The following is a 115,249-nucleotide window of genomic DNA, read 5'->3' as shown; positions in this document are numbered from 1 at the left end:
GTAGCCCGGGGCCAGAGGGTCCCCCGCCTTCGCTCCCCCCGCGCCCCCGCGAACGCCAACGTCCGAGGCCAGGTTGCTCCCTTCCGGGCCTGGCCAGGTTCCCTCGGCTCCGGCGGTAGCCTCCGCCCTCCAGCGGAGACTCCAGCCCCGTTGGCCCCGCGGGACGGGGTTCACTGGTCCAGCGGGCTCTGGCCCCGGCGAGGGACCCTCCCCCGGGGTTGCTGGCCCCGCTTTACGCCTTCGGCCACGGCTTATGCCGTGGGGGAGGCGGCGGCCCTCCCAGCCCTACCCGTGCGCCGGTAATAGTTATTCGGTGCGTGGGCCTTTTTATTGTGGTGGGATGAGGGCATGGAGGGCGGTGTGCTGGTTTGGCTGGGCCTGCTCCTGGTCTTCCTGGGCTTTATACTGATATTCGCTGGCCTGGTGTTCGAGGCTATAGGGTCTGGTGGCCGCGTTGAGGGGGGTGGGGTCGTTATAATCGGCCCTATACCCATAGTGTTCGGTACCAGTGGTAGGGCTGCCCTGCTCGCAGCCGTCCTGGGCGTTGTTTTAATGGTTCTAGCCATAGCCTTCTACCTCATCGGGAGAAGTGGTGGGTGATGCCGGCTAAGAGGCCTGTCGAGTCGAGGGACATCTACAGGCTTACCCTGGTCTCTAATCCTAGGGTCTCGCCCGACGGTGGGCGCGTTGTATTTGTTGCGTCGAGGGCTAGGGAGGACGAGTACCTCTCCGCCATCTGGGTGAGCGACGGCGAGAGGTCCAGGCCCCTCACGGGGGGTCCCCGGGATACTTGTCCTACGTGGAGCCCCGAGGCCGATATGGTGGCCTTCACCAGGAGGAGGAACGAGAAGGTATACAGGCTCATGATAGTGGGGGTCGAGGGCGGGGAGCCCTGGACCCTTGCACGGTTCAACCAGCCCCTCACCAGGCTCGAATGGAGCCCCACTGGGGACTTCATAGCTGTCGAGTCACGCATGGCTGAGGGGGCCTGGGCTAAGTACGAGGATAGGGATGTGTTGGAGATCGATAGGCTACCGCCATGGTTTAACGGTGTTGGATGGGTCTTCGACAGGCCCCGGGGCGTATACCTCGTATCCTACCCCTCGGGGGGAGTTACGAGGGTCTCGCCTGCGGGCATGGACTCGTGGCTTCCGGCCTGGAGCCCCCATGGACGCTATCTAGCCTATGTGAGGTATCCCAGCGAGCTTGAGCCCTATAGGGGAGAGGTGGTTTTGTATGATGTGGAGACGGGGCGCGAGAGGGTCCTAGTAGAGAACGTGGCTGTAAGCGGCCTCGCCTGGAGCCCGGACGGCGAGCTCCTGGCCCTGCGGGGGCACTTCTTCGAGAGGGGCTTGGTCACCCACCACAAGGTATACACTGTAAACGTGGAGACTGGGGACAGGGAGTGCGTAACCTGCCAGCTCGACTTGAACGCGCTCAACACCGTTAACAGCGATGTTAGGGGTCCCTCGTGCAACTCCAACATGGGTTGGGATGATAAGGGATGGCTCTACTTCCAGGTCCACGAGGCCGGGCGCATCCACATATACAGGTCGAGGCCCGGCGGTGAACCCCTCCTCTTCCTCGAAGCCGGGAATGGAGTTATCGACGAGTTCGACGTATCCCAGCAAGGAGACTCTGTGGCCTACACCTACATGACACCGGTCAAACCCAAGGAACTATACCTGTACAATGGCGAGTCCCCGGTTAGGGCCACCTACTTCAACGACTGGATCGAGAGGGAGCGGCTGCTAGCCGAGCCACAGCACCATATAGTAGAGTCGCCGAGCGGCGAGACTCTCGACCTATGGATACTGCCCCCCGTGGAGGACTCGGATTGCACTGGATGCATGCCATGGGTGCTCTACATCCATGGAGGCCCCAAGACGAGCTTTGGTATGGGCTTCATGTTCGAGTTCCACGTCTTAAGCGGTAGGGGCTTCGCGGTAGTGTATGGGAACCCCCATGGAAGCGACGGCTACTCTGAGGGCTTCGCCGACATAAGGGGCCGCTACGGCACTATCGACTACGAGGATATAATCCAATTCGCCAACGCTGCCCCCAGCCTCTACCAGGCCCTAGACCCTGGGAGGGCTGCTGTAGCTGGCGGTAGCTACGGTGGGTGGATGGTCAACTACATACTCACCAGGACCAGCCGGTTCAAGGCGGCGGTAACCATGAGGTCGTGCAGTAACTGGGCGAGCTTCTACGGGGCCAGCGATATAGGCTGGTATTTCGCCAGGGAGCACCTGGGAGGGACCCCCTGGGAGTCCCCGGAGGCCTACCTAGAGAAGAGCCCGCTCTTCCACCTCGACAGGGTGAAGACCCCTACGCTAGTAATCCACAGCCTAGAGGACTATAGGTGTCCCCTGGACCAAGCCCTCGCACTCTACACGGGGTTGAAGGTTCTCGGAGTAGAGGCTAAACTGGCGTTGTTTCCCCGGGAGAATCACGACCTCTCCAGGCAGGGAACCCCCCGTAGGAGGGTTAAGAGGCTCGACATGATAGTCGAGTGGCTGGAGGGCAAGCTGGGCTCCGGGGCTCGGACTCCGGGGCGGGGATAACTCCTCTAGTCCTGGTATCAGTCTTTCTGGGTTTATCATACCTTTTTAATAGCTGTGATTGCGGCACAGAGTTTCCTGGTAGGATAGGGTGACTGGGTATGGTTGAGCTTCACCAGACTAATGTGGTCTACGTTGGTAGGAAGGATGTCATGAACTATGTACTGGCAGCGATCAGACTGTTCAGCGACGGTGCTGAGGAGGTCGTGATAAGAGCCAGGGGCACCAACATATGCAAGGCCGTTGACGTGGCGGAGAACATAAGAAACCTCTTCATGAAGAACACCGAGGTTGCAGGCGTAAACATATACAGCGAGGAGCTGGAGGCGCAGGGAGGGAAGAAGAAGAGGGTGTCAGCAATAGAGATAAAGCTCAGGAAGAAGCGCGAGGAAGGCTCCTAGGCGCCCTCTCTAAAACCCCCGGGGTCTCTTCCTCTTCGGGAATCCATGGGAAGCGCCCCTGAGAACCCTTCAGCCGCCTGGACTGGAGTATATCTTCAGGGCGTTCTCCAGTTTCCCCGACTTGATTAGATTAGACAGTCTCTCGGGTATCTCCTTCTCAATGAGCCTCTCTCGGGCCTCCTTTGGAACGCCCTTGTACTTTTCCTCCAGCTCCCTCCTGATCTCGTCTATGAGCTGCCTTGCGAGGTAGGGTTTGAGATCCTTCTTATCGGGGCTCCATCCGACTCCTTCGACTAGGACCCCGCAGGGCACGTTGACACCTACCCTCTCGACCCTCTTATTCCTGACCTCGATGTTCTTGGCCCTCAGAACCCTGCCATTGGGCAGGACCAGGTAGTCTCCTATGGCTAGGTCTCCCTCGGCCACGGTCCCGGCTAGGATTGTCAAGCCCTTCACTAGGGGAGGCCTCCTCAGAATCTGGAAGACCTCTAGTGCTAGGAAGTAGCCCTTGAACTCGCCGAGCTCAACTCCCTCTCCGGTATCTCCACCCTTCCTCCTCTTCCTGAAGAACAAGGCGGCGCTCCCACTCTAGGATGTTACTGTCAAGTAAAATATGTTTTATAAGGAATTCCGGAATACTCTATAAAGCTCCAGCGCCGGAACCGGTTTTCCGCCTTGCCCTGGGCAGAAGGTTAGGGATTCAATGCGAACTCATATATGTTACCATTAGAGTATTATACTCTAACTGTATAATACAGTCTGGGGGACGCATTGCAACCTCATAGCTTCGTTGATAGAAGGTCTGAGCTGGAGCTATTAGAGGGGCTCTGGAGCAAAGGTAGGGGCCTAGGCATAGTCTATGGCCGGAGGAGGATTGGGAAGACCAGGCTCCTCCTAAAGTGGGTGGAGGAGAAGCCGCACGTCTACTATCAGGCTGGCTTCTACTCGCACGATATCAACCTCCAGGGGCTAGCGAGGGCTTTCGAGGAGTACCTGGGTATCGAGGGGCTCTCGAAGGTCAAGTTCTCCGGCCTCGACGTCCTCCTTGAGCATGTACTACGCATATGGAGGGGGAAGCTTGTAATCATCATTGATGAGATCACCTACTGGACCCGCTCATACCCAGGCGTTGTCTCAGAAGTCCAGAGGTTTATCGACCACGTGCTACCCGGGTTCCAGGCGGTCATCGTGCTCACTGGGAGTATCGTGGGTGTAGTTACTAGGGATCTAGTGGGCGGCGGATCGCCGTTATTCGGTAGGGCTAGTCTCCGGATCCGACTTGGCGAGCTCTCGCCCTGGTGCCTGCCATACTTCCTATCAAGATACGGAGGTAGCGGGCTCGTCGAGGCCTACTCGCTGGTGGGCGGAGTCCCATACTACCTTGTCGAGTGGCCGGACGAGCTCGAACCCCTCGACGCGTACCTACGCATGTTCGCCCCTGGAGGCACGCTTGAAGACGAGCCCCTCATGCTCCTGCGCGAGGAGGTTAGGAACCCCTCGCCCTACATATCGATAGTTAGGGCGATAGCTGAGGGTATGAGGACTATAGGCAGGATTAGCAACTACACAGGGCTCCCCCTCGGGCACGTGAGCAGGTATCTGTCGACGCTCATCCAACTAGGCCTCGTCGGCTACGAGCCCCTAGTGCCCAGGAGGAGGAAGGGGCGCCTGCTAGCGATCAACGACAGACTCCTGAAATCCTACTACACCCTCATAGAACCATACCGGCACATACTATCCACGAGGCCAGGTAAGATACCGGAGCCCTTAAGGACCAGGTATAGGGCGATCGTCGCTGACGGCTGGGAAAGGCTAGCTTCACACCACGCCCTCACACAGCTAGCCCCGCAACTAGGCATAGCTGTGTCGGAGGCCGGCAGGCTAGTCTTCAAGGGCGACGAAGTAGACTATGTAATCATTGATAGCGATAACCGTAGGGTTCTAGCGGTGGAAGCCAAGTGGAGTCCCCTCACCAAAAGAGAGATACAGGATATAACCAGGGAGACTAGGATCAAGGTCCACAGGCTGCTGCCAGGCTACAACGTGACAGTAGCACTGTACGCCCGCGAAGCCAGTGAGCCAAACCTGGACGACGCGATGATAATTACACCAGAGGACCTACCCTGGAAGAGAGACTGTAGGTAACCCTTGAACATGGGCTCCATCTAATAACTTTACGAGCAGTATAACCTTCTAGGGCGTTGGGATGCCGTGGGCGATCGTCACCGCGTCATCCAGAGGCATAGGATTCCACATCTCCAAGGCCCTAGCCGAGCTAGGCCTAAACCTGGTGCTGGGCTCCCGTAACATGGACAAGCTAGTCGAGGCGGCGTCAAGCATCTCCCGGGAGTACGGTGTCGAGGCCCTTCCTGTAAAGCTCGATATGAGGCGGCGGGAATCCGTGGAGGCCTTCATAAAGGAGGTCGACGGGATAGTCGACTCCCTAGAGGTCCTGGCAGTGAACTATGGCAACCCCTCCTGCGAGCCCTGCACGCTGAAGGAAGCCGAGTGGAGCGACTGGATTGAGGCTGCTAGCATGTACATAGCGGCGACGGCGGAGCTCCTCAAGTACGTAGCCTCTAGGTGGAGTGCGAGGGTGATCCTGGTATCCAGCTTCACGACCAGGACCTTCCACCGAGGCCTAATAGTAGCAGACACTATCCGGAAGGGGCTTGAGGTCCTGGTTAAGGCGGCAGCACTCGAATATCCCGGAAGACTATACCCAGTACTCCTCCTACTCGGCAGCTTCCCAACGCCGGGCGCCTGGGAGACCATAGAGGCCATATCCCGCGGGAAGGGTGTTGAACCGGGGGCCTACTGGAGGAGGGAGGTCGAGGGCCTCTCAGCCCTGAAGAGGGCCGGCAGGTTCGAAGAGCTGAGAGAGCTCGTGAAGTTCCTAGCCAGGGCTCCAGAATACCTCACGGGCTCAACGATACTATTCGATGGAGGGTCCCTCAAATGCTACTAGGAGGGAGGCCTATATCACCAGATACTCCCGCTCGATATGCCTCTCAATATAGGAGAGCCACTTAACCTTGAACATGCTCCCGTCGAAGAGCTCAACCTCATCCCACCCCAGCGCCACTCCTGCGGTCACACGCCCGATGGCGTCGGCCTTGAGTATACCAGAGCCGCTGGTGCCAGCGCTAATCACGAGGTCTGACCCGTTGTACTCGCACACGACTGGCTGCTTGTCGGGGCTTAGGTCATAGTGGCCTGCCCACATGGAGGTTGGCCTGGCGCCCTCGAACTGGGGGAAATATACTGTAACCAGGGGGTGGATCGTGTATATGTAGTAGCTCTCCTCGGCCACGGGATCCTCCTCTAGCTTGAAGGGCCTCCCCAGGTCATCACTATACCCGGCCCAGAAGCTACCCTCCTCGGGGGTCGGCCTCAGATAGGCCATGTTGGGTAGTATAGTCATAGGCGCTGCCCCATACTTGTTGAAGCCCTTGGCGTAGAGGACCTTCCTCTGCTCGCCCGTCTCCGCCTTTATGGCAAATATCTGCCTCTTCTTAGGCCTGGTGAAGCTGTCTACCCCGATGGGCTCCAGGAGGTAGGGTGTCCACGCGCCCGCCGCTACGATGACCTTCTTCCTAGCGGTGAACTCACGCCCGCTACTAGTCCTGACGCCGGACACCCTCTTATCCTGCCAGGGCAGGGGCTCTCCCTCGATTCCAATGGGCTTCCTAGGCTCCAATAGGAACTCCCTGACCTCCTCGTTGAAAGCGAACACAACCCCCATGCCCTTATTCTTCTCATAGTAGTAGTTCGCCAGCTTGTCGGGCATCAGGGTTCCGGCCCTCGGTATGAGTATACCAGCTATTATGTCCCTGGCGTCGAGTAGCTCGGCCTCCTCAGTGCCCTCGACGCTCGTCCTAACCCCAAGATTCTCCTCCAGGTACCCGGGCTCCAGGACCTTGTAGTCGAGGCCCATCTTATCGGCGTGTGCCAATCCCGGCTTGATCTCCTCCATTCTATGCTTGTCTGCCAGGAACAGGTATCCTACGAACCTCATATCTAGGCTGTAACCGGACTCTTGTACATGCTCGTAGAAAGCCACGCTACTACCCGCGAGGGCCATGTTCACCCTGGAGGTGAAGAAGACCCTGAAGGCGGCCGCACTCTTACTGGTGTCCCCGGCCGCCGGGCCCGGGGCCTTATCCACGACGAGTATCCGGGCCCCATTGTCCCACTGGGAGAGGTGGTATGCAGTTGCAAGCCCGATTATCCCGGAGCCCACTATTACATAATCAAACTCTGCCACAGCACAAACCCCTACCAGTCGCACGGGCACGCGTCCATGTATACTAGCTTGTCCTCGGGGATTGAATTATAGTCTTAAGCTATTAACCATATATGCACAACAACACCCTCAAGGAGGGGTGTAATGCCAAATGCAGGAGCAAGACATCGCTTATGACAGCCTCCGCTCACTAGCCAGGAGGCACAAGAGGATACTCGTGTATGGTGCTGGGGGCGGGGGAGACGCCCTTGGAGCAGTACACCTCTACATGAAGCTGAAAGACTATGGGGCGGAGCCCATAATAGGCTCTGTCGTATGGGAGCGGTTCCCAGTAGACCCATACCCAGGCCCCATACCATTGGAGACGCTCATCAACGCGGAGCCCATAGGGTGGAGCGCAGCCCTGGTGACGGGCGAGAGCGTAGCATTGAGGTATGGTTACGAGGTCAAGTTTCAGCTAGCTAGAGTAGCGGGGGCTCTCGGTGTGGAGGGTCTCTTCATAGATATAAGCAAGGGCGTGGTTGGCGTTGCAGAAGCCCTAAGGGCGGCCAGGGAGGCCTTGGAGGTGGAGGCTGTTATAGCCCTGGATACCGGGGGTGATATACTCGCCGTAGGCTGCGAGGATAACCTCTGGAGCCCCCTAGCCGACGCGGTAAGCCTAGCCGGCCTAGCCGAGGCCGGGCTGCCAGCTCTAGTAGCGGTTCATGGCCCCGGGGCCGACGGCGAGCTCTCGCAGGACCAGGTCCTACGCTATATCTCCCGCATAGCAGGAGAGGACGGGTTGATAGAAGTCTCTGGACTAAGTAAAATGGAGACAGAATACATATCAAGGATAATGGAAAACATCTACAGTGAATCCTCAAAGATTCCGGTCTATGCCTTCAAGGGGGAATACGGGGAGAAGGAAATCAGAGCTAAGACGAGGAGAGTCCACGTTAACCCGGTAACAGCGGCGACATTCATACTAGACGCTGGCAAGGTATTCCAATGGAGCGAGCAGGCTAAGGCAGTCTCCGGGACCCGGGGAATAGGACAGGCCAAGGAGAGGCTCAACGCCTACTGCATAGTAACGGAGCTCGACCTTGAGCTGGAGCTCTCTAGGCTCAAGGAGTCTCCCACTCCAAGAGCGCAGACGCTAGACGAGATCCGGAGGAGCCTCAGGCGTAGGCTTATGGCGAGGGGCTGTAAAGCCTTCAGCTGTAAAGCCTAGCTCCTCTGCGTGCTCCTGGCCTGGGCTATTGGTACAATCATCTCCTCTAACAGGTCGATCCTCTCGTTAAGGTAGTTGTAGTATTCTAGGGCCTCCTTGTTTCTACCCTCTAGCCTTAGGATAATCTTCCTTAGCTGCTTGATAGTCTCCTCAAGCATCTTAACCCTAGTCTCTAGGCTCGCTATATCGGCCTCCAGCTTCTTACTGGTCATGCCGCCTTCAAGCCCGTTCCTTATGTATAGCTTTATAAGGTCGGTCACCTGTATTCCCAGCTCGCCTGCTTTTTTCTTCAGCTCCTCGTATACCTTGGATGGGAGGGAGATGTGGACTGTTGGCAAGTGTCTTCCCCATGTAATAGTAAGACTGCAATAGGAGTATTAAAGTCTGTGCCTTCATTCCTAGGACTGTAGTCAAAAGATCGACAAGAATCTACTGCCAGGCGATACCTGGGTCTGGAATGCATTATATCTGGTAGTACCACATGTAAGTAATACCGGTGGGAGGATGAGAGTAGTCTCATTCAAAGTCGAGGAGGACTTGCTGGAGGTTCTAGAGGAGTACGCCAGGAGGAAGAGGATCAGCAAGAGCGAATTGATCAGGAGGGCTCTCCGCAACTTTATAAGCGAGACAGAGGAGAGGCCATACATCACCCGGCGAGTCCGAGTGTACTAGCTGTATGTCTTCTCTATACAACGAGACTCCTGGGCTCCTCGTCTCTGTGCTCTGGTGCTGTGGATGTGTCTTTTCTGTTAGTGGAAAAGACATGGCAAGGTGTGGCAGGAGAAAAGAAGGGTTATAAAAATTAAAAATGTTTGGTTTAAGCGATTAGCTCCTCGACAGGTATATTGGGCGGCTCCTCGTTCTTCTTCCAGGGATCAACGCCCTCAACAGGCTTTGCTTCTGGCGGTAGATCCTTCCTAGGCTTCTTCTCCTCCATTGGGCCAACCTTCTTGGAGATCCTCTCCTTCTTGTAGAGGCCAAGCCTATACTTTATCAGGGCAGACCGTAGCCTCTGTATAGCCGCGGCCGGGTCAACCATCTTCGGACAGACCGCGGAGCAGCTAGCTGCGTAGTGGCAGCTGAAGGGTCCCTCGTCGCCATCGATCATCTCAAGCCTCTCCTGCCAGGCCTCGTCCCTGGGATCGGCTACATACCTCCAGGCGTATGCTAGGGCCTGTGGCCCTAGGAACCTATCGGTGCTGGCCACTACAGGGCATGCGCTGTAACATAGCCCACAGGCTATACATAGGGTGTACTCGTATATGTTGTAGTGCTCTTCCGGTAGTACCTCGTATTCGTAGTCTCCCGTCTCCCTCTCCTCTACATCCTTCCTTATCAGGTAGGGCTTGACCTTCCTGTGCTTCTCGAAGAACTTGGTGAAGTCCGTCAGCAGGTCTCTTACCACGGGGTGGTTCTTCAACGGCTCCACTGTTATGACGGGGTTCGCTTCGGTCGCCACCTCTGCTATCTGCGTCTGGCACGCGAGCCTGGGCATGCCGTTAATGACCATTCCACAGCTGCCGCAGACCCCCATTCTACAGCTGTATCTCATAACTATGGTGTGGTCGATCTCCTCCTTTATCTTGAGGAGCGCGTCCAGCACAGTCATGCCCCTATAGGTCTCGACCGTGTAGTCCTGCCACCACTCCTTCCCAGACACTGGATCATATCTCTTGATCCTGAAGGTAACCTTCTTAGGGGGAGTCCTCGTAGCCGCCTTCGGGTCGAACGTCACATCACTCCACCTCCACAACCACTATGCTCCACCGGGCGGAGGGCTAATCCCGACGACAGTATACGTCGCGAGCCCGGCGAACACGATAAACAATATGACTATGACCGCCGTGATGAGCTTCTCATACTTGCCATCAGTCCACTCCAACAGCACATTCCTAAGCCCATTGAACCCGTGTAGCAGGACGGCGTACGCGAATATCAAGAGCAACACGCCATACGTGGTTATCTCGTGGTAGATCAGCTTGCTCCCAAGGGTCTCCCTGAAGGTCTCCACGCCCCTCAGCGCGGGGACCCTCACGACCAGGTGCCACGTGAGCAGGAATATCAAGAGTATAGCCGTGATGTACTGGAGCAACATCTTATTACTACCACTACCCATACCCATCACACCCCACTCACTTGACAAACAAGATGTATCCTGTAGCGGCCCAGAGTATCGGCCACAGTATAAACACCAGGTACAACAGCCTCCTCTGGCAAGCCTTCAAGCTAGGCGGAACGTACGGCGGCTTCGGCTTCTCAGGCCTCCCAATGCACACTCCCAGGAACTCGACGAGTAACAGCCTAATCCCGTTGAGCCCGTGGTACCATGCTATACCGGCGAAGAAGAAGAAGTAGAGCGTCACTGGAGTTATACCTTGAGCCTTGCTGACCTCCTCGATCCACGCCTCCCAACCCGTGTGGGCTGGCGTCCCGGTAACGTAGATGTGGGCCATTACTATGAGAGCCATGAGGACTCCGGTTATCCTGTGCAATACGAAGGCGAGTCTCTCAGGGTTGTTGACGATCCTGAGGACCCAGGGGTTTATACTAGCCACCCAGCCAGGCCTATTCTCCTTGCTCCTAACACCCATCAGGGACACCCCCTAGTACTTCCTCTCAACAGGCTTCCAAGTCGAGACGTCCACTGGCGTGTAGGCGAGCCTGACATCGTCCTCGCCACTCCTCAGGACTAGGGTGTGCTTGAGCCAGTTCTCGTCGTCCCTCTTCGGGTAGTCGAGCCTGTAGTGGGCTCCACGCGACTCGGTCCTCTCCAAGCCAGCCTTAACCGCTGCCAAGGCCACGTCCAGCAGGTTTATCGTTTCGAGCGCTGATTGCAGGTCTGTGTTGTAGACCGTCCCCTTGTCCTCTATGTAGGCTTCGTTCTTGAACTTCTTCCGGAGCTCTAGTATCTTGCTGAGCGCAGCCCTTATACCATCTCCAGTCCTGAAGACGTAGAAGTTCTCTCCCATGGCAGTCCTGAGCTCCCTCTTGATCTCATAACTCGGTACACCGCTCTCCCTCTTCAGGAGGCCCCATACGAAGTCCTCCTCCTGCTTATGCCTCTCTGGACTGACTGTCTTAGCCTCGGCGCCCTTCAACACGTACTCGGCCGCCAGTACTCCAGCTATCCTACCGCTGGTCAGGCACTCCGCGGTGCTATTGCTCCCGAGCCTGTTGGCGCCATGCACACTGGCAGCCGCTACTTCTCCGGCAGCGAATAGACCCTTGATCCACCTGCCCTCCTCGTCGAGGACCCGGTAGTACATGTCGGTGTGTATGCCGCCCATCGTGTAGTGGGCTACAGGCCTCACGGGTATCGGCTCTTCAACCGGGTCTATACCGGCGTATCTGATTGCGATTTCTCTGACGGCTGGGAGCCTCTCGTTTATCTTTTCCTCGCCTAGGTGCCTCAGGTCTAGCAGGACGTATCCTAGCCCGGATACCTCGTCTTTGAACCCCCTGCCCTCTAGGATCTCCTTCATCTCACACCTCGACACGATGTCTCTGGGGGCTAGCTCGCCCTTGGTGGGGGCGCAGTCGCTCCTTAGCATGAACCGCTCTCCCTTGTTGTTTAGGAGGTATCCTCCCTCGCCCCTGGCGCCCTCTGTTATCAGTATGCCGCTGGGTATGAGCCCGGTGGGGTGGAACTGGATGAACTCCGGGTCCTTTAGGGGGACTCCGGCCCTCAGTGCCATGGCGTAGCCGTCTCCCGTCACGGTGTGGGCGTAGGTTGTGAAGTTGTATAGCCTGCCGCCTCCTCCAGCCGCTATTATGGCTGCCTTGGCCTTGAAGTAGTATAGCTTCCCCTCCTTCCAGTTTATGGCGTAGAGTCCCTTGAAGATGCCGTCCTCGACTACGAAGTTGGTGCCGAACCACTCGTCGTACCTCTCCCATCCATCATACTCTAATAGCTTGTTGTATAGTGTCTGCATCTCGTAGAACCCGGTCTTGTCGGCCGCGAAGACTGTTCTCCTATGGGAGTGGCCACCGAAGGGCCTCTGCGCTATCCTCCCATCGGGCCTCCTGCTCCATGGTAGTCCCCAGTGGTCTAGCAGGCGTATCTCCTCGGGCATCAGCTTGACGAATAGCCATACGGCTTCCTGGTCTGCTAGGAAGTCGGAGCCCTTTACCGTGTCCCATGCGTGTAGGGCGTAGCTGTCTCCCTCCTCCGGGTATAGTACGGCGGCTGTTCCCCCCTCTGCACTCACGCTGTGGCTCCTCATCAACTGTATCTTGCTCACGAGCCCCACGTCGACCTTGTCTCCATATTTTCTCTTGATCTCGACGGCCGCTCTAAGCCCGGCGATGCCGGTTCCGAGAATCACCACGTCGTGTTCAATGGTCTCTACTACAGGCATCCTATGCACCCGTCCTCTATCACTGCCCTTACCCGGGCAATTCTATTCTACTCGGTCTATCAAAAAGTATACATGACAATATATAACTTAGACTCACCGACAAGCATTGTCTAGGCCCACCACAGGCTATTTTATCACAACCCTCCTCCGTTGTGGATCCTAGTGGTGCCTCTTCTTAACGCTCTCGACGTACTCCTCGGGGCCGAGCAGCTCCTCGTACTCCCCCTTATCCGTAGCCTCTATGACTACGATCCACCCCTTGCCGTAGGGGTCCTTGTTTATGAGCTCCGGCTCCTCGTATAGGTCCTCGTTAACCTCGACGATCCTGCCCGAGACTGGCGCGTAGACGTCGGCTGTGGCCTTCATAGACTCCAGGGTAGCGATGGCATCGCCCTTGCTCACCTCATCGCCGACCTCGGGTAGCTCGACCCCGACAATGTCGGTCAGCCTCTTCTGCGCGTAATCGGTTATGCCCACCCTAACCCTGCCGTCCTCAAGGAGAGCCCACTCGTCGGAGTCAGTGTACCTTCTGTCAGTCATTACCAGGAACTCGATGTTGCCAACCCTAGCCTTGAAGGGCTCCAAACCGCTCCACCGGCTCCAATAATGGCAAGCCTCCCGGGATATTAACTACAAGCCCTCCCCAGTATCTACGGCCGATATAAAACCCAGAGCCGGGACTCTAAACCCAGGAGGACTGGGCGGCATGGTGTTTGAGGATACCCTAGTGAAGAGGATACTTGAGAAGTACAGGGTCCTCTGGTCGCTGGACCACGCGATGAGCCTAATGGGGTGGGACTCCGAGACCTACATGCCGAGGGCAGGGGTCACGGAGAGATCCATGGCTAGGGCCGAGCTATCCGTGCTCAGGCAGAAGCTACTACTGGACCCGGAGTTCACCGGGCTAGTCGAGAAGGCCAAGGGCCTTGAGGGGCTAAACGACTACGAGGCCGGCGTGGTACGGGTGCTGGACCGCGAGATCACGATAATGAAGAAGCTCCCGCCAGAACACGTGTTCGAGTTCTCAAGGGTCACCCAGGAGGCTGTGGAGGCTTGGAGGGTGGCCCGTGAGAAGGACGACTTCAACATATTCAAGCCCTATCTTGAGAGGATCGTGGAGCTATCCAGGGAGAGGGCAGAGTACCTCGGGTACGAGGACCACCCCTACAACGCACTGCTAGACCTCTACGAGGAAGGGCTAAGGGTTAGGGACATGGACGCGATCTACGACGCCATAATACCCCACAGCAAGAAGGTTCTAGAGAAGGTGCAGGAGGAGGCATACTTCCCAAGCCACCACGAGCTAGAGGAGATACGCTATGAGAGGAGTCCCATGGAGAAGGTTAACCATGAGATACTAGATCTGCTAGGCTACCCCTGGAGCCGTGCCAGGATTGACGTCAGCCCGCACCCATTCACCGTAAGCATGGGTATACGCGACGTCAGGATAACCACGAGGTACGAGGGCATAGACTTCAAGAACACGATCTACAGCGTGGTACACGAGTTCGGCCACGCGCTCTACGAGCTGCAGATAGACGAGGCCCTGATGGCGACACCCCTAGCCTCGGGGGTCAGCATGGGGGTGCACGAGAGCCAGTCCAGGTTCTGGGAGAACATCATAGGCAGGAGCAGGCCCTTCATAGCCCACTTGAAGAAGATACTCGACAAGCACCTAGACTTCACGAGGAGCTACACCGAGGAGGAGATATACAGGTACGTCAACACGGTCCGGCCAAGCCTCATACGAGTAGAGGCGGACGAGGTCACATACAACTTCCACACATACCTACGATACCAGCTAGAGAAGCTACTCATAACCGGCGAGGTCAGGGTCGACGATCTACCAGAACTCTGGGCGTTGGAGATGGAGAGGCTACTAGGCGTAAAGCCGAAGACCCACAGGGAAGGGGTGCTACAGGACATACACTGGAGCCACGGAAGCATAGGATACTTCCCAACCTACACGCTGGGCAACGTGATCGCGGCCCAGGTAAGGGCGAAGGCCGACGAAGAGTTGAAGGGGCTAGCGATGCTAGTAGAGGAGGGCGAGTTCAACGTTATAAAAGAATACCTGCGTGAAAAGATACACAGGTGGGGCTCAACATACCCGCCTAGGGATCTGGTAGAGAAGGCTACCGGGGAACCCGTAAACCCCGAGCACTTCAACAACTATCTCACAGAGAAATTCCTCTCAAAGAAGATTTAACCACACAACCATAACCTACCAGCAAGGGCTCGACAATGACGCTACAAGACTACACAGCACTAGTGAAGACCCGCAGGAAGATAGCATACAGCATAACAGCACTCGTAGGATATATACTCAGCCCAGCCAGCTGGTGGAACGACCTGATAGTAAACATCCCACTAGCACTGCTAGCCGCTAGACTACTCCAACCACTAGGAGTTAAGCCCCACATAGCATTCGTAGCCGCATACTGGGCCACAAACATGCTCGGAATCACCTTGATGATCGTAGGGTCAAAGGGCCTCCTCTCATCCAAGACCTCCGGGAAAGACCTGGCGACGGGCATAGCCGCCTCGATACTCTACACGCTCATAGCCGCCTACATCCTAGCCCTCTAGACCCTCGCCATAATACGTGCCCCTATACAATACCTTAGCCGCTTCGACGAGCTTCACAAACACTATCTGCGCGAGCCTAGCATCCTTCTCCACAACAATTCCCCCATCATTGAATACTACTAGGAGGGCCTGTCCCTTACCCACATACCCCGGATCCCACACAGCACACGAGACTGTGGCGCCCATTCTAAGCAAGCTACTCCTAGGGAAGCAAAGCCCTATGGCATCTGGAGGGACCCTCACGATATCCCTAAAGCGCACCCTATAGGCTCCAGGCGCTAGAACCCAGCCCCTGGGAGTGGGCTTCACCTCCTCGCCATCGGGTATCTTCTTCTCCTCCCCGATAAACCCGGAACCCTTCAAGACCTCGATGGACTCGACTCTCAAGTCCACGCCAGCAGGTTGCACCTGCCGCTCATCGGCACTGGGCACGAATTCCCTCGCCAAGTCACCGGGGTAAGCCAGTTGATCACCACCCCTGGGTTGACTGCTTGAGAAAGCTAGACGATTAAAGTGGTTGGGGTGTATGCCTCCTAGAAACCACGGGGGATCCTATTCGCGGTGGTTGCTCTCAGACTCGGTCTCTGTTGAATTCGATTGCTCAGAGTCCTCCGGAGTAGTGCCCTGTCTAGAGGCGGGTTCCTTTGAATCCCGTTCTTGTTCGGCTTCTTCCTGGAATAGCTTCTCTCCCCTCTGTATATAGTATGATAGTGCTATTACTGCGGAGACAAGTCCTATCAGGGCGCCTATCGTGTATAGGAGTGCGGCGGCCAGATACGATAGTATGACTGACTTGATTATGAGGGGGTGTGCTATCCCGCTTAACTCGGCGTGGGATACCTTACTCCACGCAGTCCACAGGGGGTTTACTAGTACCGCGGAGTAGTAGAGTAGTATTGATAGTGCGAACATGGATCCCATCGCCGCCATTATAGCTGATATCCACAGGTTCCTCACGCCGAGGAATGGAGCTATCACGACTGCTATGGCTCCGAACACGAGGCCAATCAACACGTAGGGGTCCATGAATAGCACCATCTCGTTAAGGCGCCCTAGATCCCTCACGTCCTGTAGCTGGGCTGGAGGCTTTACAGCTCCTTGAAGCGCGCTGGTTACTCCTCCGCTGGTTGGCGTGGCTGACATTATCAGCATCACGACCGCTATTAGGAGTAGTATAGCCCCGCTGAAGTAGCGGGCAAAGCTGGTCCTAGCCTTGACGAGTACAGCCCCGGCGGTAAAGATTATAGCTGCCAGGAGGGCCGTTATAGTCGTTGATAGAGGTATCTGGTATTGCTCTTTTAGGTCTTGTGGGAGGCCGAGGTAGCCTAGCAAGACGGTTAGCAGGTACGCCGTGAGTAGGAGTCCCCAGGCTATCGCCCCGCTTCTAATAGTTGATCCAGGCGACCCGGTTAACCCGCGTATGCCGGCGTAGAGGATTGTCAAGGCTAGTATGGCTAGTAGGGCGGCTTGGATGAAGGGTGCTATGTAGAGTAGGTAGAGTGATAGGGGCGCCGCCGCTCCTAGGTTGTTTATGAGCGATTCTATGCCGAGCCCGGCTAGTGCCATTACTGTGTAGGCTATTAACAGGTATCCTATGGAGAGGAATATGCTTGCTATCAACGCGGATACGCCGAGCAGCGTCCTGATCATGCTTTTCTTGGCCTGTGGTTTCCCTTTTGGTTCACGTTTGTATTCGGGTATTATCGTCAAGTTTCTCACCATAACTGGTTCCTGTATTAGTATTGGTTTAAATGTGTGTAAGTCCGCGCGTTAATTTACTTTAATGTAGCTGGTATAGGACGGGGTATTACGGGGCTTGACGCCTTATGTAGTAATTATTATTTTTGGAGGTAAGGTTTTTAGCTAAATTTTTATATATTTCTTTTTGACTCTAGCAACTAAAGCGAAGACGGGTGAATGATTCATGTCTCGATCGAAGGTAAACGTTCTACTAGCCATACTGCTCATAGCACTAATGGCTGTACCCCCGCTCACGGCACTAGCATCGCCACTGCCAAACAACGCGCCATCGCCTAACTCGATCGACGACGCGGTGAACCAGATAATCTCAAAGTACAATGCAGCCGGCGCGAAGGAGCTAAAGAATGGAGCCACTATCAAGCTACCCAAGCCCGTGAACCTAATGCTGCCAAAGAAGGCTCCAGGAATAGAGCCGATCGCCTCGGTAGCGCTAAACTGGAACAAGCTATTCCTCTCGGAGGAGGTCCCCAAGATACCTGTGAAGCTCGGGGGCCAGATGAGAATTCCATTGATAACCGGTGACATAGTAATAGTGCACACTACTATCGACGGGAAGATAGACAGTGTCAGCATTGCAGGGCAAAACGGGAAGCCCGCCAACTACGTCTACTACCAGGCCATCATTGACGGCAGGCTATACCTATTCCCCAAGGGCGTCAACCTGAAGAAGCTCGACCCAGAGCTTTTCGACATATCATACCTGGCCAGCTACGGGTACACTATCGAGAACAAGCTGGACAGCATACCCGTGATAGTAAAGTACAACGATAACGTGAAGGACCTAGGACTCCTCGTCAGCAGCCTACAAGGCTTGAACGCAAAAGTGACCCACGAATTCGACAAGCTAGACCTGGTATCCGCTAGGGTGCCCCTCAACGAGGCCAGGGCCTTCCTAAAGTATGTCGTCAACAGTGACATGATCGAGAAGGTCTACCTAGACTACAAGGTCACAGCATCCCTACTGCAGAGCGTGCCAATGATAGGAGCACCACAGGTATGGTCCGAGGGATACAACGGCTCCGGGGTCAAGATAGCAATACTAGACACTGGTATAGACAAGACCCACCCAATGCTCCAGGGCAAGGTAGTCCTTGAGAAGAGTTTCGTTGAGTATCCAGACTGGGAAGTCAACGATACCATGGACTACTTCGGCCACGGAACCCACGTCGCATCGACAGCGGCAGGCAAGATCTGGTACGTTGACGTGCCAGTGGTGGGAGGTACAAGGGTCCTGATAAACCAGACCTTCGACACGCCAACATTCGATGCAATCCAGGTATTCCTAGACGACTACGAGGAGAACGACATAATATACTACGCCTACAACTTCACGCTAGTCCTAAGCTCCAACGGGAGCCTAGTCACGGTATCAGGGGAGTCGGACCAGGTAGTGGGATATCCGCTCAACGAGACCTACAGCTACGACCTCGACGGCGATAACGTAACAGACCTATTCGCCTCAGTGTACATATGGGCGTACTCAAGCGACGACGACACACTAGGAGCGATAGTCAAAGCACACGACGCCACCACAGGAAACTGGACAGTCCTCGTAGGCTACGACCATCTAGGCCCAGGCGTGGCCCCAGGAGCAAGCCTATGGAACCTGAAGGTCCTCAACAGCTACGGCTGGGGCTATACCTCATGGATCATAAACGCGATAATGTTCGCTGCCCTAGGACCAGATGGCACCCCTAACACCGGCGACGAGGCCAATGTAATCAGCATGAGCCTCGGCGCTGCGGTGCCAAGCGACGGCACAGACCCGCTAAGCTTAGCAGTAGACTACGCTTCAAGCCTTGGAGTGGTCTCGGCGATAGCCGCTGGCAACGCCGGGCCAGGCTATAGGACTGTAGAGATACCTGGAGCAGCCAAGACAGCCATAACCGTGGGAGCCGCTACAAAGGACTATAGAATGGCCTGGTTCAGTAGCCAGGGCCCGACTGTTGATATGAGGATTAAGCCCACTGTAGTAGCCCCTGGCGTTGATATTACTGCTGCACTACCCGGTAACAGCTATGCCTCATGGTCTGGTACTAGTATGGCTACGCCGCACGTCTCAGGGAGCGCGGCACTACTAATACAAGCCTACAAACAGAAATACAACATGACGCTAACACCACAACAAATCAAAGACTTGCTTGTGATGACTGCGATGCCGTTAGGCTACGATCCGCTCGTTGAGGGCGCTGGGCTCGTACAGGTCAATAAGGCGGCTGACGCCACGATACTGGTCGACCCTGCAATAGACAACTTCATGCTGAGCCTAAACGAGAGCCTAAACCTATCGCTCTCCATAGAGAACCTTGAGCCCGTCAACAAGACCGTGACAATCAACGGAATAATCTACGACTTCCTAACCAAGGCAGTGGTCTATAACTTCACCGGATCAGTAACTCTGGGAGCAGACGAGACGAAGCCTGTGCAGTTCACCATACCCTCAACAGCCTTCCCAGCAAAGGGATACTACATCGCAGAACTATACTTCGTCGACGGGCACTCCAACAAGATATACAAGGGGCTCTACTCGATATCAATACTAAACAAGCTACAAGTCAACCTCACATACGCAGACGGAACACCAGGCTCCTGGGAGACAGTGATAATATTCAAGAAGAGCTACTCGACGCTCACAGAGGCACAGCTATTCTCATTCATGGGTTACTCAGATGACAATGGAACCGTCTCGCTATACGTGAACGATGGAGAATACTTCATACTCTGGATAGTCGACCTCAGCGACGAGCCAACATACGTAGTCAAGGAGGTCAACGTGACAAGCGATACAAGCGTGGTCCTAAACTCCTCAGACACACAGCCACTAGTCTACGACGCAGGCATGGCCGCATCCTACTGGGAGGACTTCTACCTGCTAGGATGGAACGACCCATACTTCTCAGTAGTAGTCGGATTCATCAGATACCTCGGAGGAGCAACCGATAACCCAGTAGTATACGTGTCCCCGACAGAGCTCATGAGCCAGTGGAGAGCCAAGTTCGTGCCGGAAGGCTACGACGTAGCCAACTCAACGTACTTCTACGACATGGCAATCCTAATAAACAAGACCCAGACCCCAATGACCGTGACCCCCGACTACGACAACGCTGGCTACAGGATAACAGACTACGGAACAGATGGAAGCCCATACTGGGACTCCTATGTGGCACAGCACGTATTCCTACTGGATAGCTTCGCCCCGATATCGATATCGTACTTCCTCCCGATAGACGCCCCGATAAGGAGGATCGAGGTCTTCACGGGCAACAGCATAGTATCCGAGTTCTACATCGAATGGAGCAAGTTCATAGCGTTCGTAGACGACTTCGACAAGCTGATCGAGCCCGGAGACCTAGTCTACTGGGGCTACGGCCTGCTACCAATGCAGGCGCCTCACGTGATCGACTACTCGATGTACGGCCTGCCCGGAGTGATATACACGGATCTCGGCATGGACGCCCTGGGCAACCAGCTCTGGTTCGACTATGGCCACCTGACCGTGTGGTTCAACGGGACCGTGATATACGATAGCGATGTAGATGACTTCGACGTGTTCACCATACCGCAGACCAACGGGACACTAGAGATATCGGTATTCGACTACACGTACCTAGACCTCTCCACATACGTAGACAGCGACGTCGTATACAAGGTGGTGAACGGAGAGCTCTACGGTCTACACAGGTACCTAGTGCTATTCCAGCAGGACGTGCTTGGAGGAGAGATACTCTGTGACTCGACACTAAACATAACCGGTATAGTAATGGTCCTAGACACCAGCTTCTCCCCAGTAAACGCGTCATCGCTAGATGTGACGATAACAGACCACCTAGGGCAAGACGCAAACGTCTACCTAAGCCAGGTAGACACCGGCGTCTACATGTTCATAGCATACCTGCCGAGCTTCAACTCGATCGGGCCAGTAGACTTCACTGTGGAGGGAAGCCAGGGCCCGGTAGCCTACAGGGAGGAGACAGCCTATAGCGCGTTCAACGTCTCACTCCTAGCCGTCACAGTAGGACCGCCGGGATCCGGAGCCGACTACACGTCCCTAAGCGATGCAGTAGCCCAGGCATCGCCATACACTGTCATAATGGTCTTCCCAGGAGTCTACAACGACACTGGCGTAGTGATAGACAAGCCGCTGTGGATAACCGGTATAGACCCGGAGAACCCGCCTGTAATCAACACGACGAGCGCCTTCGTAGTAAGCAACACCAAGGACGTGATACTAGAGAACATGCAGATCGGCACGATAATGGGAGGAGATAGCGTGCCAATAGGTGTTGAAGCCGCCAACTCGACATCGCAGGCTACAGCCGCGATAGAAATAGTCAACACCACCGACGCCTACCTGGCGAACCTCACAGTCAACGCGGCACCGGTAGACGCGATAAGCGTATCCCAGAGCACAGTCTACATGGAGAACGTCACAGCGGGCAACGCCGCCAGCGGAGCAGGCCTACACGCAGTCGCCTCAGACGTATACGTATGGAACTCGATGTTCCACGACAGCTACTGGGGCATACTAGCCGCTGACTCAAGCATAACAGCCTACAACACCGCCGCAACCAACAACGCCGCAGAAGGAATAACACTCATAGGAGGCTCCACCATGAGCGCAGCCTATGTAACCGCAACCGGCAACGACGTCGGCATAGCCGTTAGGGGAAGCTCGCACGCAGACGTATACTACTTCTACGCCGCTGGTAACACCTACTTCGGCCTCCTAACAGCAGACTCAGGCACTCTATACGCCAAGTACGGCACAGTAGCGGGAAGCCTAACCGGTATAGGGCTATTCAACACAGACCCCTCGGCGACCAGCGTCATAGAGGACGTATCGGTGATGGACACTGGCGTATACGGAGTCTTCACAGCGCTAGAGTCAAGCCTACAGCTAACCAATGCAACCATAGAGAACGCTGGAAACGTCGCGATACTAGCCATTGAGAACTCCATGATGCAGCTGACCAACGTCATGGTGAACGGCACCAGCTGGATAGGGCTAGGAGCCTACGGCAACTCCAAGGTCAATGCCATGTACCTGGCAGTCTATAACACTCCATGGGAGGCAGTGCTTGCAGCCGAGAACTCAAGCGTAGCCATTGAATACTACCACGCCAAGAACATCGGCAGAGGCCTGGGACTAATAGGCAACGCCAAGGTAAGCCTCTCAGAGGCCTACATAGAGGAGCCGCTCTACGAGGGAATCATAGTAACAGCCCAGACCACGCTAGACGCGTACATGGTTAGGATAGAGGCGCCTGGAATAACAGGTATACACGGCTACGACAACGCCAACATAACGGCGTCCTATGTGACGATAGAGAACCCGGCGTGGGCTGGAGTAGCGCTATTCCAGTCCTCCACGGGCAGCTTCAACTACCTGCTAGTAGAGAACAGTACTGGCTCTGGAGTGATACTACTAGACAACGCTGTCGGCAGCTTCACCAACTCAACGATACTCTCAAGCACATGGGGCGTCTCAGTCTGGGGCAACTCCATAGCGTACCTAGACAGGGTGCTGATAGAGAACAGCACATGGGAGGGAATAGCAGCCTTCGAGAACACCCAGGTATACGCTGACTCCTCGACGCTATACCACAACAGGAGGGGAATAAGCGTATTCGGATACGCAACGGTATACTTCAACAACGGCTGGATCGAGGGCAACAGCGACTGGGGAGCCGGAGTCTGGGACTTCGGCTACATAGACGCCGGGTCCAACTACTGGGGAGACCCGAGCGGTCCATACGATCCAGTACTCAACCCATCCGGTAGCGGAGACGCGCTAGCCGGCAACACCAGCATGATCAACTACTCGCCATGGCTAACCTCACCGCCAAGCGGAGCGCCAACACCAATATAGCTTGAAAGGATAAACTCATACCATAACCCCCAATTAATTTTTAATTTTTATTTCCTTCCCTACGATTATCTAGGCATATCATCATCTAGACATACACAATGGGGGACCTCCTCCGAGTAAACGAATAAACCCGGAAGGCCCCGGTAAAAGGGGCGGAGACCCGGGATTGACTATGGAGAACGCTGAGAGGATCGAGGAACTAGCCAGCATACTCGGGAAGATAGGACTTCAAAAAATACTACTCATAGAGGAAACCGATCCCCAGCTCCACGCGGTCACGAGAGTAGCAGGAACCCACACGACAGGATGGGCAGCGGCCACAGCAGCGCTCACAGCCCTAGTATCATACAGGCTCACAATGAAGGGAGAAGAATGGTGGGACTGCTACGCCAGACACTTCACGGAGACGCCCATGGGCAAGACACCGGTAGACGCTGCAAACGCGGTGATAGGCTTCCTAGAGAAGTGCCCAGGCGCAGCGATACAAAGGGAAGCCAAGAAGAAGAGGGTGCAAAGGGTGGTCCAAGGGGCCGGGACCGAGCTGGAGATCCTGCTCAGAGACCCGCACCGCATACTAAAGAGCGGGGCATGGCTGACACAGGCACTAGCCAGAGCCCTGAAACAAAAGACCTGGAACAAGACCATAGCCTTCGCCGCCAAAATGGCCTACTACTCGGTCAGAGGGTCCCTCAAGGAGCCACACCCGGCCCCATGGGATGTTCCGATGCCCATAGACCTGAGGATATCATGCATAACATACACCAGCGGGCTACTAGAGGCGTCCAGCTACAAGAGGATACTCTCAAACCCCTACAAGGCGGTAGAGGCCTGGAACAAGGTAGCGGCCAGATCAGGGATACCGCCGTTAAACCTAGACAGCCTACTATGGCTCATAGGATGGATACCCCGTGCCTACAAGCCCGAGAAGGCCAGGAGGCTCATAGCCGAGAAGCTAGCCAGCCACCTAGGAGTCTATGCAGATCTAATCGCCGCTGCACTAACACGCAGGGAATGCAAGTGAGCCCTTAATGAATTACTACACCTAATATCCTCCAGATCCTCTATGGGGCCTGTGACGAGGAGCCATCCAACCCCGCCGAGCACGGCGATGATGACCACGCCCTTCACAGAGGCCCCTCTCAGGAAACCAGTTAAGAACCCGAGTCGTTCAACCACTATGGGCCTGGGGAGGGCTGGAGTTCCTGTGCACGAGATAAAGCTCGTGAGGCTATACGAGGTATGGATGCCCCTGAAGGCGGAGTTCCGCACAAGCTTCGGAGCCACGTCCCTAAGACCAGCGATCCTAGTCGAGGTCGTGGATGAAGAGGGCTTAAGCGGGTGGGGCGAGGTCGTAGCGGGGGAGGGACCCTGGTACTCCTACGAGACGGTGTGGACGGCGTGGCACGTGATAGTAGACTTCCTGTCCAAGATGCTGCCCGGCACAGCAGACCCAGGGGAGTTCTATGAGCGCGCCAAGAGGGTTAGAGGCCATAACATGGCTAAGGCCGGCATCGAGATGGCCCTATGGGATCTACGGGCTCGCCAGGAGGGGGTCCCCCTCTACAGGCTCATCGGCGGCGTCCGGGATCAGGTCAGCGTAGGGGTTAGCGTGGGCATCAAGGGTAGCGTCGAGGAGCTGCTAGCGGCTATATCCGGGTACCTCGAAGCCGGGTACGGGAGGGTCAAGATCAAGATAAAGCCGGGATGGGACGTTGGTGTAGTCGAGAGGGTGAGGAGGGAGTACCCCGATCTCCCCCTGCAGGTGGATGCGAACGCCGCCTACACCCTCCTAGACGCGCCGCATCTGAAGAAGCTAGACGACTACGATCTACTCATGATAGAACAACCCTTCCACTACGACGACCTGCTTGAGCACTCGGACTTCCAGAGGATGATCAAGACCCCGGTGTGCCTCGACGAGAGCATAAAATCCCGGCGGGAAGCCGTAGCTGCTCTACGCCTGGACTCCGCCAAGATAATAAACATCAAGCCGGGTAGGGTGGGGGGCATAATAGAGTCCCTCAAGATCCACGAGGTATGGAGTATGGAAGCCCACAGGCCTGTCTGGATAGGTGGAATGCTTGAGACCGGCGTAGGCCGGGGACACCTCGTGGCGCTAGCCACGTTGCCAGGCGTGCGCTACCCCTCGGACATAAGCGCTAGTAGCAGGTACTACGAGGAGGACATCGTGGACGAGCCCTGGGAGCTAGACGGGGACTCACAGATAAGGGTCCGCGAGAAGCCGGGCATAGGAGTAGACGTGGACCTAGAGAGGCTACAGAAGTATGTGAAGAGGACCACGACAATCAAGCCAGAAACAATAAGCAATGCAACCTCCTCCTAGACGCGCCTAGCCCTACCCACGGCGAGGAAAACGGTGAGGGACCCTCCCACCAGCAAGCCAGCCACGTTAAGAGACAAGACCCCAAGAGCCCCCAAAGCAAGCCGGGCATCCACGGGGAGAAGCCACCCCAGGGCCGCCGCCGGGGGCACGAGAGCCGCGGCTATAGCGACGCCGGCCAACGCCTCCGTCGTGTTGGACGAGACCGCAATTATAGAAGCTATCCCGAGCAATAGAGGCACGGCCAAATCCAGGCCCGTGGGCCTAGTCCTAGCCAAGAGCTCCCGGGTAACCGGGACCCCGAGCCCGGCCAGCTCCGAGACCATACTCGCAGCCAACGCGGCTACAAAGGCCACCGCCAGTAGAGTGGAGAGGGTTACCGCGCTGTCTAGAGCCCTCCTCCTGGGCCCGAGGACGAGGGACACGGAGAATGCATAGATGGGCCCAAGTATCGGCGAGATCAGCATGGCCCCTATTATCATGTATGGGTTATCGCTAACGAGGCCACCCAGCGCTATTAACGACGCCAGGAGCACCAGGAAGACCTGGCCTACGGAATAGTATGCCCTCTCGCCAGCCTCCTCCTGCAGGGCAGTTAATGGCCTGGCGATCAAGGCCCGTATAAAGGGTAGGAACCTCCTGCTCGTGACCCTGTACGGCCTGCCCAGGCCAGTCTCGACGTCCAACACCGTGACGAGATTCTCCCTCCTCCTGAGATCGAGCAGCCCCGCTATCCCATCGAGTATCCTGGCAAGCGCCTGCACGGGAGCGTAGAACGTGAACTTGCAGACACTCGATCCACCGGCAAGCGAGGCCTCCTCGCGATACCAGTAGATCCTCTCCTCGTCGAGGAACTCCTCCAGCTTCCCACACTCGTCCAGGGACGAGTAAACCTCGACCTTCTTCATCGACGTATTCAAAACTCATCATGCATAACACTACCGGGACGCCCCCGGGATAAAAGAGGTTACTCCCTAGCGATCCTCCTAGCCATATCAATCACCTTATCAAGCTCCGGGGCACCCCAGCTACACCTCCTACAGCAATCAACTACAGGGTTCCAGACACAGCCCCAGCGCAGGAAATCCCTCGCCTGGAGCAGGGCCAGCAGCGTGGTGCCGATCTTCGACTCAACGGTGAAACCAGCCATGTGGGGAGCCAGCACGAACCTGGGATCCCCCACGTAGCCAGTCCTATCGCTTCCACCCGGCACGGGCTCGACCGGGTGCACGTCTAGGACGAAGCCTAGATCGGGCCTCTCCCTAGCCACCCTCTCCACGGCCCCAGGCTCCTCGGTACCGCCTCTACCGACGTTGACGTAGACGGCGTTCATGGGGAGGCGCGTTAGGAGGCTGTAGGTTACGATGGCCCTTGTATCCCTTGTCAGGGGCAGGGAGTTTACTAGTATCTGGGAGTGTTCGAATAGCTCCTCTAGGGGGACCCTCCTGCCGCCGAGCGCGTCTAGGGCGGGCTTGGCTGTCCTCGAATAATAGAGTATCTTGCCCGCGCCAAGCGCCTTCAACTTGAGTGCAATGCTCTGCCCTATCCTCCCCGCACCGAGTAGGCCTAGGGAGCGTCCCCGTAGTAGGAAGCCGGAGAGGTGGGTTGGCCAGCCCTTGGTGGCCCATTGGGGGAAGTAGTTGTGCCTGGCGACTATCCTCTTGAGCGCGGCCAGTATACCTCCCACTGCGAACTCTGCGACCGCCTCGGTGATGATCTCCGGCTGGTTGGCCACGCAGACTCCCATGGACTCCGCGGCTTCTACGTCTATGTGGTCGTATCCGCTGCTCCTGGCTATGATTACCTGGAGGCATCCCTTGTCTTGTAGCATATCGCTGGTTACTGGGTCGAACCAGTCTATGTAGACTCTAGACCTCTTGGCGATCTCCCAGGCCCTAGCCCCGCTTAGAGGCTCCTCGGGAGCATAGATCCGATATCCCTGGAGGAGGCCCTTCATCTCCTCCCCTATCGGCCTATTAGTGAATACGTCGTATACACACTCCACGACACGATACCCTCCACGGAGTCCTGGCGTGCCCGGGGGATAATTACGGGTGGTATAGGCCCCTCCGGGCTGGACTCATATCCTGCTCGTGAACCTCTCGGTGAATGTTAGCCTGTTGATCTCGTTCGTGCCCTCATAGATCTGTACGAGTTTAGCGTCCCTGAGCAGCTTCTCTATACCCGTCTCACGCATATAGCCGATTCCACCGTATACTTGTATGGCCTCTAGTGCATTGTAGACTGCCGCGTCTGCCCCGGCTACCTTGGCCACGCTGGAGTCCTCGATGGGCGGTGGAAACTTCTCTTCCAGGAGCTTGGCCACGTTATACACCGTGTTCTCGGCCAGGTAGGCCCTCTCGATCATCCCGGCTATCTTCATCTTGACGGCCTGGTGCTCTATTATGGGCCTCCCGCCCTGCACCCTGGACTTGGCGTACACTATAGCCTCCTCCAGGGCCCTCTTAGCTATGCCGAGGCCTATCGCGCCCACAGGCGCCCGGCTATAGGATAGCGTTATCTCCGCTATCTCCCATCCCATGCCCGGAGGGCACAGCACCCTCTCGGGCGGCACGGACACGTCTTCGAACACCAGCTCGCCGGTGGGGCTACTCCTATGGCCCATCTTGTCGTAGACGGTTTCAACCTTGAATTCGCCCCTCTCCAGTATGAGGCATAGCATCGACTCGATGGGCCTACTCTTGTCGGCGACGGCGAACACTGTGACATAATCCGCTATGGGCCCATTGGATATGAAGACCTTCCTACCGCTAACCCTGTAGCCCCCGGAGGCATCGGGCACGGCGACGGTCACATACTCCGGCTTAGACCCCGGCTCGATCCTCTCGTAGTCGCTGCCAGCGGTTGGCTCTGTTATCGCGAACGCCCAGACCTGTGGGTCTCCGGCCTCGTCTGATTCCGCGAAGGGCTTAAGCCACCTCTTCCACGACTCGCCTCCGTCGAGCACGCCGGCGGTGAATACTGGTAGGAGGCCGAGCCACACAGCCCCTATGCTAGTTGCGGCTCCGGCATCGTAGTATGCTAGTATCTCTAGCACGTTGGAGCCCAGATAGGTTAGTGCTCCGGCCCCGCCTAGGTCCTCCGGGACTATTAGGCTCAGCATCCTGACCTCGCTTGAGGCCTTTATGATCCTCCTAGCCTCCTCTAGGACGTCCTCTTCCCTCATCCTGTCGAGTCTCAGCGCGTTGGGCTCGACGTGGGTGGTTGACCACTCGATTATGCTCTTCCTGTAGAGCCGGGTCTCGTGGTCGTGGGGGTAGAAGGTCTCCTCTAGGAGGGCTCCTCTAGCCATCAACCCTCTACACGCCTCCACAGTACCTTATCAACCGATAGTTCCATGTCGAAGAAGGCATAGAACCCATCTACAACGTCAACTATCTCCAACCCGTCAACGGGATCCTCAACCCCACCCACAAGCTCGACCCTAGAGGGGCCGGCCCAAGCCTTCAACACGCCGCCGCCCATGGACCTATGGAACCATACCCTGGCACGCCACGCAACCAAGTCCCTCACAGAGCCTCCCCCAGGAACCCCGGGCAACTCCCTGACATTCAAGAGGGGAGTACCATCCCTAGACAAGAGTGCCTCAAGGACATCGCCAGAAGCCGCATACTCGGGGGAGACCTCCACCCTAATCATCATGCCAGCCCTACGAGCCCAGCCAACTACGCTACGGCCACTCCACTCCAATCCGATATCAGCGTACTTCTTGGGGGCGCCAGCCACCTCCCTGCCAGCGGCGAGCGCGACATCACTGTCAACATAGATGTACGGTATAAGGAACCTGGGTTCTCCCCCCACGTAGACCTGGACGGCGATTAACGCCTCGTTATAGGGGCCTAGAGTCGACCTGGGATAGCGGGCAATCCACACGGCGCCCATAACCTGGTCTCCGAGGACCTCGACGCCCTCGGGCAGGAGCGGTTTAACGCTCTCAGCGTTGAAGGTTACAAGGGCTATGACGGCCTCGACATCCCAGTAGAGCCACGGGGCGGAAGGATACAGGGGTCTAGAACCCTCCTGGGGCAAGGCTATACACCATGAGAGATACGGCCTGGAGCAGGGATATATGTATAGTATCATCAACCACCCCCCGCGGGGGCTTAATTAGGAAGGACAACGCTCCATATTGAACTGGTGACCGGGTTTAGACTCGTCCAGGGAGTTTCCTGCGGCAAGCCACTACAAGGCGTATCTCAACACGGCCTCCATGGGACTCGCGTGGAGAGAGTCCATAGACGCCATGATCCAGGCCTCAAAACTCTACGCAGGCAACATATCCAAGGCGGAATCCGCCAAGTACAGCCTAATCGACTCTATCACCAAACGCTTCAGCGAGCTCTACGGTTTCGACCCAGCTAGCATAGGCGTCGGAGAGTCGACGACACACTGTATCTACAGGCTAGCCCTGTCGAGGCCAGATACGGATCTCATAGGCTTATCCTTCGAGGAGTTCCCGGGTATAGCCAGGGCCCTGGGGTCGGGCTGCCGCTTCAAAGGATGCAGGGTCAGGGTTTATGATGGAGGTACTGTGGAGGACTCGGTTAAAGCCGCTGTAGATGACGGCGCCCAGGTCGTCGTAGTCTCGGCAGTGACATGGGTCACCGGGTACAGGACAGACTTGGCCAGTATAATCAGCTACGCCGGGAAGAGGAATGCGCTAGTAGTGGTCGATGCTGTACAGCACTTCGGCGCTCTATCCTTGAGGGAGGGCGAGGAGTCGGCCCACGCCTACGCGGCTTCGGTGAAGAAGTGGCTGCTCACCCCGCACGCCGGGCTGGGCGTGTGCGTTGTCTCCAGGGAGATGATGGGGTTCGACCCGGTGTTCCACGGGCTAGGCAACCTGGCCATCTATGACTGGGACGAGTACTGGAACGACGCCAGTAAGGAGGCCATGCCGTTGCAGAGCCTGCGGGAAGATGGCCACCGTTATAGTGCTCCCACAGGGCTATCCGTGCCCGACCTGGCCGCCTTCGAGGCAACCCTAAGGCTCCTCTCCAGGATAGGAATAGCGGGTGTTGAGAGCTATATAACGGGGCTCAGGAATCTGTTGCTTGACCTCTTGAGGGATTACGGTATTGAGACGTTCCAGGACTACTACCCTGAGAGCCGTCACAGCGGCATAGTGTCCCTGAGGGTAGAGCCTAGCCTGGCTAGGAGGGTGGTTAGGGAGCTGGCCAGGGATGGTATCGCGGTGAGCGCTAGGGGTCAAGCCGGCTTGAGCGGGATACGCGTCTCGATCCACCTATACAATAGCGAGGGCGATGTCAGGCTCGTAGCCGAGAAGTTGAGGCGGTACATCAAAATGTGAGTGTTAGTCTTTGCCGGTTTCCACTATTAGCCGGGATACTAGCTTGAAGTATGTTGCGATCGAGCCTAGTACAGCTGTCAGATACCCTACAATCACTAGTATTGCACCGGTTGCCGCGGTTGCAAGCGACGAGGCATGGGTTTCAAACTGGTGGTTATCGAGTAATGAGGGGATAGGAGCGTTTCCACCGGTGACCATCACGATCCCGGCGACCATTAGGATGCCGCCAACCAGTAGCCATACCAGGGAGAGGACAGCGAACTTTAGAGCGTAGACGAAAGCCTTGCCCCAGGAGATCTCCTTCACGGCCGGGCACCACTTAAATTATTAATTTGATGGCTGTTTAAATAATGTTAGTGTCGATCGAGCTTGTTATGGAAGGGCGTGGTCGAACCCTCTAGGTCGAGCGTGTCTCGCCTGGAGGGGTTCGACTTATTAGCGTGGCGGACCCATAGATAGTAACGACGCCAGGCGTGTCGTGGTGTTGTTCCATTGCCGGGCGAGAAACTGACTACTCTTGAGGACGTTAAGAAGTGGCTCGTGGAGGGTGTCGACGAGCCGGAGACCTTCGTCGACCTGAGATGGCAGGTTATAGATGAGCGTGTCGAGGATGGCAAGCTCAAGATGCTGCGTGTGAGTCATCCAAAGGTCCCGGTGAACTTGCTTGTTCTGGACTTGGAGAACCCCGACTATAAGATCAAGACTCTCAGGATAGTTATAGAGACGGGCCTTGACACTATAGATCTGGGGCCTGAGGAGAAGCTGGCGCTCTACAGGCTCCTCCTAGACATCTCGAAGCTACCCCTGGCCAAATACTATATCTTCGGTGAGGGCCACGAGATAGCGATAGCGGTCGACTTGGACAAGAAAAGCCTGTCGAAGGCCGAGTTCGAGGAGGCACTGGCATCGCTGATACTGGGGTACACGTATCTAGTGTCGGTCCTCCCGGCTGGGCTGAAGAGGAAGATAATAGAGGAGTCCTTCGTATCGCTAGCAAACCTGGTGGCCGCTTGGTATAGGCAGGGTGTCACCCGTGAGAGGGCCTTGCAGAACCTCGTGGATGCGGGTATAGATCGCGAGGTGGCTGAGAAGATTATAGGCCTCGTCTATGGGTCCGAGGGGGGTAGAGAGCCCGGGTTAATTATATAGCTAGTAGAATTTTTATTTATTTTATTATCCCGGGACGTGGCTTTATATTAGGGCTACATGTACAGCACCTAGTCTATACGGGACCCACAGGGACCAAGGGAGACCACGAGAAGACAAGAAAGGTGTAGAGGCAAATGGCCAGCATCCAGATACTCGGCAGCGGCAGAGAGGTGGGCAGAGCCGCGATAGCCGTGAAGGCAGACGGGCGAATGCTCCTAATGGACTACGGCACGAACTTCGACGAGGAAGACAGGCCAGTCTTCCCGGCCCACGTCAGGCCCAGGGACCTCGAAGCACTAGTACTAACCCACAGCCACCTAGACCATATAGGGGCGGCCCCAAGCCTATACATATCAGTCTTCCCAGAGGTATACGCCACCCCCCTGACCTTCGACGTGTCAAAACTCCTACTCTACGATATGATAAAGCTCAACGGACCACACCTGCCATACGACGAGGCCAGCGTCGAGGACATGCTCAAGACCGGGAGATCCCTGAGGTACGGTGAGGAGGTAGAGAAGGGCCCCTTCGCCTTCAAGCTACTCTACAATGGCCACATACCCGGGAGTGCCGCCGTGTGGGTTGAGGTGGACGGGCACAAGATACTATACACTAGCGACATGAACACGATCATGACCAAGCTCATGAACCCAGCCGACCTAGCGGGCGTAGAAGCCGATACAGTCATCATAGAATCCACCTATGGCTCCACAACCCACCCGCCGCGCGAGGAGACCGAGAAGCTCTTCTACGAGTCGATCCTTGAGGTGGTAAAGAGGGGAGGAACGGTCCTAGTACCGTCGTTCAGCGTTTCAAGGGGCCAGGAGATAATGTGTCTGCTAGCCGAGAGGGACTTCGAGTACCCGGTGTGGGTTGACGGCATGATCAGGCAGGTCACCGAGCTATACCTGGCCCACGGGGAGTACGTGAGGGACCACAAGCTAATGGCGAAGGCCGCCTCAATGTTCAACATGGTCAGGGGATGGCAGGACAGGAGGAGGGCCTACAAGAAGCCCGGTGTGATAATAGCCAGCGCGGGCATGCTGAAGGGCGGGCCGAGCCTCTACTACCTGAAAAAGATGGCTGGCGACGACAGGAACGCGATATTCATGGTGAGCTATCAAGCCGACGGGACGCCGGGAAGGCAGATACTCGAAACAGGCACCTACGGCCCCGAGGAGATACCGGTAAAGGCCAGGGTACAGTGGTTCGACTTCTCAAGCCACACCGATAGGAACGGCATACTCAGGGTGCTAGAGGGCATACGGGGCCTAGAGAGGGTCATCCTAGTGCACGGGGACGAGGAGAACCAGAACGACCTACGACAAGCGATCGAAGATGTGCTGGACGTCGAGGTCCAGACCCCCAGTAACATGGAAGAGATAAGACTAGACTGAGAACCCAGGCTCTACTTGGCGGAGAATTAGAGAGGTTATCGAATTATACCTAGTGTGCGCGTCTACTCTTGTAGAGCAAGTACGTTAGTAGCGCTACGGTAGCTACAATGACGCCTAAAGCAGGCTCAGGCACGGGCACAGGAGATGGAGAGGGGCTGCTGACAGTTTCGCTGGTAGCCGCGATGAGGCCTGTACTCTCTCCCCCTGGAGTAGCTTCCACACCGAACCCGGAAACGGGTATCTTACCGGGCGTCCTGGCCTCGCCGATGCCCGTCCTACCTAGGTCCCTAGCCGTGATTTCCCGGCTTCCCTGGACGACATAGTCGGGTAGCTTTATGGAGTCGTCACTGTTATAGGCTTGGGGTTCAGCGAGAGGTGTGCCCTGGACTTGCACCTCGCTGGTTACGTCGTAATATGCCGTGTAGGCGTCATCGTCTCCAGCATAGCCCGTCCAATAAACGTTACCGCCACCATCGACTAGTACACCGTATGCGATTGTATTGTATAGGCCCCGTGTGTCGCCTGCTAGAATGGCCTTCTCCAGGACATGACTTGCATCCAGTAGGATGAGGAATGCGTTTCTGCGGGTTGTAGATAGGCTTGTGCCGTAGTTGTTGTAGGTATAGCCGCCCGCCACGACCTCTCCATTACTCCCGGCCGCTACATTCTCGAACACCTCGTCGCTACTAGTTGTAACATTCTTCCTCCACGTCATGGAGGGTGTATAGTCGAAGCCCGCGATCGAAGCCCCGACACTGGGATTCGTAGGGTCGGGTAGCTCGTCCGTGTAGGAGAAGGCCACCACTACCTCGCTGCTCGTTGCACTGATACCGACGTAGGAGAGGCTATAGCGGTTGGCATAGCCTTGGGAGTTGTATGCTACCGCCCCGCTACTGCTGAGGGGATCCCCGGAGGCCGGGTTTATCTTGACGACATAAATGTAGACGGGGTAATTCACGCCTCTATAGTACCAGATATCGGTGGCTGTCACGTAGAGATACCCGTCCTGGGCTACTACGCAGTCCCACCCGGTTAGGTTATAGCTGCCACTATAGGACTTGGCCCACCTGGGATTCCATAGTTGGTCGAAGGAGTAGATGACCATGTTATGCTGTATCGGGGTCATGGTCCTGTTAATTAGTTCCCCCACGAAGTAGACGTTTCCAGCTCCATCAGAGCAGGCCCCGTAAAACGCTATGTCCACATCCGCGCTGATGTTGAACCAGTAGTATATGTTACCCGTGGAGAGATCGGATACAGTGTAGTTCTTGGCTAGGCCAGCACAGTTGACGGAGTTACAAGTGTAGCCAACGACATATACTCTATTGTTGACAGTGTTAACCTCGGCGTCCCGGAAACTCACATTCGCCGAGGGAAGGTATAGACTATTCTCTGCTAACTTGTTTCCACTAGAGTCGTGCTTGAATACAACCCCTATATAAATGCCCCCAGTGGAGTAGAAGAAGCGTCCAACGCTAAACACGCTAGCCCCATACCCAGCCCCACCGTAAAGATAGTCGACCGTATACGCACCGTAGAGTTTCGGCCTATCGCTCCACCTATTCACGTAAGTAGTCGCTGCTAGAGTAGACACCGGGACTAGAACGAGCACCAGTAGGACGACTACAGCGGTAACCCCCTTAGACACGAGGGGCACACCAAGATAATATAATTCAAACTTAACCAGCTATATATTCTTTATTCACCAACCCAGATTTCCCCAATTATTTAATAAAATCAATCATATAAGTAATCCGAGCTAGAAGACGAGATACAGAGGTAAATACTGGCGCCGGGGGCGGGATTCGAACCCGCGCGCCCCTCCTCGGGGCAACGGGTCTCCCTTGAGGCGGCGGGAAACACCGCCACCGAACTCGAGCCCGCCGCCTTGGTCCGCTCGGCCACCCCGGCTTCCGTGTTTTAGTTGGTTCTTGTGCATGGAGGATATTAGGGTTTTACTTGTCCTGTTAGTTGTCTGTGGTGGTTGGCTGGTGGTTTCGAGGCAGTCGTTCGCTAGGGCTTTGCGCTTGTTGTTGGATCATGGTTTCCAGTTCACTGTCATCGGGGGTAGTGTTGTGGAGGTAGCCCTCGGCTCCAGGGACCTGGGCCCTGATATCGACTTGTTCGCGGAGGAGCCCAACGTGTTCTTAGAGGAGGAGTATTATGGGGTCGCGGAGGAGCTGGGTTGGGGTGTCGGGCAGACGTGGCTCGGCACCCCCGCCTTGATAGCCCGCTTGGAGGAGGAGTTCCCCGTGGAGTTCTATGATAACTTGTTCGACTTCAACGTGCCCGAGGAGATACTGCAGAGGAGCGTGAGGGTCAATATCGCGGGGGTTAGGGTTAAGATGGTCCTCGTTGAGGACCATATAGTGCTCAAAGCGAACGCTGGACGGTCGAGCGATATCGAGAGGCTCAAGGAGCTAGCCAGGCTAGCCAAGAAGGGGAAGCTAAAAGTCGACAAGGGCAAGCTCCTGGAGGCGGCGAGCCTATTCCCCGACGAGAAGGTCATACTGAGGAGGCTGCGCGACGCCGGCTTCCAGATCTAGCGGTGGACGCGTCTTGGCCTACCCGGACTGGACGCCGGTCAAGATAATAGCAACCCTGGGCCCGAGCTCCCGGGACCCCGAGACTGTCAGGGAGATGATTAGGGCGGGGGCCTGGGGGTTCAGGATAAACACGAGCCACGGAGACCCCAGGCTCTGGGAAGAGCTACTAGAAGCCGTCCTAGACGCCGAGGAGCGCCTAGGAGTTAAGACGGCTCTGATCATAGACTTGGAGGGCCCCAGGGTCAGGATAGCCCACGACGCCAGCCCGGTGGCCGTGGCGGAGGGAGACCGTGTAGTCCTGTGTAGCGGGGGCCGCGACTGCATACCGGTCACAGACCCCGCGGTCTTCAAGGTGTTAGAGGCTGGCGATGTGGTGATCCTCGGGGACGGGGTGCTCTGGTTCACTGTGGAGGAGGCTAGAGACGAGAGGGCCATACTCCTAGCCGGGGCTAGCGGGGTTGTAAAGCCCGGCATGGGGGTCGCTGTCAGGGGAAAGGATCTCCCCCTCCCCCCGGTCACAGGGCATGACGAGGAGGCTATACGGTTTATGAGTGATAAGCCCTTCAGCCACGTGATGATGAGCTATGTCCGGAGCGGTAGCAACATAAGGGTTCTAAGGTCCAAGCTACGGGAGCATGGAGTCGACGACGTGCAGGTCATTGCAAAGATAGAGTCGCCCGGGGGCGTGAGGAACGCGGAGGAGATAACGGGGGCGGCCGACGGGATAGTCATAGCCCGTGGAGACCTGGGCATGCACTACCCCCTGGAGGAGATGCCAATAGTGCAGGGCGACCTCGCCCTGACAGGCGTTGCCATGAAAAAGCCCGTGATAGTGGCGACCGAACTCCTGACCAGCATGGTTGAGAGGCCCACCCCGACCCGGAGCGAGATAACAGACATATTCCAAGCCGTCAAAGAGGGGGCGGACGCGCTACTACTAACCTCTGAGACCGCAATAGGCAAGCACCCTGTCGAGGCGGTGGAGTGGGCCAGGAAGGCGAGCCAGAGAGCCTACGAAAACACCCAGCCCCCCAGGCCGGCGAGCACCAGCAAGCCAGAGGCACTAGCCCTAGGCCTAGTGGAACTAGCCGAGAGCATAAACGCGCCCCTACTAGTCTACTCCATGGGCGGACGACTACCCAACCGCCTAGCCAGCTTCAAGCCCAAGACGCCGATATACGTGGGGGTCCCCGGTGAGAAGCTGGAGAGACGCCTCAGGATACGGTGGGGACTCGCCCCACTCCAGATACCAGCCGAGACCTATGCGGACGGAATGGAGAAGCTCTACAGCGAGCTATCCAGCACGCTCTCCGGGAGGACCTGCATACTGGCGGCCTGGAGCAGGGAGAGGGACGTGTTCGACATAAGGATCAAGAACCTCAGCTACTAGCCTCCACGATATACCAGCCTACCATCCTCCCTAGCCAGCACCCCCTTGGCGAGTAGCCTCTCGACGGCCAGGTCCCAGTAGAACCCCAGATCCCCGGGGTCGACGCCGTACCATTCCCTGAAGAGGCTTGCTAGCTCTTCCAGGGCCAGGCCCTGCTTGGCCCTCTCATCCTCCTTGAATATCCTCTCTATAAACTGCTGCACGTCCTCCAGCCTGGTCCAGGGGTACTGGAACCATGTCCACTCCTTGACCTCCAGGTAGTAGTAGTCGGGCTCGAACTTGGCGACGGGGCTGATCCATTGTAGAGCCGCTATCCTCAGGTCCCCGGGATTCCACTCCTTCTCGATGAAGTCCCTCGCGAGTAGGAGGGTCTCGCCGGTATCAACTATGTCATCGACTAGTAATACCTTCCCGCCCTCTAGGTCAACCTTATAGGGATACTTTAGGATGGCCCTCTCAGCTGCCTTGGCAGCCTCAACCCAGTGCTGGCTCTGCACGCTGAGCATGTTAGTTACATCGAGGAAATCCGCCAGTAGCCTGGCCGGGACATAGCCGCCGCGGGCCACGGCCACTATGACGTCCGGCCTATAACCGGAGGCCTCGATCTTGCCGGCGAGCCCTCTGCTCCACTCCACTATCTCGCTCCAGGACACCAGCTTGACGGGGACCCTCGCCAATCCGGTCTTCACCAGGATAGAGTCGGCCATCACGGCTTAAAAGTTAATGGAAGGCTCGTGGAAGCCCGGAGGGAGCCTATAGGCCAACACCAGCACCCTATCCCCGGGGCTATACTCGCCCTTCTCGGTTAGGGCCAGGCCATCGGCCATGGTCAAGGCGATGGTCGCGCTGCTGTGCTGCATCTTCCTCTCCAGGGGAGTCGCCGTGAGGGTCCCTCCCTCCCCGACTCCGAGCTTGACCTTGATGGGCCTCGGCCTCTTTATCGAGAGGGGCCTGGTCAGCTCGGCCCAGTAGAAGGGTATCGGCGGAGGGACCCTCAGGTTCGCCATGTAGGCTAGTAGGGGGTAGACGAGGCGTATGAAGCCGTGTAGCGCGCTCAGGGGGTAGCCCGAGAGGCCGATGACCGGCTTCCCGTCCACGACCACGGCGCTGGTAGGCCTGCCACCCTTCACGAACAACCCCCTGAACACGAGCTCCCCGCCGAGCGCCTCCGGGAGCCTATAGAATAGGTCGATCTCGCTGGGCCCCGTCCCGCCCGATATCAGGACGACGTCGACCCTGTCGAGGAGCCTCCCTATATACCATACGAGGGTCTCAAGGTTGTCTGGCAGCGTGACCAGGTCGACTACCTCGACCCAGCTTAGGTACTCGTTTATGAACCAGGCCAGGAGGTCCCCGGTGGTCGCGACCACGAGCCCCTTGAGGACTTTCCGGCGCGTCTCCTCGGGGTCAGAGGGCTTGAAGAGCTCGTTACCAGTCTCTATAATCGCGACGCGGAGGGGACGGTAGAAGAGCGCGGTCGTCACCCCCACGTCCAGCAGCGCCACCACGTCCATAGCCGTCAGGAGGGTCCCCTCCCTCAGAACTACATCCCCCTTCCTAACATAGACGCCTGGCGGGTCGACGTTAGCCCACTTCTCATACCTCTCCCCAACCCTTATCTTATCGCCCACCCTCTCAACATACTCCTCGGGCACGACGGCGTCGGCCCCATCGGGTAGGTAGGCGCCGGTGGTGACATATACCGCCTGGCCCCTCTCAACCCTCAAGCCCGTATCCGTGACACCGATAGGGGCCTCCCCGACGACCTCCAACTCTCCAGGTGTGTCAACACTCCTGACCGCGTAGCCGTCGTAGGCTGACTTGGGCTTTGGAGGGTGATCGTGGGGCATGACTACGTCTCTAGCCAACACGAGGCCCTGGCCCTCCCACACCGGCATCTGACTCCACTCGGATAGCCTACTGACCCTGCGCTTGAGGAGCTTGAGGGCCTCGGGTATAGGGGTCAACTCCTCTATATACCTGGCCATGCCCGGGTACACCGTTATCCCCTCATTACTGGCCCCAGCATAAATCCTCTAGTGGTATACACCTGCATGGGGGTTGCGTCGATAGTGGGGTGCATAGACCCCGTCAAGCTCTCTAGGAGGGTGGAGGCCGAGGTAACCAGGGAGACGGCTCGGGGACTAGCGAGGAGGTACTGGAGGTTTAGGAGCTCACGCCACTACGGAGGCAACAACGCAGGCGACGTGGTCGGTTGCAATCTTAGATGCGCCTTCTGCTGGGCCTGGAGATACGCCTTCAAGACCAAGGCCGGCTTCCTCCTGGATCCAATCGAGGCCGCCAGGAGACTGGTCGCGGCGGGCCCCTACAGGCTAGTCCGCCTGACGGGCGGAGAGCCGACCATAGGCTGGAGTCACACCAGGAGGGTTATAGAGCTGGCTACATCCAGGGGAAGGTTCTTCGTGTTGGAGACTAATGGTGTGCTGATAGGAGCCGGCCTCATAGAGGCCCGTGACCTGCCGAGGGGCAACGTCTTCATCCGTGTCTCCCTCAAGGCGCCCGACCCGGAGGTATTCGAGAGGGTCACCGGGGCCTGTAGGTGGGGCTTCGACCTACAGCTCAAGAGCCTTGAGAGGCTCCTGGAGTGGGGCTTTGTGCCGGGCAGGGACTTCAGGGCTAGCCTCGTCATGGGGCTCGTGGAGGCGTCCCGGTACCGGTACATTCTATCCAGGCTAGAGGCCATACACCCGAGGCTCGTGGAAGAGCTGGAGCCCGAGTACATAGTATTGTACCCACACGTCAAGGAGCTACTAGACAAGAGGGGGTTCAGGCCCTACCAGGCGGTCGAGCCCTAGCACCTGGAGACGTAGAGGGCCCCGGACCTGGTTGCCATCAGGTACAGGCGGCTCCGGGAGAAGCCCCCGGGATCCTCGAATACTATGGTGCACGGGAATCCTAGCATGCCGCTGAGGTCGACCAAGACCTCGCCTCCGGCGTGGCTTGCCCTGACGCAGTGCCCGCTCCTGGCTAGTAGCTCTCTAAGCCCGCAGGGGTCCCTCGCGAGGACTATGTCTATGTGGGTCTGCGATGCGCCCATGCAACCCTTCTCGTGGAGGTATGCCTCCGCCCTGTGGGTACCCGATGCACTGGTTACCAGGGCGTCTCTGATCCTGCGCTTGCACAACCCGGTCATACTCCCCCGACCAGGTCCATGAGCTTGCCATAGAACTGGTGCCACCAATCTAGTATGGCGTCGTAGTTGCCGACTAGGCTCTCCCAGCCGGGATAGCCAACCTCAGCCGCTATAGTCGCTACCAGGTCCATGGTCTTCCTGGATTCCCAGGGCTTCGGCTCTGCCCCGGCCCTCACCTGGTAGAGGGCTATGCGCCTGTACAGTTCACGCGAGCTCTCATACAGGTCTACATCGACGCCGATGACCTCGTGGTATAGGGCTTGGAGGACCTTCTCAGCCCACCTCCTATGGAACCTGCACAGGCCCGCGTTGTCAATGGAGAGCTCTGCTATGGCCCTGCTATAGCTGTGCACCGCGTAGTCCTCGGGGGAGGTGTAGGAGGGGCTGTAGTTGGTCCAGTACCTCCCCAGCAGGAACATGGGGGCCACCATGCCGGGGCTCCAGTAGTAGTTCGGCGTCATGTAGCCCGTCTCGCCGAAGGAGGCGTAGACTAGCAGGTCCCTGAACCTCCACCCGGAGCTACCGGTCCTCACCTCGTACACCTCGTCGAGTATCCTAGCGGCCTCCCTGGCACCCTCCAATGCAATGAGCGACGTCACCTCCCCCCGGCGCTCGACCAACCTCTCCAGCAGGCGTCTAGCGGCGACGGCGTTGACCTTGCTCGTGGCCGGATCTAGTGCCAGCGGGTCTAGCACGGGCCTCTCGTCCAGATCCATCTCCCCGGGCTTGATGAGGCCCTTTTCTATCGCGTCGTAGAGCCATGCTATCGTGTGGCCCGCCTCTATGGCGTCGAGACCCAGGTCGTCCACCAACTCGACTAGGCCCGCGGCGTCCTCCAGCGTTATGACTCCTATCATTGGCCCCATCCCATGAGCCGGCTCGTAGTCCAGCTTCACACTGTTCCAGATCTTCTTGCACACAACGCTGCAGGGCTCCCCGCAGGTCCTCCACGCCCTAGCCTTCTCAACCACAAAGACCTTCTCCTGGAAGGGACGCCAGAACCACCTCATAATCTTCTCGTGGAGCGCCAGCCTAACAGCGGGGGAATAGTATATGGTGTTGTAGGCTAGGGCCGGTATGAGCTCCCGGTAGTGCACATAGTTGACCCCGAACGTGCCTCCCGTATCCAGGGATGGATCATACCTGTACTTCCTAGTGGATTCCTCGACAACCCTATAATAGTTCCCGCCGAGGACCCTAGACACCGCGTCGACAACCCTGCTCCTGTCAAACCTGCTCCCCCCATCCACGCCACCGAATACGATGGCCACGACCCCGTGGGCCTGCGCCATCACATTGCCCCCACCACCCCTGCTAGCGCTGTCCACGACAGGCCCTGGAGCCCAGTCTGGCCCTGGTAGCCATGAGAATATCCCGGCGAACCTGGTGGTGTAAGCTCCGGGCCCCACCAGGATTATCCGGGGCCTGTACCTCCTCCTAACCCTCTCGTCTAGCACCTCCCTGGCTATGTAGCTGTGCAGTCCCCGAGTTCCACGTGGGCTGCCATTATAGATCCTCCAGAGCCTCTCCCACTCCACGTACTCGAAGCGCACCTCTACGCCCGACTCGCCACCCAGGACCAGGACTATCGCAGGGTCCTTCGAATAGCCCTCGATAACTATCCCGTCGAGCCCTGTCCTCACGAAGTCGTAGGCGGCCCCACCCATGGTACTCACATGGATCCCGCCGCTCACCGGGCTCCTGAACACGAAGACAAGCCTGTGGCTCCCGAAGAGGGGGCCGCCTGCCAGGGGGCCTATGCCGATGAATAGGGGGTTCCCGCTTGAGAGCGGCGGATAGTTCCACGAGGCCTTGTCCTCGTGTATCCTCAGGCCCGCGTCTACGGCGCCAGTCACGCCCTTTACCTTGGCTTCCCTCGCCTTGCCTTTGCCGGCGTCTAGGATCATGACGTTGTAGTCTAGCATTTTACCGTGCACCCCCCATGTCATAGTCTAGTTGGCCTCGGCTGGCTTTATCGTCTAACCTTGATATCCCCCGATAACATACTTGTATAGAGTAGGGTGCGGTGTATGGCTACCGTCGCAGAGTACATGCGCAGGGACAGGATCGTGACGTGCACCACTGACACCAGCCTCCGGGAGGCCTCTAGGCTCATGGCGGAGAACAAGGTTGGCAGTATAATCGTTGTCGGGGACGGGATGAAGCTCAAGGGGATATTCACCGAGAGGGACCTGGTCAGGGCTATAGCGGGGGAGGCAGACCCCGACAAGGGCAGGGTCGGGGACTACATAACGGAACACGTAGTCACGGTGGCCCCCTATGAGAGCATAGTTAAGGCAGGGCAGATAATGCTGGAGCATGGGATAAGGCATCTCCCCGTAGTAGACTCCTCTGGCAGGGTCGTCGGCGTCATAAGCGTGAGGGATGCCCTGAGGGCTATACTGGCCTCAAGCGAGTTCCCCTAGAGGGACCCTCGTCCAGCCCTTATAGGGAGGGGTCCCTTCGGCCGGGTCTTGGTCCTAGATATATCTATAAACTAGATAAACCCATTATTGGAGCCCCGGGACCAGCGTATTGGACAAGAGCCACGACGCGATAACGCAGAGGCGCGAGAGGCTGCTGACCGAGGAGAACATAGCCAGGCTGATCATATCCCTCAGCCTCCCACTCTTCGTCTCGGGGAGCATACAGAACCTATACAACATAGTCGACACCTTCTGGCTCTCAAGGCTCGGGCCGGCGGCGCTGGGGACTCCCACGGTCTCATGGCCCTTCATGGGCGTCCTCATGAGCATAGGGTTCGGCCTCGCCAGCTCCGTCTCGGCCCTGGTGGGCCAGTATGTTGGGGCGAGAGACTATAGGATGGCTTCCAAGAGCCTTGGGAACGTGCTGGGGCTACTGATGGCTATAGGGGTCCCTGGGGCCCTGCTCTTCTACGCCGGCAGGAGCCTCTATATGGACGTGACCCGTGTTACCCCGGAGATGCTTTCATACGTGGACTCCTACATAGCCGTTACCATAGCCGGGGTCCCCTTCATGTACCTCTTCCTGACCTTCAACTTCGCCCTGAGCGCTATAGGCGACACGGTGACGCCGACCAAGGTTAGCATAGCCTCGACGCTGCTCAACTTCGCCCTGGACCCGGTGTTGATATTCGAGGCCGGCCTGGGCGTTATGGGCGCGGCCCTGGCGACCCTCATCTCCAACATAGTTGCCGGCGCCTACGCGGCCTATAGCTTTGCGACGGGCCGCCACGGCCTCAGGGTTTACCCGGCTGACCTGGTCCCCGACAGGTTGTTGGCCGGGTTGATTGCCAGGATATCGGCTCCGATGGTCGCGAGTAGGCTGATGACCGTGTTCGGCTTCATAGTCATGGTTGGCATAGTCAATGGGCTCGGCACGCCCGTAGTGGCGGCTTATAGTATAGGGCAGGTGATGCTCAACATAGACCACGTATTATCCTTCCCCATAGCTAGGGCGACGAGCATAATAGTGGCCCAGAGCCTCGGCGCGCGCCTCATAGATAGGGCTAAGAGGACCGCCAAGACCGGGCTCCTGCTACTGGCCGCGTTCATAGGCGTCTATATAGTTGGCCTCGTCCTCTTCAGATCAGCCTTCATAAGCATATTCACGAAGGACCCCAGCGTGGTCGGCCCCGCCAACAGGATGCTCCTCATATTCGGCCCCAGCGTGCTGGGCTTCGACCTGTTCATACTGGGCAACAGCATAGCCCGGGCCAGCGGGCACACGCTCTTCATGAGCGTGATAGGAATAGGCAGGCTCTGGATCCTCAGGATCCCCCTCTCATACTACCTCGCCTACACCCTGGGATTGGGCGATCTCGGCCTGTGGACTGGGATGAGCCTCAGCAACTGGATCACTGGCATGGCCTCCGTGGCGTGGATCCTGTCTTGGAAGTGGGCCAAGCCCGTCATCAAGCCCACACCAGTGCCACCAGCAGACTAATTATTATAGCCGAGGCCCTCCCAGACATGAAGGAATCCGGGAGGTGATCTGCGGGATGGCAGACATAACGATACTCAAGGAGAAGCTGGACAAGCTACTGGAAAAGTTCAAGAAAGGCGACAGGAAGGGACTAGTACTAGCAATGCTAGCCGCCATAAGGCTGAGCGACAAGGGCGAGAAGATATCGCCCGAGAACGTGGCCAGCGAAGCCAAAGCCCTAATGGACGAACACCCGGATATAGACTGGGGAGTCTCCAGGGAAGACCTAACCCCAGGCCTAGCAAGCACCCTACTACAAGAACTCGCAGACATGGGACTGCTAGAGGCGACAGACACGCTAACATACAGGCTCAAACCCTATAAATCCGGCGACCCACGGGCAGAGGTGCTAGCCAGGTTCGGCTACCTAATATTCTACGGCGGCCCCGCCAGATAAAAGGCAAAGACTGTGGACTCCAGGGTTGTGGATGCATCTGGGTCCTGGATCCCCGGCTGGGCCCGCTACATCTTGAATCCGGGCTAGCAGAGGATTACGGCATTATCAATAGTGTTTTGTTGTCTTGATGCCTCTCCCGCCTCTACCCTTTAACTACAGGTACCTGTGTAGCTTTGATGTGTGGTAGGCTGTTATCACTATGATTGCATCGGGTTCCATCCTGTAGACAACTACTAGGGCTTTATCGTTTAGTTTCCTTTACGCACTTCGACTCTTTGTCCTCAAGAATCTTATCCGGGTTGCTCAGGCAGGCCTCTACTTCCCCGCGGCTTACGCCTCTCTGCCTCATACGCTCCAGTGCGTGGAGTGTGTAACGTGTCTTCAAGCGTTGGCCACCAGGGCCTCAGGGCCCTCCATGACTAGCTTCTTCAAGTCTACGTTCCTTCGGGAGAATTCTAGCACCTCTATTCCAACGACCTCCCCTTTATCGTTAAAGTCTATTATCACGCCTGGAGCAACCTCGTCAGAGTCAGCAATCTTATCGTCTCTCAGCTTGACATATAATGCGTCGGCAATCCTGTCGTAGCTAACCCTAATCTCCACAAGACTCACCTGATACTAAGGGCTATGCAAGTAGCAGATAAAAGTAATGGATAACATGCTGGAGAGGATTGGCCTCTCCTGGCCTGGCGAGTTGTCCTGGATTTGATTTCTGAATGTTATTGATTACTCGGTTATCAGCTTCTATCTCTACAGTGGGGTCTCAGAGCCGTGGGAGTCCCCCGAGGTTTAGACTCATAGTGGACCCATCACCGTCTTTTAGTTTGGGGATGTCGATAAGGTTCCATCGCTATTATTTACCTGGATGTGTGAGTGCTGGTGTGTCTGAAGGTGTTGAGGCTAGGGGGATTAAGCGTAGAATCAAAGCTTGAGCATAACTAGTCTTATCTTAGCTGATGATTGCTGTGACAGCTTCCTCCGTGAATGATAGAGCGGGTGTTTGTTTTTGGCTATAATTCCTGTTATGGATTCTTAGAGGGTGCTAATTAATTTAAGAGGGGTGTTTTTAGGCGATTAGTCCATGTATTACTATCGTGGGGTTAGCATAATGAATAGGAGAGTACGTGAGTTTAGCGTCGTTATATTAGAAGATGAGGATGGGGGCTACATCGCGGTTGTACCGGAGCTTCCCGGCTGTCATACGCAGGGGGATAGCTTGGATGAGGTTATCGAGAATGCTAAGGAGGCTATAGAGCTTTATCTTGAGACTCTTCCTGAGGAGGAGAAGGAGGAGCTACTGAGACGTAGGGTTGTCGGTCTCCAGAGAGTGAAGGCTGTTGCCTAGAATAACACCTATAGACCCCTACAAACTCATCAAATTACTTGGTAAGATAGGATTTGAGCCTGTGCGTCAGCGGGGTTCGCATGTAATACTAGTGAACAAGCAGGGTGTTAGGGTAGTGGTACCAGTGCACCCGGGGAGGAGGATTAAGCCTGGACTCATAAGAATAATATTAGCCGAGGCGGGCCTTACTAGGGAGGAGTACTTCGAACTCCTAAAAGAGGATTGCTGAATCATCATTTAATTCCTACATGCCTCACTGTAGGGAGGAGGGAGTGCTGAATCGACTGTGAAGACCGATCCTAGAGTATTTCCATGTTTTTACTATGAGTTACTATTAATATAGTTGATTATCCTATAGATGGTTGGTGGCGGGTTGTGTATAAGATCGTCCCAGTCACTTCAGATCTTGCTGGAGAGGCTGCGGGACTTTACAATAGGGTCTATGAGGCCTATGGTGTTGCCTGCTATGTCGAGAATGTCAGGCCGGAAGACGTTGAGAGGGCTTTGGAAGAGCAGGAGCGCTACGGCGGGGAGCTAGTCGCCCTCCTCTTATCTAGGCGAGTCGTTGGCTTGGCTAGGGTTAGGGTCGCAGAGGATATCGGTATGGGGAGGGCTCTCATAGTGGTTGACTCGGACCTTCCATATCCCATAGCGGTCGAGGCTTATAGGCTCCTGGCTCGTCGGATCTTTAACTCGCTGGAGGGCCGCTCTAGGGCCTCTGAACTCGTGGGGTTGGCCCTTGGAATAGCCTGGAGGCACACGCACCTCCTAGCCTCTAGGGCTCTCGGAATTTCCCCGGGGGAGGTTGACACGGCCTACATTCTAATGGAGGCTCTAGCCCTGCCTGAGCCTCCCCAGGACCTGCCCGAAGGGTTTAGGCTGGAGATACTCACAAAGCCCCCAGAGGGGAAAATCTTGGAAGGCATCGCTGATGCGATAAATGACGCGTTCGACGAGTACCTAGACTATGAACCGTGGGATGTTGAAGATGCCGATGACCACTTCAAGGACCTCTACAGGCGGAGGCCTGGGACGATCGTCGCCGTGACACTATCACCGGGAGGAGATGTGGCCGGCGTCGCCGTCGCCCATCCCATGGAGACTCTCTGCGGCGAGCCAGCCCTGTACCTGTCATTGCTTGGGGTGAGGAAGGCGTATAGGGGGCTCGGCCTCGGGAGAAGGCTTGTGGACGCGGTGAGGTGGCACGCGTATAGGCGGGGAGCGAGGAGGGTGATAGTTGATAGCGAGCCGGAGGTAGACGGGGTATATTATAGGGCTGGGTTCAACCCCGTCACATGGTGGGCATACACCTTGGTTCCTCGTAGCGTGTTCAGTGTCTAGTATCTAGAAGGGCTCTTTTAGCTTCTAACCTTTGGTTTTATTACTAGTTTTTTCTCCCATTCTCTGAATGTTATCTCGAATGCTTCGAAGAAGCCTCGGCGGCCTAGTATAGCGAGGTCCGAAACGATATGCTCTGTAAAGGCTATTGGAATATAGAGGTCTCTTAGTCCTTCTACCATTATTCTCACTTGCTCCTTGATATAAGCTTTTACGTAGCCTCCTATGCCGGCCAGGTATACTTGCTTCGAGTCCGTCAAGTCAATACCTATGTCCTCAGCTATGCTCTTGTGGAAGAGGCTTATTGTAGCACCGCTATCTACCAACGCATAGACAACTGCTTTCTCCCTACCCTCAACTATCACCGGGATGATAGGATAGAATCTCCCATGGTATGCGATATATGGAAATATCCTCTCGCTCAGACCATTGCGAGGGGCGCTCACTATTTAATGCCTCCGCTCGATCATATATCAAAATATATGAACACGCCAATGGTAGCTAGCTTAGACAACAAGCAGATCATGGCTCGGAACCTTTACCACGCCATATTCCTCCCTCTTGTAACCCATCCGCGCCATTATCTCACGTAGCTCCTTTAGAGTACTGGCCCAGGCAACCACGCGCCCGTCTACTATAGCAGCCCAGTAGCCCGGGGGAACCTTGTCTAGCTCTCCTGGTTTAATCGGCTGTAGAGCCTTTTTTAGACCAGTAGTAGCCAAAATATCCACCGTCTAGACTCTGTATGATGCCAGGAAGCTAAATATCCTTGCACTCAGTTGACTCCGCAGACTCCTACCAGTATATTAAACAATTATATTAAAATATATTATAGAATAGGATTCAACCCCCAATCACACGATGAACATACATCCTAGTCCTCCAAAGCGTGTTCAACGTCTAGCCCCAGAGTAGCTCTACCCATGATCTGCGCATTCGACTAAACCCGTTGCAAAGCTCCTCTACCCGGCGTTGGTAATCAATGTGGTGATGGATGATAGTGTTTATTGTTTTCTCTTTATCTCGTCTCTAAGCTTTCTGATTTCGTCCTTTAGTTCCTGTATCTCTTCGTCTCTGCCGCGGTAATGGTGCGGATAGCCGTTATTCATGGGACTGTTAATAAATTTTATTATTGCATAGATGACTGCTGCGATCAAGATTATCCATATCACCATCCATATAAGCCCGACGAACCCCCACGGGGCCATGTAACCGAAGCCTCCTCCACAGAATGGGCACATCACTATTATTCCACCGGGTAGATCGTGGTTACTCATTCTTATATGGTAGACTCACCTCAGGTGAGTTTTTAGGATATCGGGTGCAACTCAACAAATCGTCTAGATGTGCGAGGGTTCAATACGAGCGATACCACGTGGTTTTAGACCGCTACGGGTGGTAGTGGATTTTAGGCGTTATTTTTTGACTTCTCTGACTTCGCCTGTGTCGACGAAGACAATCTTCTTACACTTCAACTCTTTCACGAGCTCCTCGACACGCGACTTGTCGACCTTGATAGTGTAGAGCACTCTCCTGGTCCGAGCCTTTATCTTGGCTACATCGCCCTTCCTGGCCTGTTTAACCCTGCACTCGATGGCCCTACCGCTTATCTCGACGAACTCCTTCCAGTCCTTGATCTCGACCGGCACCTCGTGCACCCCCTCTAGAGTGCGCTGGAGACCCTGTATTAAAACTCTCGCAGGCTGGGTCTAGCGATTAATTGTATTCTAATACAGGCTTATTTACAGGGAATTATCCCCCAGTCCCTGTCGAGGCCTGGTGTAGATGGTGAAGCGGCTGATTGCAATCGTGATAGCGTTACTGGCCCTATCCCCTCTATCCCTGACTACAGGGGCCGACGGCGTTGATGGCTGGGAGGGTCCCTCCAGCCAGGACCATATCTCATGGACTAACCGCCTGCCAGCCTATGTGTCAAGCACCATACTAGACGCCCTATACCCGACGAGCCTAGAAGGCCTAACCAGTATCCCATCCATACTATCGAGGCCTCCCGCGGGCTCCCCAGTGGAGTCCCCCGAGACGGTGTTTGGGAGGAACGTAAAGGTCAGCGTTGACTATAACGGGTTCCTGGAGAGCGAGCCAAGCATCGCAGTGAACCCACACAATACTAGTAACGTTGTCGTCGCACTCCACCAGGAGAACGCCTTCTCCCAGGACCAGCTCAGGGTGGGCATAGGCATATACTACTCCACCGACGGAGGCGCCAACTGGACTGGCCCACGGCTAGCGCCCCCAGGCGATCAGAGGAATGACCAGGTTTTGAGCGATCCAGCCCTGGCCTCAGGGCCCAGCGGGACCTTCTACCTAGCATACCTCTCGGTGGGCGAGAGGCCACTCCCAGCCCCCTTCAACAACAGCGAGGTCCTCGCGAGCACTATAATGCTCGGAGTTTCCCATGACGGGGGAGCTACGTGGGACTTCAAGCCAGCGGTGGAGCCCTTCGACTACATCGACATTACCAGGCTTATCAGCGTGAAACACGTCATACCACGGGTCATACTACTCGACAAGGAGTACATAGCTGCTGGCAAGTCCCCCGTGACGGGGGACGACATGCTGGTCATAAGCTACACGGAGTTCATCATAGGATTCGACACCGCTAACAACCACGCGTTCCAGAATATCACGATTAAGGCCCTAGTATCCCACGACGGGGGACGCTCGTGGAAGGGACCATACAGTATAAGCCCGACTATAACGATAACCGACGAGGACAGCTCGCTTCACATAGTCCAGGGCTCGTACCCCGCCATAGCACCCAACGGCACCATATACATAGCCTACTACGACAGCTCCCGGGACGGGCCATTCAACGGATCAGCGAGTGTAATGCTCTCAAGGTCCGACGATGGCGGCCTCCACTGGTCCAAGCCCATCGAGGTGGCCAGGATTGCGCACGAGCTCCAATACTATTATACCATCAACATAGGCGAAGCAGGGATCCCAGTGTTCAGGTGGTGGTCCTCGATGTTCCCGGTCATATCGGCGTCTTCTAATGGCACTGTCTACATAGCATACTCGGGCGACCCAGACGGCGGGGGGTGCGACCCAGCGGACGTCTACCTACTCTACTCCAGCGACTATGGCGAGACTTGGAGGGGGCCGGTTAGGGTTAACGATGATCCACGCGGCTCCTGCAACGCACAGTTCTTCCCATGGATCTCAACCGGTCCCGGGGGCAAGGCCCATGTCGCCTGGGCCGATACTAGGCTTGCACCAGGCCGGGTCGGCTTCGACATATACTATGCCAGCGCCAACGGGGCAAACGTGTCGAGGAACATGAGGGTGACCGACTACACCAACCCAGCGTTCCCTGTAGAGTTCATGGGCGACTACATAAACCTAGCCGCCGCCAAGGAGAACGTCTACATAGCATGGACTGACACGAGGAGGAGCCTATACACCCCGGTTAACACGCCGCTAATAGGCCTCGGAGCCATAAACACGGACATATTCATCGCAGGCCTAGGCGAGAGACCCAGGGCCGAGATGGGCCTAGAGGCCACGAGTATACAGGCGGGTAGAACCACTCTACTAGCCGGAGAGGCAAGCGGGCTACCGGCATACGCCACGATGGCGGTGTTGCTGGATAACCTAACGATAGGCTATATAATGACGGACAGCCAAGGCCATAGTAGCTACACCATACCGGTCCCGGGGCTGGCCAGGGGCACGTATAGGCTCCAGCTAACCGGGGCCGTCAGCTACACGATATACGCGTCTGTCAGGCTCAATGTAACAGATGCCACGCTCGACGAGATAAACAGGGTCCGAGAGAAGATAGACGCGGTCGACTACAATATAACCAGGCAGGTAGTGACGATAAATAAAACACTAGGAGCCACAGGGGATGAGATAGAGGAGCTAAGAAGCAAGATAGAGGAGTTAAACAACTCGATAGCCAGCGTGCTTGGGGAGAGGATAGAGAAGCAGATACAGGATATAGACGCGAAGATCGACTCGATAAACCAGAGCATAGCCAGGCAGAAGGGTGGGGAGACGGGGACAGGCTCGCAGTCAACGACTATATTAGAGCTGATAACCATAGTGAATCTAATATTAATAATTATAATATTAGTGAGGATGAAATAGGCTCTGCCCGCATAACCATCAGGAAGGGCCCCCTATTTTATGATATTTTTAATCTAGTGTTTATATAATCGAGTCGGGGGAGGTACGGCTTGAGATACAACATACTCTTGGTCACAGGCGCGATACTACTCGCAACCGGCATCCTCACAGTTGGCGCCAGCGAGGTCCGCGTGGATATCGCGAGGACGACAGAGTACATCTACGTGCCCATCTACAACTTCAAACCACCAGGAAACTACACGATAAACACAACCAAGATAATCGACAGGCTAGCACAGTCGATAACCCTAAACGAGACACCCCGAAAGATGACGCGGGAGCTACAACCCCCAAGCTGCAACAAGGGAATCAGGGAGATCAATGTAAAGGCGGAGGGAGTAGCAGAGAAGGCCCACGGCTACATCCTAGTAAAGATCATAGCAGGATTCCCAGACGGGAGTAACACCACGATAGCAGACTACCACCTAGAGGTAAAACCACTACCAGCCCCAGAGGCGCCTGACACATCCACGGCGACGCCACTGGTGGTAAACGGCACAGTAACTGTTGGCTACGTATCGGTGCTCTCTCCAAGCGGCAGGGAAGACATCGTAATATACCCCATCAAAAGGGAACTCCCGCTAAACACGACCAAGCTCACACTACTATTCGATTCGAACCTCACTGGAGAACTCATGGCTGGAGTAGAGGTCAAGGAGGTGTGCATGAAGCCCTTCCACGCGGACAGCCCCTTCCTGATGCCGGCAGGCACAAGCGCCCAGAGGATAACCGTGCCGTCAACGGTGAAGATCGATACCAGCCGGCTAAGACTCGGGCTAGCCATAGCCCTAACCGGGAACCTGCTCTCCATACTAGGAATATACCAGGAGGTAGCCGGAAGCCGAGAGAAGGTATGACGATATCCCCTGACACTGTAGAGGCGGGGCTGGACTATACTACAACTCACGGGAGGCTGATACCGTGGGGCGCGCCTCGGAGTGTATAGCGTCTAAGCTCGCCGAGCTAGTCTCCAGGTCGGGTTTCAGCGAGTGTCTAGAGGAGGTCGCCCTATATGGGTCCCTCGTGAGGGGCGATTTCGATCCCAATATCAGTGACGTCGACGTCTTCCTGGTCGCCAGCGACGGGTGCCCGGTTACAGATGCCGTTGAGGAGGTCAAGAAGCTCTTAGTAGAAAGTGCGAGAAAATGCATTGGAGGCTTGCCGGTTCGCGGTGTCGATGTTGCCTGGTGCCTGGCAGAGGAGCTGGGATATGGTTGCCAGTATAAGTTCCTAACCCTGTATAGGGCGGACTTCGAGGAGAACCACATTATAGTATGGGGCAGAGCGCTTCACAAGAAGACGCCACGGCAAAGTTGGAGCGAGATCCTATGCAGGAGTCTAGAGAGGGTTAAAACGAGGCTCCGAGAATGGAGTGGAAAGCCGGAGCTCCTTCCAATAGCCGCTGGGGAGGCTGTCAAACTAGCTCTAGCGGCCTCCGGCTATAGGGGTCCCTGGACTAAGAAAGAGATCCTAAGGGAGCTAGAGGCCAGAGGCTGGGAGAGGGCTGTGGGGCTCTGGAGGAAGTATATGGAGGGTGGTCGGGTTGAGCCGGTAGAAGCTCTCCAGACCGCCCAGGAGGCTCTTCGCGTGGTTCGTAACTTTCTCGGCGACTGTAGCCGGTTAGTGGTCGATTGATTCCTAGGGGGTGACCCGTCTCTAGCATGTTTGTACGACAGTGGTCGATCGGTTCACGTACAAGATCTTATATACGCTCGTCTATAGACTATAAGGGTGGAGGCGAGCAATATGAGTATAGTACATGAGGCTAGATCCGGGGCATCTAGGGAGCCCCGTAGGAGGCTCACTATACACGTGAGCAAGACTGACGTAGAGGAGCTCGACTGGTACATAGCCAGTGTGACCGGGCTAGGCGCATAACCACCCTACCATCACAAAAGAGCCCCATTTTCCTCGCAACAACCAGAATATACAAGTCACATCTCTATACACGTCAATACACAGGCTTTATCAACCCCGGGGCCACGCCGGCCTGCCATGGCGTGTCTTAATACGGGGTATAGATGTCGACACAAACACCTACGGATCCAAACCTTTAATAGGTAACCCACATTATCAACTACGTGAACCCGGATCCAGAGGTGGTATGTGATGCCCTTCAAGGTAAGGATCGACCCAAGGGACACCTGCATCAGCGACATGGTCTGCGTATCGATATGCGGAGAAGTATTCGAGATGAACGACGAGGACGGGAAGAGCCAGATAGTAGAGCAGTACAGGGTAGCCCCAGACAACGTAGCAGAGGGAATCATACCCGACGACCTAAAAGACTGTGCACAGGAGGCAGCCGACAGCTGCCCGGTGAACATAATCCACGTAGAGCCAGCGTAGAGAGCCGAGCACTCCAGAGGGGAAGCCAGCCCCTCTATAGTATCCCCCATCCCACTTACTTTCTCCACTCCCCTCCCGCGATAGAAGCTTCTATAAGCGTTGGACCCACTCCTCCCTCCGGGGAGGGTAGCTGGATTGGAACTGGCATCATGGCGCCTGCTAGCCAGGACGATGAAGAATGCCGATGTGGTGGTCGAGGTAGTTGATATCAGGGACCCGATACACACGAGGAGTAGGAGAATAGAGCAGATGGCCGAGGCCATGGAGAAGGACATAGTCATTGTATTGAACAAGTCGGACCTAGTCCCCCGGAGCGTGGCCGAGAAGTGGGCTAGGATAATAGAGGGGCAGGGATACGATGTACTCTACATATCGGCTAGGCACAGGCTAGGAACTAGGGTCCTGAGGGGCTTCATAAAACACGTGGCACGGGTCAAGCCCTTCAGCGTGGTCGTGGTGGGCTACCCTAAGACCGGGAAGTCCAGTATAATAAACGCGTTGAGGGGCAGGAAGGGGGCCAGGACGAGCCCCATACCCGGGAGCCCGGGCTACACCAAGTCGCTCCAGCTACTCAAGATAGAGCCCGGCTTCTACATGATAGACACGCCTGGCGTGATACCGGTGGAGGGCGGCTGGCCGGAGGCCATAATCAGGGGGAGGAGCCCGGAGGAGCTGCCGGACCCGGTCCCGCCCGCTATGTCGCTGCTCGAAAGAGCCCTCAGGTATAATCCCAAGGCGGTCGTGGAGGCCTACGGGATCACTTCGAGGGACCCCATGGAGATTCTTGAGGAGCTCGCCAGGAAGAGGGGCTGGTTCTACAGGCTCTCCGGGGAGCCCCTGATCGAGGAGGCCGCTCGAACAGTCATCAGGGACTACCACAAGGCCAAGCTACTCTTCTACGTGCCCCCGGAAGAGTACATAGGCAGGGCGTAGAGACCGGATACCCGGGTTCATCCCATGCGCCGATGACGGCGCCGTCGCCCCGGGCGATACCCGTCTATCACAAGGGTGTGGTGGGCGTCTATATAGTCTACTCCGCCCCCAGGCTAGCATACCTTGCTCCCGGGCTCTACCGGCTCCGTGAGTGTTAGTAGGGCTGGCTTCTCGCCGCCCTCGCAGGGTGCAGCCAGTATCATGCCTTGGCTCTCCATGCCCATGAGCTTCTTTGGCTCTAGGTTAGCCACTACGATAACGTATTTGCCTATGAAGTCCTCTGGCTTGTACCACTTGGCTAGCCCCGCTATGACTTGCCTCTTCTCGCTGCCCAGGTCTACTATGAGCTTCAGCAGCTTCTTGGACCCCTTGACCCTCTCCGCCTCCACGACTTTCCCCACGCGGAGGTCTATCTTGGCGAAGTCCTCGTACTTGATAGTCTCGGCCATTTCCTCCACCCGGGCTCTTAGTGATGACACCCGGCATTATATAGGATTCTATGGCGGCTCGGGCCTCGGTTATCGTAATTTAATATATGTGGATCGGCTGGTATGGGGTACAGCGGTGGCGATAAGGTATTGGCTAGGACTAGTTGTCCGGAGAGAGCGGCCATCATAGGCGGGGGTTATGTGGGCCTGCACACGGCTGTACACCTAGCCAAGCACGGCATTGAGGTCAAGATAATCGACATCAACCCGAGGGTCGTCGAGGCAATCAATAGCGGGTCGAGGGAAAAGCTACACGTGAAAGACTACTATGTCCTAGAGAACTGGGACAAAGTCGCCGACAGTATAAGCGCCACGACCAGCTACAGGGACGCCAGGGGATACTCGCTCTACATAGTCGCCGTGCAGACCCCCCTCAGGGAAGGCAGGATAGACTACACGCCCCTGGAGAGCGCTGCCCGGTCACTCGCAGGGGTAATCAATAGGGGGTCCCTCATAGTATCCGAGACCACGATATACCCAGGCGGCACATGGACGCACCTAGGCAGTATAATAGCCAGGGAGACAGGCTACCGTGTCGAGGAGGACTACCTGCTAGCCCATGTGCCGGAAAGGATAAACCCGGGGTCAAGGGAGTGGACCATAGAGAAGATACCGAGGGTTGTAGGGGGCATGGGCCCTAGGAGCCTGGAGGCTGCTACAATCCTCTACAGGGACTGCCTCGGCATCGAGACGCACCCGGTAGGGGATATACGTGTAGCGGAGGCCTCCAAGCTATTGGAGAACACGTTCCGCTTCGTGAACATAGCCTATGTAAACGAGCTGAAAAGAGTCTTCGACGCCATGGGCATTGACGTGAGGGAGGTCGTAAAGGCGGCCTCCACGAAGCCCTTCGGCTACATGCCCTTCTACCCGGGGCCCTACATAGGAGGCCCATGCATCCCGAAGGACACCGTTATGATGAATGAAAGGGTGGACGGCTCACGCATACTATCGGTCGCGATAGAGTCGAACGAGGAACAACCCCTATACTATGCCAGGAAGATACACGGGATAGCCGCTGAGATGGGCGCCAGGAGGCTCCTATTCCTGGGCCTGGGCTACAAGCCAAACGCCTACACCTCCTCGCAGAGCCCTCCACTGAAGGTTGCCGAGAAGCTCAAGGAGGTGGATCCAGGCCTCGATATAGGGTTCTTCGACCCGTTGATAAGCGATCCGAGGAGCTTCGACTCGCTGGAGGAGGCTTTGGAGTGGGCCGACCTAGTCGTCAGGTGGGGGTATAAGGATTTGAAGCTGGAGAAACCGGTCATAGAGTTGGAGGAGCTCTAGATAATGGAGATACTGGTAACAGCGGCCCCAGGCGGGCACTCGGGCTACGCATACGCGCTAGGCTACTACGCTAGGATGAAGGGATTAACCCCCCACTTCCTAGTCCCAAAGGGCTACCCCTGGATAAGGGAGAAGCTATCCAGGCTAGGCGAGACAATCGAACACCCACTACCACGGAAGCCAGCGGAACCCCTATGGAGGACGATCCACAGGTGGCCGCTAGCACTCCTCTCATCCATGACAAGAGTCACGAGGAGCTACAAGGCGGTCATATCATGTGGAGCAAACTTCAGCATACCCCCCTCGATCGCCGGAAAGCTCAAGAGGCTGAAGCTATACAATGTAGAGAGCATAGTGAGGATCCTAGACACGGGGAAGACCCCGAGGCTACTCTACCACATAGCCGATAAGACCTTCCTACACTGGCCGGAGCAACTCAAAAACTACCCCAAGGGCCTGGTAGTCGGGCCAATATACGAGCCGCCAACCAGGGAGCCCTACGATGGAGGCTACATTCTCGTAACCGCTGGCACGCTGGGCAACAAGGAGCTATTCGACGCGGTGGTAGAGCTGGACCTGGAGAACGTGGTCATGCAGACCGGCCGGGTCGACCCGGAACCCTACAGGAGGCGGAGGCCCGGGTGGAGGTATGTAACGTACACGCCCGACTTCGACGAACTACTTGCCGGGGCTAGCATAGTGGTGACGCAGTTCCCCGGGATGACTAGTGCAACCGCGGCACTAGCCTATAGAAAGCCGGTCGTTCTAGTCCCGGCGAGGCACCTACACTTATCAGCGAGCCTGGAGAACGCCAGGATATACGCTGAGAAGATACACGCGGTGTACGTCGATAAAATCACTCCGGAGTCGCTGGAGGACGCCCTGGAGGAGGCGCGGGGCATAGAGCCCCCATCATACACTAACGGGGCCGAGAAGGCGGTAGAGCACGTGTACAACGATATAGCGCCTGGCTAGGCCTCCAAGCCCCACAGCATGGAACGCCCCCGCATATATAACCTGGAGGCGGTACACTAGGTCATGGTGGAGTCCTATTGCCTCCAGTAAAGATAACCATCCTAGTGGATAATTCGGCCCCGCTCCCTACACCTCTCATTGCAGAATACGGGTTCTCGGCGCTCGTGGAAGACGAGGGCACGGGTGTCAAGATACTATTCGACACGGGGACGAGTGGAGTAGCCCTGGAATACAACCTTGAGAAGCTCGGAGTCGACCCGGGGGAGATAGACTATGTAGTCCTCAGTCACAGACACTACGACCACACTGGGGGATTGAAGAAGTTCCTCAAAATGAGGAGTGGGAGGAAGATAACTGTGATAGCCCACGAGAGGCTCTTCGACCCGGCCTACGCCAGGATAAGGGCCCTGGGAGGGACCCTCAGGGACATTGGGATACCCTATACTCGAAGGGAGCTGGAAGACCTGGGAGCCCGCTTCCTACTAACCAGGAGCCCTGTAGAGATAACCGACGACATAATCGTCTCCGGGGAGATACCGAGGAAGTGGGGTCCAAGCCATTCGTGGGGGATGCTAAGGCTAGAAGAGGATTCACTGGTCGAGGATGATATGATGGATGACATGGCCCTCTACATTAGAACCGGCGACTCCCTCACCGTCCTGACCGGATGCGGCCACGCGGGGCTAGAGAACATAGTCGAGCACGGGCTTGAGGTCATGAAGGCCAGGAGGCTCCACGGCATAATAGGGGGCCTCCACCTGCTGGGAGCACCCCCGGAGAGGCCCCCAAAGGTGGTGGAATACCTGAAGTCGAAGAGCCCCAAGCTAGTCGCCGCCACACACTGTACCGGTCCTCTCATACAGGGGGCCCTGCTAGAGGCCCTCAGGGGCGCCTACAAACTGGCAGGGACGGGCACAGTGGTAAGGATAGAGTAGGCGAGGCCCATAACTATACCAGCCTCTTTTACCTTCTCCTCCTAGAGTAGCGGCTGTCCGCCGACTACCCTCTGGCTGGCGAGAGTTTTATATCGTATAGGGGCTCCAGATAACACTACACTCGGAGAACACGGTTAGGTGTGTAGGTAATTGGCTATCAACAACTACTTGGGCAGAGGCTCCTATAGATACTCATGCCCGAACTGTGGACTCTCCAACACCGAGTCCCGACTCGCCAGGGGCCTACCGTGTCCGAGGTGCATGCCCCAAGAGGTAGAGGGTAGCCTGGGCATCGTCGAGATAGAGGGGATCCTGCGTGGGAACGGCAGGCTCAAGCAGGGCTATAGGGAGCTAGCTAGCCTGGAGAGGAAGTCCGAGTCGCTGATAAGGTTCTTCGAGGAGGCCGTGGGCAACCCGGCCTGGGGGGCCCAGAGGACTTGGGCTAGGAGGGTTGTCCGGGGCGATAGCTTCTCTATAATAGCGCCTACTGGCGTCGGTAAGACCACCTTCGGGCTCGTGGCTAGCATATTCTTCGCCTGTCGCGAGGGCAGGAAGAGCTACCTAGTCTTCCCAACCACGACGCTCGTCGAGATGGCATATCGAAGACTCTTGGAGCTGGCTGACAGGGCTGGGTGCAGGGTAAGGGCCATAGCTATACACAGCAAGATGAAGAGGAAGGAGCGTAGCGAGGCGATGGAGGCCTACAAGTCCAGGGACTTCGACATACTCCTAACCACGGCGAGCTTCGCCAGGAAGTACTCCGAGGACCTCTCCGAGAACAGGTTCAGGCTGGTATTCGTCGACGACGTAGACGCTGTGCTGAGGAGCGCCAGGAGCGTGGATGCGGTCCTCCGGATAGTAGGATTCACCGGCGAAGACATAGAGAACGGGCTCGAACTCCTAAGGCTCCAGAGACGCATCGCATACCTGAGATCAGAGGTGGCGAGACTCCAGTTGCAGGCCAGGCGCGAGGCCAGAACCCAGGAGAGGCTAGAACAGTTGAGGAGTCAACTCGCCAGCATCGAGGAGCAGGCCAAGAAGCTGGAGAACCTCTTGGAGAGGGCTAGGAGGAGGGCGTCGACCCTCATAGTCAGTAGCGCGACAGGCCGCCCTCGGGGGGCTAGGGTCAGGCTATTCAGGGTGCTCCTGGGCTTCGAGGCTGGCGGTAGGAGTGATATAGGGCTGAGGAGGGTAGTCGACTCCTACAAGCTCCCCGAGCGTGGCCTGTACGAGGAGGTTGTCGCCCTTGTGAGGGACTACTTCCGGGACGGGACCCTCGTGTACGTGCCAATAGACCACGGGATCGAGGGCGCCGAGAAGCTGGCTGAGATGCTGAGGGGCGAGGGTATCGCGGCCGAGGCCTTCCACTCCAAGAAGCCCCTAAGCCTCCTAGAGGACTTCGCCCGGGGAGAGGTCAATGTACTCGTTGGAGTGGCCAACTACTATGGCGTGCTGGTCAGGGGCCTGGACATGCCGGAGAGGGTTAAGTACGCGCTCTTCGCCGGCGTCCCCCGTCACAAGTTCACAGCCGACGTCGGCTACCCGTCGCCCTCAAGCATACTCAGGCTCCTGGGCCTCCTAGTCGATATACCAATAGAGGAGGTCGCCGGCGAGGCCAGGAAGCACCTGGCCGTGATGAGGAGGGTCACGAGGGCCCTTAGCCCCGCGGCCCTGCAGATGATCGCCGAGAGGGTGCTCCAGGGCGATGTCGAGGCTAGTGAGGCCACGAGGCTCGTGTGGGAGGCCTATAACTTCCTGAGGAACGCGTTGTCGGATCCGGAGGTTTGGAGGTATTTATCCGAGCGGAGGGATATCGAGGTCGTCTCCGAGGGCGGCGAGCACTACATACTGGTCGCTGACGCGGCCACGTACCTGCAGGCTAGTGGTAGGACGAGCAGGCTCTACGCGGGAGGGATAACCCTCGGGCTGAGCGTTGTAGTAGTTGACTACCCTAGGGTTATGGAGGGGCTTAGGAAGAGGACCTCCTGGATGGCCGATACCAGGTGGACGAGCTTCGACCAGCTAGACCTCGAAAAACTCATCAAAGAGATAGAGGAGGATAGACGCAGAGTGAAGAGGGTGCTCGGGGGAGAGGAGAAGCTAGGCGACCTGGTAAAGACGGCCGTGCTAATAGTGGAGTCACCAAACAAGGCCAGGACAATAGCATCCTTCTTCGGCCAGCCAAGCATAAGACTACTACCCGGGGGGCTCAGGGCCTACGAGGTCGCCACGGGAGACCTCATACTAACCGTGATAGCGAGCGGCGGCCACGTCTACGACCTGGCCACGGAGGAGAGGCTGGACGACCTCCCTCCAGGGGTAGAGGCTGGAGACTGGATATTCGGCGTCTACACTCTAAACAATGGTTCAGGGGGACCAAGGGAGTTCCACCCAGTCTATACCAGTATAAAGAGGTGCCTGGACTGCGGATACCAGTTCACCGAGGAGAGGACCACGTGCCCCGTCTGCGGGAGCAAGAACATCAAGGACTCCAGGATCGTCATAGAAGACCTGCGGAGGCTAGCCTGGGAGGCCGACATGGTCCTGATAGGCACAGACCCCGACACTGAGGGAGAGAAGATAGGATGGGACGTCTCCCTACTGGTAAAGCCCTATTCCAGGGGCATAATGAGGCTGGAGTTCCACGAGGTCACCAGGAGAGCCATACAACAAGCCCTCAGGGAGCTGAGAGAATTCAACCAGTCGCTCGTCGACGCGCAGATAGTTAGGAGGGCAGAAGACCGGTGGATAGGATTCACGCTATCACCCCTCTTATGGTGCCACTTCTGGCCCAAGGTGTACTGTCCACAGCTAGAGTATCTCCCGAGGAAGGGCCGCTTCATACGCAACGAGGAGGAAAGGTGTAAGAGGTATAGGTACTACTATAACTTGAGCGCTGGCCGCGTCCAGACCCCGGTCCTGGGCTGGATCATAGAGAGGGTCGAGGAGGCCAAGGAGAAGGTCAACGAGTACCGGCTAATCCTAGATTCAACAAGGATATACTTCACCGAGCTAGACCTTCTCGGCGAGGCCCACAGGCTCAGGGAGTTCTTCAAGAAGACGAAGACCGTAGATGTCGACCTCGAAATAACCCTGGTCGAGGAGAGAATCGAGGAATCGCCCCCACCCCCGCCGTACACGACCGACACGCTGATAGCAGACGCCAATAGGTACCTCGGCCTCGGAGCCCCGGAGACCATGAGGCTCGCCCAGAACCTCTTCGAGCTGGGACTAATCACCTACCACAGAACCGACTCCACGAGGGTGAGCGAGAGGGGGATCCAGATAGCCAGGGAGTGGCTGCGGGAGGCCTACGGCGACATGGGGGAGAAGCTCTTCAAGCCAAGGAGATGGGGGGCCGGAGGCGCCCATGAGGCGATAAGGCCCACCAGGCCCATAGATGCCGAGACGCTGCGCGGCCTGATAGAGGAGGGCGTTATAACTGTTGCAACCAGGCTAACCAACGCCCACTTCCGGCTCTACGACTTGATATTCAGGAGGTTTATAGCGAGCCAGATGCGGGGGGCCTCGCTGAGGAGGGCCAGGTATAGGGTAGAGATACTCGGGTCCGACTCCTACCTGGAGCTGGAGAGGATCGTAGAGGTCGGAGTTGGAGGGGGCGACGAGGCGAGGGGCTACACGCTGGTATGGCCCTATGTCAGGGAGCAGCCGCCACTGCCCCTGGGCAAGGTCGCGGCGGTGCTGGAGTTCGTGAGGAAGAGGAGCAAGGTCCCCCTCTACACCCAGGGAGACGTTATACAGTTGATGAAGGAGCGGGGCATAGGCAGGCCCAGCACGTATGCCAAGATCATAGAGACGTTGTTCAAGAGGAAGTACATCATGCGGGCCCCCGAGGACAGGTTGATCGCCACTGTGAGGGGCAGGGCGGTATACGACTACCTGACTAGGGGGGTCGTGGAGGAGCCCAGTGGCCTAGAGAAGCTCGTAGATTACAGGTATCTCAGGCGGATACCGGTGCTGGTCTCGGAGGAGAGGACGAGGATCCTCCAGGAGAAGATGGATCAGATAGAGGAGGGTGTCGCTCGAAGAATAGATATAATGAGCGAGGTATACTCTGAGATAGAGGGGATCGCCCGTCCAATAGCGTCGGCGTATCGAGAGGATTCTGGAGTGATCGCAGAGTGCCTTCAAGCGTACAAGAGGAGTAGGGGGTCGATTAAGCGATGACGGGAGAGCTACACATAGCAGTACTGCACGGATCCGTCAAGGCCGCCAAGGGAGGGCCCAGTTACTCCCACAACATCCATAGGTTCGTGAACCTAGTCACGAACTTTCTAGAGGAGGCTAAGGCCAACAACAACCCCATCCACCTGATAGTCTCCCACGCCTTCCCAGCCACAGGGAACATACCCGAGTATATCAGGGATAAGGAGAGGGCTAAGAGCAGGATAAAGTACAGGTCGACCACGCTGAACCTGAAGACGATGGGCCAGAGCAGCCCCGTCAGGCTCCTCAGGAAGGTCGCCATAAACCACAACGTCAACATACTCTACGGCCCCCTCTACGAGGTCGCAGGGCCGAGGAACTATGAGACCACCGTCCTAATCAAGCCCGACGGGGGCATCGAGAAATATAGGAAGATAACTCTCACGCCGGTCGAGGAGAGCCTGGGGCTCACATGCGGCAAGACCCCTGGGGTGTTTGACCTAGTCGATTACAGTGGTAATGGGATTGGCAGGATCGGGGTCTTCATAGACGAGGACATGTTCAACCCCCTGATATTCAAGGCCTTCGAGATGTCCAAGGTCGATATAGTCATCGGCCACGCAATGCCCTACACCAGCAGATACCTCCCACAGCCCAAGAAAGAGGGATACGTTGTCACCATGAAGCACTGCCTGGTAGACAAGATCCTCACAGCCAGGTCCATGGACGCCGGGAGCCCCCTAGTCCTGGTGGGGGGCGTCCTGAACGTATATACCAGTAGTAGGAGGCTCGTCGAGAAGCACTGGATGCCCACGACCATAGTCGACCCGGAGGACCCGGAGAACGACGTGTGCTTGAGCCCAGCCACGGCGAAGTCGACGTCGAGGCCCTTCCTTACGGCTGAGGACGTGGATAAGTTTAAGAGGGTGATAGTGGAGTTGGGCGATGACAAGGTGTACTCTGGAGGTGACTGTGAGAGGGCGCATAAGTGGTTTAAGAAGATATGTAGTTCTAAGTGATCTTCACCTATAAACCACAATATTTTATTTGACCGCGGAGACACTATCATACGGTGATTAGTATGCCTCATGCAGAGGAATTTCCTGTAGTCTCCCTCATAACCAAGCAGCCCATAGTGATGAAGCCCGAGGACACCGTGGATAAGGCGGTCAGCAAGATGGCTGAGGAGAACGTGGGCAGCGTTATCATTGTCGACGACAAGCTGAAGCCTATAGGCATCTTCACAGAGCGAGACCTCCTGATCAAGGTGTGCGCTAAGGGCCTAGACCCTAGCAGAGTCAAGCTAGGGGACGTCATGACTAGGAGGCTGGTGACTATAAAGGAGTCCGAGCCAGCTAGGAGGGCTTTGGAGACGATGCTCCACTTCGGGTTCAGGCACTTGCCGGTAGTCGATAGTAGTGGTAGGCTCGTGGGCGTCATTAGCATAAAGGATGTTAGCAGGCCCTTCGTCGGAGAGGTTGATGTGGAGGAGCTCCACTCCGCCGGCTAGAGCGCGGGGGATCTTTAACACTGTTAAACTTTAAATTTCTCCCAAGCCACTACTATACCCGGGGATAACTGTGAGCTTAGGAGTATCCAAGAGAAGGGTACAGCGACTAGGCGGTTCAAGCCTCATAATAACGCTGCCGAAGATATGGGCTAGGAAGGTGGGTATAGGCATAGGAGACGAGGTAGTCGTAGTAGACGAGGGGAACCAGCTCAAGATACTCCCACCGAGCTCCGAGCTAGTCAAGAACATGGGCAGCCTCACGGTCAAGCTCTCAAGCTACCTAAAGGAGCTGGACCCGCAGGAGCTGGCTAGGTGCGCATTCGTAGCAGGCTATGACAGGCTCATCATCGAGCTCCCCAGGTCAAACGGGGTGGACCCGGAGGAGATCCTCGAAGGACTCAGGAAGAGCGACTACGTATTAGAGGCGGTCCAGGTAATGAACGTGATCGAGGCCCAGTTACTCTCAGCTAAGGACGCCAACAGGAAGTTCCTAAAGCTGATAGCAAACATACTATACAATATAACAGACGGCCTCGCAAGCGGGAAGACAACGCTCGAAGAAGCCTACAGGGAGTACGAGAAGGCCAGGATGATAACGGACATAGTGGCTAGGAGCGTCTTCAGGAACAAGGTGGTAACCTGCAGCGGCGAGAACGTGAACCCGATGACAGTCGGGATAATGTACACGGTGCTCGGGAACTTCGAGACTCTGATGAGGGAGGTCGCGAACTCCCCGGAGGATGCCGGCGAGACCGCTAGAGAGGTGGCGACGCTGCTAGTACTTGTAGCCTCGGCAGTCGCCAACACGAGCGGTAAGAGACTCCTAGAGGTCGAAGAGAAGGTGGACGAGCTAATGGAGAAGTACAGGAGCCGGAACGATAGAGTAGCTGGAATCGCGAGCGCCCTACTCTCCACCATAAGGGAGCTGGCCAAGACGGCCCTATGCTTCACGACAACACAGAACCAGAACAAGGGCTAGACGCTATCTAGCCTCATACAGGGAATCAGAAATATATAAAATAGGCCTCACACTGACTCCTGCCCGGTGTAACCCAACTGGCATGGGACTGTCTGAGGCGTGCAGGACACTGTCTGATAGGCAAGGGCCAGCAGGAGCTACGTAAGATAACCAGGGAGCACTCGCTCTTCACCAGGATAAAACGCGACATAGAGGAGAACGGATACACCAGCCACTCCTGGCAGTATATAAAGCGGAGGCTCGCGGAGCCACTGGTAGAGTGTATAGTGGATATAGCCAGGGAGTGCATAGGCAGTTGTATAAAGTCGATATACCTGGCGGATCTGACGGGCGGAGAGCACAGCTATATAACGGGGCATGGCGGGAAAGACCTTGACGTGATCCTCTACGCCCCGGGGTGCAGGGAGCTAGACGGTAGCTCGGAGGAGGCGCTAGAACGGGCCTTGGACGAGGCGGCTAGGATAATAATCTCTGAGGTGTTCGGCTTCGACCCTATCGAGAAGCTCGGCATCCCTAACGTGATCGAGATACACGTAGTCAGGAGCAAGGAGGACGCTCCCTACTGGAACATGATATTCTCCAGGTTCTCCCGGCTGATCAAGGTCTGGGACGAGGAGAAGGGCCTCATATCAGCCTGAAGGACAGGCGTTCCTCCGATTTCTTAGGCCACAGCCGTATGGCGGGGGAGTACTTGCTACGTATCAATACGCCGTAGCCCAGGGAGTAGTCTGTTATGACGTGGACCTCCAGTAGCTCTGTTTTGCCGCTCATCGAGACGTACCATGCTACTGCCTCCTTTAGTATGGGGTTTAGAGACCTCTCCAGGGCCATCTTTATGTCGTTTTCGAGCCCGGAGACCTTGTCGGCTACCTTTACTATTAGGTCTACGTCCCTGCCCTCGTAGGTGTATACAACCTCTCCCCCGGCTAGGTCTACATAGTATATCTCCTCGACTATATCCTCTCCGAGCAGCTCGACTATGCACTCGGCTATAGCCTCGGCTATCTTCGACTTGAGCCGGGGGATCCATCTATCATTGAAGCTCTTCCCCTCCAGCCTCTCACGGCACTCCATAGCGCGCAGCTCTATCGTACCTACTATGTCGGTCATGGAAAAGGCACCGTGGGCAGCTATACCCACCGGTATAGTAGTCAAGCAGTTCTTTAATAGGTGAGTTTCACAGTAGTCTGTATATGAAGAAATATGTGGATTGCCCCCGGGGGGGCTCCACCTTACTTGAAGACCCTGAAGAGTATCTCGATCAGCGCCAGCACGTCCCTGATCGAGATGACGCCCACGGGCTTCCCGTCCCTGTCGACCACGGGGAGGTGTCTAACGCCAAGCTCCCTGAACTTCTCCATGACCTCGGTTATTGGGGTCTCGGGGTGCACGTAGGCGGGGTCTGGCGTCATGAACTCCCAGACTGGGAGATCGCATATGGGTACCTCGCTCGTCTCCCTGGTCATGGCGCAGGTGAGGTCGCGCTCGGTCAGTATCCCCCTTAGTTCTCCGTCGTTGCCGACTACTAGGACGCTGCCTACCTTGTTGTCGCACATTATCTTTGCGGCTTCCCTGAGGTTTGTCTTCTCGCTTATGGTGAAGGGCGGGGCGCTCATTATGTCCCTGGCTAGTAGTGGTAGCTGTTTCCTGGGTAGCTTTAGGGGTACCATGTTTCTCTCACCGTGTATATCCTATTGGTCCGGAGAGCTGTATATATATTCTAATATGGAATATATGTACGATATGGATCTGGGTATTTAATTCGAAGCCGGGAGGACACACCGGAGGCCCACTACCGCCCACGGGATCCCCAGCCAAGCCTATACAAGCCCACGCCCAGCCCCGTGAAAGTGCTACCGTCATCACCCAGAAACGCTACAACGGGCAAGCCTATCAACCCGGCGATGCCCAGAGACCCGACCAGCAGCTTCAAAAGCCCAGCCGAGTAGAACGCCGCCATGATAGAAGGCTTCAGCCTCATCCCATACATGAACAACTCTAGGAGCTGGCTAGGGGTCCCTCTAACCGATACATCGGCAACCTTACGGGCTACATCAAGCTCCCCCACAGCAACCCCAACGTCAGCCCTAGCAAGGGCCACCGAGTCGTTAACACCATCACCCACAAAGGCAACCCTATAACCCTCCCCCTGCAGCTCCCCGACAAGCCTAGCCTTATCCTCCGGCTTCATACCGCCATAATACTCCTCGATGCCAAGCATCCTAGCCACACGGGCAACATTACCCGGGTCATCACCACTAGCCATCACCACCCTGACCCCACGGGACTTCAGGAACGACACAAGCTCCCTGGCTCCATGCCTAAGCTCCTCCCGGAGGCAGATATAGCCGCTAGCCCCATTGACGACGGCCTCCAGGAGCTTACCACACTCCTCCAGGCGCCCGCCCCTAATCTCCACCTGGAGGCCGCCCGAGGACCCGACTAGGCCCACGCCCCTAACCTCCCTGACACTCAGGGACTCGTCCATGGAGTACCCGTGGAGCGCGCGGGAGACCGGGTGCCTGCTATACTTGGCGTAGCTGCCCACTATGCCGAGGAACTCCATCTTACCATAACCTGGCGGCGGCTCGACCCGCTCCGGGTCCACCCTCAGCTCCGTGAGGGTCCCCGTCTTATCCAATACAACCGCCGTTACATCACTCATGGCTTCGAGGACGCCAGCGTTCCTAACGAGTATCCCGTGTCTCGCGAGCCGGGCGATGGAGTATGACGCGAGGAAGGCCGATGATATTATGAAGGCGCTCGGACACCCCACGAGTATTATGGGCAGCGCCTTCACGGGCCCATACAGGTATAGCACTGGCGCGAAGAGGCCAAGGACTAGCAGCGTGAGCAGGGGAGTGAGCCTCTCTATAACCCTCGTAACCCGGGGCTTCGTCTCCACAGCCTCCCTGGCGAGCCTAACCAGCCTCGCCAAGTGGGACTCCTCGAATCTCTTAAGGACCCTCAGCCGGAGGGGTCCCTCTACGACCAAGCTACCGCTCAGCACAAGGTCACCGGGCTTGACCTCGACTGGCAGGGGCTCTCCGGTGACTAGGGACGCATCTATAACCCCATCCCCCAGGGCCTCTCCATCCAGCGGGACGGCCTCGCCGACCCTCACAATTATAACGTCGCCCGGCTCGACCCTTCTAACGTCTACCTCTATGGCCTTGCCCGCGTATTCCTTTAGGACCTTGTCCCTTACATGGGATGCAATGGCTTCAATCTCCTTCTCGGCCCTCGCCTCTATGAACTCCTCCATTGTCTCAGCTATCCCGTAGAGTAGGAGTATGATTAGCCCCTCGACTAGGAGGCCGTAGTAGAGCGTTACTATGCCGACTACAGCCATGAGTAGGTCTACAGTGAACTCCCTACTCGCCACCAGCTTCGCAAGGAACCTGGCCAGCAGGACTATAGAGAGCAGCGCTAGAACATACCCGGCTACCTTGCCTAGCCCAGTAATGTAGAGTAGCCCGCCGGCCAGGCTCAACAGTGATATGCCCGTGTATAGCGCTATCTTCGGCTTCAACCAGGTCCCGGGAACCACTTGAAGGGCGACAGGGGATTATATGGAGGCGTCATTATGATGAGGTGGAGGCCTAGGGGTGGAGCCACCCGAGGTCACAGAGACCCCCGTGGACTACGGGGTGCTCCCACGGGCCTGCTCCAGGCAGTCTATTGGGCGGTGAACCGGCTTAAAGCCTCAACTCCTACCTACTGGGAGGGTCCCTCTAGCCTATGAGCCTGGAGAGCTCCTCTATGAAGACGTCTACATCGCTAGGGCAGTTGTAGATGTAGAAGCTAGCCCTAACACCCCCCTCGTGGAAGCCCAGGCTGTGGTAGAGCATGTTAGCGCAGTGGGTCCCGGTCCTAACCGCGATCCTACGCTGGCCGAGGCCCAGGCCCACTAGATCCGGGTTCACGCCTTCCACGGCTAGAGTGACGATCCCCTTCCTCCTGGCCGGGTCGCTGGGGCCAATTACCGAGACCTTATCGATACCCTCTAGTCCCCTTAGAGTCTTCTCCACGAGCCTCCTCTCATGCTCTGCAACGTTCTCCATGCCCAACCCCTCCAGGTACTCGATAGCCTTGGCTAAGCCTATGGATTCAATGATTGGGGGCGTGCCGGGCTCAAACCTCCACGGCGGGTCGTCCCAGAGGACCCTAACCTCGCCGTCGACCTGTATCACGTCCTTGATAGTGCCTCCGCCGCCGAGCGGCGGCTCCCACTCAGCCGCCAGGTCACCCCTAATCCACAGCACTCCTATGCCCGTCGGCCCGAGCATCTTGTGGCCTGAGAAGGCGAAGAAGTCTGCACCCAGGCCCCTGACGTCTATTGGCATGTGGGGCGTGCTCTGGGCTCCGTCGACCACCACGAGAGCGCCGTGCTCGTGGGCGATCCCCGATATATCCCTGACGGGGCTCTCGTATCCTGTGACGTTTGAGACGTGTGTAACTGCTACGACCTTGGTGTTCCTCGTTATGAGTCCGCCCAGCTCGTCCCAGCGCGGGACCCCCTCTCGGTCCACGGGGACTATCTTGAGCCTGGCCCCCGTGAGCCTCGACAGCTGCCTCCAGGGGAGTAGGTTGGAGTTGTGCGCGTCGCCCGGCACTATTATCTCGTCGCCGCCCGAGAGGCCAGCGTTGTAGTGTATGAGGAGGGCGGCCAGTTGTATTGCACGGGTGGTCCCCTGGGGTACGAAGACGACCTCGCCCTCCCGGGCTCCTATGAAGCGGGCAACCACCCTATGGGCCTCCTCGTACTCGCGTGTGGCCTCGACGGCCTCAGTATATACTCCCCTGTGCACGTTGGCGTACTTCTTGCCGGCGAACTCTCTCATAGCCTCTAGGACGTTGTATGGTTTTAGGGTTGAGGCGGCGTTGTCGAGGTATATGAGGCCTGTTGAGAGCTCGGGGAAGTCCTTCTTAATGGAGCTACAGTCGAGCAAGGCTGGTCCCGTCTCCTAGGCTGGTTTCCTAGCTACTATCTTATATGTGAGCCCGTCGTACTCCTCCTCCACGATTTCAAGGCCGGAGGCGGTTAGGATGCTCTTCACGTTCCTATAGGGGTAGTACATGTCTTCCCCCTCGACTTCGAGGTAGTCTCCCTCCTTCATCTCCAGTAGGAGTAGCGCGAGCCTGGCCGCTGGCTTGGTCCTACACGACTGGGCCTCTTCTACTGTTAGCTTGAGCGTGTACGCCTTCACCCAGAGCCACCGGTAAATATATACTTGTGCAGGCTATTTTAATACTGGCCTACATATGTTTAGGCTAGGCATATACGTGTGCATGGCCCGGAGGGAGGGACCCTCTACCACCAGCACGGTCTAGGGGGTGGAGGCGTTAGCAGTTCAGCATGGGCATCCATATACCCTTCTCGCATGCAACGCGCTTAGCCCTCTCGTAGCCGGCGTCGGCATGCCTCACGACGCCCAGGCCCGGGTCCGCGGTTAGGACTAGCTCGGCCCTCTTCTCGCTCTCAGGAGTCCCGTCTAGTACGAGGCCTATCCCGGCGTGGATGGAGTAGCCTATACCCACGCCCCCGCCGTGGTGGAAGCACACCCATGTAGCCCCGGCGGCCGCGTTTAGGAGCGCGTTCAGCACAGGCCAGTCTCCTATGGCGTCGCTCCCGTCCCTCATGCCCTCGGTCTCCCTGAAGGGGCTGGCGACGCTACCCGAGTCCAGGTGGTCTCTCCCGATCCACATGGGGCCTATCTCTCCAAGCCGTATCAGGCTGTTCATTATCTTCCCGAACCTCGCCCTCTCGCCATAGCCGAGCCACACGACCCTGGCCGGTAGCCCCTGGAACTTGACGTGCCTCCTGGCCTTCTCGACCCACCTGACAAGCCTCTTGTTCTCCTTGAACGTCGCTATCAGCTCGTCGTCGAGCCTCTCTATGTCCTTGGGGTTGCCTGTTAGGCTCGTGTACCGGAAGGGTCCCCTGCCCTCCTCGAACATGGGCCTTATATAGGCCTGGACGAATCCGGGGAACTCGAAGGCGTCCTTGTATCCCGCCTCGAAGGCCATCTTCCTTATGTTATTGCCGTACTCGAAGACTATGCTCCCCCTCCTCTTGAACTCGACCATGGCCTCGACGTGCTTCTTCATACTCTCAAGAGCCAGCTCCTTATACCTCTCAGGATCCCTCTCCCTCAGGTCACTGGCCTCCTCAAGGGTCATCCCAGCCGGGATATAGCTCAACGGGTCATGGGCAGGAGTCTGATCCGTCACCAGGTCGGGCACCACCCCCTGCCCGAGGATCTCCGGGAAGACCTCGGCAGCGTTCCCCAATAAGCCAATGCTCAAGGGCTCCATCCTCTCCTTGGCCTTCAGCGCCATGTCGAGGGCCTCGTCGAGGCTATCGGTCCACGTGTCCAGGTAGCCATGCCTGATCCTCCTCTCAATCATCCTCTTATCAACCTCGACCACGATAGCCACTCCACCATTCATAGTCGCCGCTAGAGGCTGCGCGCCACCCATCTCGCCCAGGCCAGCTGTAAGGACGAGTCTCCCCTCTAGGCTTCCCCCGGGGAAGTGCTTCTCGGCGGCGAAGGCGAAGGTCTCATAGGTGCCCTGGAGTATACCCTGGGTCCCGATGTATGCCCAGCACCCGGCCGTCATCTGCCCATACATCGTCAGGCCCTTCCCCTCAAGCTCCCTGAAATAGTCCCAGTCGGCCCACTTGGGCACCAGCATGGCGTTGCTGATCACGACCCTAGGAGCCATCTTGTGGGTCCTGAAGACGGCGACCGGCTTGCCCGACTGCACCACGAGGGTCTGGTCCTCGCTCATCTCCATCAGCGTCTCCGCTATAGCCTCGAAGGCCTCCCAGCTCCTCGCAGCCCTCCCGGTCCCACCATAGACTATGAGGTGCTCCGGGTCCTTGGCCACCTCGGGGTCTAGGACGTGGAAGAGCATCCGGAGGGGTCCCTCAAGCTGCCAGGACCCGCTCTTGACATGCATATCCCAGCCACGTATGTGGCGTACACGCAGCCTCTCCCAGGGCCTGTAGTAGCCCTCCTCGATCAGCCTCATGATGCCGCGGCCAGAATACTTCTCCCTAATCCATCCCGGAACACTAGAATCCTGCACTGGGTAATACACCTCGGATACTTCATGTAACCAGAGGGTGGCGTAGAGGGGATAAATTAATGAGGGGGTCTAGCCTTCCTCAGACTTGAGCTTCTCGTAGAGTATGGAGAGGTTCTCCCTACGCCTCCTCACATACTCCAGAGCCGTCCCGCTGTCAACCTCTATCATCAGGCCCCCGGCTAGGCCTATGTAGACGCTCCGGGGCTTCAACTCGCCTATCAGCTTCTCAGCCTCCTCCAGCTCGTCGATCGTAGCCTTTATCTCCGCCAGCAGCCTCTGCCTCTCCACCATCCTCCCAGGAGCACTCAAGGGCCCGGTCACCTCCCCCGGGCTTGGTAAAGAATTATGGGTGTTAGCTGCTGTAGAGGGTCCCTCTCAGCCATTCGGGGCTGGGAGGGGGTTAGCCCCCGGCCTCCTCAGGCTTCTGCATCTCCGCTACGAGCTCGCTTATCCTGGCGTTGAGCTCCTCAAGCTTCCTCCTCAGGTCTAGCCTCAGCTGTTCGAGCGCCCTTATCCTCTCGTTGATTAGCTCCTTCGCCTCGTCCATGGTGGCTTCTACGCTGAGTCTTCCTCCTACTCCCATTATCACGTGGCTGGTGTCGACTATCTTCGCGCGTATGAAGTTCCCTGCCCCTATGGGTACTAGTACCGTCTTGTCGCTCCCCTTCTCCTTTATGTAGTCTAGGGTCTCTAGCACGGTGGCTAGGTCCAGTATCGTGGCGTCTATCGTAGCTATCTGCTGCCTTAGGCTCTCGGCCTGGCCGAAGAGGGTTCTAAGCTCCTCCTCGACCTTGTTTACCTGGGTGGTCTTTGCCTCCTGGGCCATCCCTTCTCACCGTTTGTATATTGCAGCCTCCACTTATTTATTAAGATTTGGACAGCATCTTTTAGTAGAAACACTTATCTATGGATAGAAGCCACTCTATAATATTATAAACAGGGGGCCGGGAGACCCTGGACCCACTACTATAAGAGGCCAGAGGGACCCTCCCAGAAACAGGTGTAGGCCATAGTGAATGGCAACCCCGAACTATTCACAGAGCCCGGAACACCCCTCCTAAGAGACCCCCAGAACGAGAGCATAGCCAGCCTCGAAGAAACCCAGTCGATAGCACTACTCGGAATACCATGGGACTGGGGCATAACAGGCAGGCCCGGAGCCAGGCTAGCACCCCAAGCGGTGAGAAACATCCTCTACAGCCTCAAAACCCACAGCCCCAGATACGGGAGGCTAGCGCTGAAGCCCAGGGACCTAGGAGACGTAAGGATACCACCCGGAGACTGGGACCTCGCCGGCAAGAGGATCGTGAAGGCCATGGAGTTCGCCTACAGGAACTACAAGCACGTACTCGTACTGGGAGGAGACCACAGCATAACAGAGTGGACTGTGAAGGCTCTACTAGAGACCAGTGGAGGAAGCGTGGGCATCCTACTACTAGACGCCCACTACGACATGAGGAGCGTCGAAGAGGGTTACACGAGCGGCATGTGGCTATGGAACCTCTACAAGGCCTACGGCGACAGGATAAGGGCCGCGATAGTCGGGGTGGGGGACTACGCTAACCCGCCCTATTTAGCCGAGAGGGCTGAGGAGGCGGGCTTCAAGGTGATATCGGCCGAGGAGGTCTTATCGGACCCCTCGACAGTGTACGAGGCAGTGGAGTACCTGGAGGGGAGCTCAGACGCCTACTATGTCAGCATCGACATGGACCACCTGGACCAGGCCTATGCGCCGGGCGTGAACGCGCCCTCGATAGTAGGACTGCACCCACACCACACCCTCATGCTCCTAGAGGAGGCCATACCGGTGCTGAGGCCCGTCGCTATAGACCTGGTGGAGGTGACTCCGCTGACCGACGTCGGGGGCATGACTGTGAGGATAACGGCTTACCTGGCGGCTAAGATCCTCCACCTCCTGGAGAACACCATGGCTAGGGGATGACTCGTCCAGAGGACGGGGGGGATTCCCGGGAAGGGGGGGGGGTAAAAACGTGGGTTTATATGGTGTGGGGTTTCCCTCCGGCGCCACGCTACCTGGGTATTAGGCTGAAGAGCTCCTCGGCCTTCTTTATGGACTCCTCGTCCTTGACTAGGAGGCTGCCTATTATCACGATCAGTAGGTTTACTAGTAGGCCCCATAGGCCCTCGTAGACGCCGAGGTACTTCCCTATCGTCAGCTTCATCCCGACGGCCACAGAGGCGCCCACTATCATGCCTAGTATGGTGGGCACCCTGGCCATCCTCTTCCAGTAGAGTCCCAGTAGGAAGGCTGGAGCCGCCTGTATTAGGACCTCGAACTTTATCTCTGTTAGGTGCCATAGCGTGGTCCTGGGCACCATCCCCACTAGGAATATTATCGCTATGAGTATGACCGCCGTGATCTTACCCACGAGGGTGGCCCTCTTCTCGTCGGCCTCCCGGTTGACCCACTCCTTGTAGATGTCCTTTGAGAGCATGGATCCTATGCTTAGCAGCACCGAGTCGGCCGTGGATTGTATGGCTGCGAGTACTGCCATGAACATTATCAGGGTTATTATGAAGTATATCACTCCCTCGTTGGCGAGCATGGACATGAAGAGTGGGAAGGCCTTATCGCTCTCTATCTTGCTGAGACCCGGGAAGTAGTAGCGGGCCTCAATGCCTATCAGTAGGATTGCCAGCGGGGTTATCAGTGGCATGAACGCCAGGCCCGAGATAGACCTCTTAAGGGTCTTCTCGTCCTTGGCCGCGTATATCCTCTGTATGGCCTGCGGGTACACGGCTGCCCCTATCCCGACGAGTATGTAGATGAGGACCCAGGTCTGTATCCACTTCTTGACGGGCGGGTGGATGAACTTGGCGGTCTTCTCGCTGGCCAGCCACGCCTTCACGGCGGGGCCGAGCGGGTACTTGAATGCCATGATGGCCATTACGGCTATTAGGCCTGTCACCATTATGGCTCCCTGTATGAAGTCGGTCCACACGACTCCCTTCCAGCCGCCGAGCCACTCGTAGACTACCATCACTGCTACCAGGAATAGGGCTCCGGCCCAGTAGGGGACTAGGCCCTCTGTTATGCCCTCGAAGGCGTGCCCCATGGATGTGACCTGTTCGAGGAGGTAGTTGCTCAGCCCATAGAGCATTAGGAGTGATGCTATAAGGGCTGCTAGCGGGCTGTTGAACCGGTCCTTTATGAAGTCTGCCGGCGTTATGTATTCTCTCTTCTTGGAGATCACGTATAGCCTCGGCGCGAACCATAGGTATGTCAGGTATATCATTAGGAAGAATGGGACTGATATCACCCACCAGAAGCCTATCCTATACGCTTTGCCAGCGTAGGATACGAAGGTGTTGCCGCTGTACTGGGTCGCGTAGAGTGTGAAGAAGAGGAATAGCGCCCCGGTGGCCTTGCCGCCGAGGAAGTAGTCTTTTAGCGTGAGCTTCCTCTGCCTGTAGATGTATCCTAGCACTAGTAGTATTATCGAGTAGATTATGACGCCTATCAGGACGTATACTCCCATGTTGCTCGTCTGGGCCATCACGCCTCACCCTCCCTAGGCGGCTCTAGGTTCCAGAAGTAGTGGGCTACCGCCATGATCGAGACCGCTAGTACTATCGTCCAGAAGAGCACTACCCAGACCCATAGCGGTATCGATAGGTATAGCTTGCTGTACTCGGGCCCCTGGGTGTACCATGGGATGGTCAGGATGGTTATCACTAGTAGTAGTATGAAGACCCATGGGTAACGGGACGGTTCCTTGGGCTTAAAACCCTCCGGCATAGAAACCACCATACCCACTATTAGGGGATTATCTGTTAGGTAATTGCAATCGATAATAGTTTTAATCCTGGATATCAAACATGTTTGAATTCGAGCATAACTACGAGGCACAGATCCCTATACTAGGAGTGGTGACTGCATGACCTCCAGCAAGCTCAAACTACTAAGGATAGACGTGGACCAGAGGAACTGCCCGCTAGCAGACGCGACTAGAGAGCTAGGCTCTTACATAGAGATAACCAGCGCCGCCCTACAGGGGGACGACAGCCTACTACTCCTCTGGGTCAAGGGCAGGAACATGAGGGAATTCCTGAGGATGCTCAGGGAGAGCAGCGCTGTAAAGAGGTACCACGTCCTCTACCGCGACAGGGATAGCGCGTGGATCTATATGGTGAAGGAGAGCAGTGGTATACTGAAGACGATACACGGCTCCCAGGGACTCCTCGCCTCGTCGATAATAATAAGGGGCGGCGTGAAGCGCTTCAACGTCGTACTCCCATCCAGTAACATGAAGCTGTTCAAGAGGCAGGTGAGCGAGAACCTTGAGAGGAGGGGTATGAGCGTCTCGATATACACGCTCTCCGACGAGGGGATAGCTGGCCCCGTGAGCACGACGGGCTTGCACGTGCCCTTCTCCTTCGTGAAGGTGGATATACTGAGTAGGCTGACGAGCATGGAGAGGCTCTTGATGAAGGACGCCCTGAGGGAGGGGTTCTTCGAGTGGCCTAGGAGGAGCGACCTGGCGAAGATAGCCGAGAAACATGCTATATCCAAGGCGACCCTCTCATACCATATAAGGATGGCGGAGAAGAAGATATTCGAGGTCCTGGAGTCCAAGTATGGGCTATTGGAGGATTGATCCCACCGTATACTCTCTTTAACATGTTTTAAGACCACCTAATATAACTTCGCGCACGGTATAATAGATACGAGGGCTTCTATCATGCAGGAAGTTCCTCCACTAAAGGGGGTTAGGGTACTTGAGCTGGGCCACATAGTCGCGGCCCCCTTCGCCGGAATGATACTACACGATCTAGGAAGCGAGGTCATAAAGGTCGAGAAGCCGGGTGGAGAGATAGCCAGGGACCTGCCGGACCAGGGGCCGAGCATCTTCTACGCCCTCAACAGGGGCAAGAAGAGCGTGGTGATCAACCTGAAGGACGAGCGCGGCAGGGAGGCATACCTGAGGCTCGCCTCCAAGGTCGATATCATAGTGGAGAACATGGGTCCCGGGGTCGTAGAGAAGCTGGGCATAGGCTACGATGACGTGGTCAAGTACAACGACAAGGTAATATACGTCTCTATCAAGGGCTTCGGGAAGGGGATACACGAGAAGAGGCCGGCCCTCGACGTGGTAGCCCAAGCCCTATCGGGCCTCATGAGGGTCACCGGCCACCCAGGCGGCGAGCCCGTAAGGGTCGGGACCAGTATAGCAGACATGCTAGCCGGGCTATACGGGGTCCTACAAGCCATACTAGCACTCTACAGGGACAACAGGCCCACATTCATAGAAGCACCACTCTACGACAGCCTCGTAAGCATAATGGCATACTGGGTGACCTACGTGCAGGTGATAGGAAGGGAGCCAGAGCCCATAGGCTCGGGCCACGCCGTCTGGGCACCCTACCGGGCCTTCAAGGCCAGGGACGGATGGGTCTTCATAGGAGTCACGAGCGACAAGCACTGGGCCAGGTTCTGCCAAGCCCTCGGCTTCGACGACCTCCTAGCCGATGAGAGGTTCAAGACCAACCAGGGGAGGGCCAGGCACAAGAAGGAGCTAGAGTCGATCATACAGGCCCGCCTCCAGGGCCTTGAGAGAGACTATATCGTCGAGAAGCTAACCCAGGCCGGCGTGCCGGTGGCCCCAATAAGGAACGTGGGAGAGGTGGCCAGGGACGAGTACCTGGTTGAGAGGGGCATACTACGCAAGGGGCTAGGGCTGAGGGGAGAGGAACTCCTCTACATCACGTCACCACTCCTAACCAGGGGCTTCACAGTGAACCCGCCAGGCCGACCCCCGCATCCAGGCGAGCACACGGTGGAGGTTCTATCAAGCCTCGGATACAGTATGGGGGAGATAGAGGCCCTGGCCCGCAAGGGGGTGGTGTACATCCATGGCCAAGGTTAGGCTCTACGATACCACTCTCCGCGAGGGCACCCAGTCGCCTGTGGCGCGGATAACGCCTGATGTGAAGATCGAGGTCATAAGGATACTGGACGAGCTGGGCGTCGACGCGGTCGAGGCGGGCTTCCCGAGGGCCGATCCAAGGGATGTAGAGGTCATGAAGAAGGCTAGAGAGTTCGTGTCGCGCGTCGAGCTCAGCGGGTTCGCGAGGTCCGTCGAGAAGGATATACAGCTCGTGAAGGAGGCTGGGGCCGATATAGTCCAGGTCTTTATACCCGGCTCCGACAGCCAGCTAGCAGCGATCATGGGCGTCTCCTGGAGCGACGCGATGTCTAGACTAGAGCACGCCATAGAGTATGGTAATGGCCTGGGCCTCCGGGTCTATGTCGCAGTCACCGACGCGGTCAGGGCCCGGGAGGAGGTTCTGCGCCGCATAGCCGGGATCGCGTTGAGGAAGGGGGCGGAGGAGATCGTCTTGGCCGACACGATAGGCGTCGGCGTTCCAGACGAGATAGCCGGGATCGTATCCGTTGTGCTCGACGAGGGCTTCGAGAGGGTCGGCCTGCACCTCCACAACGACCTGGGCCTGGCGACGTGCAACGCGCTGGCCGGGATAAAGGCCGGTGCAACGGAGATACAGGTGACTATAGGCGGGATAGGCGAGAGGCTGGGGAACACCCCTCTAGAGGAGCTGGCGGCTATAGCCAGGGTGAAGGGCCTCTTCGAAACCAACATAGAGTACGGGAAGCTGATCCCGCTGGTCAGGAAGGCCCTGGAGGTCATGGGGGTCAAGCCGTACCCGTTGAAGCCCGTCATAGGCGACTACGCCTACCTACACGTCTCCGACATACACGTGTACTCTACATTCAGGTACCCGGGCTCCTTTGAGGCCTTCGACCCCTCGATATTCGGGGGCCAGCGGGTTGTTAGGTTCGGCACTCTAACCGGGGCCAAGTCTGTGAAGTACGCCTTGTCGAGTAGGGGTATAGAGGTTAGCGATGAGGAGGCCAGGGAGTTGGCGAGGCTCGTGAGGCGTAGGGCTAAGGGCGTCGACGACTATAGTGTCGACGACCTGGTAAGGTTCCTGGAGGAATTGAGGTCTGGCTGATGGCCATGGACAGGCGTACTATGACTGAGAAGCTCTTTGCAAGAAAGCTCCCGGGGAAGGAGGCTGCTCCGGGAGAGATAGTCACGGTGGAGCCAGACCTGATCGGAATGCACGATATACTGGGCCATGTAGTCGTTGACATAATAGAGTCGCTCGCCGTCAAAGAACTCAAGGCGGCCGACAGGACGGCTATATTCATAGACCACGCGGCCCCGCCGCCTTCACCGCTCTACGCGAAGATACACAAGCAGCTCAGGGACTTCGCCCGGAGACATGGTATAAAGATGTTCTACGACGTCGGCTATGGCATAATGCACCAGGTGGTCTTCGAGGAGGCGCTGGTGAAGCCCTGGGACTTCTTCATAGCAAGCGACAGCCACACAGTGACCCTGGGAGCCGCCGGGGCGTTCGCCACGGGTATTGGGTCCACCGACATAGCCTACGCTATAGTGACTGGCGAGACTTGGATGAAGATACCGGAGTCCTACAGGGTGGAGCTTGCGGGGAGGCTGCGGGAGTGGGTTTACGGGAAGGATATTGTACTAGCCTTGATAGGCATGGTTGGGTTGACGTGGGCGAACTACAAGGCCCTAGAGTTCACCGGCGAGGGGCTCAGGGGGATCCCGATGGCCGACAGGTTGACTGTCTCCAATATGAGCGTCGAGATGGGGGCCAAGGCCGGGCTCTTCGAGGTCGACCAGGTGGCCATCGAGCACTATAGGGGGATGGGCATCAGTGTTAGGGAGCTGCACCCCGACAAGGGAGCCTACTACCGGGACGAGCTGACGATCGAGCTGGACAGGCTAGAACCCATGATAGCGGCTCCCCCGGGCCTGGATAACGTGAAGCCCGTGAGCGAGCTAGAGGGCTTGGAGGTAGACGAGGTCTTCATAGGGAGCTGCACCAATGGCAGGGAGGAGGACTTCGAGGCCGCGGCCAGGATACTCAAGAGGGGTAGAGTGCACGAGAGGGTCAGGTGTATAGCAATACCGGCCACCAGGAGGATATACCTGAGCCTCCTCAGGAAGGGCGTAGTAGACACGCTGGCCTCGGCAGGGTGCACGGTAACGTATGGAACCTGCGGCCCCTGCTGGGGAGGCCACTTCGGCGTAGCGGGCCCGGGCGAGGTGATCCTGTCGACGAGCAACCGCAACTTCATAGGCAGGATGGGCGACCCCTCAGCAAAGATATACCTCTCCAACCCAGCGGTCGCCGCCGCGACTGCCCTCAGGGGAGAGATAACCGATCCACGCACGGGGGTGTAGCTGGTGCAGCTCGGTAGGATAACCGGATACACCTACATACTAGGCGACAACATAGACACAGACGTGATAATACCAGGCCGCTACCTAGCGTTGAAGAAGCCAGAGGTACTGGCCCGCCACGCGCTAGAAGCCATAGACCCGGGCTTCCACGAGAAGGCGAGGAAGGGGGTCATAATCATAGCCGGGAAGAACTTCGGCATGGGGAGCAGCAGGGAGCAGGCAGTCATAGCCTTGAAGGCCGCCGGAGTAAAGGCGGTGGTAGCGGAATCCTTCGCCAGGCTCTTCTACAGAAACGCTGTAAACAACGCCCTACCAGTAGCAGAGTGCACCCTAGACAGGAGCACGCTAGACAACGACCTGCTCGCCGAGCTGGACTACTCCGAGGGCCTCCTACGGATACCGGAGAAGGGCGTATGGGTCAAGTGCAAGACCCCCACGGGGTACGCCCGCTACATAATAGAGAAGGGAGGCCTACTCAACATACTACGCGAGAGAACCACTGTTAAACCCTAACAGGGCCCCCCGGTGCCCTCCTTCTTTCCTCTCACGTATAAAGGCGTACAGAGACCCAACTACACCCACGGGGGTCTCCCCCCGGGGCAAGCCCCTATGCCTAGGGTAGACCTGTTAATCCATAATATCGGGGAGCTAGTCACCTTCCGCGAGGGACCCCTACCCGGGTCTAGGGCTAGGGACCCTAAGGCCGCCGGCATAATCCACAACGCTGCAGTCGCGATCCGGGGCGGTAGGATCGTCGACGTAGGGCCGAGCGGCGGCCTACGAGCCCGTTACAATGGGACGGTCGAGATAGATGCCGGGGGCAGGCTCGCGACCCCTGGGCTGGTGGATAACCACACACACCTGGTCTTCGCTGGTAGCAGGGAGGACGAGTTCGAGCTCAAACTCCTAGGCTATAGCTACGCCGAGATACTGGCCCGGGGAGGCGGGATATACAGGACTGTTAGGGCGACTAGGGAGGCCAGCGTCGGGGAGCTGAGGGCTCTAGCCCTGAAGAGGCTTAGGCTGATGGTCGAGCACGGGACCACGGTTGTCGAGGTGAAGACGGGGTACGGGCTACTCCCGGAGTATGAGTTGAAGATGCTGAGGGCCCTGGAGGGGCTAGACGCCCCAGGCCTGCCGCGGATAGTGCCGACGCTCCTAGCCCACGTGATCCCCGAGGAGTACAGGGAGAGACGGGGCGAGTATGTCGACCTCTTCATAAGAGAGCTCATCCCCAGGGCCCGGGAGGAGAAGGTCAAGCCGGTATACGTTGACGTCTTCTGCGACCGGGGAGTCTTCACGGTGGAGGAGACTAGGAGGATTATAGAGGCCGGGCTGCGCCACGGCTATAGGGTTAGGCTCCACGCCGACGAGCTAGCCTACATAGGCTGCAGCGCCCTGGCCGGAGAATACCCCATCGACAGCCTGGACCACCTGGAGTACCTGCCCCCCGAGAACGCTAGGCTACTGGCCGAGAGGGGCACGGTTGCAACGCTACTCCCCACCAGCATGCTCACAGTGTTCTCCGACAAGAAGCCGCCGGTGGAGGAGTTGAGGAGGGCTGGCGCGGTCATAGCGGTGTCAACCGACTACAACCCCAACAACATGAACCCGATACTATCAACCACGATGGACCTCTCGACATACCTCTACAGGATGACCCCCTTAGAAGCCCTCGCGGCCACTACTATAAACCCGGCCAGGAGCCTGGGCCTCGACGACGTGCATGGAAGGATAGCCCCGGGAGCCTACGCCGACATAGTAGTGTGGGACATGCCCAACTACAGGTGGATAGGCTACGAGTGGGGCTATGATAGGGTGTTGACGGTCGTCGCCAGAGGGACCATCGTGAGGGACCTGATAGGGGGAGTTGAGAACCCGTGATAACCGAGACCCTGCCATGCAGGAGGGATGAGGCCCTCTCCCTCCTAGATGATACAATGAGCTGGCTGGGCTCCAGGGCCAGGGCAACCCTAGCGGTCGGTGGTGTAGTGGTTTTGGCGTCGCTGGCCATGGGCCTGCTGGGCCCCGTAGAGGTTAGATTCATGGGCCTGGCCTCTGCAGTGCTAGTCCTGGTAATCGCCTTGTGGCTATACAGGGGGAACCGGAGGCTTCTCGCCCAGGTGCGGGACTTCAGGGCGGCACTGGCTTCTGGTACTATAAATTTAGAGGACTACTGTGACATAGCCCTGGTCACAGCGGTCGTGGCCTACCACTTGAAGAGGACTGGTAGCATTGCACCCGGTAGGGGTACGGGTAGAAGGTAGGGGGTTGGAGAAGGCCAGGAGCGGCTCCGCGGTAGTCTATAGGAAGTGGGTCACCCCGCCTTACAGGCTCGCGCCGGGGACCCTCATCGAGCTGAGGGACCCCAGGGGCGAGCCTGTTGCCTGTGGGCTGTGGGAGCCTGAGGGGCCCGTCGCGGTCAGGGTGTTGGCCCGGGGAGAGTGCGGGTGGAGGGACCCGTCTGAGGCTCTTAGGGATAGGCTCCAGGCCTCTTTCGCGGCCCGTAGGGCGGTTGGGCTCGTGGAGACGGGGAGTTATAGGCTGGTTAATAGTGATGGGGACTATCTCTCGGGTCTCATTGTAGACGTGTTTGGGGGCGAGATAGCGGTTCTACAGTCGAGTAGCCTAGCCATGGACTACCACGTGGAGGAGCTGGCAGACTCTATAGTAGAGTTGACGGGCGTGGATACGGTCTACGAGAAGAGTACGCAGCGTAGTAGGAGGGATATAGGGCTTGAGCCGAGGAGGCGGTGGATACGGGGCTCCAAGTCCAGGACGATCCACGAGGAGTGGGGCGCCAGGTTTGTAGTCGACGTGGTGCGCGGCCAGAAGACGGGCTTCTACCTAGACCAGCGGTTCAACAGGCTTGAATTCATGCGATTGGCCGGTGAGGGTGATAGGGTGCTCGACGTGTTCTCCTACACTGGGGGCTTCGGTATACTGGCGGCTTTGGCTGGGGCCCGGGAGGTCGTGTTTATCGAGGAGGATCCTGTTGCGGTGGAGTTGCTCCGGGAGAATCTCCGGTTGAATGGCGTGGGCAATTATAGGATTGTGCATGGCTCTGTTTGGGGTGTTGAGGGGGTTCCTCCCGGTTATTTCACGCTTGTCGCTGTTGACCCCCCGGCTTTTATCCAGTCTGGTGATCCCGGCGCTGTTAGGAGGGGTGTGGGGGCTTATCGGAGAGTTTATCGTTGGAGTGTTTCTAGGGCTGTGCCTGGTGCTAGGGTTTACTTGAGTAGTTGTAGTTATTTTCTTTCGAGGGATTTGTTTTTGGGTGTTGTGAATAGTTCTGTTGGTGATTATAGGATTCTTGGTAGTCTACGTGGTGCTGCGCCGGATCACGTCTTCCGGGGCGAGGAGTATCTTGATTATTTGAAGGGGGTTTTCCTCTACCTGGGTTGATCGCTTGTATTCCTGGATTTATATTAGAGTTTATATTATTATTCTAATTTATTGAATTGATGAGATGTTAATGCTTTAATATCGCGGCCACATACCATAACTGAGGGGTGTCACGAAATGAAGGCCAAAACAATACTAGCTATGGTCTTACTCGTCACACTACTCGCGCCAGCAACCCTCCCACTCGTAAGCCACGCAGCGGCGCCAGAGCTGACCGGGGACTGGGAAGCCGACGTATTAGCCGTTGGCCGCTGGCTGCAGGAGAACGGCGTGACCCAGGTGCACTACACGGTCCAGGCGGCTGGTGACCCCAACAGCGTCATGAGGATGTACGGTATAGTCGAGGCCGCCCACAGGATCAACGACGTATGGAGCAAGAACGGTATAAACGTGGAGGTAAAGGTTGACACCAACTGGGAGTCCAGCTTCAGCAAGCAGTTCGACAACTTCGTGACCCAGTACGACCTCGGCCAGAACGGCGACTTCTTCGTCAACAGCTACATCTACATAGCAACACTCGCAGCCGACGGTAGGCTGCTCGACATAACGCAGTGGGTCAACAAGTACTGGGACAGCGTCTTCAAGGACTTCTACAAGCCCCTAATGGACGCCGCCAAATACCAGGGCAAGTACTATGGAATCCCGCAGGACACCGAGGCAAGGCCACTATACATCAGGAAGGACGTGGCGAAGTGCATGGGCTGGAACCTAGAAGGCCTGGACGAGAAGGTGAAGAACGGCGAGTTCACCTGGAAGGACGTCTACGCCAAGGCCAAGGAGGCCGTTGAGAAGGGATGCAGCGACTGGGGACTCATACACAGGAAGGGAAGCGCCCACCCAGACCTGATACAGTTCATATTCGCCTTCAACGGCCAGCTCTACGACCCCGACACGGGCAAGCTAGTCGTAGACAGGACCGCGGTCTACAAGTGGCTCGCCACCGAGAAGGCATTCGCAGACGCCAAGCTACTGCCACGCAACATAATGGACTGGGACTGGGCCACCCAGATACACCCAACCATAGTCGGCGCTAGGAAGGCCGACGGCGGGACGGGTAACACGCTCTTCGACATAGGCGGTACATGGTACTGGACCGAGTGGCAGACGAAGGACTACTATCTAGACCCGCAGACGGGTCAGAAGAGGCCGCTAACCCCTGAGGAGGTCAAGGAGAAGTTCTACTACACGTTATTCCCAGCCGGCGAGCCTGGCGACAAGCCAGTAACCCTGAGCCAGCCATTCATGTGGATGATAGCCGCCAACGCGGGCAAGGACAACCCGCACTTCGACGACCCAACCTATAAGACCGTCTACCAGGAGCTAGCCTTCCTAATGGTGGTAGCCGCCAGCGACCCGGTGATAAACGCGGTCCACAGCGTGATATCGGCCCACGTGCCTGTGAGGAAGGAGGCCTCAGCCCTCCTCAAGGACGAGGAGTTCATAAACAACCTGCTAAGCCTAAAGCTGCCCTTCTCGCAGGAGGTGATAGACGCTATAGCCCCGATAGTCCAGAAGACCGCTAACCCGATAAACATAGAGTTCCTGGCTAACGTGAGCTACATGCTAGACTACACCCACCTAGCGCCAAGCCACCCATACTACTCGAAGCTGGCCGACGTGTTCAAGCAGGCGGTCGACAGGGTGCTCAAGGGGCAGATGACCCCGGAGCAGGCGGTCAACTTCATAGAGGATAGCGTGAAGGCCGACCCAGACCTCTCCGGGAGCGTAGAGTTCAAGGGCTCCATACCACAGGGCTGGAGCCTAGTGCCAACCGCTACACAGACCACACAGCAGCCAGCCCAGACGACCACCACAAGCCAGGCCGCCAGCCCAGAGACCACGACAACAACCACGACCGGCGGCAAGGGCGGGACCTCAACCGCCCTGGTAGTCGGGGTAGTGGTGATCATAATCATAATAGTGGCGGCGTACCTAGCCCTAAGGGGTAAGGGGCAGGGCTAGATGCCCAAGCCAAGACTGGACAGGAACAACGCAATATTTTTTCTATTACCGGCTCTAATCCTCATCATAGCCTTCTACATACTCCCCCTCATAGTGACGGCCTGGGTAAGCTTCACCCCCCTCAGGAACTGGCGCGTGAGCCTGCTAACCGAGTTCATCGGGCTCAAGAACTACGAGAACCTATTCCACTTCGTGGCGAAGCACCCCCTGGGAGGGCTGGTGGTCAAGACGACTATAGTATTCGTGGCGTTCACCCTTATAGTAAACGTGCTGGGAGGCCTGCTACTAGCCATAATGACCTATATTATAGAGGAGCGCGTGAGCCTATCCTTCAGGCTACTCTGGCTCCTCCCCAGGATGACCCCCCTGGCGGTCTTCGGCCTCATATGGTACTACTTCTTCTACGGCAGCCCCGAGGGCACTCTCAACGCGTTCCTGCTGAGGCTCGGTCTGATCGACAGCCCCCACTTCTGGGGCACGGAGCCCCAGTTCCTCCCCTGGAGCGCGTGGTCTATCATAGTATTCGTCAACGGCATCGTCGGGGTGAGCTATGGGCTGATAATATTCTACAGCGCGTTCAAGAACATACCACCAGAGCTCATCGTGGCCGCCAGGGTCGACGGGGCTTCAACGTGGCAGATAGTCAGGCACATACTCGTACCAATGACCAGGTGGCACTTGGTGTTCGTCACCGTATGGCAGCTCTTGAGCCTGGTGACCAGCTACACCCACCTCTTCGTGCTGGTGGACTGGCGTATTGTAGATGAGTGGTATGGGACGACCTGGGCGCTCTTCGTGTTCAACGAGGCCTTCGGAGCCGTCAAGAACCAGGGCCTGGCCGCGGCGGCAGCCGTCATACTAGTGATAATCGGTAGCCTACTCGGCCTGCTCACGCTCCGGATAATGAGGTTCGGGAAGATAACCCCACAGCCCCGGGGTGACATATAGTGGCTGGTGGCAGGGACGAGATCAAGGGGCCTCTGGCTACTGGCAAGGGGGCGGCGCTAGTCATAGGAGTACTGCTCCTGGCCTCCATGCCCCTCATACTAGCCTACACCACCCTGGTGCTGACGAGCTTCGCCGACACCATAGTGTCTAACCCGTGGGTCGAGTTCCACTGGACTCTAGACAACTGGAGGGCCTTCTTCCGGGGAGAGCTGAGCACGACCCACGCCAGGATATACACCACCGGGGAGATAGTTAGGATGATCGGCAACACCTTCATAGTAGCCCTTGGGGTTACGCTCGTAGTGCTCTTCGGGAGCGTCACGAGCGCTTACGCCTACTCCCGGATAAGGTACCGGTGGAGGATGGGGAGCCTCAAGCTACTCCTCCTACTCCACGCCTTCCCCGGGGTGGCGTTGATAGTCGGGGTATACACGATATACTACTATACGCTGGTGAAGTATGTCCCAGCCTCCAGCAGGGTGCTCTACTCGTTCATCTTCGTAGTCTTCGCCAGGGCCAGCCTAGAGATACCCATGGCCATATGGGTCTTGAAGGGCTTCTTCGACAGGGTCCCCTGGGAGCTCGAATGGTCAGTCATCATCGACGGGGGGAGCCGGTGGACCGCGCTTAGGCACGCTGTGCTGCCACTGGTCAAGCCGGGGATAGCGGCTATAGCGATATTCGCGTTCCTAGCCGGCTGGGAGGACCTGATATACGTGATGATATTCCTACCGCCCAACCAGAAGACCCTCGCCACCTTCATAGAGGGCCAGCTGGCCAGCGGGAGCCTTGAGACGAGCTATCTACCCATAATGGCGGCCGCCGGCACCCTCTACCTATTGCCCACGATCATCTTCTTCATATTTACGCAACGCCTACTACTAGAGACTATGAGCGGCGGGCTTAAGGGGTGAGCCAGGGATGGTCTCGATACAGCTGGTGAAGGTGACGAAGCGCTTCCAGAACGTCGAGGCTGTAAGGGACATCGACCTAGAGATACCCGACGGCAAGTTCACGGCGCTACTAGGTCCGAGTGGGAGCGGGAAGACCACGCTTCTATACCTCATTGCCGGGATATACAAGCCCACCCGGGGCAAGATACTATTCGACGGGAGAGACGTCACAGGCCTCAAACCAAACGAGAGGAACATAGGCCTCGTCTTCCAGAACTACGCCCTATACCCCCACATGACTGTCTACGAGAACATAAGCTTCCCCCTGAGGCTCGCCAAGAAGCCAAAATCCCATATAGACAGGAAGGTGAATGAGGTAGCCTCCATGCTCCAGATAAAACACCTACTAGACAGGTACCCCTCCCAGCTGAGCGGTGGGCAGCAGCAGAGGGTCGCCCTGGCGAGGGCCCTAGTCAAGGAGCCCAGCGTGCTCCTCCTAGACGAGCCCCTAAGCAACCTAGACGCGATGCTGAGGCTGAGGATTAGGAGCGAGTTGAAGAGGCTCCAGAGGGACCTCGGCATAACGGCCGTCTACGTGACCCACGACCAGAGCGAGGCCCTGGCTATGGCCGATAAAATCGTGGTCATCCATAACGGGGTGATACAGCAGGAGGGGGACCCGCACGAGGTCTACAGGTATCCCCGGAACGTGTTCGTGGCAAGCTTCATAGGGAGCCCTCCAGCCAATATATTCCCGGCTAGGGTCGACCTCTCGGAGGAGCCCTGCGTAATACTGCCCGGAGGAAAATACTGTCCACGGGGGATCCTTGCCGAGAGGCTGAGGAGGCTCGGGAAGGACACCGTGTTGTTCGGCTTCAGGCCGGAGGACGTTGAGCTCGTGGATGCGCCCCGCCATAACGGGGGAGTAGTCATAGAGGCTGAGGTCTACACTGTAGAGCCCCTGGGCAGGGAGGTCATAGTCACCGTGAGGATAGACGGTAACATGGCCAAGGTGCTGGCCCCTCCAGGGGTTAACAGGAGGATGGGTGACAGGGTCTACATCGTGGTCCCCAGGGATAAGATAATGCTCTTCGATCCCGACACCGAGAAGAACCTTAGGAGCCTAGACTAGGCCCTCCTCCCTGAGGACCCTCGACACAAGACCCGGCCTATCAGATATGATTCCATCCACCCCGGCCCTAGCCACCCGGACGGCGTCTTCGCTCCTGTTAACGGTCCACGCGAATACGAGTAGGCCCTCCTCGTGGAGCCTCGACACAGTGTTTGGGTCGACGTAGTCCTTCCTCAGGGTCACCCCGTCGGCCCCGCTCATATGGGTGCACTCGACTATGTCGTAGGGCATTATGCTGTATGAGGCTAGTATGCCCGTCGCGTCCACGGTCTCCTTGAACTGTTTTATGTGTCTGTGGTCTTCCATTGACAGGTATACTTCTCCGTCGAAGCCCAGGGACGATAGCGTGTCTCCCAGCACCCTTGGGTCTATCCTGTTCTTCAGGTCCAGCAGTATGCCCTTGACCTCCAGCTTGGACTTTATCACCTCCAGCCACTCGCTGAGGGTGCGCACGCCTATGAAGGGGTCCCTGAAGAATAGCTTGTAGTCCAGCCAGGCCCATGCCCTCCCTATGATGGACGCCCTGTTTATCACGGGCCTGCCATGGCCGACCACTATGTCCCCGTCCACCTGCCTGATGTCTATCTCGACGTAGTTCACGTTGGATAGCCTGTAGAGCTGCACTATCCTACCGCTATTAGCCCTGTGGCCTATCACCTTTAACGCCATAACAGTCATCCTCGCGGTAATTTACAAGAGACGATACCGGTAAAAAGGTAGGGGTTTGGGAGGTGCAGGGTCATCTCATGGCCAGCCTAGCCCACAGAACCGCGGCCGCGAGACTCGTTACCAGGCCCACATAGATAGACTCGCCAGGCGGGAACGGTATAGACACTCCACCCAGGCTATAGTAGACAGTGCTCCCGAGGACCGCCCCGTAGAGGTATGACGCGGCGATCCCCAGTATCATAGACGCGAACGCCGGGACGCCAGAAACCCTCCTGTCCACCAGGTAGGCCAGCATGCTACCCAGTATCGGGCCCAACAACACCCCGTAGCTGGCCGCGAACCCGGCCACATAGCCCACTATGTCCTGGGCCTTATCCATCGCGTACCAGGGAGCCAGTACGAAGCCCAGCAGGCCCGCTATGACCGCCGATGAAACCCTCCGCCTACCCACCAGGCCCTTGACTAGATCGTCGAGAGCCGGTATGTTAGCCGCTAGGTCAGTGGTCCAGGGGGCTAGGAATGCGAAGAGGAGGCCTATGACAACCACGCCAGCAGTCGGGGCGCCCTTGAGTATTATCTCATGCGGCAACGCAGTCCCAGACTGTACCGCCAGTAGGTAGCCTAGGAGAGTCCCTAGCAGTTGGCCCCCGAGCATGCCCACCATGACCCCCACTGCTATACTGTAGGCATTCCTGGCCGACCTCGTCAAGTCGCTTATGTTTATCGCAACCGTGGCCCACCAGTTAGTCTGTATGGCCAGGTAGGTTAGGAAGGCGGCGCTGAGCCACGGCACCCCTCGGGGCACGCTTACGCTGGCTAGGTTGAGCCTTGTACTGTTTAGAGCCAGATAAGCGAAGTATAGCAGGAGTATAGGGCCCGCGACACTCGCGGCCTTGCCCACAGCCGTGACTCCCATCCTATATACCAGGGTGGCCGAGGCCACATAGACTAGGAGGAGTAGCGGGAGGATTATCATGGCCTTATCGATAATCCCCTCCCTCACGCCAGCAATATACAGTATTATGAGGGCCATGGCCAGGGCCCCGTTGAAGGCCTCAACCCCATACCACAACCCGCCGACCAATCCCCTGAGGAAGACTGGGATCTTGTAGAGGCCCCCGAAGACGCGCCTAGCATGAACCGTGTAGTCGATCCTCTCCCTCAGGCCCGGTAGCCCGTTCAGGATCATAGCCACCGCTATCACTCCGTTCCCGGCTAGCGTCGCTACCAGCGCCTGTCCAAGCCCTAGTCCCTGCTGGTAGGCTAGTGGCCCCAGGAAGAATAGCGGGAGGCACGTGGTCATGGAGAACATGAGGAGTGTGAACTCGATAGTCCCCAAGCCTTTATCCGAGCGCTCGCTCACTGACCCTGCCTAAAAGCCCTATACAGCTTCCACTGATAAGTGTTACCCCGTGGACCGGCAAGTGTTCTGGGATATCCTAATATATCGTAAGGGGTACTACCGCGTAACCTTCATAACCGGGTCGAGCCACCAGGGTATCTAGGAGGAGATGCTCCATGAGCATAGGATTAAAGGCCAGTGTGAAGAGCCTCCAAGTCTCAATCCACAGCCACATAACCGGGCTAGGCCTAGACGAGAAGGGACGGGCCAAGAGGATAGGAGGAGGCCTAGTCGGCCAAGAGGAGGCCAGGGAGGCCGCTGGCATTGTGGTCGAGCTGGTGAGGGAGGGCCGCCTCTCGGGTAAGGGCGTGCTACTCGCGGGGCCTCCGGGCACGGGTAAGACTGCGCTGGCAATAGCAATAGCCAGGGAGCTGGGCTCCGATACGCCCTTCGTGGCGATGAATGCCAGCGAGATCTATAGCGTGGAGCGTAAGAAGACGGAGGTCTTGCTGCAGGCGATCAGGAGGGCTATTGGCGTGAGGGTCACCGAGACCAGGAGGGTTTACGAGGGCGTTGTGGCCAGTCTGAAGTTCCTCCGGAGGAGGACTCCCTTCTCGCCATACCCGACCCTTGCGGGTGCGCGTCTGGTGCTTGAGACTAAGGATGATAGTGTCGAGTTCAGTCGTGTGCCGCCGGAGGTCGCTGCACAACTATACCAGTTGAGGGTCCGGGAGGGCGATGTGATAGTTATAGACTCGGAGACCCTTGAGGTCAGGAAGCTCGGTAGGGCCAAGGGTAGGGGTAAGAAGCTTTATGATATCGAGGTTGAGGAGGAGGTAGAGATCCCAGAGGGGCCTGTCGAGAAGACTAAGCAGGTTGTAAGGACCTTCACCCTCCATGATATTGACTTGAGCGTGGCCGCCCAGAGGGCCCTCTTCACGGGGCTATTCGCAGTCTTCGGCGGGGAAAGGGAGATTAGCGACGAGGTCAGGAAGAAGACGGACGAGCTGGTTAAGAAGATGATTGACGAGGGGAAGGCGGAGCTGGTCCCGGGAGTGTTGTTCATCGACGACGCTCACTTGCTCGATATAGAGGCCTTCGGCTTCCTCTCGAAGGCTATGGAGAGCGAGTTCGCCCCGCTCGTAATACTGGCCACCAATAGGGGCGTCACCAAGATAAAGGGCACTGACGTCGAGTCACCCCACGGGATACCGAGAGACATACTGGACAGGCTCCTGATAATACCCACGAGGCCCTACAAGCCCGACGAGATAAGGGACATCATAATGATTAGGAGCGACGAGCTGGAGATCCCCTTAACCGAGGAGGCGCTAGACGAGCTGACGAGGATAGGGTCTGAGAGGAGCCTGAGGTACGCTATGCAGCTGATAGACCCGGCCTACACTATAGCAAGGAGGCGTGGGGCTAGGGCTGTCGATGCGGAGGACGTCAAGGAGGCTGAGAGGCTCTTCGCCGATGTAAAGAAGAGCGTCAAGATGCTTGAGGAGTACAAGGACATCATGATGGTCTAGGAAGCCTCTTCTCCAAGAACGCCCTCATCCTCTCCCTAGCCTCACGCGACAACACCAACAACTCCAACTCTGAGATCCCAGACTCAAGGGCCGGCCTCACACTCTCCATGGCAAGCCTCTTTATACTAGAAACCGCATATACGGGCAGCGACTTGAACTCGGCCACCAGCTCCTCAAGCCTAGATTCAAGCTCGCCGGGCTCCACGACCTCGTCAAACAACCCATACTCCAGGGCCTCGCTAGCGTCTAGGAAGCCTCCCCGGAGGGCCAGCTTCTTAGCCAGCCTAAAGCCCAAGACATAGACTCCTAGGGTTGATAGGAGCGGGGGTATCAGTCCTATGCGTATCTCGGGGAAGCCCGTGAGGGAGTCTCTGGTGGCTATTACATAGTCCATTGCAAGCAGCAGCTCTCCCCCACCGCCAACAGCCACCCCATCCACCACCGCCACAGTGACCTTGGGACACCCTGCAACCGCCGTGAAAGCCTTCTTCAGCACACTGAAGAAGCCTATGGAGTCCTCAACGCCTCCGAGCCTATACATATCGCCTATATCGTCTCCAGCCGAGAAGGCACCGCCACGCCCCCGGTACACGACTACGCGTACATCCCCGTCGCTGCAGGCCCTGGTCGTATACTCCTTGAAGGCCTTCCACATCTCCAGTGTCATAGCGTTCCTCTTCTCGGGCCGGTCGATGACTATGTAGGCTACTCCATCCCTGACCTCGTAGAGGATGTTCCCAGAGGACTCTATGGGCACGTGGGACACCGTGTAGTTAGGGGTTATGGGCTGGGGGATAAATGCCTGGAGGGGGATGAATAGAGGGCTGGGGGCTCTAGTAGCCGAAGAGCCTCTTCAGGTAGGCCTGCTCCCACTCGTCCTTGGCCCTGGTGTATTCGGGCTTCGGCTGCGGGTCCTTAGAGGGCTTAGGCGGCTTCGTCGTGAAGTTCAGGCCGAACTTCACGCTCAAGGACTCCAGCCTCCCCTCTAGGTTCCCGACGTAGGCCCAGCCCAGGAAGGCGTACTGCACCTTCACTGTCTCGCCGAGGCCCAGCTCTTCTATCAGGTTGTTCGCGGCGAAGAGGGAGCTCTCGAAGGCGATCTCCTGGTTCTTGGGGAAGGGTAGCTTGGCCACGTCTCCAGCCGCTAGCACGTCGTCGTACTTCACGTGTCTTAGGTCCTGTGGGGAGCGTACTTCGAACCACTTGTCTCCTAGCCCGGCTTCTTTTATGAAGCTGGGGGCCCTGTTGGGTTCTAGGAGTGCTAGTATGGTATAGTCCAGCTTCTCGCCATCGTCCAGCACTACGTGTCCATCGGCTATCTCGGCTATCCTAGTCTTCGCTACCAGCTCTATACCAGCCTCCTCGAAGAGCCCAGTCACCACGTCGGCAATAACCGGGGGCTGGGGCTTGTCATTCGCATCAACGTGCACGATCCTAAAGTTATCCCTCACACCCCTATTCTTCAAGACAGTGTGTATCAGCAGGGAAGTCTCGCTTGGCGCCGGGGCACAGCGATAGGGCATAGGCGGCGCATAGACGACGACCGTTCCACGGGTGGCGGCCCATAGCCTCTCCCGGAGCGTGTTTATCCTGCCTATCTCATACACGTTCCCACTGTTATACCAGTACTCCCTGTAACCCTCTATCTCGCCTCCATCCAATACGACGCCAGGAGCCACCAGCAGGTAGTCATACTCCAGCTCCCTCCCCACGCCGCCCCGGGTCGGGGCCTCCTTGAAGTACACCCTCCTATTAGCCGGGTCAACAGCGTCGACGAGGCCGAAAACCACCCTTATACCGCTCCTAGCCACCTCCTCATAGCCCCTAGTGATCCTCTCCAGCCGTTGCTCTCCGGTTAGTAGGAGGGGCTTGCTGGGACCGGCGTTGTAGAAGGGGTCCTTGGTTATAATGGTTATGTCCAGCTCGTCTCCTCCGCGCTCCTTCAGGGTCCTGGCAAACGAGACGCCGGCTATGCCTCCTCCTATGACAACGATCCTCTTCTTCATGGCCTGGTCCCTCGATATCTCGTCGAAGGCGTTTCGATTTACAAGGATTCAGTTTATATTTACACCAACACATATAGGTAATACCACACACGTGTATCCCCCGGATAAACCAGTCCAGGGCAATACACTCCCCAACACCCGGAAGGAGGGGTGGAGGAAGGCCATGGCGATATTCGAGAGGGTAAGCAGGGTCTACTGGAACGAGACCGACGCCGCCCAGATATCACACTTCTCATCATACTTCAAATACTGCGAGGAGACCGAGGAGGAATTCTTCAACCAGAGGCTAGGAGTCAGGTGGAGGCCGGGCGACATAATGTTTCCACGAGTACACGCCTCGTGCAACTACATGGCACCCCTAAGAGCCCACGACCGGTACAAGGTCGAGATAACAGAGATAACCGTGGGCAGGAAGAGCATGACCTTCAAGTACAGGATCCACAACCTAGAACTAAACCGGCAAGCCGCGGAATGCGAGATAGCAACAGTAGCAATAGACCCAGCCACCTTCAAGTCGGTAGAGATCCCCAAGGAACTAGTAGACTCCCTATTAGAACAAGGAGCAAAACTCAGGGAAACAAACAAAGAATAGCCACTGCCAAGGAGGCTAGTTATAACAAACATGGGTTTACCGCTCCAAGAGAGCATGATGTCGCAACCTCTAGGGTTAACCCCGCCTAGTAAGAGTAGGCCTCCCAGCCCTTCTTCGTAGCCACCAGGTGTAGGGGCTAACACGTAACATCACTATAGTACCCGTCTAGGCTCCCCTTACACGGAGGTCCTGGTATTCTGGAAGCTTGACCCCGGTGTGGTGGGGTTTGGCTATTATTTCCAGAAGCTCCTATTCCTTACTAGGAAGTATAAGCAAGTGTTTATCTACGCAGAAGAGATTTAAATAATTTGTTGATTTCTAGTTTAATCTGGTGATCGATTATGTCATCGTTGCAACTTGGACAGCCTAGTATACCGTACTATGAGTTTCTCCGTTATTTCTTTCCAGGATTCATATTCATATCATTAATATTTTTAATATATAAAGATTTTAATGTTACACCTAACGATCTAGCGTTAATATTCACTATATCATTAATATCAGGGGTTGTAATTCATTCCTTTTCGCCTTATAAATATGTTCCTGGCATATCAGGGCTAGGAAAGGAATTTGTTAAAAAACTACCAGATATTATACTTGGAAATTTTTGTCGCGATATACCTATGGAGGTGAGATACTATATCAGCCAGGACATTATATATCTAGTTACTGAAAAAAACTTTATAATAAGAAGATATTTTGCATTAGGTGCGTTAAAATTAGATATCGCCTTTTTCCTCATCCTCACTATTCCATTAATATTATTAAAAATTATATATGAACATTCTATATTTATTTTATTTATTCTATCTATATTAATTTATAGTGTTGTAATATTAATAGATGACGGGAAAAACGATCTAGTAAGGTCTTATAATATGATGTTTATAATGTATAATATATATAATGATAAAATTGAAGCATTGTTAAATAAAATTAAATGTGATAATTTAATTATATATAAAAAGAAACGGATATATCCAAAGCTTCCTAAGCTCAGCGGCAAGCCCAACCTTTCCAACAGTCGTTCCTAAAAACTCTGTATAACACTATACAATAGTAAACCCGTGAGGTGAGTCAATTTGGGCTTAGATGACGGTGGGAGGATTAGCGTTGACGTTGCTAGCCCTCGTGATTTGGAGAGGATTACTGGTATAGTCCGGGGGCTCCCGGAGTGGTTTACCCCCGATGCCGTGGCTGAGGTGGAGGAGGACGCCGGTAGATCGCACGGTTTTGTGATCAGGGTTGATGGCGTGGTCAGGGGGTTCGTGTTGCTCGGCGAGAGGGAGTGCTGCATGGAGATACTGTGGCTGGCCGTGGAGAGGGGCTTCCAGGGCAGGGGGCTTGGAAGCCTGCTCTTAGAGGCGGGCGCCGGGTACGCGTGTAGCAGGGGGAAGCGTATCCTGTCTGTGAAGACGTATGGTGGGATGGACTACGAGCCCTACCTGGCCACCCTAAAATTCTATAAGAGTAGGGGCTTCAAGCTCTACGAGGTAATAGAGGAGTACAAGCCCTTCGGGGGACAACCGGCAGCGATACTCTTGAAACACCTAGACTGCAATACAACAACAGCCAAGAACCCAGTGTAACACCCCCCTTAGAGCCGGGGGAGGGACCCCTTCTCCCGGCATGCAATAATCCAGGTTATTATTCCCTCCAGCACGCCACGGCCTATACCGTGGATGGAGGAGGGTCCCTCAACTTGTCCAGGATACTGGTTCTCAGCGACATACACGGCAACCTACCGGCCCTAGAGGCGGTGCTGGAGGCGGCCAGCGGCTGGGACGAGGTAGTAGTCCTGGGTGACTTGGTCGACTACGGGCCATGGCCTGGAGAGGTCATAGACGAGTTGAAGGGGCTCGGGGCCTCGATCGTCAGGGGCAACCACGACCATGCAGTGGCTTATGGAGTCGATTGTAGGTGTGGCGAGGAGACCCACTGGCTGAGCACCTGGTTCAGGAGCAACGTGACGCTCCGGCTCCTAGATAAGGCCTCCATAGACTTCCTACGCAGCCTCCCCACTAGGCTTGAAACTGAGATAGCCAGGGTCAAGACGGTCCTAGTCCACGCGGCGCCCTCCAACCCACTCTACACCTACCTACACCCATGGCTCGGCGACGATAGACTCTGCAGCCTGTTAAAGCCAAGGCTGAGGCTGGCTAGAGGAGAAGAGGGCATGGATTGCCCTAGGGGCCTATACCTGGTCGGTCACACACACCACCAGTTCTATAGGACCGTTAATGGGGCAGTGGTGGCTAACCCTGGGAGCGTCGGGCAGCCGCGCGACGGCGATCCAAGAGCCGCCTACATGGTCCTCGACGACTCCACGGGCCTCATAGCCCTTGGAAGAGTCAAGTACGATGTTGAAAGGGTGCTGCGGAGGCTTGAAGAGCTCGGCGTGCCGGAACCCTACCTGGGGGCCCTCAAGTACATGCTGGTCAATGCCAGGGTTCCACCGAGGAGGGCTCCTGCCGCGAATCCCTAGACCCCAGCCTCATACTGTGTAGGATCGCTGCGATGCCTGCTGTTACAGACAGTGCGTGCACCAGTAGCGGGAGTGGCCTGTAGTCGGGCTTGAAGTGCCTCGCCACACCTACTATCCCAGTATGCTTGATTACCTTGTAGAACGGCCCGCTCACACTCCCTCCGAGACCCTCCCCGCCGCTTGTGTCCCCTTTACCTGCGGTTGCAATCCACACTAGATAGACCTGCCCCCCGCCTATATCCCTCAGTGTAGAGTTGCACTCTACCCGTCTAGAGCCGGAGAGGGTGTCCAGTATATCCTCGATGTCCCCTGACTCGATAGCTCGCACCTTCCCGTGACCGTGTGCTTTGTAGCCTATTACCGAGGCTATCCTACTCCACGGGCCTTCGCCTACAATGTAGACGGTGCAGGTAGCCCTGGCACTATCCTCCGGGCCATTGGCAAACCCGTGGTACAGTATATGGCGATGGCGTAACCTGATTCTTCTAGGACCAATGGGTAGCGGCTCCGGTCCACGCTCCTAGATACATCGACTAGCCCTATGGTGTAGAGCCTATCCCTAGATGCTCCCACTAGGATTAGCTGCTCCGGCCTGTCCACGAACACCCTCCCGGTGGCATGTGCATGGGCGTAGAGCGATATCCCGGTGAACGCCGCCACCAGTAGCAGTATCGCTGCCAGGCTAGCCGCTGTCCTAAGGCTCACGGTAGCGCCACGGGTTATCGTAGGCTCGCGTAGAGTCCTGAGCAGCGCAGTCTCCAGTAGCATGGATAGCGCCATGAATAGCGTCGATACAGTGAAGGTTAGGGTAGAGTAGTCCATAGACTCCATGGGAGGCGCCTGGTCGGGGGAGAACACGAGGGCCGGGTAAGACGGTATTAGTAGGAGCCTATAGGCTACGACCTCCCACGCCGAGCTGACATCGGCCCCGAAGGCGCCTAGGGTTACGGCTAGAGGGTACAAGGCGAAGACCACGAGGGCGGTAGCCCCTATCATCTGGGGCTTCCACTCCAGTAGTCTCACCAGTAGTAGTATGACGAGGAGATGGTACGCGGCTTGTATCGACACTATGGCTATATGCATCCACAACAGCCTATTGTATAACAGGAAGGGGTTCATCACCGCTAGAACAGCCGCGAGCAGGGAGAACGTAGCGAGTGGTGGCGCTAGCAAGTGGTAAATTGGCATTGGCCCTGCTTCAAGCCTCGGCGAGCTGGTTCCCCTGCCTGCGGCGTCTCTCTTCGCGGTGGTCCAGGCTATTATGGGTGTGAAGAGCGACGCTACAAGAGTCAGGTAGTAGATGGATTCCCCGTCGACCTGCCCCTCCATGTAGAGGGTTAGGCTGTACAGGACGCACATGGCGCTGTAGAGGAGTGCTAGCCTCTGGGAGGGTGTCCTGTAGGCTTTGGTTGTCAAGGGGGCAGTGTACCGGGGCGGCTTCGTATAGTCCTGGTATAGCCGAGGGGTAAAATCCTGTGGCGTTCATGGTAGAGGGCCTGGGGAGGGTCCCCCCACGTGGTCTATCGTCTTTAAATGGAGCCGGGCTGGATAGGGTATCCTGGGTGCCACGCGTTTTGAACAAGCCAGGAGAGCAGAGGCTACCCTTCGAGGCCCCGAAACCAGCCTTCATCCTCTTCATAGGATCCACGAGGACCTCGACAATCCCAGGGATAAGCATAGCCGGGCCAACACCAGAAGCCACACTCCTCACGCCCACACTCGACGCCGAATACCTGCTGGCTGGGAAGCCCCTGAGCATGGACGTCGTCCCAGTCTCGCCCGAGGGGGTCCCGACACCGGCAGTAGTGTCGAGGGCCCTCCTAGGCCTACTCAAGATACCCGCCCTCGTAGCGGACTCCGGATCCTTCCTAGAACCCAAGATACCCCACATAACCCTCCCATCCAGGAGAGTAGGCGACCGCATAGACACTGGCAAGGCCCTCCCGCCCGGGACGGCGGCAAGGCTATACGAGGAGTCCCGGCTACTCGGCAGGACCATGGCCGTAGGGATAGACGTGGTGGTCGGCGAGAGCATACCAGGCGGGACAACGACCGCCATGGCCATAATGGAGGCGCTCGGCTTCAAGGCCCGGGGGAGGGTTAGTGGCGCTGGCCCCTTGAACCCCCACGAGTTGAAGGCCCGGGTCTACGAGGAGGGCGTCAAGGCCTCCGGGATCGATGTGCCGGCCCGGGACCCCTTCAAGGCGGTGGACGCGGTGGGGGACCCTCTCCACGTATCGATAGCCGGGTTCGTGGCCGGCGCCCTGGAGGCCGGTTCGAGGGTGATCCTGGGCGGGGGTACCCAGATGTGTAGTGTGTTAGCGATACTCTCCAGGCTCGACGTAGACCTAGACGGCCGGGTTGTCCTCGCAACCACGGGCTGGCTGGCGCGGGACGAGTCGTCCGATATCGAGGGCCTCCTCTCAGAGGTCTATCCGGGGGTCCCTCTGGTCGTTACACCCGTGGACTTCTCCAGGTCCAGGTTCAAGGGGCTCAGGATGTATGAGGAGGGCTACGTCAAGGAGGGCGTCGGGATGGGAGGCCTCCTAGCCGTTGCCAGGGCCCTGGGCATAACCGGGGAGGAGGTGTTGAGGGCCGTCGAAGCCGAGTACTCAAGGGTGACCACGGGTGCCGCCAAGACTGATAGTACATAGGAGAGACCTTGCAGTGATAGACCTGGGCTTCAAGGGGATCGCCGCGTCCTCAGCCCCCTACCAGCCCCATGAAGCCTCGGCCATCGCCTTCCGCCGGGTCGACGAGGACTTCAACCCCCCAAGCCTAGAGGGCTTCTACGAGAGGGTTAGGAGGGAGATCGGCAGGCCCGACGCGATCGTGCTCCTCACAAGCGTCGACCTAGAGGAGAGGCTCGCCGTCGAGGAATCGAGAGACCCTCCCGGGCTCATAGCCGTGTCAGTGGGCTTGACCCCGCCCGTGTGCATCGGGCCGGGCGAATACGAGCCCCTCCGCGCCTCGACCATCAACGTGGCCGTAGGCCTCGATACCGGTTTAGACCCCTCCGGCCTCCTAGACCTCTTCAAGGTGGCCGTCGAGGCCAAGACCCTAGCCGCCGTAGAGCTCCTCCTCCGGTGCAGGACACGGTCCCCTGGGACTGCTAGCGACGCGGTAGCCGTAGTGGCCAGGCCCGGGAGCTCCCGTGATGGAAAGCTGACAGCTGGAATGGCGACGCGGCTAGGCGGCCCAGTAGCGGAGGCCATCTATAGGCTAATCGTGGGGCTCGGCTCCTCCATACTAGGGCCCTATGGCCTCGCCAGGAACGCCCTCGGCTATAGTGTTGACGAGCTAGTGGATCTAGCGATGGAGGCTTACATGCAGGCCCCCGTACCGGGCGTCGAGCCCAGCAGGGTTAGAGCGCTGGTTAAGAGGTTGCTTGAGCAGGCCCTAGGGGACCCCAATGTAGCGGCCCTAGTCATAGCGGCCAGGGACTTGGATCTAAGGGGCCTAGCCGGGGTCCTGCCGGGGGTCACGGGCGAGGAGTTCTCCAGGGACCCCAGGGGCATTATAGCCGATGAACTCCTAGCCACGGCGCTATCCCTCTACCTAGCCGGGTTCAAGGGGCTCCTGGCGACGTACTGGGTCGAGAGGCTCAAGGAGAGGGGGAGGGTCCCTGTTGAGGCCCCCGTCTTCGAGGACGACATCATCTCGGCCCTCCTAGGCTCGTCGCTATCCCTAGTATACGATAGGCTCATCGCCAGGGGCGGGGAGAGTGAGGATTGACTGTATAGTGATGGCCGGGGGCAAGGCGTCCAGGCTGGGAGGCGTTGAGAAGCCCCTCGTGAGTGTGTGCGGCGGCAGGCCTATGGTGCTGGGCGTCCTTGAGGCCGCCAGCAGGGTATGCGATAGGATCCTCATGGTGTACTCGCGTCACACCCGGGGTATCGAGGTCCTGTGCAGGACCCTGGCCTTCCCGGGGCTCCAGTGCCTTGAGGGGTCCGGGGAGGGCTACGTCGAGGACCTGAGGACCGCCCTAGGACTGGTCCGGGTCCCGGCTCTCGTGCTCCCCGCCGACACCCCCCACATAGACTGGGTGTATCTCGATGACTTCCTGGGAAAGGCTATAGCAGCGCCTGGAAGCGTGGTCAACCTAGTCACCAGTAAGGGGCCGACCGGCATATCCCTCTTCAAAGACCGCGGCGGCTCCTGGTGGGATATAGAGTACCCACACGCCCCGGCCTTCATAGACGTGGACACTCCAGAAGACCTAGAGGAGGCCGAAGAGGAATGCTCGTGAGGAGCCACGGCGGGAAGCCGCCGCGGGGAGTCCTAGACTTCAGCACGCCCCTCAACCCCCTAGGCCCGCCCCCGGCGATAGCCGAGGCGATATCCAGGCTGGCGCTTGACTCGGGCCTCAGGTACCCAGACTATAGTTATAGAGACTTCAGGGCGGCGGTGGCTGGCTACTACGAGATAGACCCGGGGCTGGTCGTGCCGCTCAATGGGGCGGCGGAGGCCCTCCAACTAGCGTTAGCAGCATTCAAGCCCAGGGCGCTGGTGAGCGTCGAGCCTACATTCGGCGACCACGGCTTCACCGTCACCAGGCTGGGTATTCCATGGATAACGGTCCCTCTAGGGCACCGCCGTGGAGAGTACGTCTTCGACCCCTCCCTCGTGTGCAGTATCCCGGGCGGCCTGAGGAGAGGGTCCCTCCTGCTATTATCCAACCCGGACAACCCCACGGGCTCCCTCGCAAGCCCCAAGACCATCGTCGAGGCCGCCGAGTGCATGGAGGAGGGCGTGGTTCTGCTGGACGAGGCGTTCATGGATCTAGCCCCGATCGACGGATACTCCCTACTGGGCAGGGCGCCCGGTAACCTAGTGGTTGTGCGGAGCCTGACCAAGTCCCTGGCAGTCCCAGGCTTGAGGATAGGATTCGCATACGCCGGGGACAAGAGGCTGGCCGAGCTCCTGGAGGCCGCGAGGCAGCCTTGGAACGTAAACACCCTGGCATCGAGGATAACGGTGGAGGCACTAACGGTCCACCGAGGGGAGACTAGGAGCCACATAGAGAGGGCCCGCGGCTTGATAAGGCGGGAGGCGGCCTGGCTGGGGGAGGCGCTAGCATCCCTGGGCATGGTAGTATACAGGAGTATGGCGCCCTTCATACTTGTCTACCATCCACAGGCCAGGCATCCAGGGCTTCAGGCCGAGCTCAACAGGCGGGGCGTGCATGTTAGGGATGCGAGCTCCTTCGCGTACCTGACACCGTACCATTCCAGGGTCTCGGTGAGGTTGAGGCGTGAGAACCAGGTGCTCCTAGAGGCGTTCAAGGACGTTCTAGGCGGTTGAGCGGTCTCGGAGGGAGTGGCGGGTGCCGGAGGATAGAAGCTCCCGCAGGTCCTGTTGGCGTCTAGCCGGCTTTAGGGACCTCCTGGCGTTTATGACCGGGATCCCCCTGGGAGGGGGCGATATCGAGAGGGCAGCGTGCGCCTTCCCGCTGATACCGTTTGTAGGGGCCTTGGAGGGTCTCCTGGTGTCGCTGGCCCTAGCCGTGTTGGCGTTTTTCGGCGTGGAGGGCGTCTTGGCTGGAGCCTTCTACCTTGTAGTGCATCTCCTGGTGACTGGGGGTATACACCTGGACGGGTTCTCGGATTACTTGGACGTCCTGGGCTCTAGGCTCTCGGGCGAGGGGGCGGTGAGGGTCTTAAAGGACCCCAGGAAGGGGTCCCACGCCATAGTATGGATAGCTGCCACATTCATCCTCTCAGCGGCCTCTGCAGGGGAGATCGCCTCTCTGGCCAGCGCTTCGGGCCCGTGCCCGGTGCTGCGCCTAGCAATGTTCACAGCGGTCTACACGGCTTCGGCGGAGGCCATGTATATCGTCTTAGCGGCGGGGCCCAGGGAGCCTTACATGGGGCTGGGCGGCCTCTTCCGGGACCACATGGACAGGAGGGGCCACATGGTCAACATAGCCACCTACACTATAACAGGCTTCCTCCTAGTCCTAGCAGCGCCGCACAGCACCTCCTCCATGACTATACTATTGATAGTGCTAGCCGCGCCGTTCCCACTCTCGATACTAGCCGCTAGAGACGCCTCGCATAGGCTGGGATTCGTCAACGGCGACGTAGCCGGATTCGCCTACGAGGCCACGAGGACAATCCTCCTAGCCCTGGCAGCCATAGCCCTACACGCGGGTGCAGGTCTTGGCGCCCTGTAGCCAGCCAGCGGCACACTACTTGGCTATAGCCCTGGCAGCCGCCCTACTCCTCGACCTGGTATACCCCCGGCACTCCGGGATACTCTACCTGGTACACCCGGTGAGGCTCGCCTACCTAGCAGCCAGGAAACTAGCTAAGCCCTACTCCGGCGTAGCCACTGGCATGGTGGTCTGGCTCGTAGTGACGCTATCAATCCTAGCTCCAGCAGCCCTCGCACTATGCCTCGCCACCCCCTATCCCGCGTTATGGCTCGCACTCTCCATAGCAATCCTCAAGTTCTCCGCCTCCCTCAGGCTCCTCCTAGATACTGTCCGGCGCGTTGCCTCAAGCCTAGCCGAGGGCCGCATAGACGAGGCGCGCTCGACCGTGGGAGAGATAGTGAGGAGACCCACCCAGCGGCTCAGCGCCCCGCTAGTGGCGTCGGCGGCAATCGAGTCCCTGGCCGAGAACCTAGTCGACGGGTACACCTCGCCCATCTCATACTACCCCCTACTAGGCCCCCTAGGCCCACTGCTCCAGAGAGTGGCCAACACGCTCGACGGGGCGATAGGCTACAGGACGCCCGAGTACGAGAGGGTTGGCAAGACCTCGGCCCACATCGACACCCTACTCAACTACATCCCCGCCAGGCTCACAGCACTACTCATAGCTCTCGCATCCCCGCTAGCTGGCGGGAGCCTGCGAGGCGCACTACGCGCCTGGGCCAGGTGGAGGAGGTCCACGGAGAGCCTCAACGCGGGCCACCCAATAGCCGCCATGGCCGGTGCACTCGGCGTTAGACTTGAGAAGCCCGGCCACTACATAATCAATCCCGAAGCCAGGCCCCCAACCCCCTCCGACGTGGATAGGGCCGTGGAGATAGCTGTCATAACCGCTACAGCCTACACGCTCATAATACTAGCGCTGGTCCTGTGTTGTTCCACGTAGACACTTCTTTATAGCGGATCGCTATCCTCCCTCCCCATGGTGGTTGTCTCTTGCCTGGTCCTCCTCCCGTGAAGGACAGGCTTGGCCGTGGTAACGTCATTGATATCGATGCGGCTGGCAGGGCTGTGGAGACCGTGAAGAGGGCTCTGGACTATGTAGTGGCTGGTCCTCCCATAGTACACCGCGGCCCGCGTGGCGAGGTTAGCGTCGACGTGCCCTTAATGTACCAGAACTTCGCTCTCGACAGGGTTCACTTCGACCCAGTCCTGCGCATGCCCTCACCGAAGGGCCGACCCGGCAGGGCATGGAACGTGGAGTTGTCTTTGGACGAGGTGCAGGGTGTTATGGAGAGTGTGCTTGGCGAGGTCTGGGTTGTCGAGGCCGCCGAGTTCCGGGAGCCGGAGGACGCTTGGGCTGTTCCCCTGGCTTGGAGGCATGTTATCATTGCCCATGTGAGGGTGTCGCGTGACGGAGGAGAGATTGTGCCTGACTATGGCTTGACCGAAGAAGTGAGGAGGCGTGTCCTCTAGCAGTCGTACCGGCCGTGTTCGTGGTTTTGTTGGTTGGGCTGGGTCCCTGGTTGCTGGTGAGAGGCTCTTATCGCTCTTAGCGGTCTTGTACCTGGCGTTGTTTGTCGTTGATAGGGGTCTCCCTTCTAGGACCCTGGAGTATCTCAGCCTTGATACGTTGTCTGTGATAGTGGCGTTGATGATTGTTTCACGGGGCTTGGAGCTTTCAGGCGTCTTCAATAGGCTCGCTGTGGCGCTCGTGGAGTCGGCTGGCTACTCCCGTCTTCGGGTACACGTGTTTATGATCGTGTCATCGGCGCTCGCCTCGGCGATCATTATGAACGACGCGGCCCTCTTCATCTTCATCCCATTCGCGTTATCGCTGTCGAGCTACCTGGGCGGAGCCGACATCATGCTCGCAACGATCACCATCGCGGCCAACGTCGGCTCCTCTCTGACGCCGATCGGCAACCCGCAGAACATCATAATATGGCACAGCTACAACCTGGGCTTCATAGAGTTCATACGGGCGATGGCACCCTTCTCCGCGCTCTCGCTATCACTCCTCATAGCATACTCGGCGATACCCCATAGACGCTCCAGGGCTGGTCCCGCTGGTCGGGTGAGTGCGATGCCCCGTGTGAGGCTCGATAAACCCCTATTCATCGCCTCGCTCCTCCTACTGGTAGCCGATATTGCTCTCGCCCAGTTCGGCCTCCAGGCTTATGGACTAGCGCTCACACTCGCCGTGTACTTGGTCGTCAATAGGATGGTCGTCTACGGGCTCGACTACAGGCTGATACTGATATTCATGCTCATGTTCATCGACTTCAGGGAGGTATCCCACCTGCTGCGGTGCTGGAGCCATTCGCCACTAGCGGGAGGTGGCGTGGAGATCATAGTGCTGTCGGTGGTGTTAAGCCAGTTAATCAGCAACGTGCCCGCGACTATCACACTCATAGACCACATACCAAGGACCCAGTGGAGGTACTTGGCGATAGGAGTCAACCTGGGCGGCGTCGGCCTCGTAATAGGCTCCATGGCCAACATCATAACGCTACGCCTGGGAAGACTAGACCAGGCCACATTCCACAAGTACACCCTGCCCTACTTCGCCATACTCCTAGCGACAACCATAATACTACTCGCATAGGCACCCCAGAAGTGGAGCCTGGGATAACCCGCGGTGGAGCCCAAATTGTTTCGGATTGGCAAGGGCGAGCCCGTGATTAAACCCAGCGGCAGGGGCATGGGGAGGGTCCCCGAGAGGGTTCTCCTAGTATTCACGCCCAGGCTGTTCAGGAAGGCCAAGGGAATGCTAGAAGGCTACACAGCCTGGAGGCGCCCGGGGATACTGTACCGGGTTGGCGAGGGCCTCTATAAGGGGGTAAGGGTACTTCTAGCCCTCCCCTACTGGGGCGCGCCGGCAGCGGCTGCGGGGCTGGAAGTCCTAATAGCCAGTGGAGGGAGGCTCTTCATCATGGCCGGGTTGGCGGGCGCCATACACCCCAGGCTGAGGATAGGGGATATGCAGGTGCCAGCGTGGGGTCTTAGGGAGGAGGGGACGAGCTACCACTACGAGCCCCCAGGTGTAGTTGCTAGGCCCGACGAGATGCTGGCTGAGAGGCTCTACCAGGCCGTTGAGAGGATTGGGAGGGAGAGGATTAGGGTCGAGAGGGGAGGTATATGGAGTACAGACGCATTATTCAGGGAGACTAGAGACAAAGTCGAGGACTACTCGAAGCAGGGAGTCCTGAGCGTGGACATGGAGGCTACGGCCTTGATGACGGTGGCTCGATACCGGGGCGCTCGGCTGGCTGTGGTGGTAGCGGTGTCAGACGAGCTCTACGGTAGCAGGTGGAATCCGGGGTTCGACACGAGGAGGCTGGCGAGGAGTGAGAAGGTGATGATAGAGGCCTCCCTCCAAACACTAACAGGGGAGCAGTGAGTATCCCCGATACATGAAGGGTCCCTCAGAACATTTGGGTTATAGAGTAATATAGTGTGCGCTTATGCTACTACACGTGGTGTCCCGCGTTGGCAGGCTTCGTCAGGATCTGGCACGGCGTTACTCCTAGAGGTGTTGCCGACGAGTATGAGAAGTTCCTCATCGACCGGGCAGTACCAGATTATAAGAGCGTGCCCGGCTTGAGAAAGGTGATCTTCTCCAGGAGGGATGAAGAAGAGGTTACACACTTCCTCTCCTCCTAATAACTATATGGGAGTCAATCGAGGCCATGGAACGCTTTACTGGCGGAGACCCGTGGAAAGCCAAATACTACCCAGAAGACGACCATTACCTCCTGGAGAAAGAAGAACACGTACAAATATACAAAATATTCCACGAATCCTGAAACCCTAAAACCTAACTACCATGACATTAGTATACTGTAAACCCAAGACGATGAGCCTAATCGTATAGTCCAGGCAGGACCCCGTCGTCTACGCCCTTCGCCTCGACGCCAAACGCCGGGAGTAGATATGTAGAGTCAAGGAGCACGGACACAACACTATCCGTCCCACTCTTCCTGCTCACCCTCACTCCCCTCCTCGAACTCCTCGACTGTAGTCGAAGCCCACTTCCTCATCCTAGAGGCGAGGAGGAATGGATCGGGGCCCTCTCAATCACGATGCGATCACCCTCAACCCTCTCTACGTCCTTTCCTAGTCCTCGCAGACGCCAATAGCCTCAAGGAACTCCCTCGACAGATATACGGCCCTCTCCCCATACACACGCAGCCTCCTCTTCAACTGGCCAGAGCACCCCTGCCAGGCAAGACGAGATATACCAGATAGCAATCCGTATACCAGGCAAAATAAAGACGGTCCAGAGAAAGTAGAAAGCCTCCCTATCTCTCGCAAACCCCATACATTACATTATATTAATATATTGGGGTTGCTCCCACAACGACTTAACCGCCTCAAACCCAGGATGGATTTGATAGGCGCCATCCTAGACGCCTGGTGGAGGGTCCCTCGTGGAAGCGTCTAGGCTCTACATAGTAGACCTGGCTTCCAGCCTAGCGGAGGCTTGCGGGGGTAGGGGTTGTAGTAGGGAGTGTCTCCGAGAGTTCATCCATTGGAACTATAGATACCTTAGGCCCTACGTGGAGGAACACCTAGACGGAAGGATAGACGTACTAGTCGACCTGCTGGATGAGATGTTCTCCCTGCATCCAAGGCTATGCAAGTCCAAGATCGAGCTTAAGGGATACCCTGTAGCTGGGATGGAAGAAGTGCTCTCCAACCTCTCCCTCCTACTCCAGTGGCCCATCAATGCAGTCCTAATCCTATTCTATACTGGGTTCGACTTGGCCCTCTCAGCCTATGGCGAGTACACATACGTGGGCCTGGAATGGTTCGCCGATCCCAGCCTCGTGGGCGAGCTGAGGGACCCCGGGCTCCGAGAAGTGGTAGGATACCTCCACCGTAGGGGCTGGGGGTTCATAGCGGCTAACCTGGCCCACGAGCTAGCCCACATCCACACCCCCACGATCAAGGGAGACCCTCTGCTGGCGAGGCTACTAGAAGAGGGGCGGGCATGCCTCGTCTCATGGCTAGTAAACCCCCATGCCGGCATAGAAGGGATTCTCCCGCTGGTAGGCCGCAGTTTATCAGAGTACGAGGGGTGTCACGGCGAGTTGCTCCAACTACTGGCGAGGTACATGCGCGGGGAGGCTGTGGTGAGCGAGCGCGAGCTCTTCTCACCCACATTCCATGACCCGGTGTGCGGCCTGCCGATGACAGGGTACTATCTAGACTTCCTGGCCGTCCATAAGCTACTATTGGGTAGAGGAGTCAACTACGTCCTATCCATGGATGATACGAGAGGGGTTCTAGGGGACCTGCTGGAAGCCATAGCCTAGGCGGGCGTGGCCCGAGGGGCCCTCCCTTCTATCTGGGTGTGTGGGCCTATTCTAGTATCTTTGATAGGATGCTCGACACCTTCTCCACAGCTTTTATCCACGCGTTCCTTAACCCGCTCGTCTAGCTTGCTGGTGACTATGGCCTCTATCCTGGCCTCCGTGGGGAATCTATGATCTATAACTACCTTCATCGCCAATAGCCCTGACTCCCCGGGCTCTTCCTTCACCCACTCCTCCTTGTAGGCACGCTCTCGTCTCTCCTCCATGGACACCTCTAGGGAGTGCGCATGTACCTCGATTAGCGCCCCGGGTGGTAGGGCTATGCCGAATTCGCCGTTGTCTATGTAGATTAGGGTCCTGTGCTTCTTCAGGAGTTCCAGGAGGTCCTCTTCCTCGTCCTCCCCCGGCTCCTCCTCTCTCCCGAGGATGTCGCTGGCCTTGACCCTCCTCAGCTTTAAGACTAGGGTCTCTCTCAGCGGGATTGTAGCGATCCTCCGCCTGAAGGTGGTGAAGTCTGTCCTCTCCCTGGTCTCTCCACGCTGGAAGCCGTTGTTGGCTAGGATCTCTACTAGCCCATTATAGTCGTCGATGTATACCCTAGTCGACACCGTGGCCCGGAGCTTCTCGGCCACACCAAGCTCCTCCAGCTTGAGAGTCCTCATGAGGGGCTCCTCGCAGACGTACTCGTCGCGGGGCTTGACTAACAGGTCTACACCCACGCTTATCGAGCAGCAGATCCTCCCAATCCCCGCGAAATTATACACCCTGATATAGCCATCCTCTGTAGCCTGATACTTAGTCTAGAAGACGCCATCACCAGCATACAGGCCCAGCAGGCTCTTCGTACGCTCATCCAGGACTACCTCATCGAACAAGCCCAAAAGGGCACCACCCACACCAGGCAATACCCCGAGGGAGAATCCAGCACCTATAAACGCATACCGTGGTATATCTTCATGATTATTGATATGGATATGGAAACCGGAGAGACGGGTCGGGACTCAACCCGCTCGGAGGAACTCCACTACAACCCTTGGCAGCACGCTCCTCCTCACCATATCCACAAGATCCCTGACCCTCTCGTAGCCGACACTCATATACTCGACTCCATGCAACGGTAGGATTTCCGATCTCGGAGGCACTCGCCATAAACCAAGGCTGCCCGCCACTCCCCATCCTACAGCCTCATTAATATAAATAAATATCAGTTTATACACAGCTATCTTGGCGACACGGCCTTGAGAAGCGATCTAAGGGTTAAAGAGGCCAATAATGGAGACCTAGAGGTGCTCCTAGACCTCTACACCGAGTTCTACAGCGAGCTACGCTCACGTCAAGGTCTGAGGCCCCGTAGTAGGGAGGAGTATCGTGGCGAGGTCGAGAGTTATCTCTCCCGGGATAAGATATTCCTAGCCGAGACCAGTAGCGGCAAGCCAATAGGCTTTATCCGGGTCTCCACCCGTGAGGGTTGCTACTGGTTTGAGGAGCTCTACGTGAAGCCAGAGCACCGTGGGAAGGGCGTTGGTAGGATGCTCGTGGAGAGGGCCGAGGAATACGTCAAGCGTCACGACCCCTACGTCTACATAATGGTTCTCCCCCAGGACCGCAGAGCCCTCGGCTTCTGGCTCCACATGGGCTACAAGCTCCTAAACACGATAGAACTAGCAAAGAACCTCGAAGAAGGAGACGAGGAAGAGACACGCCCAATACCACTACTAAACCACATACTAGAAATGTACAAGTGGGAGAGAGAAGAGTACACGCGCCTCGAAGGGAGGTTCCTGGAGCTAGTGGAGAGGTATCTGGAGGAGGGTGGAGACGGCGAGCAGCTACTTAGGATCTTCGTAGAGGCCCTGGAGGCACACCTCAAAAAGACGATATCCTAGCTTATCATAAATAAATATCACGTAAGACAACTATAATAGTAGACGACGGAGGGAGCACGGCTTGGAGGATGAATACTGCGGGGACACCACGCTAAAGAGCCTCCCAAAACTACTACCTGGACGCGCCCCCAGCCACGTCGAGAGAATCCTCTCAGAGTACCTAGACTCGTACGAGCGAAGCGTCAATTGCATAATCAAGGATATACAGGAGAGCGAGACTATCGAGGACTTAAACTACAATATACTCAGGCTCAACAGCATATACTCGCTATCGTTCCCAAACATAGTAAACAGGCTATGGAGCGAGCTGAGAGACGAGCTTAGAAGAGCCGGGATAAGGAAGAGGGATATAGAGTCCATCATAGCCGGCGTGCTATCCGAGATCCAGTTCAGGGCAGTAAAGACGGCTATAAAACAGGTGAGGACCCTCGGAGAGCGCCTAGGCCTGGAATCCGCCACTATAAGCCTGGGACTCTCACTATCAGGCCCCTCAATACAAGTCAACTTCACGATAAAAATCTAAAATAATTAAAGAACAGGCCTACTAGACCCTAGGCCAGGCAACCCACAACCAGATACCACACCTGATGGTTAATGAGAGTCCAAGCAACCATCGGCCCGATCGAGTTCCCGGTATACCTGAACACAAGGCCCAGCCACAGGAACTCGACAAGCCCTTCAAGGCATTAGGCAACCCGCCCCCAGGCGATAATACAAGGTGTAGGAGCCCGAAGAGGACGACCGTCACTACCAGGCCAGGCGAGAGGGTCCCTCCACCCGAGAGCCCTATCAGTATTGACAATAAGCCACACGACGAAGAACACCTCCAAAGGCCCATAGACCGCGGTGCCAAGCAACGCGTAGAAGACGTTTAGTGGGAACGAGAGCCCAAACCCACCATTAGCGTTCCATCCATCCCAGACAACCCTCACAGAAAAGAGCGCCACAGCCAATACAAGAGACAACGCCAGGCCCAGCCACAGGCCACCACGCCTCACGCCATAAACCCGGAAGTCATCCCCGCAAGCCAGAGACACCGCGAGCTGGAGGCCTCCAACAGCAGCCAACTCGATATAAGACGCCAGATACGGCTTCTCATAGAACAAGCCGAACAACTGCCCGGGACCAGTAGGCGGCGAACCCTCCACGAGATAATAAACGACAACACCCACCGCATATGCGCCGACAAGCAGCCAAACCCACGAAACGACTACGAGCAAACCCCTCCTACCACAACCAGGGAAACCCCACTGGCTACGCCCCCAGGAGACCCCACCACACTAATGGGGGTGGCGAGGGAAAAAGCCATTACCAAGAGAAGAGGTGACCCTACAATGGACACGAGGCTAGCCAAAGCCCCAAACACGCTACAACAATACGGCATCCCCTGCAACCTCACCCCAGAAGAGCTACAAGCCTACCTAGAAGCCCCACAACCACTGCAAACAGCAATTCCCTGAAAATCAGGGAATTAGGCGTAACCAGCAAACCCCAGGGGTCAATTGAAAACCGGGTCCCAACCCCAGAGATTCTACACATCCGCCATCAGCTGTGAGAGGGAATTCCCGGGAATCCAGGGAACAACCAGGAAACCCAGGCAAAACACATACAGTTATGATGGAAAAGAATAAATACTATAAAGAGGGCTCCTATCATGAGCTTCATAGTGAATCCACTGTATGGATGTGTGTTTAATGGGGGTTAAAGGCCCCCTTTAAACGTGGAATCTGACTGATAGAAGAGGGCCAAAGAAAACCATTAGCCCGAGCTATACACAAAATCTAACATAGAATTGAAAGGGATATAGATCGCCTGGCCAGTCGCTTGGCTTCGGCAAAATCTAACATAGAATTGAAAGAGGAGACGCAGATTCATGGATCGGAGTGGATACGAGACAAAATCTAACATAGAATTGAAAGCTAGCCACGGCGAGCCTGGGCTACGAGATCCTGGGCGACAAAATCTAACATAGAATTGAAAGTGCTTATCGTATTTCCATTCGCGTCCATCAGCTTTATGTCAAAATCTAACATAGAATTGAAAGTCACGTACACGGACGTGTATGTGTTATTGTCGTCCGGCGGCAAAATCTAACATAGAATTGAAAGTCCTTTAGTACGACGACTTTACCGTTGTCTTCAACGTGGTGTCAAAATCTAACATAGAATTGAAAGACAAGTAATGAAAATTTATTGAGAGTTTCATCTATCTTCTTAACGACCAAAATCTAACATAGAATTGAAAGCGGCATGGTATAATAGCAAGTACAACTTGATCGAGTTCCAGCAAAATCTAACATAGAATTGAAAGTCTCGATGTACTGTCCGTCTCTGCTTACACACTCGCTTAGTTCAACAAAATCTAACATAGAATTGAAAGCCCGTACTTACCGTACCCGTTCTCCCACTCCCACGGGTTTCCAAAATCTAACATAGAATTGAAAGAGATCGAGCTTGGAGAGGTTGAGGGCCTGGCCCCAGTAGCAAAATCTAACATAGAATTGAAAGTGGCCTTGGGTCGTCGTCAAAGCCGAGGACCTCTTCTAAAATCTGACATAGAATTGAAAGCAAAACGAGTAAAAGTTCGGTAAGCGGCGAAGGAACCTCGGTATAATACAATATAAACCCCTCTAAGAACCATGACGTAAGATACAATAATATGATGCTCCATCCCATGGAGAAGGTTAAGGTGGTCAAGGCTAGGTCTTGGAAGGACCTCCCCGAGATCCTAGAGCCTGGAATCTATAATGTGAGTGGGGAGACCTATACTATAGAGGAAGACGTTCCTAAGAAGGTTGTTCTTAGGACTCTCAAGTATAAGAAGGCGGGGAAGACCCTGATCTAGGGATCCCTCTTCTTAGATCTCTCATAGAATTTCTCTCGCGTCCCAAAGCCTATGATGAACCAAGCCCTATACTTCCCGATCCTAACACGTCTAGCCTTTAATTCTCCAATGATAATAGGCTCCCTGAGCAGCCTGAAGATTGCTTGGGGGATAGCTATTCAGGTCTTCCTCTAGTTCCTTGAGAACCCTATAGAAGCGATCTCTTAGATCGCGTGGGTAAGAGGGTCCCTCAAGCTCCTCTTTTAGCCTGGGATCCATTATTACTTTCCATTTACCAAAGCATTTCCTGAGAGACACCCTTAGACCCATGATCTAACTAATGGGTGCTCAGTCCTTATAAATATTTATATTATAGATATGATTTAATATTAAATCGCACTCCGAGGCCTATTTCGCCTTTCCCCAATATCTCAAGATCTTTGTTTTGTGTTCTAGATGAAACGTCCACAGCAACCCTTAATAGACGGGATTCCGCCTAAAACTAATTAATATTCTACTAATTTAGATTAAGAAAGAAGCATAAGCGTTAATACTCTTAGACGAATATACGGTATAAACGCCGAGCCCTCGGGGAGAGCGGGGGTACCCGAGGTCGAATGAGGCATCCCCGCAGTTACCAAGTGAAGAGCCCCCTAGGGGAAGGATAGATCCCAGACAGGGGCCACCCTTGGAACAAGGTGATTCGCAATCCTACACTTGAGTGGATCCTAAGAGACGCTCCTAGCACGACTTGACCCTATATTGGGGTTAGGAGCTATAGGCTGTGGTTGGGGAATAATATTGGTTGACTGGAGGGGTGGGGGGATGGCGGGGTTGTCTCCCAGCTCCGAATACCTGGGATATAAAAGTGATGTTTCCAGAGGAAACCTCTAACTGGAAACACACTTCAAGGATAGTTATCGGATTAAGATATCTATAGTGATAACCTGGAAACTCTTCTGTATATAGAAGTATAAAGTATATTGGGCTGAGAACTCGTAGTAGTTCTTGGAGGTGTATGAAGAGTTGTCCAAGGTTGTCAGAGCAGTGTATAAGGATGGCGTGTTGAAGCTTCTAGAGCCTGTAGAGCTCAGGGAGGGCGAGGAGGTATTTGTAAGGTTGGAGAGGTACGAGGACCGTGTCAGGAGGCTCCGGAAGTATCGGGGCATGCTGGGTAAGGCGAGTAGGGAGGAGATAGAGGAGCTCCTGCTTGAGGCTGAGTTTGAGCGCCTCTAAAGGGGATAGACAGGGTTGAAAACAGTAGATACTAACATCTTCGTTGAATATCTCTTCAACGGAGACCGTGCTGACGAAGCCGAGAGGCTCTTAGCTTCATATCCTGATCTGGCGGTGACAGTTGGGATAATCGATGAAGTGGAGTTTGTAATTATAAGACGCCTAGCAAAGAAGAGACTAGGTATTAGGAAGCTCAGTAGGCTAAAGGAACACATAAGAAAGAGGGGATTAGACTTCGCAATAGACATGCTAGGGAGATACACTGAGATGCTCCACGAATTCGACATAACGGTCTTGAGAGATCATGCAGAACCCAAGGAGCTACTAGAAGCCATGAGAATATACAGGCTAACCCCAAGCGACGCTATTATAGCCTTAACCT

General features: G+C 56.7%; 117 protein-coding genes, 1 tRNA gene, 1 other RNA gene, 1 pseudogene and 1 CRISPR repeat array. Of the genes and pseudogenes, 72 read left to right on the top strand and 48 right to left on the bottom strand.

The window, feature by feature from the left end; translation table 11 throughout:
* Positions 1 to 36: 36 nt before the first annotated feature.
* An RNA gene (ffs, locus tag F7C38_01660) (signal recognition particle sRNA) lies at positions 37 to 169 on the bottom strand.
* Between the two features lie 179 nt (positions 170 to 348).
* Here ffs and F7C38_01655 point away from each other — a divergent pair.
* From F7C38_01655 to albA, 3 genes are all read left to right on the top strand, one after another.
* Entirely contained in the window at positions 349 to 600 is a 252-nt protein-coding gene (locus tag F7C38_01655) for a DUF131 domain-containing protein (protein ID MCE4600259.1), read from the top strand.
* A complete protein-coding gene (locus tag F7C38_01650; GenBank protein ID MCE4600258.1) occupies positions 600 to 2,564 on the top strand; it encodes a S9 family peptidase in 1,965 nt (654 codons plus the stop codon). Before F7C38_01655 ends, F7C38_01650 begins: the two co-directional genes overlap by 1 nt.
* Before the next feature lie 98 nt (positions 2,565 to 2,662).
* Positions 2,663 to 2,962, top strand: coding sequence for a DNA-binding protein Alba (gene albA / locus F7C38_01645; GenBank protein MCE4600257.1), 300 nt, complete (start codon positions 2,663 to 2,665; stop codon positions 2,960 to 2,962).
* A 69-nt stretch (positions 2,963 to 3,031) separates the two neighbouring features.
* Here albA and F7C38_01640 read toward each other — a convergent pair whose 3' ends face one another.
* The gene (locus F7C38_01640; protein MCE4600256.1) at positions 3,032 to 3,535 is read right to left on the bottom strand and encodes a hypothetical protein; all 504 of its coding nucleotides are present in this window, start codon (positions 3,533 to 3,535) and stop codon (positions 3,032 to 3,034) included.
* A 198-nt stretch (positions 3,536 to 3,733) separates the two neighbouring features.
* Here F7C38_01640 and F7C38_01635 point away from each other — a divergent pair, with 198 nt between their 5' ends.
* On the top strand, positions 3,734 to 5,107 hold the full coding sequence (locus F7C38_01635; GenBank protein MCE4600255.1) for an ATP-binding protein: 1,374 nt from the start codon (positions 3,734 to 3,736) through the stop codon (positions 5,105 to 5,107).
* Between the two features lie 61 nt (positions 5,108 to 5,168).
* Entirely contained in the window at positions 5,169 to 5,930 is a 762-nt protein-coding gene (locus tag F7C38_01630; GenBank protein MCE4600254.1) for an SDR family oxidoreductase, read from the top strand.
* Between the two features lie 9 nt (positions 5,931 to 5,939).
* Here F7C38_01630 and F7C38_01625 read toward each other — a convergent pair whose 3' ends face one another.
* Positions 5,940 to 7,229: an FAD-binding oxidoreductase gene (locus F7C38_01625; GenBank protein MCE4600253.1), complete on the bottom strand. Its 1,290-nt coding sequence runs from the start codon at positions 7,227 to 7,229 to the stop codon at positions 5,940 to 5,942.
* A 130-nt stretch (positions 7,230 to 7,359) separates the two neighbouring features.
* Between F7C38_01625 and F7C38_01620 the strand changes: the two genes are divergently transcribed.
* The gene (locus F7C38_01620; GenBank protein MCE4600252.1) at positions 7,360 to 8,418 is read left to right on the top strand and encodes a DUF1152 domain-containing protein; all 1,059 of its coding nucleotides are present in this window, start codon (positions 7,360 to 7,362) and stop codon (positions 8,416 to 8,418) included.
* On the opposite strand, the gene F7C38_01615 is transcribed toward F7C38_01620, so the two are convergent.
* Positions 8,415 to 8,756 carry a hypothetical protein gene (locus tag F7C38_01615; GenBank protein MCE4600251.1) on the bottom strand — a complete coding sequence of 114 codons (342 nt, stop codon included), beginning with the start codon at positions 8,754 to 8,756 and terminating at the stop codon, positions 8,415 to 8,417. The two genes, F7C38_01620 and F7C38_01615, sit on opposite strands and share 4 nt — an antisense overlap.
* Positions 8,757 to 8,922: 166 nt before the next feature.
* Between F7C38_01615 and F7C38_01610 the strand changes: the two genes are divergently transcribed.
* The gene (locus F7C38_01610) at positions 8,923 to 9,090 is read left to right on the top strand and encodes a ribbon-helix-helix protein, CopG family (protein ID MCE4600250.1); all 168 of its coding nucleotides are present in this window, start codon (positions 8,923 to 8,925) and stop codon (positions 9,088 to 9,090) included.
* A 145-nt stretch (positions 9,091 to 9,235) separates the two neighbouring features.
* Here the strand turns inward: F7C38_01610 and F7C38_01605 are convergent, their stop codons facing one another.
* The 5 genes from F7C38_01605 to gcvH form a co-directional block, all read right to left on the bottom strand.
* Positions 9,236 to 10,153 carry a succinate dehydrogenase/fumarate reductase iron-sulfur subunit gene (locus F7C38_01605; GenBank protein ID MCE4600249.1) on the bottom strand — a complete coding sequence of 306 codons (918 nt, stop codon included), beginning with the start codon at positions 10,151 to 10,153 and terminating at the stop codon, positions 9,236 to 9,238.
* A gap of 21 nt (positions 10,154 to 10,174) precedes the next feature.
* Entirely contained in the window at positions 10,175 to 10,534 is a 360-nt protein-coding gene (locus F7C38_01600) for a hypothetical protein (GenBank protein MCE4600248.1), read from the bottom strand.
* 16 nt (positions 10,535 to 10,550) lie between these two features.
* On the bottom strand, positions 10,551 to 11,009 hold the full coding sequence (locus tag F7C38_01595; protein MCE4600247.1) for a succinate dehydrogenase: 459 nt from the start codon (positions 11,007 to 11,009) through the stop codon (positions 10,551 to 10,553).
* Positions 11,010 to 11,021: 12 nt separating this feature from the next.
* Positions 11,022 to 12,776 (bottom strand): succinate dehydrogenase/fumarate reductase flavoprotein subunit, encoded by a 1,755-nt coding sequence (locus F7C38_01590; protein ID MCE4600246.1) that lies wholly within the window; start codon positions 12,774 to 12,776, stop codon positions 11,022 to 11,024.
* A gap of 159 nt (positions 12,777 to 12,935) precedes the next feature.
* Entirely contained in the window at positions 12,936 to 13,316 is a 381-nt protein-coding gene (gene gcvH, locus F7C38_01585; GenBank protein ID MCE4600245.1) for a glycine cleavage system protein GcvH, read from the bottom strand.
* A gap of 166 nt (positions 13,317 to 13,482) precedes the next feature.
* Between gcvH and F7C38_01580 the strand changes: the two genes are divergently transcribed.
* Complete coding sequence (locus F7C38_01580; GenBank protein ID MCE4600244.1) at positions 13,483 to 14,985, top strand: carboxypeptidase M32; 1,503 nt, start codon at positions 13,483 to 13,485, stop codon at positions 14,983 to 14,985.
* A 35-nt stretch (positions 14,986 to 15,020) separates the two neighbouring features.
* The gene (locus F7C38_01575; protein ID MCE4600243.1) at positions 15,021 to 15,365 is read left to right on the top strand and encodes a hypothetical protein; all 345 of its coding nucleotides are present in this window, start codon (positions 15,021 to 15,023) and stop codon (positions 15,363 to 15,365) included.
* Here the strand turns inward: F7C38_01575 and F7C38_01570 are convergent.
* Positions 15,354 to 15,812, bottom strand: a complete 459-nt coding sequence (locus tag F7C38_01570) for a deoxyuridine 5'-triphosphate nucleotidohydrolase (GenBank protein MCE4600242.1) — start codon at positions 15,810 to 15,812, stop codon at positions 15,354 to 15,356. The genes F7C38_01575 and F7C38_01570 overlap by 12 nt on opposite strands.
* A 105-nt stretch (positions 15,813 to 15,917) precedes the next feature.
* The gene (locus tag F7C38_01565; GenBank protein ID MCE4600241.1) at positions 15,918 to 17,075 is read right to left on the bottom strand and encodes a hypothetical protein; all 1,158 of its coding nucleotides are present in this window, start codon (positions 17,073 to 17,075) and stop codon (positions 15,918 to 15,920) included.
* 214 nt (positions 17,076 to 17,289) lie between these two features.
* Here F7C38_01565 and F7C38_01560 point away from each other — a divergent pair, with 214 nt between their 5' ends.
* The 3 genes from F7C38_01560 (at position 17,290) to menC (ending at position 25,339) form a co-directional block, all read left to right on the top strand.
* Positions 17,290 to 22,995, top strand: a complete 5,706-nt coding sequence (locus F7C38_01560) for a S8 family serine peptidase (protein MCE4600240.1) — start codon at positions 17,290 to 17,292, stop codon at positions 22,993 to 22,995.
* A 172-nt stretch (positions 22,996 to 23,167) separates the two neighbouring features.
* Positions 23,168 to 24,016, top strand: a complete 849-nt coding sequence (locus F7C38_01555; protein ID MCE4600239.1) for an N-glycosylase/DNA lyase — start codon at positions 23,168 to 23,170, stop codon at positions 24,014 to 24,016.
* A 51-nt stretch (positions 24,017 to 24,067) separates the two neighbouring features.
* Positions 24,068 to 25,339, top strand: a complete 1,272-nt coding sequence (gene menC / locus F7C38_01550; protein ID MCE4600238.1) for an o-succinylbenzoate synthase — start codon at positions 24,068 to 24,070, stop codon at positions 25,337 to 25,339.
* On the opposite strand, the gene F7C38_01545 is transcribed toward menC, so the two are convergent.
* The 4 genes from F7C38_01545 to F7C38_01530 form a co-directional block, all read right to left on the bottom strand.
* A complete protein-coding gene (locus F7C38_01545) occupies positions 25,336 to 26,256 on the bottom strand; it encodes a TIGR00341 family protein (GenBank protein MCE4600237.1) in 921 nt (306 codons plus the stop codon). The genes menC and F7C38_01545 overlap by 4 nt on opposite strands.
* A gap of 47 nt (positions 26,257 to 26,303) precedes the next feature.
* Complete coding sequence (locus tag F7C38_01540) at positions 26,304 to 27,341, bottom strand: 2-hydroxyacid dehydrogenase (GenBank protein MCE4600236.1); 1,038 nt, start codon at positions 27,339 to 27,341, stop codon at positions 26,304 to 26,306.
* 75 nt (positions 27,342 to 27,416) lie between these two features.
* On the bottom strand, positions 27,417 to 28,670 hold the full coding sequence (locus F7C38_01535; protein MCE4600235.1) for an acyl-CoA/acyl-ACP dehydrogenase: 1,254 nt from the start codon (positions 28,668 to 28,670) through the stop codon (positions 27,417 to 27,419).
* Positions 28,649 to 29,386, bottom strand: a complete 738-nt coding sequence (locus F7C38_01530; protein ID MCE4600234.1) for an acetoacetate decarboxylase family protein — start codon at positions 29,384 to 29,386, stop codon at positions 28,649 to 28,651. Before F7C38_01530 ends, F7C38_01535 begins: the two co-directional genes overlap by 22 nt.
* A 181-nt stretch (positions 29,387 to 29,567) precedes the next feature.
* Here F7C38_01530 and F7C38_01525 point away from each other — a divergent pair, with 181 nt between their 5' ends.
* On the top strand, positions 29,568 to 30,668 hold the full coding sequence (locus tag F7C38_01525; GenBank protein MCE4600233.1) for an aminotransferase class V-fold PLP-dependent enzyme: 1,101 nt from the start codon (positions 29,568 to 29,570) through the stop codon (positions 30,666 to 30,668).
* Between the two features lie 3 nt (positions 30,669 to 30,671).
* On the opposite strand, the gene F7C38_01520 is transcribed toward F7C38_01525, so the two are convergent.
* On the bottom strand, positions 30,672 to 30,974 hold the full coding sequence (locus tag F7C38_01520; protein MCE4600232.1) for a hypothetical protein: 303 nt from the start codon (positions 30,972 to 30,974) through the stop codon (positions 30,672 to 30,674).
* A gap of 186 nt (positions 30,975 to 31,160) precedes the next feature.
* On the opposite strand from F7C38_01520, the gene F7C38_01515 reads away from it, so the two are divergent.
* Together F7C38_01515 and F7C38_01510 are read left to right on the top strand one after the other, a co-directional pair.
* Entirely contained in the window at positions 31,161 to 31,817 is a 657-nt protein-coding gene (locus F7C38_01515) for a hypothetical protein (protein MCE4600231.1), read from the top strand.
* 134 nt (positions 31,818 to 31,951) lie between these two features.
* Entirely contained in the window at positions 31,952 to 33,214 is a 1,263-nt protein-coding gene (locus F7C38_01510; GenBank protein MCE4600230.1) for an MBL fold metallo-hydrolase, read from the top strand.
* Between the two features lie 49 nt (positions 33,215 to 33,263).
* Here the strand turns inward: F7C38_01510 and F7C38_01505 are convergent, their stop codons facing one another.
* Entirely contained in the window at positions 33,264 to 34,862 is a 1,599-nt protein-coding gene (locus F7C38_01505) for a hypothetical protein (GenBank protein ID MCE4600229.1), read from the bottom strand.
* A 139-nt stretch (positions 34,863 to 35,001) separates the two neighbouring features.
* Positions 35,002 to 35,125, bottom strand: a tRNA-Ser gene (locus F7C38_01500).
* Between the two features lie 80 nt (positions 35,126 to 35,205).
* Here F7C38_01500 and F7C38_01495 point away from each other — a divergent pair.
* Together F7C38_01495 and pyk are read left to right on the top strand one after the other, a co-directional pair.
* Positions 35,206 to 35,760: a nucleotidyltransferase gene (locus F7C38_01495; GenBank protein MCE4600228.1), complete on the top strand. Its 555-nt coding sequence runs from the start codon at positions 35,206 to 35,208 to the stop codon at positions 35,758 to 35,760.
* Positions 35,761 to 35,773: 13 nt separating this feature from the next.
* Positions 35,774 to 37,150, top strand: a complete 1,377-nt coding sequence (pyk, locus tag F7C38_01490) for a pyruvate kinase (GenBank protein ID MCE4600227.1) — start codon at positions 35,774 to 35,776, stop codon at positions 37,148 to 37,150.
* Here the strand turns inward: pyk and F7C38_01485 are convergent.
* Together F7C38_01485 and F7C38_01480 are read right to left on the bottom strand one after the other, a co-directional pair.
* On the bottom strand, positions 37,147 to 37,827 hold the full coding sequence (locus F7C38_01485; protein ID MCE4600226.1) for a phosphoribosyltransferase: 681 nt from the start codon (positions 37,825 to 37,827) through the stop codon (positions 37,147 to 37,149). The two genes, pyk and F7C38_01485, sit on opposite strands and share 4 nt — an antisense overlap.
* A gap of 36 nt (positions 37,828 to 37,863) precedes the next feature.
* Positions 37,864 to 39,138 carry a molybdopterin molybdotransferase MoeA gene (locus F7C38_01480; GenBank protein MCE4600225.1) on the bottom strand — a complete coding sequence of 425 codons (1,275 nt, stop codon included), beginning with the start codon at positions 39,136 to 39,138 and terminating at the stop codon, positions 37,864 to 37,866.
* A 66-nt stretch (positions 39,139 to 39,204) separates the two neighbouring features.
* Here F7C38_01480 and F7C38_01475 point away from each other — a divergent pair, with 66 nt between their 5' ends.
* Entirely contained in the window at positions 39,205 to 39,966 is a 762-nt protein-coding gene (locus F7C38_01475; protein ID MCE4600224.1) for a radical SAM protein, read from the top strand.
* Here F7C38_01475 and F7C38_01470 read toward each other — a convergent pair.
* Both F7C38_01470 and F7C38_01465 read right to left on the bottom strand, forming a co-directional pair.
* Positions 39,963 to 40,295, bottom strand: coding sequence for a hypothetical protein (locus tag F7C38_01470; GenBank protein ID MCE4600223.1), 333 nt, complete (start codon positions 40,293 to 40,295; stop codon positions 39,963 to 39,965). The genes F7C38_01475 and F7C38_01470 overlap by 4 nt on opposite strands.
* 5 nt (positions 40,296 to 40,300) lie before the next feature.
* Positions 40,301 to 42,229 carry an aldehyde ferredoxin oxidoreductase gene (locus tag F7C38_01465; GenBank protein MCE4600222.1) on the bottom strand — a complete coding sequence of 643 codons (1,929 nt, stop codon included), beginning with the start codon at positions 42,227 to 42,229 and terminating at the stop codon, positions 40,301 to 40,303.
* A 105-nt stretch (positions 42,230 to 42,334) separates the two neighbouring features.
* Between F7C38_01465 and F7C38_01460 the strand changes: the two genes are divergently transcribed.
* The 3 genes from F7C38_01460 (at position 42,335) to F7C38_01450 (ending at position 44,667) form a co-directional block, all read left to right on the top strand.
* Positions 42,335 to 42,730, top strand: coding sequence for a CBS domain-containing protein (locus tag F7C38_01460; GenBank protein ID MCE4600221.1), 396 nt, complete (start codon positions 42,335 to 42,337; stop codon positions 42,728 to 42,730).
* Positions 42,731 to 42,839: 109 nt separating this feature from the next.
* Positions 42,840 to 44,231: an MATE family efflux transporter gene (locus F7C38_01455; protein ID MCE4600220.1), complete on the top strand. Its 1,392-nt coding sequence runs from the start codon at positions 42,840 to 42,842 to the stop codon at positions 44,229 to 44,231.
* A gap of 55 nt (positions 44,232 to 44,286) precedes the next feature.
* Positions 44,287 to 44,667, top strand: coding sequence for a hypothetical protein (locus F7C38_01450; protein ID MCE4600219.1), 381 nt, complete (start codon positions 44,287 to 44,289; stop codon positions 44,665 to 44,667).
* A 241-nt stretch (positions 44,668 to 44,908) separates the two neighbouring features.
* On the opposite strand, the gene F7C38_01445 is transcribed toward F7C38_01450, so the two are convergent.
* Positions 44,909 to 45,052: a DUF4258 domain-containing protein gene (locus F7C38_01445; GenBank protein ID MCE4600218.1), complete on the bottom strand. Its 144-nt coding sequence runs from the start codon at positions 45,050 to 45,052 to the stop codon at positions 44,909 to 44,911.
* Positions 45,049 to 45,270, bottom strand: a complete 222-nt coding sequence (locus tag F7C38_01440) for a DUF2283 domain-containing protein (protein ID MCE4600217.1) — start codon at positions 45,268 to 45,270, stop codon at positions 45,049 to 45,051. The genes F7C38_01445 and F7C38_01440 overlap by 4 nt, the downstream gene beginning before the upstream one ends.
* Before the next feature lie 505 nt (positions 45,271 to 45,775).
* Between F7C38_01440 and F7C38_01435 the strand changes: the two genes are divergently transcribed.
* The 3 genes from F7C38_01435 (at position 45,776) to F7C38_01425 (ending at position 47,353) form a co-directional block, all read left to right on the top strand.
* Positions 45,776 to 46,012, top strand: a complete 237-nt coding sequence (locus F7C38_01435; protein ID MCE4600216.1) for a type II toxin-antitoxin system HicB family antitoxin — start codon at positions 45,776 to 45,778, stop codon at positions 46,010 to 46,012.
* Complete coding sequence (locus tag F7C38_01430) at positions 46,005 to 46,241, top strand: type II toxin-antitoxin system HicA family toxin (protein MCE4600215.1); 237 nt, start codon at positions 46,005 to 46,007, stop codon at positions 46,239 to 46,241. The genes F7C38_01435 and F7C38_01430 overlap by 8 nt, the downstream gene beginning before the upstream one ends.
* Before the next feature lie 146 nt (positions 46,242 to 46,387).
* On the top strand, positions 46,388 to 47,353 hold the full coding sequence (locus F7C38_01425; GenBank protein MCE4600214.1) for a GNAT family N-acetyltransferase: 966 nt from the start codon (positions 46,388 to 46,390) through the stop codon (positions 47,351 to 47,353).
* A gap of 17 nt (positions 47,354 to 47,370) precedes the next feature.
* On the opposite strand, the gene F7C38_01420 is transcribed toward F7C38_01425, so the two are convergent.
* The 4 genes from F7C38_01420 to F7C38_01405 form a co-directional block, all read right to left on the bottom strand.
* A complete protein-coding gene (locus F7C38_01420) occupies positions 47,371 to 47,796 on the bottom strand; it encodes an aspartyl protease family protein (protein MCE4600213.1) in 426 nt (141 codons plus the stop codon).
* 60 nt (positions 47,797 to 47,856) lie between these two features.
* Positions 47,857 to 48,072 carry a DUF5678 domain-containing protein gene (locus tag F7C38_01415; protein ID MCE4600212.1) on the bottom strand — a complete coding sequence of 72 codons (216 nt, stop codon included), beginning with the start codon at positions 48,070 to 48,072 and terminating at the stop codon, positions 47,857 to 47,859.
* Positions 48,073 to 48,354: 282 nt separating this feature from the next.
* Positions 48,355 to 48,594, bottom strand: coding sequence for a hypothetical protein (locus tag F7C38_01410; protein ID MCE4600211.1), 240 nt, complete (start codon positions 48,592 to 48,594; stop codon positions 48,355 to 48,357).
* 171 nt (positions 48,595 to 48,765) lie between these two features.
* Positions 48,766 to 48,999, bottom strand: coding sequence for a 60S ribosomal protein L38 (locus F7C38_01405; GenBank protein MCE4600210.1), 234 nt, complete (start codon positions 48,997 to 48,999; stop codon positions 48,766 to 48,768).
* 139 nt (positions 49,000 to 49,138) lie between these two features.
* Here F7C38_01405 and F7C38_01400 point away from each other — a divergent pair, with 139 nt between their 5' ends.
* From F7C38_01400 to rsgA, 5 genes are all read left to right on the top strand, one after another.
* Positions 49,139 to 51,463, top strand: a complete 2,325-nt coding sequence (locus F7C38_01400) for a hypothetical protein (protein ID MCE4600209.1) — start codon at positions 49,139 to 49,141, stop codon at positions 51,461 to 51,463.
* Positions 51,464 to 51,552: 89 nt separating this feature from the next.
* The gene (locus tag F7C38_01395; GenBank protein ID MCE4600208.1) at positions 51,553 to 52,359 is read left to right on the top strand and encodes a hypothetical protein; all 807 of its coding nucleotides are present in this window, start codon (positions 51,553 to 51,555) and stop codon (positions 52,357 to 52,359) included.
* Between the two features lie 64 nt (positions 52,360 to 52,423).
* Entirely contained in the window at positions 52,424 to 53,137 is a 714-nt protein-coding gene (locus tag F7C38_01390; GenBank protein MCE4600207.1) for a nucleotidyltransferase domain-containing protein, read from the top strand.
* A gap of 471 nt (positions 53,138 to 53,608) precedes the next feature.
* A complete protein-coding gene (locus F7C38_01385) occupies positions 53,609 to 53,851 on the top strand; it encodes a ferredoxin (GenBank protein ID MCE4600206.1) in 243 nt (80 codons plus the stop codon).
* Positions 53,852 to 53,986: 135 nt separating this feature from the next.
* Complete coding sequence (gene rsgA, locus F7C38_01380; protein MCE4600205.1) at positions 53,987 to 54,784, top strand: GTPase RsgA; 798 nt, start codon at positions 53,987 to 53,989, stop codon at positions 54,782 to 54,784.
* 113 nt (positions 54,785 to 54,897) lie between these two features.
* Here the strand turns inward: rsgA and metG are convergent, their stop codons facing one another.
* Positions 54,898 to 55,233, bottom strand: coding sequence for a methionine--tRNA ligase subunit beta (metG, locus tag F7C38_01375; protein MCE4600204.1), 336 nt, complete (start codon positions 55,231 to 55,233; stop codon positions 54,898 to 54,900).
* Positions 55,234 to 55,362: 129 nt separating this feature from the next.
* On the opposite strand from metG, the gene F7C38_01370 reads away from it, so the two are divergent.
* From F7C38_01370 to F7C38_01335, 8 genes are all read left to right on the top strand, one after another.
* The gene (locus tag F7C38_01370; GenBank protein MCE4600203.1) at positions 55,363 to 56,559 is read left to right on the top strand and encodes a nucleotide sugar dehydrogenase; all 1,197 of its coding nucleotides are present in this window, start codon (positions 55,363 to 55,365) and stop codon (positions 56,557 to 56,559) included.
* 3 nt (positions 56,560 to 56,562) lie between these two features.
* On the top strand, positions 56,563 to 57,534 hold the full coding sequence (locus tag F7C38_01365) for a polysaccharide biosynthesis protein (protein MCE4600202.1): 972 nt from the start codon (positions 56,563 to 56,565) through the stop codon (positions 57,532 to 57,534).
* Positions 57,535 to 57,611: 77 nt separating this feature from the next.
* Positions 57,612 to 58,469 (top strand): MBL fold metallo-hydrolase, encoded by an 858-nt coding sequence (locus tag F7C38_01360; GenBank protein MCE4600201.1) that lies wholly within the window; start codon positions 57,612 to 57,614, stop codon positions 58,467 to 58,469.
* Between the two features lie 150 nt (positions 58,470 to 58,619).
* Positions 58,620 to 62,657 (top strand): reverse gyrase, encoded by a 4,038-nt coding sequence (rgy, locus tag F7C38_01355; protein MCE4600200.1) that lies wholly within the window; start codon positions 58,620 to 58,622, stop codon positions 62,655 to 62,657.
* Entirely contained in the window at positions 62,654 to 63,655 is a 1,002-nt protein-coding gene (locus F7C38_01350) for a carbon-nitrogen hydrolase family protein (GenBank protein MCE4600199.1), read from the top strand. Before rgy ends, F7C38_01350 begins: the two co-directional genes overlap by 4 nt.
* 62 nt (positions 63,656 to 63,717) lie before the next feature.
* Entirely contained in the window at positions 63,718 to 64,146 is a 429-nt protein-coding gene (locus F7C38_01345; GenBank protein ID MCE4600198.1) for a CBS domain-containing protein, read from the top strand.
* Between the two features lie 70 nt (positions 64,147 to 64,216).
* Complete coding sequence (locus tag F7C38_01340) at positions 64,217 to 65,125, top strand: AbrB/MazE/SpoVT family DNA-binding domain-containing protein (GenBank protein ID MCE4600197.1); 909 nt, start codon at positions 64,217 to 64,219, stop codon at positions 65,123 to 65,125.
* 266 nt (positions 65,126 to 65,391) lie between these two features.
* A complete protein-coding gene (locus F7C38_01335; protein ID MCE4600196.1) occupies positions 65,392 to 65,763 on the top strand; it encodes a hypothetical protein in 372 nt (123 codons plus the stop codon).
* Here the strand turns inward: F7C38_01335 and F7C38_01330 are convergent.
* The 8 genes from F7C38_01330 to pfdA form a co-directional block, all read right to left on the bottom strand.
* Positions 65,750 to 66,235, bottom strand: a complete 486-nt coding sequence (locus F7C38_01330) for a hypothetical protein (GenBank protein MCE4600195.1) — start codon at positions 66,233 to 66,235, stop codon at positions 65,750 to 65,752. The genes F7C38_01335 and F7C38_01330 overlap by 14 nt on opposite strands.
* A 122-nt stretch (positions 66,236 to 66,357) precedes the next feature.
* Positions 66,358 to 66,795, bottom strand: coding sequence for a CBS domain-containing protein (locus tag F7C38_01325; GenBank protein ID MCE4600194.1), 438 nt, complete (start codon positions 66,793 to 66,795; stop codon positions 66,358 to 66,360).
* A gap of 122 nt (positions 66,796 to 66,917) precedes the next feature.
* Positions 66,918 to 68,657 (bottom strand): cadmium-translocating P-type ATPase, encoded by a 1,740-nt coding sequence (cadA, locus tag F7C38_01320; GenBank protein MCE4600193.1) that lies wholly within the window; start codon positions 68,655 to 68,657, stop codon positions 66,918 to 66,920.
* A 202-nt stretch (positions 68,658 to 68,859) separates the two neighbouring features.
* Positions 68,860 to 70,077 carry a cysteine desulfurase gene (locus F7C38_01315; GenBank protein ID MCE4600192.1) on the bottom strand — a complete coding sequence of 406 codons (1,218 nt, stop codon included), beginning with the start codon at positions 70,075 to 70,077 and terminating at the stop codon, positions 68,860 to 68,862.
* A 15-nt stretch (positions 70,078 to 70,092) separates the two neighbouring features.
* Complete coding sequence (locus F7C38_01310; GenBank protein MCE4600191.1) at positions 70,093 to 70,335, bottom strand: hypothetical protein; 243 nt, start codon at positions 70,333 to 70,335, stop codon at positions 70,093 to 70,095.
* A 136-nt stretch (positions 70,336 to 70,471) separates the two neighbouring features.
* Positions 70,472 to 72,220: a urocanate hydratase gene (locus tag F7C38_01305; protein ID MCE4600190.1), complete on the bottom strand. Its 1,749-nt coding sequence runs from the start codon at positions 72,218 to 72,220 to the stop codon at positions 70,472 to 70,474.
* 69 nt (positions 72,221 to 72,289) lie between these two features.
* The gene (locus tag F7C38_01300) at positions 72,290 to 72,529 is read right to left on the bottom strand and encodes a hypothetical protein (protein ID MCE4600189.1); all 240 of its coding nucleotides are present in this window, start codon (positions 72,527 to 72,529) and stop codon (positions 72,290 to 72,292) included.
* Positions 72,530 to 72,620: 91 nt separating this feature from the next.
* The gene (gene pfdA, locus F7C38_01295; protein MCE4600188.1) at positions 72,621 to 73,046 is read right to left on the bottom strand and encodes a prefoldin subunit alpha; all 426 of its coding nucleotides are present in this window, start codon (positions 73,044 to 73,046) and stop codon (positions 72,621 to 72,623) included.
* A 186-nt stretch (positions 73,047 to 73,232) separates the two neighbouring features.
* Between pfdA and F7C38_01290 the strand changes: the two genes are divergently transcribed.
* The gene (locus tag F7C38_01290) at positions 73,233 to 74,162 is read left to right on the top strand and encodes an arginase family protein (GenBank protein MCE4600187.1); all 930 of its coding nucleotides are present in this window, start codon (positions 73,233 to 73,235) and stop codon (positions 74,160 to 74,162) included.
* Between the two features lie 88 nt (positions 74,163 to 74,250).
* Here F7C38_01290 and F7C38_01285 read toward each other — a convergent pair whose 3' ends face one another.
* Both F7C38_01285 and F7C38_01280 read right to left on the bottom strand, forming a co-directional pair.
* Positions 74,251 to 75,738 (bottom strand): sodium:solute symporter family protein, encoded by a 1,488-nt coding sequence (locus F7C38_01285; protein MCE4600186.1) that lies wholly within the window; start codon positions 75,736 to 75,738, stop codon positions 74,251 to 74,253.
* Positions 75,738 to 75,980, bottom strand: a complete 243-nt coding sequence (locus F7C38_01280) for a hypothetical protein (protein ID MCE4600185.1) — start codon at positions 75,978 to 75,980, stop codon at positions 75,738 to 75,740. Before F7C38_01280 ends, F7C38_01285 begins: the two co-directional genes overlap by 1 nt.
* Before the next feature lie 139 nt (positions 75,981 to 76,119).
* On the opposite strand from F7C38_01280, the gene F7C38_01275 reads away from it, so the two are divergent.
* The 12 genes from F7C38_01275 to F7C38_01220 all read left to right on the top strand — a co-directional run bounded on the left by F7C38_01275 (position 76,120) and on the right by F7C38_01220 (position 88,818).
* Positions 76,120 to 76,839, top strand: coding sequence for a helix-turn-helix domain-containing protein (locus tag F7C38_01275; GenBank protein ID MCE4600184.1), 720 nt, complete (start codon positions 76,120 to 76,122; stop codon positions 76,837 to 76,839).
* An 84-nt stretch (positions 76,840 to 76,923) separates the two neighbouring features.
* Entirely contained in the window at positions 76,924 to 78,108 is a 1,185-nt protein-coding gene (locus tag F7C38_01270) for a CoA transferase (GenBank protein ID MCE4600183.1), read from the top strand.
* Positions 78,095 to 79,213 (top strand): LeuA family protein, encoded by a 1,119-nt coding sequence (locus tag F7C38_01265; GenBank protein MCE4600182.1) that lies wholly within the window; start codon positions 78,095 to 78,097, stop codon positions 79,211 to 79,213. Before F7C38_01270 ends, F7C38_01265 begins: the two co-directional genes overlap by 14 nt.
* Before the next feature lie 5 nt (positions 79,214 to 79,218).
* On the top strand, positions 79,219 to 80,478 hold the full coding sequence (locus tag F7C38_01260) for a 3-isopropylmalate dehydratase large subunit (protein ID MCE4600181.1): 1,260 nt from the start codon (positions 79,219 to 79,221) through the stop codon (positions 80,476 to 80,478).
* 3 nt (positions 80,479 to 80,481) lie between these two features.
* Positions 80,482 to 80,991, top strand: coding sequence for a 3-isopropylmalate dehydratase small subunit (locus tag F7C38_01255; GenBank protein MCE4600180.1), 510 nt, complete (start codon positions 80,482 to 80,484; stop codon positions 80,989 to 80,991).
* A gap of 96 nt (positions 80,992 to 81,087) precedes the next feature.
* Entirely contained in the window at positions 81,088 to 82,362 is a 1,275-nt protein-coding gene (hutI, locus tag F7C38_01250; protein MCE4600179.1) for an imidazolonepropionase, read from the top strand.
* Positions 82,359 to 82,745, top strand: a complete 387-nt coding sequence (locus F7C38_01245) for a hypothetical protein (GenBank protein MCE4600178.1) — start codon at positions 82,359 to 82,361, stop codon at positions 82,743 to 82,745. Before hutI ends, F7C38_01245 begins: the two co-directional genes overlap by 4 nt.
* Before the next feature lie 4 nt (positions 82,746 to 82,749).
* On the top strand, positions 82,750 to 83,883 hold the full coding sequence (locus F7C38_01240; protein ID MCE4600177.1) for a class I SAM-dependent rRNA methyltransferase: 1,134 nt from the start codon (positions 82,750 to 82,752) through the stop codon (positions 83,881 to 83,883).
* A 117-nt stretch (positions 83,884 to 84,000) separates the two neighbouring features.
* A complete protein-coding gene (locus F7C38_01235; GenBank protein MCE4600176.1) occupies positions 84,001 to 85,845 on the top strand; it encodes an extracellular solute-binding protein in 1,845 nt (614 codons plus the stop codon).
* On the top strand, positions 85,846 to 86,793 hold the full coding sequence (locus tag F7C38_01230; protein ID MCE4600175.1) for a sugar ABC transporter permease: 948 nt from the start codon (positions 85,846 to 85,848) through the stop codon (positions 86,791 to 86,793).
* The gene (locus F7C38_01225; GenBank protein MCE4600174.1) at positions 86,793 to 87,707 is read left to right on the top strand and encodes a carbohydrate ABC transporter permease; all 915 of its coding nucleotides are present in this window, start codon (positions 86,793 to 86,795) and stop codon (positions 87,705 to 87,707) included. Before F7C38_01230 ends, F7C38_01225 begins: the two co-directional genes overlap by 1 nt.
* A 7-nt stretch (positions 87,708 to 87,714) precedes the next feature.
* Positions 87,715 to 88,818, top strand: a complete 1,104-nt coding sequence (locus F7C38_01220; GenBank protein MCE4600173.1) for an ABC transporter ATP-binding protein — start codon at positions 87,715 to 87,717, stop codon at positions 88,816 to 88,818.
* On the opposite strand, the gene F7C38_01215 is transcribed toward F7C38_01220, so the two are convergent.
* Entirely contained in the window at positions 88,810 to 89,487 is a 678-nt protein-coding gene (locus F7C38_01215; protein MCE4600172.1) for a glycerophosphodiester phosphodiesterase, read from the bottom strand. The genes F7C38_01220 and F7C38_01215 overlap by 9 nt on opposite strands.
* A gap of 70 nt (positions 89,488 to 89,557) precedes the next feature.
* A complete protein-coding gene (locus F7C38_01210; protein ID MCE4600171.1) occupies positions 89,558 to 90,850 on the bottom strand; it encodes a cytosine permease in 1,293 nt (430 codons plus the stop codon).
* A 155-nt stretch (positions 90,851 to 91,005) separates the two neighbouring features.
* Here F7C38_01210 and F7C38_01205 point away from each other — a divergent pair.
* Both F7C38_01205 and F7C38_01200 read left to right on the top strand, forming a co-directional pair.
* Positions 91,006 to 92,034, top strand: a pseudogene (locus F7C38_01205) (RuvB-like domain-containing protein).
* An 81-nt stretch (positions 92,035 to 92,115) separates the two neighbouring features.
* Complete coding sequence (locus F7C38_01200; protein MCE4600170.1) at positions 92,116 to 92,361, top strand: hypothetical protein; 246 nt, start codon at positions 92,116 to 92,118, stop codon at positions 92,359 to 92,361.
* Here F7C38_01200 and F7C38_01195 read toward each other — a convergent pair.
* Both F7C38_01195 and F7C38_01190 read right to left on the bottom strand, forming a co-directional pair.
* The gene (locus F7C38_01195; protein ID MCE4600169.1) at positions 92,348 to 93,118 is read right to left on the bottom strand and encodes an enoyl-CoA hydratase/isomerase family protein; all 771 of its coding nucleotides are present in this window, start codon (positions 93,116 to 93,118) and stop codon (positions 92,348 to 92,350) included. The two genes, F7C38_01200 and F7C38_01195, sit on opposite strands and share 14 nt — an antisense overlap.
* Positions 93,119 to 93,194: 76 nt before the next feature.
* Positions 93,195 to 94,367 (bottom strand): NAD(P)/FAD-dependent oxidoreductase, encoded by a 1,173-nt coding sequence (locus tag F7C38_01190; GenBank protein ID MCE4600168.1) that lies wholly within the window; start codon positions 94,365 to 94,367, stop codon positions 93,195 to 93,197.
* Positions 94,368 to 94,530: 163 nt separating this feature from the next.
* Here F7C38_01190 and F7C38_01185 point away from each other — a divergent pair, with 163 nt between their 5' ends.
* The 4 genes from F7C38_01185 to F7C38_01170 all read left to right on the top strand — a co-directional run bounded on the left by F7C38_01185 (position 94,531) and on the right by F7C38_01170 (position 97,444).
* The gene (locus F7C38_01185) at positions 94,531 to 94,959 is read left to right on the top strand and encodes an acyl-CoA thioesterase (protein MCE4600167.1); all 429 of its coding nucleotides are present in this window, start codon (positions 94,531 to 94,533) and stop codon (positions 94,957 to 94,959) included.
* Positions 94,960 to 95,300: 341 nt separating this feature from the next.
* A complete protein-coding gene (locus F7C38_01180; GenBank protein ID MCE4600166.1) occupies positions 95,301 to 95,993 on the top strand; it encodes a hypothetical protein in 693 nt (230 codons plus the stop codon).
* A gap of 48 nt (positions 95,994 to 96,041) precedes the next feature.
* Entirely contained in the window at positions 96,042 to 96,548 is a 507-nt protein-coding gene (locus F7C38_01175) for a GNAT family N-acetyltransferase (GenBank protein ID MCE4600165.1), read from the top strand.
* Positions 96,549 to 96,661: 113 nt separating this feature from the next.
* Positions 96,662 to 97,444, top strand: coding sequence for a metallophosphatase family protein (locus F7C38_01170; GenBank protein MCE4600164.1), 783 nt, complete (start codon positions 96,662 to 96,664; stop codon positions 97,442 to 97,444).
* On the opposite strand, the gene F7C38_01165 is transcribed toward F7C38_01170, so the two are convergent.
* Entirely contained in the window at positions 97,398 to 97,772 is a 375-nt protein-coding gene (locus F7C38_01165; GenBank protein ID MCE4600163.1) for a hypothetical protein, read from the bottom strand. The two genes, F7C38_01170 and F7C38_01165, sit on opposite strands and share 47 nt — an antisense overlap.
* Before the next feature lie 62 nt (positions 97,773 to 97,834).
* Complete coding sequence (locus tag F7C38_01160; GenBank protein MCE4600162.1) at positions 97,835 to 98,860, bottom strand: hypothetical protein; 1,026 nt, start codon at positions 98,858 to 98,860, stop codon at positions 97,835 to 97,837.
* Positions 98,861 to 99,018: 158 nt separating this feature from the next.
* On the opposite strand from F7C38_01160, the gene F7C38_01155 reads away from it, so the two are divergent.
* The 11 genes from F7C38_01155 (at position 99,019) to F7C38_01105 (ending at position 108,922) form a co-directional block, all read left to right on the top strand.
* On the top strand, positions 99,019 to 100,098 hold the full coding sequence (locus F7C38_01155; protein MCE4600161.1) for a TIGR00303 family protein: 1,080 nt from the start codon (positions 99,019 to 99,021) through the stop codon (positions 100,096 to 100,098).
* Entirely contained in the window at positions 100,073 to 101,179 is a 1,107-nt protein-coding gene (locus tag F7C38_01150) for an adenosylcobinamide amidohydrolase (protein MCE4600160.1), read from the top strand. Before F7C38_01155 ends, F7C38_01150 begins: the two co-directional genes overlap by 26 nt.
* Positions 101,169 to 101,693: an NTP transferase domain-containing protein gene (locus F7C38_01145; GenBank protein ID MCE4600159.1), complete on the top strand. Its 525-nt coding sequence runs from the start codon at positions 101,169 to 101,171 to the stop codon at positions 101,691 to 101,693. The genes F7C38_01150 and F7C38_01145 overlap by 11 nt, the downstream gene beginning before the upstream one ends.
* Complete coding sequence (locus F7C38_01140; protein MCE4600158.1) at positions 101,684 to 102,748, top strand: histidinol-phosphate aminotransferase family protein; 1,065 nt, start codon at positions 101,684 to 101,686, stop codon at positions 102,746 to 102,748. Before F7C38_01145 ends, F7C38_01140 begins: the two co-directional genes overlap by 10 nt.
* Before the next feature lie 22 nt (positions 102,749 to 102,770).
* Positions 102,771 to 103,619, top strand: a complete 849-nt coding sequence (locus tag F7C38_01135) for an adenosylcobinamide-GDP ribazoletransferase (GenBank protein MCE4600157.1) — start codon at positions 102,771 to 102,773, stop codon at positions 103,617 to 103,619.
* Positions 103,606 to 104,547, top strand: a complete 942-nt coding sequence (locus F7C38_01130; GenBank protein ID MCE4600156.1) for a cobalamin biosynthesis protein — start codon at positions 103,606 to 103,608, stop codon at positions 104,545 to 104,547. Before F7C38_01135 ends, F7C38_01130 begins: the two co-directional genes overlap by 14 nt.
* Before the next feature lie 50 nt (positions 104,548 to 104,597).
* A complete protein-coding gene (locus F7C38_01125) occupies positions 104,598 to 105,077 on the top strand; it encodes a hypothetical protein (GenBank protein MCE4600155.1) in 480 nt (159 codons plus the stop codon).
* The gene (locus F7C38_01120) at positions 105,067 to 106,209 is read left to right on the top strand and encodes a hypothetical protein (protein MCE4600154.1); all 1,143 of its coding nucleotides are present in this window, start codon (positions 105,067 to 105,069) and stop codon (positions 106,207 to 106,209) included. Before F7C38_01125 ends, F7C38_01120 begins: the two co-directional genes overlap by 11 nt.
* Before the next feature lie 45 nt (positions 106,210 to 106,254).
* Positions 106,255 to 107,004 (top strand): nucleoside phosphorylase, encoded by a 750-nt coding sequence (locus F7C38_01115; protein ID MCE4600153.1) that lies wholly within the window; start codon positions 106,255 to 106,257, stop codon positions 107,002 to 107,004.
* A gap of 89 nt (positions 107,005 to 107,093) precedes the next feature.
* Positions 107,094 to 107,267, top strand: a complete 174-nt coding sequence (locus F7C38_01110; GenBank protein MCE4600152.1) for a hypothetical protein — start codon at positions 107,094 to 107,096, stop codon at positions 107,265 to 107,267.
* A gap of 767 nt (positions 107,268 to 108,034) precedes the next feature.
* Positions 108,035 to 108,922, top strand: coding sequence for a hypothetical protein (locus F7C38_01105; GenBank protein ID MCE4600151.1), 888 nt, complete (start codon positions 108,035 to 108,037; stop codon positions 108,920 to 108,922).
* On the opposite strand, the gene F7C38_01100 is transcribed toward F7C38_01105, so the two are convergent.
* Together F7C38_01100 and F7C38_01095 are read right to left on the bottom strand one after the other, a co-directional pair.
* Positions 108,919 to 109,686 carry a hypothetical protein gene (locus F7C38_01100; GenBank protein MCE4600150.1) on the bottom strand — a complete coding sequence of 256 codons (768 nt, stop codon included), beginning with the start codon at positions 109,684 to 109,686 and terminating at the stop codon, positions 108,919 to 108,921. The genes F7C38_01105 and F7C38_01100 overlap by 4 nt on opposite strands.
* Positions 109,687 to 109,923: 237 nt before the next feature.
* Positions 109,924 to 110,064 carry a hypothetical protein gene (locus tag F7C38_01095; protein MCE4600149.1) on the bottom strand — a complete coding sequence of 47 codons (141 nt, stop codon included), beginning with the start codon at positions 110,062 to 110,064 and terminating at the stop codon, positions 109,924 to 109,926.
* 96 nt (positions 110,065 to 110,160) lie between these two features.
* Here F7C38_01095 and F7C38_01090 point away from each other — a divergent pair, with 96 nt between their 5' ends.
* Both F7C38_01090 and F7C38_01085 read left to right on the top strand, forming a co-directional pair.
* Positions 110,161 to 110,808 carry a GNAT family N-acetyltransferase gene (locus F7C38_01090; GenBank protein ID MCE4600148.1) on the top strand — a complete coding sequence of 216 codons (648 nt, stop codon included), beginning with the start codon at positions 110,161 to 110,163 and terminating at the stop codon, positions 110,806 to 110,808.
* Positions 110,809 to 110,869: 61 nt separating this feature from the next.
* A complete protein-coding gene (locus F7C38_01085) occupies positions 110,870 to 111,331 on the top strand; it encodes a hypothetical protein (protein ID MCE4600147.1) in 462 nt (153 codons plus the stop codon).
* Positions 111,332 to 111,494: 163 nt separating this feature from the next.
* On the opposite strand, the gene F7C38_01080 is transcribed toward F7C38_01085, so the two are convergent.
* Entirely contained in the window at positions 111,495 to 112,028 is a 534-nt protein-coding gene (locus tag F7C38_01080; protein MCE4600146.1) for a hypothetical protein, read from the bottom strand.
* A gap of 555 nt (positions 112,029 to 112,583) precedes the next feature.
* Positions 112,584 to 113,375: direct repeats of the CRISPR family, unit length 24 nt; unit sequence CAAAATCTAACATAGAATTGAAAG.
* A gap of 106 nt (positions 113,376 to 113,481) precedes the next feature.
* Between F7C38_01080 and F7C38_01075 the strand changes: the two genes are divergently transcribed.
* From F7C38_01075 to F7C38_01065, 3 genes are all read left to right on the top strand, one after another.
* A complete protein-coding gene (locus F7C38_01075) occupies positions 113,482 to 113,652 on the top strand; it encodes a hypothetical protein (GenBank protein MCE4600145.1) in 171 nt (56 codons plus the stop codon).
* Between the two features lie 1,005 nt (positions 113,653 to 114,657).
* Positions 114,658 to 114,867: an antitoxin family protein gene (locus tag F7C38_01070; GenBank protein MCE4600144.1), complete on the top strand. Its 210-nt coding sequence runs from the start codon at positions 114,658 to 114,660 to the stop codon at positions 114,865 to 114,867.
* Between the two features lie 15 nt (positions 114,868 to 114,882).
* The coding region (locus F7C38_01065; GenBank protein ID MCE4600143.1) for a PIN domain-containing protein at positions 114,883 to 115,249 on the top strand (367 nt) is incomplete at its 3' end.

This window comes from Candidatus Thermodiscus eudorianus (assembly GCA_015521085.1).
In the GTDB taxonomy this organism is placed as follows: Archaea; Thermoproteota; Thermoprotei_A; order Sulfolobales; family Acidilobaceae; genus Thermodiscus; species Thermodiscus eudorianus.
This window is presented reverse-complemented; position numbering and strand designations above follow the sequence as displayed.

Bases quoted from the DNA above. Each gene is read 5' to 3' on its own strand.
- F7C38_01655 (MCE4600259.1), top strand. From the start codon at position 349: ATGGAGGGCGGTGTGCTGGTTTGGCTGGGCCTGCTCCTGGTCTTCCTG.
- F7C38_01650 (MCE4600258.1), top strand. From the start codon at position 600: ATGCCGGCTAAGAGGCCTGTCGAGTCGAGGGACATCTACAGGCTTACC.
- albA (MCE4600257.1), top strand. From the start codon at position 2,663: ATGGTTGAGCTTCACCAGACTAATGTGGTCTACGTTGGTAGGAAGGAT.
- F7C38_01630 (MCE4600254.1), top strand. From the start codon at position 5,169: ATGCCGTGGGCGATCGTCACCGCGTCATCCAGAGGCATAGGATTCCAC.
- F7C38_01620 (MCE4600252.1), top strand. From the start codon at position 7,360: ATGCAGGAGCAAGACATCGCTTATGACAGCCTCCGCTCACTAGCCAGG.
- F7C38_01610 (MCE4600250.1), top strand. From the start codon at position 8,923: ATGAGAGTAGTCTCATTCAAAGTCGAGGAGGACTTGCTGGAGGTTCTA.
- F7C38_01600 (MCE4600248.1), bottom strand. From the start codon at position 10,534: ATGGGTAGTGGTAGTAATAAGATGTTGCTCCAGTACATCACGGCTATA.
- F7C38_01595 (MCE4600247.1), bottom strand. From the start codon at position 11,009: ATGGGTGTTAGGAGCAAGGAGAATAGGCCTGGCTGGGTGGCTAGTATA.
- F7C38_01590 (MCE4600246.1), bottom strand. From the start codon at position 12,776: ATGCCTGTAGTAGAGACCATTGAACACGACGTGGTGATTCTCGGAACC.
- gcvH (MCE4600245.1), bottom strand. From the start codon at position 13,316: ATGACTGACAGAAGGTACACTGACTCCGACGAGTGGGCTCTCCTTGAG.
- F7C38_01580 (MCE4600244.1), top strand. From the start codon at position 13,483: ATGGTGTTTGAGGATACCCTAGTGAAGAGGATACTTGAGAAGTACAGG.
- F7C38_01575 (MCE4600243.1), top strand. From the start codon at position 15,021: ATGACGCTACAAGACTACACAGCACTAGTGAAGACCCGCAGGAAGATA.
- F7C38_01560 (MCE4600240.1), top strand. From the start codon at position 17,290: ATGTCTCGATCGAAGGTAAACGTTCTACTAGCCATACTGCTCATAGCA.
- F7C38_01555 (MCE4600239.1), top strand. From the start codon at position 23,168: ATGGAGAACGCTGAGAGGATCGAGGAACTAGCCAGCATACTCGGGAAG.
- F7C38_01525 (MCE4600233.1), top strand. From the start codon at position 29,568: ATGGGACTCGCGTGGAGAGAGTCCATAGACGCCATGATCCAGGCCTCA.
- F7C38_01510 (MCE4600230.1), top strand. From the start codon at position 31,952: ATGGCCAGCATCCAGATACTCGGCAGCGGCAGAGAGGTGGGCAGAGCC.
- F7C38_01480 (MCE4600225.1), bottom strand. From the start codon at position 39,138: ATGGCCAGGTATATAGAGGAGTTGACCCCTATACCCGAGGCCCTCAAG.
- F7C38_01475 (MCE4600224.1), top strand. From the start codon at position 39,205: ATGGGGGTTGCGTCGATAGTGGGGTGCATAGACCCCGTCAAGCTCTCT.
- F7C38_01465 (MCE4600222.1), bottom strand. From the start codon at position 42,229: ATGCTAGACTACAACGTCATGATCCTAGACGCCGGCAAAGGCAAGGCG.
- F7C38_01460 (MCE4600221.1), top strand. From the start codon at position 42,335: ATGGCTACCGTCGCAGAGTACATGCGCAGGGACAGGATCGTGACGTGC.
- F7C38_01450 (MCE4600219.1), top strand. From the start codon at position 44,287: ATGGCAGACATAACGATACTCAAGGAGAAGCTGGACAAGCTACTGGAA.
- F7C38_01435 (MCE4600216.1), top strand. From the start codon at position 45,776: ATGAATAGGAGAGTACGTGAGTTTAGCGTCGTTATATTAGAAGATGAG.
- metG (MCE4600204.1), bottom strand. From the start codon at position 55,233: ATGGCCGAGACTATCAAGTACGAGGACTTCGCCAAGATAGACCTCCGC.
- F7C38_01365 (MCE4600202.1), top strand. From the start codon at position 56,563: ATGGAGATACTGGTAACAGCGGCCCCAGGCGGGCACTCGGGCTACGCA.
- F7C38_01350 (MCE4600199.1), top strand. From the start codon at position 62,654: ATGACGGGAGAGCTACACATAGCAGTACTGCACGGATCCGTCAAGGCC.
- F7C38_01345 (MCE4600198.1), top strand. From the start codon at position 63,718: ATGCCTCATGCAGAGGAATTTCCTGTAGTCTCCCTCATAACCAAGCAG.
- F7C38_01330 (MCE4600195.1), bottom strand. From the start codon at position 66,235: ATGACCGACATAGTAGGTACGATAGAGCTGCGCGCTATGGAGTGCCGT.
- F7C38_01325 (MCE4600194.1), bottom strand. From the start codon at position 66,795: ATGGTACCCCTAAAGCTACCCAGGAAACAGCTACCACTACTAGCCAGG.
- pfdA (MCE4600188.1), bottom strand. From the start codon at position 73,046: ATGGCCCAGGAGGCAAAGACCACCCAGGTAAACAAGGTCGAGGAGGAG.
- F7C38_01285 (MCE4600186.1), bottom strand. From the start codon at position 75,738: ATGGCCCAGACGAGCAACATGGGAGTATACGTCCTGATAGGCGTCATA.
- F7C38_01280 (MCE4600185.1), bottom strand. From the start codon at position 75,980: ATGCCGGAGGGTTTTAAGCCCAAGGAACCGTCCCGTTACCCATGGGTC.
- F7C38_01275 (MCE4600184.1), top strand. From the start codon at position 76,120: ATGACCTCCAGCAAGCTCAAACTACTAAGGATAGACGTGGACCAGAGG.
- F7C38_01270 (MCE4600183.1), top strand. From the start codon at position 76,924: ATGCAGGAAGTTCCTCCACTAAAGGGGGTTAGGGTACTTGAGCTGGGC.
- F7C38_01265 (MCE4600182.1), top strand. From the start codon at position 78,095: ATGGCCAAGGTTAGGCTCTACGATACCACTCTCCGCGAGGGCACCCAG.
- F7C38_01260 (MCE4600181.1), top strand. From the start codon at position 79,219: ATGGACAGGCGTACTATGACTGAGAAGCTCTTTGCAAGAAAGCTCCCG.
- hutI (MCE4600179.1), top strand. From the start codon at position 81,088: ATGCCTAGGGTAGACCTGTTAATCCATAATATCGGGGAGCTAGTCACC.
- F7C38_01235 (MCE4600176.1), top strand. From the start codon at position 84,001: ATGAAGGCCAAAACAATACTAGCTATGGTCTTACTCGTCACACTACTC.
- F7C38_01230 (MCE4600175.1), top strand. From the start codon at position 85,846: ATGCCCAAGCCAAGACTGGACAGGAACAACGCAATATTTTTTCTATTA.
- F7C38_01220 (MCE4600173.1), top strand. From the start codon at position 87,715: ATGGTCTCGATACAGCTGGTGAAGGTGACGAAGCGCTTCCAGAACGTC.
- F7C38_01215 (MCE4600172.1), bottom strand. From the start codon at position 89,487: ATGGCGTTAAAGGTGATAGGCCACAGGGCTAATAGCGGTAGGATAGTG.
- F7C38_01200 (MCE4600170.1), top strand. From the start codon at position 92,116: ATGATTAGGAGCGACGAGCTGGAGATCCCCTTAACCGAGGAGGCGCTA.
- F7C38_01190 (MCE4600168.1), bottom strand. From the start codon at position 94,367: ATGAAGAAGAGGATCGTTGTCATAGGAGGAGGCATAGCCGGCGTCTCG.
- F7C38_01185 (MCE4600167.1), top strand. From the start codon at position 94,531: ATGGCGATATTCGAGAGGGTAAGCAGGGTCTACTGGAACGAGACCGAC.
- F7C38_01180 (MCE4600166.1), top strand. From the start codon at position 95,301: ATGTCATCGTTGCAACTTGGACAGCCTAGTATACCGTACTATGAGTTT.
- F7C38_01140 (MCE4600158.1), top strand. From the start codon at position 101,684: ATGCTCGTGAGGAGCCACGGCGGGAAGCCGCCGCGGGGAGTCCTAGAC.
- F7C38_01075 (MCE4600145.1), top strand. From the start codon at position 113,482: ATGGAGAAGGTTAAGGTGGTCAAGGCTAGGTCTTGGAAGGACCTCCCC.